Raw genomic sequence first — 94,867 nt, 5'->3', positions numbered from 1 at the left:
GGGGCCGTCAGGTGGGGTGGGTCGCCCGCCTAATTGTTCGCTCCCCGGGCGGGTGGGCGGTGCCCGCCGCGCGCCGCCGCCCCGCCCCGGGCGCGGGGCGGGCGGGGCCCCCGCGGCCCGAGCTGCCCGGGGTCGAGATGTCGGGCGTCGCGCCCGCCTCGCTGGCCGGGTTCGACAACCTGTTGAAGAAGTTCGTGCTGGACCGGCGGATCACCGCCGCGCAGCTCGCCATCATGAAGAGCGGCAAGATCGTGCTGGCCAGGGGCTACCGCTACAACGACTTCTCCAGGGCGCTGCCCGCGGTCTCGCCGACGTCGTTGTTCCGGATCGCCAGCCTGAGCAAGAACATCACCTCCGCCGCGATCATGCGGCTGGTGCAGGACGGCAAGCTCAGCCTGTCGGCCAAGGTCACCCAGCTCCTCGGGCTCACCCCCCTCGACGAGCGCATGGGCCAGGTCACCGTGCTGCGCCTCATGCAGCACCTCGGCGGCTGGGACCGCGACGTCTCCAAGGACCAGCTCTGGCTGGACCACACCATCTCCGCCGCGCTCGACGTGCCGCTGCCGATCAGCCACGCCGACATCGTCAAGTACGCCACCGCCCGGCGGCTCGACTTCGACCCCGGCACCAAGATGGTCTACAGCAACTACGGCTACCTGCTGCTGGGCCGCGTGATCGAGAAGGTCTCCGGCATGTCGTACGAGTCGTACGTCACGACCAAGCTGCTCCAGCCGCTCGGCATCACCCGCATGCGGCTCGGCGCCAGCCTGCGGAGCGAGGCCGCGCCCGGCGAGGTCGCCTACGAGTCGCAGTACACGCACACGTCGGTGGTGGACGCCTCCGGCACCGTCGTCCCCTACCCGTACGGCGGCTTCAACATGCCGAACCAGGACGCCAACGGCGGCTGGCTCGCCTCCGCCGTCGACCTGGTCCGCTGGACCCTCGCCTTCGACAAGCCCGGCACGGTGCTGAGCTCGGCCTCGATCGCCAAGCTGGTCGCCAAGCCGGAGATCGGCGTCAACCAGAACGGATCCTGGTACGGCGGCGGCTGGTGGGTGCGCCAGGTCACCGGCCACCTCAACACCTGGCACAGCGGCTCGATGCCCGGCACGTACTCCTACCTGGCCCGGCTGCAGAACGGCTTCAGCTACGCGGTCGTGTTCAACCGCAGGGAGGAGACCGGGTCGCTCGACTTCGACGCGCTCGACGACGACATGAACAAGGTCACCGTCTCCTCCTGGCCCACGACGGACCTGACGTCCCGCTACTTCTGAACACGCCGCGAGGGCCGGGACATCACCACGGCTGAGCACATCGCGGGCTTCAGGTGCTCATTTCAGTGACTGGAGCTCCTTCAGGTAGTCCTTCAGCGGCTTGAGACCCACCTCCGCGCGCCGTTCGTCGACCCGCGCCTCGTCCTCGATCGGGGTGCGGGGCCGCCATCCGCCCTCGGGGATGGTCTCCCACTGCGTCCCGTACACCCGGGGGCATCTCCAGGCCTCGGCGCTGGAAGGCCAGGTCGCGGTCGGCGTGCTGGACGAGGGCCCAGGCCGCCTGCGCGCCGTCCTTGCCGACCAGTTCGTACCCCGGCCAGCCGTAGGCGTCGAGGATCTGCCGCATGCGCTCCGTGCTGGCCTTCTCGGTCCGGTCCCAGTCCTCCTGGCCGGCCTCTAGGGTGCGCTGCTCCTGGTCCGTCTTGAGCATCTTCAACAGTTCGGCCCGCAGCGCGGGGTTCCTGGGGGTGTCGTCACCGCACGCCGTGACCATGAGGAACGCCGCGAACAGTCACAGGGACAAGACCCGCATGCCCTCGATCGTCCCTTCGTCCGTCCCGGGACGCGAGGGATGACCGCTACATCCGGGTAGGCGCGCTCACATCCGGGTACGCGCGTACGCCTGCAGCGCGTCGCGGACGAATCTCGCCCCGGCGGCGTCGTCGTACATGGCGGCGAAGCGGGGGTCGTCCACGTACATGTCGCCGAGGCAGCTCACCATCTCGATCGAGCGCTCCCGGTCGCCCTCGGCCGTGGGCGTGCCCGGGATCTGGCTCAGCCACCGCACGTGCCGGGCGGCCAGCGACTGGGCGCGGTCGGACGTCGGCGAGACCCCGGCCTGCGCCGCGACGACCCACGCGGCGACCAGGTCCTCGGCCGCCCGCTTCCAGGCCCGCTGCTGGTCGAGCGTCTTGCCGTGCCACCAGTCGTTGCTCGCCTGGAACGCGCGCTCGCCCCAGCGTGCGATCACGTCGTCCTTGTAGTGGTCGTTGAAGCCGGCCAGCATGACGTCCATCCGCGGTTCGGCCCCCGCCAGCAGGGCGTCCAGCGTGTGACGGACCGAGCTGATCTGCCGGTCGATGCGGTCGCGCTCGTCCTCCAGCGCGGCGATGTGGGCCCGCAGCCCGTCACACGCGTCCACCTCGTCGGCCAGGACCTCGGCGATGGCCGGCAGGCCCATGCCGAGCCGGCGCAGCAGCAGGATCCGCTGCAGCCGCACGACCGCGGCGGAGTCGTAATGGCGGTGGCCGTTCGCGCCCACCCGGGACGGGATCAGGAGCCCGACGCTGTCGTAGTGCCGCAGGGTGCGGCTGCTGACGCCGGCCCTGGCCGCCAGCTCCTGGATCGTCCACTCCATCGTTCCAGTGTCACCCGCGGCGGAGCGTGGTCGCGATGATCTCCGCGCTGTCGGCGTGCAGGGCCTGCGCCGCCGTCCGGCCGGTCGCCGCCAGGTAGGCGTCGACCAGACGGTTGCCCGCGGCGTACCCGGCGCCCATCGGCAGGCCCACCGGGGTGACGCCGAGGTGCTCGGCGCCGGCGTCGCCGTGCACCCAGGCGGTGAAGTTCTCCATGCCCGTGACGTCGAGGCCGGTGAGCACCTTGTCGAAGACCGCGTCGTCGTGCAGGTGCGGCACGCCGATGCGGGCGTAGCCGAGCTCGTCGCCGTAGAGCTGGCGGGCGAAGGCGTCGGCCAGGCCCTCGCCGACGATGTGCTCGCCGACCGTGACGGTCATCGGGTCCCACACCACTCCGCCCGGGCTCCATCGCAGGTTGTGGTGGAGCTCGTGCACGGCGGTGGCCTCCAGCCGCTCCACGTTCTCGGGGAAGGGCCAGAGCGTGATGGCGATGTTGCCCGAGATGCCGCCGAACCCGGTCAACCCCTTGCAGGGCCCCATGAAATGCTCGTCAGCCGGGTCGCCGAGCACGAACAGCACGGTGATGTCCGGAACCGCCAGCCCCGGCGTCGCCTCCGTCAGCACGGCGAGAGCGTCGTCGAGCGCGCGCCGCATGCGCTCCCAGGCTCCGGCCGCCTCCAGGGTGTCCAGCGCGTCAAGACAACGCTCCTCGTCACGGTCGATGGGGAACCCGGACGTCTGGAGATGCACGGACACCAGATCGACCTCGCCCGGGTGGTAGCGGTACATCCCGGCGTTGGGCTCCAGCATCGAACGCAGCAGGCCGGCGCGGTCCGCCATGGGGGCCAGCAGGATCCGCCGCATGGCGGAGCAGGTGTCAAGAACGGTGATCGACATGGCCCCGATGCTAGAAGTTGACGCAACGTCAACGTCAAACCAGCGCCATCCGGCTTTCGTGACTGCTCAGAAGGGGATTAGGGCGTTACTGCTGATCCTTGGGAGCCAAACGGGGAGCCTGCTCTCCCGGCTGGCGCCAATTGGTGCCGATCCCCGCTGCGTCTGCGATGATTTTGAACTCCCGCCAGATGTGACTGCGGTTCATCGGTGTTCCATCTTCTCGACGGAACACGTGTGCGGTGTCTTCTCGTCGTTCTTCTGATTCGAGACGTTCCGCTGCCCTTGCGTTGTGCAGTTAGCCCAGAAACTGGACACCCCATATAGGGACTTTGAGGATACCGCGGGATTTTGGGCCCTTGGTGTCTCCGTTCACTCGTTCAGCGCGGAAAACCGCTATTGTTCCTGCTTTTATGCCTACCTCCGTCCATCTGAGAGCGCGAGCTTCTTCCGTGTGTATCCCGCAGAGCAGGCACAGGATTACGCATGCCTTGATCGGGCTTGTGAGTGCTGCCTGAGACATCGACGAGGCTGGCGACGTTCCGCTGAGCCTTGTCTCTTTTCTGGGCGTGACGGATCGCCCATCTAACGATCTGATGGATCAGACGTAGCGTTCGGGGCGAGAGCTCTTCTGCACTTCCGTGAGCCGCGACAAGAACCACCTGCACGGTCAGTACCTGGCGGCTTTCTACTCCCGCTACCGCGTCGGGAATGAGAACCAGTTCTGGGTCAGAATCGCCAACTGACACCGGTCGGGGGCGCGGAGGCGACTTCGTCGCGCCCCCGGCCTCCACCTCGAAGGAGGAACGCATGGATCACGACACCGATCTGTGGAATCGGCTCGCCGCGCACGGCATCGACTTCGAGACCCCCTTCCGCGGCGTCTGGTGCGAGGGGCTCACCGTCGAGCAGGCGGCGCACCGGCTGGGCGCCGACCCGGACACCGCCCGGCCCGGCGTCATCCGGGAGATCGTGACGGGCGAGTATCGCGGGCAAGAGGGCGGAGTCGTCTGGATCGGCGATTACGCCCCCGGCTGGATCCTGGCGATCCAGCTCGACGGGAACCGGCTCTGGGAGTGGGACGCCTGGGCGCGTCTCTCCGGCGAGAAGGGCAGACTGCTCAGCCTCGGCTGGCCACTGCACGACCTCGATGGTGTGGAAGACCTCCAGTACCTTGTCGGCGGGGAACTAGTCACCTCCCTGGTCGTCGGCGACCCCGAGGAGCGGGACGGTAGCGATCCCGACGCGCTCGACGACTACCTCGACGGCCTGTCCTTCTTCGGCGACACCGCGTACGCGGAGGTCACCTCGGCCCTGCGCCTCATCGGCCGGATCACCGGCAGGGAGATCGACGACGCGTGGCTCGACGGCACGCACACCCGCTATGCCATCAGGGAGAGCTCCGGCTAAGCGCGCCCCTCGGCGGGGGCGAGCGCCCCCGCTGGGAGGCGTACCTGATGCGCGCCTTCCCCTGGATCCAGGCCCACCAGGAACAGGACGAGGCCGCGCACGCGCGGGGATGGCTCCGAGGCGCGGGGGGCAGGCAAGGGAAAGTTCTGAGGCGCTCGCATCATAGCTGCCCTATGCATGCTCCAGCCAACGAATCGGCCGCAGAGCGGTGGCGGACGAATCGCCAGCTCGTTCAGGTCCTCGGACACGCTGGGGACGGGCAACGGCCAGCGGTTCGGGAGCCAGGGGAGGGAGTCAAAGCCCGCCGACGAAGACCGACATCACGAGACCGGCAGTGACGATGAGGCAGGTGGAAGGCTCCCCGTTCGACTCCTTCAGACCATGTCAGACCCTCTTCGCCTGCCGCAACGTCAACATCAACGTCGACGTCAAACCGAGTTTTGTCCCAGGGCGGAACCCGGCCAGACTGGGCCGGACAGTTCGAAGGAGAACCTGATGGCCAAATACCTGCTGCTCAAGCACTACCGGGGCGCGCCGGCGGCGGTCAACGACGTGCCGATGGGACAGTGGACGCCGGAGGAGGTCGCGGCCCACGTCCAGTACATGCGGGACTTCGCCGCCCGGCTGCAGGAGAGCGGTGAGTTCGTCGACAGTCAGGGGCTCTCGCCCGAGGGCACGTTCGTCCGCTACGACGGCGAGGGGCGGCCGCCGGTCACCGACGGCCCGTTCGCCGAGACCAAGGACCTGATCGCCGGCTGGATGGTGATCGACGTCGCGAGCTACGAACGGGCGCTGCAGCTGGCCGGTGAGCTGTCCGCGGCCCCCGGCGCGGGTGGCGAGCCGATCCACGAGTGGCTGGAGGTGCGGCCCTTCCTGACCGGGACCCACCTGGTGGCCGAGTGAACGAGTCGTTTCCTGACCGGGACGCACCTGGTGGGCGGGTGAACGAGTCGTTTCCTGACCAGGGCGCACCTGGTGGCCGGGTGAACGAGTCGCTGCTGCGGGAGCTGGTGCCTGCCGTGATCGGCGTCGTCGTCCGGCGCGGCGCGGACTTCGCGGCGGCCGAGGACGCCGTCCAGGACGCCCTGACCGAGGCCGTGCGCGTATGGCCGGACGACCCGCCCCGCGACCCCAAAGGCTGGCTGGTCACCGTGGCCTGGCGCAAGTTCCTCGACGCCGCCCGCGCCGACGCCTCCCGGCGGCACCGCGAGACCCGCGTCGACAGCGAGCCCCCGCCGGGCAACGCGGAGGCGGTGGACGACACGCTCCAGCTGTACTTCCTGTGCGCGCACCCGTCCCTGACGCCGGCCTCGGCCGTCGCGCTCACGCTGCGCGCGGTCGGCGGGCTGACCACGCGCCAGATCGCGCAGGCGTACCTGGTGCCGGAGGCGACCATGGCCCAGCGGATCAGCCGGGCCAAGCGCACCGTCTCCGGCGTGCGGTTCAACCAGCCCGGCGACGTCGCCACCGTGCTGCGCGTGCTCTACCTGGTCTTCAACGAGGGCTACTCCGGCGACGTCGACCTCGCCGCCGAGGCGATCCGGCTCACCCGGCTGCTCGCGGCGAAGATCAGGCACGAGGAGGTCGCGGGCCTGCTCGCGCTCATGCTGCTGCACCACGCCCGGCGGCCGGCACGCACCGCTCCCGACGGGAGCCTCGTGCCCCTCGCCGAGCAGGACCGCGGCCTGTGGGACACCCGCCTGATCGCCGAGGGCGTCGACGTGCTCCAGGCGGCCCTCGCCCGCGACCGGCTGGGCGAGTTCCAGGCTCAGGCCGCCATCGCCGCGCTGCACGCCGACGCCCCGACGGCCGGGGAGACCGACTGGCCGCAGATCGTCGAGTGGTACGACGAGCTCGTGCGCCTCACCGGCAGCCCGGTGGCCCGACTCAACCGGGCCGTCGCCGTCGGCGAGGCCGACGGCCCGCGGGCCGGTCTGGCCGCCCTGGCCGAGCTCGACCCGGACCTGCCCCGCCACGCCGCCGTCGCGGCCTACCTGCACGAACGCGCCGGCGACCCGGCCACCGCGGCCCGGCTCTACACCGAGGCCGCCCGATCAGCCCCCACCCTCCCCGAACGCGACCACCTCACCCGCCAGGCGGCCCGGCTGGGCGGGGCGTGAGGGTCCGGGGCTGACGTCGTCCAGGCGGCCGGACCCTCAGCCTCCGGTGACGACGAGCACCAGCCCCGACGCGACCAGCCCCACCTCGACCACCACCACGAACGCGCCGGCGGGCAGCCGGTCGACGATCTTCTTGCCCGCCCAGGCCCCGGCCGCGCTCGCCGGCGCCAGCGCCAGCCCGGTGGCGACGCCGGACGTGGTGAGCACGGCGGCCGCGCCGAAGACGACCAGCTTGGTCAGGTGCATCACCACCGCCGCCGCGGCCTCGGTGCCGATGTAGGCACCCCGCAGCAGGCCACGGGCCAGGAAGAACGGCGCGACCATCGGCCCCATGGAGCCGACCAGCGCCGAGCCGAACCCGGACACGGCTCCGACGGCCGCGAACGCCGTGTCGTCCAGCCGGACGCCATGCGGCCGCCTGCGTCGCCAGACCACCATGACCAGCAGGAACACCCCGATGACCCGGGTCAGCGCGGCCAGCGGGGCGGCGGCGAACACCAGCGCGCCGGCCGCGGCGGCGGGAACCGCCCCGGCCGCGAAGACGCCCACCAGACGCCGGTCGACCTCGTCCCGGTTGAACCACACCCGGCTGCCGTTGCCGGCGAGCTGCGCGACGGTCAGCACCGCGACGGCGTCCCGGGTGCCCAGGACCGCGACGAACACCGGCAGCAGCAGCACCCCGCCGCCGAACCCGGCCACCGCCGACAGCGTCGCGGTGGCGAACGTCGCCGCCACCATGACGACCACGACCAGGACGGTGTTCACGCTTCTCACCTCCCCCGGGGGGCGCGGCCTGTCATTCTCCGGACGCGGAGCAGCAGGAGCAGCCGGGGGCACGTCCGTCCGCCTGCTCCTCAAGGCCGGCCGGGACGGCGCAGCAGGCGTCACCGCGCCAGGCTTCGCGGCCTTCCTTGACCGCGACCGCCGCGATCACCAGCGCGGCGACCGGGTCGGCCCAGGACCAGCCGAACAGGCTGTTGAGCGCCAGTCCCACCAGCAGCACGCCGGACAGGTAGGTGCACAGCAGGGTCTGCTTGGAGTCGGCCACCGCGGAGGCGGAGCCGAGCTCGCGTCCGGCGCGGCGTTGCGCGTGGGACAGGAACGGCATGATCACCAGCGACAACGCGGCCAGGATCAGGCCGGGCGTCGAATGCTCGGCCTCACCCACCCCCAGCAGCGTACGGACGGCGTCGAAGGTGACGTAGGCGGCCAGCGCGAAGAAGGAGATCGCGATGACGCGCAGTGCCGTCCTCTCCCGCCTTTCATGGTCGGCGGCGGAGAACTGCCAGGCCACCGCGGCGGCCGAGGCGACCTCCACCACCGAGTCCAGCCCGAACCCGACCAGCGCGGCGGAGGAGGCCAGAGTGCCGGCGGTGATGGCCGCCACCGCCTCGATCACGTTGTAGGTGATGGTGGCCGCGACCAGCAGGCGGATGCGGCGCCGCAGGGCCGTCCGGCGCGCCGGGGTGGTGAGGTGCGCGGCGGTCACGACACCGGCTCCTGCGCGACCTCGACGGGGCCGGGACGCAGCGTCACGGCGTGTCCGGCGGCGGCCAGCAGTTGTTCGGCGGAGGCGAGCAGGTCCATCAGCTCGGGCCGGGTCAGGGAGTAGAACGACTGGCGGCCCTCGGCGCGGTAGTCGATCAGGCCGCAGTCGCGCAGGCAGGCCAGATGCTTGGACACCGTGGACTGGGCCAGGCCGAGCTGGGTGGTCAGGTCGACCACGCGGGCCTCGCCGCGGGCCAGGCGCTGGACGATGCGCAGCCGGGTCTCGTCGGCCAGGGAGTGGAACAGCGCGGCCGCGGGGGAGATGCCGGCGGCGATGTCCGCACTGACACAACGGCCACCTTCAGAATCAATCGCCATGTGGCGATGTTAGCCCGGATTTGGCATCTATGCGAGGGTGGTGGTGTCCGCCTGGAGGTCGGTCTCTCGCCTTCCGGTGTCTGTCCGGAAGTGTTCGTCGGACCTCTGCCGGGTCTTTCGGGACGGGTGGGACCTGGGAGGCTCGCCTCCGTAAGTGCGCCAGGGTCGCGGGGCCGCCCCGCCGCCGATGAGCGCGAGACCGTCGTGACACTTCGAGTGCTCGGGACGACCGGCGTCGAGGCGGCGATCCTGGCGCGTTCCGCTCGCTGACCCGGCGCCCCTACCGACCGGCCTGTGTCCCGGCCGGTCGGCCGGGACGTTCGGCCGGGACGTTCGGCCGGGACGTTCGGCGGGCTCGCGCGGGTCAGCGTTCGCAGACGACGCCGTCGCCGTCGCGGTCCTGGTACCAGGCGTACTCGGGGTCGATGCCGCGGCGGTACGGGCCGTAGCCGGCGGCGTTCGCCTCGGCGCAGGTGCGGAAGCGCGGGTCCGTGCCGGCGGGCGGGGGCGATGTGGGGGACGGGGTCGGAGTCGGGGACGGCGTCGGTGTGGAGGTGGACGTGTCGCACCTGCCGGACCAGATCCGCAACTTCTCCGCCTTGGCCTTCGCCTGCTCCGCGCGGAAGAGGCTCTTGTAGCCGTCGTCCGGTTTGAACGGGACGGCCTTGCCGTAGCCGTAGCGGATCAGGTTGCGGTTGACGTGCACGCCCTTGGCGTTCCACACGTGCGAGGGCGGGACGCCCGGCGTCCTGGCGGTGAGCAGGTGGGCCGTCGTCCCGGGTGGCAGGAGCGCCGCCGTGCGGGCGGTGGCCGCCCTGGACCAGCACCGCCCGCGCTCGGGGGTGTCCACGCCGAGCAGCTGCACGCGGATCTTCGTGGTGCCGCGCACGACGTCGATGGTGTCGCCGTCCACGATCTTGACGACCCGGGCCGCGACCGTGCCCTTGGGGACGGCGGCCGCGTCGGCCGGCGCGCTCAGGGCGAGGGTGAGGGGCAGCAGGGCGGCCGTGGCGGTGACGATCCTGGCCGTGCTCGCGTTCGTAGGCATGGCGTGACTCCAGGGACGGATGGTCCGGACGTGAGGAGACGCGCCGACGGAGACAGGGGTGTACCGCCGGAAGGGCACGGTTATGTCACTCCTGGTCGAGGTGCGGCGACGCTGCGCTTAGGGTTTGACTGATCGCCGGCCCCCGTGGGGTGGCCGACGTCCAAGGTCAGAGGCTTGTGCGGCCCTCCTCGGCCTGCCTCGTGCGGACGGTTGCGCGTGCGGGGCCGGGTGGGTCGTCAGGGACGGTCGGGCGCCGGAGCCGCGATATGCTCGTACTGGTGTTCGATAAGCTGCCTGCCTCTGGGGGAGTGTCGTGGTTGTCACCAAGGAAGCCGGATGGGTGGGCTTGAGCTGGGATGACTGGTCCGATCTGAGCGAGATCCGCGCCCGCCTCGACTCCGGCGCCGATCCGCATGCCGACCTGTGGCACGAGGGGCCGCTCCTCCACCTCGCGGCCGAGTACGGCTCGCCCGAGGTGGTCGCCGAGCTGGCCCGCCGGGTCGGCGACGTCGATGCCGCGTACGAAGGGCACAGCGCCCTCTGGCGGGCCGTGTTCGCCCACCAGAGGGACAACGCGCTCGCCCTGGTCGCCGCCGGGGCCGATCCGTGGCGGCCGATGACGGGCGGCTGGTCGCCCGGGCGGCTCAGCCTGGCCGGTCCCAACCCGGGCCTGTTCTTCCCCTTCCCGCGCGACAAGCCCACGCTCTCGGAGGCGGAGAACGCCGCCGTCGTGGAGGCCGAGCGGCTGATCGAGGCCCTGGGCGACTTCGAGTACGACGGGCTGGGGCTGGTGTGCGTCGCGGGCGTCACCGCGGCGGAGGCCGCGCGGCGACTCGGGGCGACGATGGCCGAGGGAGCCGGGATCGACGGGGTGCTCGACGAGCCGTACCCGTTCGAGCGGAACGGCCTGGTGGGAGCCACCGACGTGCCGGGCGGATGCGTGATCAGCCGGCGCCGGGGTTCCGAGGTGACCAGCGCCGACGTCATCAACCGCCTCTCGGCCGGGACGGTCTGCTACGCGATGTACGCCGATCCGAAGGGCGGCAACCAGGGCTACAGCTCGCGGGACGGTGTCGTCGAGGAGTGGGACGCGTATCCGGGCGGCGGCTGGGTGTCGCCGGACAGCTCGGCGGACGAGGTGCTGAACGCCTTCCTCTACCAGGGGGAGGGGGTGGCGTACTGCTGCGCGTACACGGGGCTGCGGCTCACCGACGCCCGGCCCGTCCTGGGGCCGCCCGACATCTGGCTGCACCTCCCGCCTCGCGGCTGACGCCGGTCGGCCGGTAGGTGCTGCTCCGGAGTCAGGGCATGGCGGCCGAGGCCGCGCCCAGCACGGCTCCGTGTGCGCCCAGGGGCGAGAGCCGGACGGGGACGGAGTCCAGGGCGCGGGGCGCGTACCGGCGGATCGTCTCGAACAGGGGGACGGTCAGGAGCTCGCCGAGGCCGGTGACGCCGCCGCCCAGGACGATCACGTCCGGGTCCAGGAGGGTGGCGGCGGAGGCGATCGAACGGCCGAGGATGACGGCGGCCTCGTGGATCACCTCGCGGGCCAAGGGGTCGGCGGTTTCCGGCCCAGCCTGCTGTCCGGTGGCCCCTAGGGGGTTCCGCGGCTCGGGGGTTTCGGCCGGGTGTCGTGGGGCGGGGGGCTCGGTGTTGTGCGGGGCTGGGGGGAGGAATTCGAGGTCGGGGGACCGGGTGTTGTGCCGGGATGTGGGGAGAGATTTGAGGTCGGGGGCGGTGCCGCCGCGGGCGTGGTAGGCCGACAGGATCGCCGGGCCTGACGCGTACGCCTCCAGGTGGCCCGTCGCGCCGCAGGGGCACGGGCGGTCGGCGTCGGCGTCCGGGGGCAGGACGGCCGGGGTGTGGCCGAGGGAGCCCGCCATGCCGTTGCGGCCACGCAGGAGCTCGCCGTCCCGTACGAGGGCGCCGCCGACGCCGGTGCCGATCGTGAGGACCAGGGCCAGGCGGCTGCCCCGGGCCGCGCCGTGCCGGGCCTCGCCGAGCGCCCAGGCGTGGACGTCGTTGAGCACGGTGACGGGCAGGCCGAGCCGTTGGGTGAAGGCGGTGGCCAGGTCGGTGCCCCGCCAGCCGGGCAGGGCGTCGGTGGCGTGCGTGACCACGCCGTTGTCGTCGATCGTCCCGGCGCTGCCGACTCCGCAGGCGATGACGTTCATTCCGGCGGCGTGTGCCTGGTTGAGGCGGTCTTCGGCCAGCTCCAGCGCGGCGGCCAGCACCGCTGCGGCGCCACCTTCGGCGGGTGTGGGGACGCGGGCGGGGAGGTGGATCTCCGTCTCGCCCCCGGTGGCCGAGGCCGGGATCAGGGCGGCGGCGGTCTTGGTGCCGCCGATGTCGATGCCGAGCACGGCGGGCATGGAGTTCGTGCGGCGTCGCACGGTGGGGGTGCTGTTCAACTGGGTGTGTACCGCCGGGGTGCTGTTCGGCGAGCTGGTGCGGGTGGCGGCTGGGCGGCGTTGTGAGGGGGGCATGGCGTCGTCGGTGTGGTGAGGATGGACGCGGGGTGGGGTGGGGGTCACCGGCTTCCCCTGGGGGTGGCCGCGGTGAGGTGGCGGGTGAGGGCGAGGGGGTCGGTGATGGCGGCGCCGATCACGACCGACCAGGCGCCGCGGGCGAACGCCTCCGCCACGTGGGCGTCGGTGCGGAGCCGGCCCTCGGCGACCGTACGGACCCCGAGGGCGGCGAGTTCTCCGACCAGATCGAGGTCGGGCTCATGGGGGAGCCCCGGCCGTGGAGCGGCCCCGGTCTCGGGGCGGGAGGTGGAGTCAGCGGCGGCGGCCCCCAGGGGCACGGCGGGATCAGTGGTGGTGGAACCCCGGGTGACGGCGGGGTCGCCCGCGAGGGCCTGGGCCCCGTGGAGGGTGGGGTCGGCGAGCAGGGCGGGGGTGGGGGCGGTGTAGGGGGTGTAGCCGGCGAGGGTGGTGGAGATCAGGGCTGCGCCTCGGTTCCAGGCCAGCAGTCCTTCCTCCGCTGTCGAGACGTCGGCCATGACGGGCACGCCCAGCTCCTTCCATACCCGTTCGACCAGGAACGGCAGGTCGCCCGCTTCCGGTTCGGCCTCCGCCGTCACCTCCAGGGCGACCATGTCGGCGCCGGCTCGCACCAGGGATTCGCACAGGGCGAAGGTGGGGGTGATCAGGGGGCGGGCGTGGGGGCGGGGGACCTTGGCCAGGCCGATCAGGGGCAGGCCGGTGACGGCCTTGACCGCGCGGACGTCCTCGGGGCCGTTCACGCGCAGTCCGGCCGCGCCGCCGAGTTCGGCGCAGCGGGCGAGGAGCGCGATGGTGCGCGGGTCGCGGAGGGGGTGGCCCTCGGGGGCCTGGCAGCTCACGACCAGGCCGCCTTCGATCGCGGTCACCACATCCATTTGGTACAGCCCAATCTTCCGGCATAGAGGCAGAAGGGCCTACCTCACTTGCCCGATTGGTATAGCCCAATTATGATCGGAGCGTCAAGAGCACCCCCTGACCGAGGACGACCACCCGTGACGAAGATCGGCCGGCTCACAGACCATCTGCTCACGCTCATCGACACCGAGCTGAAGCCGGGCGAACGGCTGCCCGCCGAGCGCGATCTCGCCGAGGAGTTCGGGGTCAGCAGGCTGACCGTGCGGCGGGCGGTCGACCGACTGGAGACGGACCAGAGGGTCTACCGCGTCCAGGGGGCGGGGACGTTCGTCGCGCACCGGAGCATCGCCAAGACGATCGAACTGACGTCGTTCAGCGAGGACATGCGGGGGCGGGGGCTGGAGCCGGGGTCGCGACTGCTGGAGGCGGCCGAGGTGCCCGCCGGGGCGCGGGTGGGGCAGGCGCTCGGCATCAGCCCGGCGGACGCGGTCGTGCGGCTGTGCCGGGTCCGTACGGCCAACGGTTCTCCGATGTGCCTGGAGCGTGCCCACGTGCCGGCCGCGTTCGTGCCCGGACTGCTCGACCGGCCGCTCGGCGGGTCGCTGTACGAGGTGCTGGCGGGGGCGTACCGGATCAGGCTGGAGCGGGCCGAGCAGTCGATCAGGGCCACGGTGCTGGAACCGGAGGAGGCGGAGCTGCTGGAGGCGGCGCCCCTGGCGCCGGCGTTGCTGGTCGAACGGGTGGCCTACGACCAGCGGGGAAGGGCGGTCGAGGCGGCCAAGTCGATCTACCGGGGCGACCGCTACTCCTACGAGATCGCGATTCGGCGGTGAGGGCCTGCCGGGGCGAAGGGGGCTTGCCGGGAGGCGACGGGTGGGGTAGACGACGGAAGGACGGGATTGTCCTCAAAGAGGTCGATCGGAGTGCTCGACCATGCGTCAGAGAGGTCGATCGGGGTGTTCGGCCGTGCGATGGAGTGACATGTCGGGGCGGCGGCGGGCGGTGCTGCTCGGGCTCGGTTCGGCTGAGTTGGTGCTCACGGGGGCCGCCGCCGTGGATCTGTGGCGCCGGCCGCAGCGGGAGATCCACGGCTGGAAGGGCGTCTGGTGGCTGGGCATCTTCGTGCAGCCGTTCGGGCCCATCGCCTACCTGGCGTACGGCAGGCGAAGGGGCCGCGGGCGCTGACGCGAGCCACCCCTGACGCGGGCGTCGAAGCTCCCGTGCCGCCGGGCGGTGAAGCCGCGCGTAGGCGGTGAAGCCGCGCGTAAGCGGGTGAAGCCGCGCGTAAGCGGGGGAAGCCGCGCGTCAGTGGGCGGTGAAGCCGCCGTAGCCGTTGGGGTTCATGGTCGCGTGCGGACAGAAGCCGCCGTAGCCGTTGGTGTTCATCCGCGGGTGTCCACCCAGACGCTCACCGTGGTGTGCGGTGTGATCCCGGTGTAGGAGGTCTGCCCGGCCGGCACCCACGGGCCCTCGATCGGGATCAGGCCGACCTCGGGCAGGAAGTGGCGCTGGATCACGTGGATGCGGTGCTCGCCGGTGCCGCTCGGGCAGTAGCTGGTGGCCCAGCGTTCGGCCTGGTTGAGCTGGTACGTGCAACCGGTGGGCGCGGCGGAGGCGGCCGGGGCGCCCAGCAGGACCAGGCCCGTGACGAGGGCGGCGCAGCCGGCGGTCCGTCTTCTCGCGTTCATGCGGGGCTCCTCGAAGGTGTGCGCGCGGCGAGAATTGCTTAGGAAAGTTTCCTAAACATTAGAGCCCGGGAAGCCGTACCGTCAACGGTTCACCACCGGTCGTGAACCTGCGGCCGGATCAGCTCGTCGTAGACGGCCCGCACGGCCTCCAGCGTCTCCTCCGGGAGCGGCTCCAGATCGGCCGCGGCCGCGTTGGACCGTGCCTGGCCGGGGTTGCGCGCGCCGGGGATGACGACTGAGACGCCGGGCTGGTCGAGGATCCAGCGCAGCGCGAACTGGGCCATGGACGCCCCTTCGGGCACCAGCCCGGCCAGCCGCCGCACCGCCTCCAGGCCGGTGGCGAACTCCACGCCGGAGAAGGTCTCGCCGACGTCGAACGACTCGCCGTGCCGGTTGTAGGCGCGATGGTCGTCGGGGGCGAACACGGTGTGCTCGTCGTAGCGGCCCGACAGCAGGCCGCTGGCCAGCGGGACGCGGGCGATGACGCCCACCCCGGCCGCGCGGGCGGCGGGCAGCACCCGCTCCAGCGGCTTGAGCCGGAACGCGTTGAGGATGATCTGCACGGTCGCCACGCCGGGCCGGGCGATGGCGGTCAGCGCCTCCTCGCAGGTCTCGACGCTGACGCCGTACGCCGCGATCTTCTGCTCGGCGACCAGCGTGTCCAGGGCGTCGAAGACCGCGTCGGAGGAGTACACCGGGGTGGGCGGGCAGTGGAGCTGGACCAGGTCGAGGGTGTCCACGCCGAGGTTGCGCCGGGAGCGCTCGTTCCAGGCGCGGAAGTTGTCCATCACGTAGTTGGCCGGCACCTGCGCCGTCCGGCGGCCCATCTTGGTGGCCACGGTGAGCCCGGGATGCGCCTTGGCGAAGCGGCCGACGATCTGCTCGCTGCGGCCGTCGCCGTAGACGTCGGCGGTGTCGACGAACGTGACGCCCGCCGCCACGGCCGCCTCCAGGGTGGCGAACGCCTCGTCCTCGCTCACCTCGCCCCAGTCGGCGCCGAGCTGCCAGGCGCCGAGGCCCACGACGCCGACCTGGCGTCCCGTACGTCCGAGTGTGCGGTGTTCCATGCTGTTTGTCCGTTCGTCTGGTTCCTGCGACCAGTGTCCCGGACGAAAGGTACGGGCGCGCCGCGGGGGCACGCCCGTACGGCCGTCATCGGGGCCGGTAGCTGCACCGCACGCCCGTACGGCCGTCATCGGGGCCGGTAGCTGCACCGCACGCCCGTGTGCACGGTGGCCCGCAGCTCGTCCCCCAGTGCCTGGTCGGCCGACGAGACGCGGGAGATCGCCCGCCGGATCGCCTTGCCCACCGCGATCCGCGCGCGTTCCTCCGTGCCGGTGAACGGCCGCGCCCGCCCGCCGATCCCGGTCGCCGCCGACAGCTCGGCCACCAGCCATTCGCGTTCCAGGCGCAGCGCGGCGGCCCGTTCGAGGTCGTTCATCGCCTCCAGCTCGTCGATGTCGGCCTGCAACTGGGTCAGCCGCTTCCGGTAGGTCTCCCTGGCCAGGTCGTCCAGCACCGGCTGCGCCGAGGCCGGCTCGCTGTCCTGCGCCGGCGCGCCCGCGGCCAGGTCGGCCGCCAGGATCTCGCGGCCCGGGTTGGCGATCAGGGTCGCCAGGTGCTGCATGCCGACGCTGTGCTCGACGACCACCAGCCGCCCGCCGTGCTCGACCTGCCAGTGCCGTCCGTGCCTGCGCAGCCGGAACGCCCCGTGCGCCGCGCCCGCCCTGCCGACCACGGCGGGCAGCACCATGCCGAGCTCCCTGGCCTCCTGCGCGGCGGCGTTCTGGGCGGCCCGCGCCGCCTTGTCGTGCGGCCCGTCGCGCAGCGCGAGCGTCTGGCCGAGCCGCCAGCGCGACAGCGTCGCGGCGGGCCAGTGGCCGAGCGCGAGACTGGCCCGGACGGCCTCCGCCAGGTGCCCGGCGGCGCGGTCCACGTCGCCGGTCGTGAGCGCGGCCATGCCCAGGCTGTGCTGCACCGAGCCCAGGCAGAGCACGCCCAGGCTGGCCACCACCGGCAGAGCCGCGAACGGCAGCAGCAGCGCGTACGCCTCGGCGGCGGCGCCGGCGTCCTGGAGCAGGTGGGCGGTCTCGACGACGCAGTACATCGAGAACAGCCACGTGCTCGACCTCGGCAGGTTGGCCAGGTCCCGGCCGCGCAGCCGGGCCAGGTGACCGGCCGCCGCCCTGCGGTCGCCCGAGGTGGCCGCGGCCAGCGCCAGGCCCGCCAGGTAGGAGTTGTCGACCGGGCTGAGCGTGGGCGAGCTGACCAGGTCGGCCAGCACCGGCAGCAGCTCGGCCGTGCGGCCCTGGTACCAGCGGATGGCGGCGATCTGGCCGCCGTACCAGCCGGTGGCGTCCATGTCGCCGGCCTGGAGGCCGCGCTCGAAGCAGTCGCCGGCCATCTTCTCCGCCTGCTCGAACCGGCCCGCCCGGATGGCCAGCATCACCCTGATCACGTCGGTCACGAACCCGACGGCCAGGTGGTCGTGCTCGGCCAGCAGGCCCCGCAGCTCCTCCAGGCAGCGTCCGGCGTGCGGGTCGGCCGCCAGGTAGAGGTCGACCGTCCGCCACAGCAGGCCCATCAGCAGGTCGCCCCTGCGCCGGGTGACCGCCGCCTGGCCGATCAGCTCCCTGGCCAGCTCCAAGCGGGCCGGCCCGTGCTCCGGCCCGAGCAGGCAGTGGTGGGCCAGGCTCAGCGCCTCGGCCAGCGCCGCCGGATCGCCCGCGCTCCTGGCCCGCGCGACGAGCCGGAGGATCTCCTCGTGCCCGCCCGCACTGTAGTCCTCCTCCCCGGTCATCCTGATCCGCAGTCGCAGCGCCAGCGACGAGTGCGGATCGATCAGCGACAACGCGTGCCGCTGACGCGCGCGCACCATCTCCGACTCCGCGCACGTACGGTGCTCCTGCACCCACACCCCGCCCAGGCCGAGCGCCGCCCTGGCCAGGGCGGGCACGTCGCCGCACGCCTCGGCCTGCCGGTAGGCCGAGTCGAACCAGCGTCTGGCGGTCTGCAGATCCCCGTTCACGTACAAAGCGCGCTCACCGAGCACGAGCGCGAGCCTGATGTCCGGATACGGGGGCAGGCGAACCCCCAGCTCCTCTAAAACGCCCACGGTTTCCGTCCCCATTCGGTCATCCGGGCTGAGCTTCCAGACGGTCCCCCGAATACCGTTCTGCCGTAACGACGTACGGGGGCGGTGGACGGTTCAACCAAATGCGCTGGCTACCCTGTGCGCATGATTCGCCCCGCCACCCCAGCAGACGTCCCCGCCATCGTGCGCATGATCCTTGAGCTGGCCACGTACGAGAACGCCGCGCACGAGGTGCGCGTGACCGAGGAGATGCTGCGGACCTCGCTCTTCGGCGAGCGGCCCGCCGTGTTCGCGCACATCGCCGAGCAGGACGGCGAGCCCGTCGGCTTCACGATCTGGTTCCTGACCTACTCCACCTGGCGCGGCGTGCACGGCATCTACATGGAGGACCTGTACGTGCGCCCCGAGCACCGGGGCGGCGGCCACGGCCGCGCGCTGATGGCGGAACTGGCGAAGATCTGCGCCGAACGCGGCTACCAGCGCCTGGAGTGGTCGGTGCTCGACTGGAACGAGCCGTCCATCGCCTTCTACGACAAGCTCGGCGCCGAGCGGCAGGACGAGTGGCTGAAGTATCGGCTGACCGACGAGCCGCTGGAGCGGCTGTCCCGCTGAGGCCGTCGGTGAAGCTGAGGCCGCCGGCGAACAGGTGTGCCGCGCAGGCCGGCCCCCCGGCGTGACCTGCGCGGCCTCCTGGTCAAACGCCGGCTCAAACGCCGACGTGCGAGCGGGACCGCTGGCCCTGCGTGCTGTCGAACATCTCGGTGCCGCGCTCTTCGAGGTCCTTGTGCGTCTCCTCGATCCGCAGCGCGACGCCCATCGCGAAGAACGTGGGCGCCCACTCGCCGATGAAGATCCCCCACCGGTCGGCCCGGTCGAGGCCCGCGCCCTCCTGGTTCTTGGAGATCATCCAAGAAGCGAAGGACAGGCCGATGGACGCCAGCCCCGCGGCGTACATGTGGCCTGACTTGATGCCCATCTGGTGCAGCTTTTTGATCATTATTCCCCCCTTGCCATGAGTGCTGTTACCCCGGGGAAGACCACGTAACCAGCCAGAACTCCGTTCATTACCGGCGTGTTTCGCCGGTGACGGTTGTGCGCGCCTTGTTACCGCGGTGAATCACCCGTAACCGCCGTACCCCCGCCGGCTGCCGGAACGCGTAACGCGGCCCTCCTACCGTGGTGCTCCCGACGCCGAGCGGAGGAGAGATCGATGGCGCGCTGGATCACCGAGTGGCACCCCGACGACCCGGCCTTCTGGCAGCGGACCGGCAGGCACGTCGCCCGGCGCAACCTGGTCTTCTCCATCGTGGCCGAGCATCTCGGGTTCACCGTCTGGACCCTGTGGAGCGTCGTGGCCACCAGGATGGGGGCCTACGACTTCTCCACCGACCAGCTCTTCTGGCTGGTCGCGCTGCCGAACCTGGTCGGGGCCGTGCTGCGGGTGCCCTACACGTTCGGGCCGGGCCGGTTCGGCGGGCGCGACTTCACCGTGGCCAGCGCGGCGCTGCTGCTGGTCCCGGCCGTGCTGCTCGGGGTGGCGGTGAACGATCCCGGCACGCCGTACTGGCTGTTCCTGGTGATCGCGGCGCTGGCCGGGGTGGGCGGCGGGAACTTCGCCTCCAGCATGGCCAACATCACCTACTTCTACCCGCGCGGCAGGCAGGGGCTGGCGCTCGGGCTGAACGCGGCGGGCGGCAACGTCGGGGTCAGCTCGGTGCAGCTCGTCGTGCCGCTGGTGATCGGCTCGCTCGGGACGGCCGCCGCCGGCTGGTTCTGGATCCCGTTCATCGTGGTGGCCGCGGCCTGCGCGTGGCTCTTCATGGACAACCTGGCCGGCGCCAGGGCCGAGCCGCGCGAGCAGCTCGCGGTGGCCGGACGGGCGCAGACGTGGATCATGTCGGTCCTGTACGTCGGCACGTTCGGGTCGTTCATCGGCTATTCGACGGCGTTCCCCGCTGCTGAGCAAGAGCCTGTTCCCCGAGGCGCCGTACGCGGCGGTCGCCTTCGCCGGGCCGCTGCTCGGCTCGCTGATCAGGCCGGTGGGCGGCTGGCTGGCCGACCGGCTGGGCGGCGCGCGGGTGACGCAGTGGAACTTCGCGGCCATGGGCGCCGGGGTGCTGCTGGCCTGGGCGGCCGGCGTCGCGGGCGGCTTCTGGCTGTTCTTCCTGGCCTTCCAGCTGCTGTTCCTCACCGCGGGCATCGGCAACGGCTCGACGTACCGGATGATCCCGGCGATCTTCCACGCCAAGGCGGTCGCCGAGCGCGGCGCGGGCGCGGAGGCCCTGCTGCACGGCCGGCGTCAGGCCGCGGCGGCGATCGGCGTCATCTCGGCGGTCGGCGCGCTCGGCGGGTTCCTCGTCAACCGGGCCTTCGGCATGGCGTTCGCCGCGGCCGGCACCCCTGCGCCGGCGTTCCTGGCCTTCGCCGTCTTCTACGCCGGCTGCCTGGCGCTGACCTGGTGGTGCTACACGCGCACCGTCGGCGTCACGGTCGTCGCCAGCCTCGCCCACGCCCGGGTCTGACATGACGAAGACACACTGCCCCTACTGCGCCCTCCAGTGCGGCATGGAGATCGGCCCGGCACTGGAGATCACCCCCAGGACCGACGTCCCGGCCAACGCCCCCGGCGCGCTGTGCCAGAAGGGCTGGACGGCGGCCGAGCTGCTCACCAACGGCGAGCGCCTGACCACGCCGCTCCTGCACGGCGAGCCGGTGGAGTGGGAGACCGCCCTCGACCACGTCGCCGCCCGGCTGCGCGCGATCCGCGCCGAGCACGGCCCCGACGCCGTGGCCGTGTTCGGCGGCGGCGGGCTGACCAACGAGAAGGCCTACCAGCTCGGCAAGTTCGCCAGGGTCGCGCTCGGCACCAGCCAGATCGACTACAACGGCCGCTTCTGCATGTCCTCGGCCGCCGCCGCCTCCCTCCGGGCCTTCGGCATGGACCGGGGCCTGCCGTTCCCGGTCACCGACCTGGCCGACGCCGACGTCGTGCTGCTGGCCGGCGCGAACGTGGCCGAGACCATGCCGCCGTTCGTCCGGCACCTGTCGGGGCCGCGGCTGATCGTCGTCGATCCGCGCCGCACCCCGACGGCCCGGCTCGCCTGGCTGCACCTGCAGCCCACGCCCGGCACCGACCTGGCGCTCGCCCTCGGGCTGCTGCACCTGGCGATCGCCGACGACCTCGTGGACGCGGATTACGTGGCCGCCAGGACCACCGGCTTCGACGACGTGCGCACCTCGCTGGCCGCCTGGTGGCCCGAACGCGTCGAGCGCGTCACCGGGGTGCCGGTGCACCGGATGCGGCAGGCCGTCCGCGCGCTGGCCGCCGCCGGGAACGCGTACGTGCTGACCGGGCGCGGCGCCGAGCAGCACGCCAAGGGCACCGACACCGTCACCGCGTTCATCAACCTGGCGCTGGCGCTCGGCCTGCCCGGCCGGTACGGCTCCGGCTACGGCTGCCTGACCGGCCAGGGCAACGGCCAGGGCGGCAGGGAGCACGGCCAGAAGGCCGACCAGCTGCCCGGCTACCGCAGGATCGACGACCCGGCGGCCCGCGCGCACGTGGCAGAGGTGTGGGGCGTGCGGGCCGAGGACCTGCCGGGGCCGGGGCGGACGGCGTACGAGCTGCTGGACGCGCTCGGCACCTCGCGGGGGCCGCGGGCGCTGCTGCTGTTCGGGTCCAACCCGGTGGTGTCGGCGCCCGCGTCCGGGCACGTCGGCGGCCGGATCGCCGGGCTGGACCTGCTGGTCGTGGCCGACGTGGTGCGCTCGGAGACCGCGGCCATGGCCGACGTGGTGCTCCCGGTCACCCAGTGGGCCGAGGAGAGCGGCACGATGACCAACCTGGAGGGCCGCGTCCTGCTCCGCCGCCGGGCCGTCGCGCCGCCGGAGGGCGTCCGGAGCGACCTGGACGTCATCGCCGGGCTGGCCGCCCGGCTCGGCCACCGCTTCGACACCGAGCCGGCCGCCGTCTTCGACGAGCTGCGCCGGGCCGCGGCGGGCGGCGTCGCGGACTACTCCGGCATCAGCTACGAGCGCATCGCCGCCGAGACCGGCGTCTTCTGGCCCTGCCCGTCGCAGGACCACCCCGGCACGCCCCGCCCGTTCCTGGACCGCTTCGCCCACCCGGACGGCCGCGCCCGGTTCGTCCCGGTCGAGCACCGGCCCGCGGCCGAGGAGCCCGACGCGGACTACCCGGTGTACCTGAGCACCGGCCGCGTCCTGTCCCACTACCAGAGCGGCGCCCAGACCCGCCGGATCGCGTCGCTGGTGCGGGCCGCCCCCGAGCCGTTCGTGGAGCTGCATCCCGACCTGGCCGCGCAGCTCGGCGTCGCCGCGGGCGACCTGGTGCGGGTCAGCAGCCGCAGGGGCCGGAGCAGGGCGGTGGCCAGGATCAGCGACGCCATCAGGCGCGACACCGTGTTCATGCCCTTCCACTGGGAGGGCGCCAACCGGCTCACCAACCCGGCGCTCGACCCGGTGTCCGGCATGCCGGAGTTCAAGGTCTGCGCGGTCAGGGTGGAGAGGGACTCATGAGGCTCGTCGTCGTGGGGAACGGGATGGCCGGGTCACGCCTGGTCAGCGAGGTGCGGGCGCGCGACCCGCGGATGCGGGTGACCGTGTTCGGGGCCGAGGCGGGGCCGCCGTACAACCGGGTGCTGCTGTCGGACGTGCTGGCCGGGAGTGCGCGTCCCGACCAGGTGCGCCTGGTGGACCCCTCCTGGTACGCCGCGCACGGCGTCGAGGCCGTGCCCGGCGCCGAGGTCGCCCGCATCGACCGGGACGCCAGGCACGTGGTGACCGCGGACGGGCGGCGCGAGCCGTACGACCTGCTGGTCCTGGCCACCGGCAGCCAGGCGGTCGTGCCGCCGCTGCCCGGCGTCGGGCGGGCCGTGCCGTTCCGCACGCTGGCGGACTGCGAGCGGATCGTGCGGGCCGCCGGACGGGCGCGCCGCGCGGCCGTCGTCGGCGGCGGGCTGCTCGGCATCGAGGCCGCCCGCGGCCTGGCCGGGCGCGGCCTGCCGGTCACGCTGCTGCACCTGGCCGGGCACCTGATGGAACGCCAGCTCGACGCCGAGGCGGGCCAGGTGCTCGGCGAGACCCTGGCCGGGCTCGGCGTGGCGGCCCGCACCGGCGTCAGCGCGGCCGCGGTCGAGCCGGACGGCGTCCGCCTGGCCGGCGGCGAGCTGGTCGAGGCTGACCTGGTCGTCCTGGCCTGCGGGGTGCGCCCGGTCACCGGGCTCGCCGCCGCGGCGGGGCTGGAGGTGCGGCGCGGCGTCGTCGTGGACGACGAGCTGCGCACCGGCGACCCGTCGATCTTCGCCGTCGGCGAGTGCGCCGAGCACGACGGCACGGTGTACGGCCTGGTCGCCCCCGCCTGGGAGCAGGCCGCCGTGGCGGCCGAGGTGATCACCGGCGGCAAGGCCCGCTACCGCGGCTCCCGGCTGGTCACCAGGCTCAAGGCCAGGAGCGTCGAGCTGGCCGCCATGGGCGAGACGCAGCTCGGCGAGGAGCACGCCGAGGTGGTGCGCTTCAGCCACCGCGCCCGCGGCACCTACCGCAAGCTCGTCATCCGCGACGGGCGGCTGGTGGGCGCGATCCTGCTGGGCGAGAGCGACGCCGTCGGCACCCTCACCCAGCTCTTCGACCGCGGCGGCCCGGTGCCGGGCGACCGCGCCGGCCTGCTGTTCCCGGGCCTGTCGCCGGCGCCGGTCGCGGGCAGCCCGGTGCTGATGCCGGACGCGGCCGAGGTCTGCCGGTGCAACAACGTGACCAAGGGACAGATCCGGGCGTGCTGGGAGGCCGGCGCCCGCGACGTGGCCGGTGTGGCCGCCGCCACCAGGGCCACCACCGGCTGCGGCACCTGCCGCGACGCCGTGGAGGGCATCGTCGGCTGGTTGTGCGATCAGGAAGGAGTGCCGGTATGAGGAGGATCGTCGTCGTCGGGTACGGCCCGGCCGCGCACCGCTTCGTGGAGACCCTGGCGAGCCGGGGCTTCGACGGGCGGATCACCGTCGTCGGGGAGGAGCCGCGCCCGGCCTACGACCGGGTGGCGCTGACCTCGTACCTGTCGGGGGCCACCCTGGCCGACCTCACCTACCCGGTGCCCGCCGGGACCGTGACGCGGCTGGGCAGCCGGGCCGTCGCCGTCGACCGGGCGGCGCGGACGGTGACCGTCGAGGGCGGGGCCGCCGAGCCGTACGACGTGCTCGTGCTGGCCACCGGGTCGGCGCCGTTCGTGCCGCCGGTGCCAGGACGCGAGCACGCCCACGTCTACCGCACGATCGACGACCTGGACGCCATCCGGGCGGCCGCCCGGGACGCGGCCGAAGGCGTCGTGGTCGGCGGCGGCCTGCTCGGCCTGGAGGCGGCCGACGCGCTGCGGGCGCTCGGCCTGAGGGCGCACATCGTCGAGATGAGCCCCTGGCTGATGCCCCGCCAGGTGGACGAGGGCGGCGGCGCGGTGCTCAAGGGCCACATCGAGGCCCTCGGGCTCGGCGTGCACGCCGGGTCGGGCGTCCAGGAGGTCGTCACCGGGCCGGACGGCCGGGTCGCGGGGGTGCGCACGCCGTCCGGCACGCTGATCGAGGGCCAGGTCGTGGTGTTCTCGGCGGGCGTCAGGCCGCGCGACGAGCTGGCCAGGGCGTGCGGGCTGGAGGTGGGGGAGCGGGGCGGCGTCGTGGTCGACGACGGCATGCGCACCTCCGACCCGTCGGTCTACGCGATCGGCGAGTGCGCGCTGGCCGGCGGCACGGTCCACGGCCTGGTCGGGCCGTGCAACACGATGGCCGAGGTGGCCGCCGACCGGATCATGGGCGGGACGTCCTCGTTCGCGGGCGGGGACACCTCCACGAAGCTGAAGCTGCTCGGCGTCGAGGTCGCCCAGTTCGGCGCGATGGACGGCGCCCTCGACGTCACCTACATGGACCCGGTCGCCGGGATCTACAAGAAGCTGTTCATCAGCGACGACGCCCGCACGCTGCTCGGCGGCATCTGCGTGGGGGACGCCGGGCCGTACGCGGCGCTGCGGCCGTTCGTCGGCAAGCCGTTGCCCGCGCCGCCCTCCGACCTGCTGTTCAGCGGCTCCGGGGCGCCGCTCGACCTGCCCGGCGACGCGCAGGTCTGCTCCTGCAACAACGTGTGCGCGGGGGACGTCCGGCACGCCGTCGCCGAGCTGGGCGTGACCGACGTGCCCGGCCTCAAGGCGTGCACGCGGGCCGGCACCACCTGCGGGAGCTGCGTGCCGATGCTCCGGCAGCTCCTGGAGGAGTCGGGGGTGGAGGTCGGCAGGTCGCTGTGCGAGCACTTCGCGTACTCGCGGGCCGAGCTGTTCGACATCGTCCGGGTGCGGAAGATCACGACGTTCTCGCGGCTCATCGCCGAGCACGGGCAGGGGCGCGGCTGCGACGTCTGCAAGCCCGCGGTGGCCTCGATCCTGGCCTCGCTGCACAACGGGCACGTGCTCGACGGCGAGCGGGCCGCGTTGCAGGACACCAACGACGCCTTCCTCGCCAACATCCAGAAGAACGGCACGTACTCGGTCGTCCCGCGCATCCCGGGCGGCGAGATCACGCCGGACAAGCTCATCGTGATCGGCGAGGTCGCCCGCGACTTCGGGCTCTACACCAAGATCACCGGCGGCCAGCGCATCGACCTGTTCGGCGCCCGGGTCGAGCAGCTCCCGGAGATCTGGCGACGCCTGGTGGACGCCGGCTTCGAGTCCGGCCACGCCTACGGCAAGGCGCTGCGCACGGTGAAGTCGTGCGTGGGCTCCACCTGGTGCCGCTACGGCGTCCAGGACTCCGTCGGCCTGGCCATCGCCCTGGAGCTGCGCTACCGCGGCCTGCGCTCGCCGCACAAGCTCAAGTCGGCCGTGTCCGGCTGCGCCCGCGAGTGCGCCGAGGCCAGGTCGAAGGACTTCGGCGTCATCGCCACCGAGCAGGGCTGGAACCTGTACGTCGGCGGCAACGGCGGCTTCCGGCCCCGCCACGCCGACCTGCTGGCCACCGACCTGAGCACCGGCGACCTGATCAGGACCGTCGACCGGTTCCTGATGTTCTACGTCCGCACCGCCGACCGGCTGCAGCGCACCGCCGCCTGGCTGGAGTCGCTGGACGGCGGCCTCGACCATCTCCGGAAGGTGATCATGGAAGACTCGCTCGGCATCTGCGCCGACCTGGACGCCCAGATGGAACAGCACGTCGCCACCTACGCCGACGAGTGGGCGGCGACCCTGGACGACCCGGAGAAGCTGGGCAGGTTCGTCAGCTTCGTCAACGCCCCCGGCGTGCCCGACCCGTCGATCGTGTTCGCCTCCGAGCGCGGCCAGATCAGGCCGGTGATGGCCCGATGAGCTGGACCCCGGTCTGCGAGTACGCGGCCCTGCCGCCGGAGCGCGGCGTCTGCGCGCTGGTCGGCGACCGGCAGGTGGCGCTGTTCCGCACCTACGAGGGGCACGTGCACGCCCTGGACAACCTCGACCCGTTCAGCGGCGCGTACGTGCTCTCCCGCGGCATCGTCGGCACCAGGCGGGGCGAGCCCACCGTGGCCTCGCCGCTGCACAAGCAGGTCTTCTCGCTGGTGTCGGGGGCGTGCCTGGACGAGGAGGCCGTCCAGGTGCCCGTCTACGCCGTGCGGGTGGCGGCCGGACGGGTGGAGGTGAGCGTTTAGCCGATCAGAGCAGGGGCATTGACCTGCTGAAACACGGGGGACAGGAGGTGCGCCGTGGCCTACGACGCCTCCGCTTACGGGCGCGGGATCGCCGACATCTACGACGCCACGGTGACGGAGCTGCCGACCGGCGCGGCCGTCGAGCGGCTGGCGACGCTGGCCGAGGGCGGCCCCGTGCTGGAGTTCGGCATCGGCACCGGGCGGCTGGCGCTCCCGCTCGCCGCCCGCGGCCTGTCCGTCGCCGGGATCGACGCCTCGCCGGAGATGACCCGCGAGCTGCGCGCCAAACCCGGCGGCGCGGCCGTCCCCGTGACGGTGGGCGACTTCTCCACCATGCGGGTCGAGGGCTCGTACGCGCTGGTGGTGCTCGCGATCAACACGATCTTCGCCCTGCCCACCCAGGAGGCGCAGGTCAACTGCTTCGCCAACGCGGCCCGGCACCTGCGCGGCGGCGGGCGGTTCGTGGTCGAGGCGTGGGTGCCCGACCCGGCCGCCTTCCGCGACGGCTCGGCGCTGCGGCTGCTCTCGCTGGCCGAGGACGTCGTCGTCATCGAGGCGGCCAGGCTCGCCCCGGCCACCCAGCACATGCGCACCACCCGCGTACGGCTGACCGGCGAGGGCGTGCGGCTGCTGCCCGCCGACCACCGCTACGCCTGGCCCGGCGAGCTCGACCTGATGGCCAGGCTGGCCGGGATGGCCCTGGAACACCGCTGGGCCGACTGGATCGGCACCCCGTTCACCGACGAGAGCCGCGCGCACGTCTCCGTCTACCGCAAGGCCGCCTGATGCGCCTGCCGCCCGCGCGTGGCCCGCTCACCGACCTGCTCTTCGACCGGCTCGCCCGGCCGCCCGCGACGCTGCCCGACGCCCCCGGCCCCGACGGCGAGGAGGATCTCCAGCTCGCCCTGTTCGCCTGCTACGAGCTGCACTACCAGGGCTTCGACGAGGTGGACGACCGCTGGGAGTGGGAGCCGTCGCTGCTGCGCCTGCGCGGCCTGCTGGAGGACCGGTTCGAGCGGGAGCTGGCCGGGGCCGTGCCGCGTCCCGGGCCGGTGCCGCCCGGCGAGGTGCGGCGCGCGCTCACCGCGCTGACCGCCGAGGACGACGACGGCCCGTCGGTCTCGCTGCACCTCCAGCGCGAGGCCGGCATCGACACCTTCCGCGAGTTCGTGATCCACCGCTCGATCTACCACCTGAAGGAGGCCGACCCGCACACCTGGGCGATCCCGCGCCTGCGCGGCCGGCCCAAGGCGGCCCTGGTGGAGATCCAGGCCGACGAGTACGGCGGCGGCCGGCCCGAGCGCATGCACTGCGAGCTGTTCGGCCACACCATGCGCGGCCTCGGCCTCGACGACTCCTACGGCGCGTACCTGCCGCGGGTCCCCGCGGTCACCCTGGCCGTCAGCAACGCCATGTCGCTGTTCGGGCTGCACCGGCGGCTGCGCGGCGCGCTGGTCGGCCACCTGGCCGCGATCGAGATGACCTCGTCGCTGCCCAACCGCCGCTACGCCGCGGGCCTGCGCCGGCTCGGCGGCGACGCGGCGGCGGCCCGGTTCTACGAGGAGCACGTGCAGGCCGACGCCGTGCACGAGCAGATCGCCGCGGCCGACCTGTGCGGCGGGTTCGCCGCCGCCTTCCCCGCCCTGACCGGCGACGTCCTGTACGGCGCCGCCTGCGCCCTGGCCCTCGAACGCCGCTGGGCCGAGCACGTCATGGGCCGCTGGGAACGCGGCGCGTCCTCGCTGCTCGGCCAGGAGGTGCCCGCGTGATCGACCTGGACTACGTGATCCCGCTGCGCTGGCAGGACGACTCCGGCCTCGACGAGCTGACCGAGTACCTGCGCGCCCTCGCGCCGCACGTACGCGTGACCGTGGTCGACGGCAGCCGGCCCGAGCTGTACGCCCGCCACGCCCGCCGCTGGCGCTGCCTGGTCCGGCACGTCAGCCCGGCGGCCGGCCTGTCCTTCGCCAACGGCAAGGTCAACGGCGTGACCACCGGGCTGCGGCTGGCCGAGGGCGACCGGGTCGTGATCGCCGACGACGACGTGCGCTACGACCTGCCCGCGCTGGCCGAGATGCACGCCCTGCTCGCCCGCGCCGAGCTGGTCAGGCCGCAGAACTACTTCGACCCCGCCCCCTGGCACGCCCGCTGGGACACCGCCCGCACCCTGCTCAACCGCGCGTTCGGCGCCGACTACCCGGGCACGTTCGGCGTCCGGCGGTCGTTCTTCCTGGCCATGGGCGGCTACGACGGCGACGTGCTGTTCGAGAACCTGGAGCTCGTCCGCACCGTGCGCGCCCACGGCGGGCGCGAGCTGCGCCCGCCCGGCCTGTACGTCCGGAGGCTGCCGTGCGACGCGCGGCGGTTCTGGTCGCAGCGGGTCCGGCAGGCCTACGACGACCTCGCCCAGCCGGTGCGGCTGGCGTCCTTCCTGGCGGTGCTGCCCGCGCTCGCGCTGGTGCGCCGTCCGCTGCCGCTGCTGGCCGCCGCCGGGGCGGCCGTCGCGCTGGCCGAGGCCGGGCGGCGGCGGGCCGGCGGGCGGCGGGTCTTCCCCGCCGGCGCCTCGCTGTTCGCGCCGGTGTGGGTGCTGGAGCGGGCGGTGTGCTCCTGGCTGGCGGTGGGGGCGGCCTGCGCGGGCGGCGTGCCGTACGCCGGGGGACGGCTCGCGCTGGCCGCCCACTCGGCGCGGTGGCTGCGCGCGCGGGCTCAGGAGTCGGCCGGCGGGTCGGGCTCGCTCGACGCCCGGAAGCCGACGGACTTGTGCGAGCCGTCGCAGAACGGCTTGGTCGACGATCGGCCGCACCGGCACAGGGCCACCGTGGCCCTTCCCGGGTCGATCGGCTCGCCGTCCTGAGTCAGCAGCTCGAAGGGGCCTCTGATCAGCAGCGGGCCGTCCTCGCAGGGCGTGACGGTGGTCGTCGGCTCGTCCATCGTCGTCACCTGCCCCGCCAGCCGGCCCTCTCACCTGCGAGGACGTCGCTAGAGGGCCTCCACGGGCGGGTAGACGTGCGGGGTGGGGTGGGCCGCGGGAAGGACGCACCGCCGCCCGGACCGGACGCTGGCACAGCGCTCGGCGTCCTCACGCTGGGGCAGTGGTTCCGGATTCGCCTGTGTTGGCCGCACTGGAGGGACGCTATAGGCGGCCCCTACCCGCCCGGTCTCGGGGCGGCAACGATCACAGCTCTGACCGGTCTCACCAATGACAGTGAAGCGTTACTGTGAGTAATACCGACATGAGGTAAAGGGGTCGTGCGGAGTGCCTAAACCGGGCATTCGGGAACGACCGGCGAGGGCATCAACCCGGCCATGAGCAAGATTTCTGAGCGCAGGGCACTCCTGCTGGCCGCGATCGTTCCCGTCCTCCTGGTCGCGGGCTGCTCCGCGGGGAGCAACACGCAGGCGATGAAGGGGGAGGCCAGCCCGGCCACGCCGACCGAGACCATGATGACGCCCACCGAGACCGGCATGGAGTCGCCGACCATGACCGAGACCATGACCGAGACCGCCACGCCGACCGGCACCATGACGGCGGCCACCCAGCCGCGCGCCGCCGTCCAGAACTACTTCGACGCCCTGAAGTCCGGCAACGTGGACGCGGTCGCGAAGACGTTCACCAGCGACGCCGTGGTGGCCTTTGACGGGCAGGCCACGGCCACGGGCTCGCAGGCCGTCCGCAGCCTCTACGAGAAGCTGCTCAAGGACGGCGCCGACCTGAAGTCGGCCACGCACACCATCGACGAGACGCGGAACGCGGGCACCCAGGACGCCTTCGCGCGCTCGACCAGCAAGCAGGGCGACACCACCTACCGCGAGCTCTTCATGCTCTCGCACCAGGGCGGCCAGTGGCTGATCTCGCGCTTCATGAACAACCAGGGCGGCTCCTGACGCAGGTCTCGGCGACGACGAGCGCGTTGCAGTCGTTCGCGTTGTCGCTGCTGGAGGAGCACATGGCGCACTGTGTGGTCGAGGCGGCGCACAAGGGCGGGGCCGAGGCGGAGGCCAAGGCGAAGGAGGCGGCCGACGCCGTCGCCCGGCTCGTCCGGTCGTGACGGATCCACGCGGGGCGTGCGCGGGCGGGTTAGCGTGGAGGACGTGCAGGACCTGACGCGGTTCCAGAACCCCCGCTTCGCCCAGGCGTACGAGCGGATGAGCGCCGAGTCGGAGCGGCGGGGCGCGGCCGAACACCGGCGGCGCCTGCTGGCCGGGCTGGCCGGGCGGGTGCTGGAGGTCGGCGCGGGCAACGGGCTGAACTTCGCGCACTACCCGGCGGGGGTGCGCGAGGTGGTCGCCGTCGAGCCGGAGGACCGGCTGCGGAGGCTGGCCGGCCGGGCCGCGGCCGGCGCGCCGGTGCCCGTGAGCGTGGTCGCCGGGCACGCCGCGGACCTGCGGTTCGCCGACGCCTCCTTCGAGGCCGTGGTGCTCTCGCTGGTGTTGTGCTCGGTGCCCGACCAGCGCGCGGTGCTCGGCGAGGTGTCTCGGGTGCTCAGGCCAGGCGGCGAGGTGCGGTTCTACGAGCACGTGCGCTCCTCGCGCGCCGCCGGCGCGCTGGTGCAGGACCTCGTGACGCCGTTGTGGCGGCGGATGGCCGGCGGGTGCCGCCTCAACCGCGACACCGAGCGCGCCCTGATCGACAGCGGGCTGGTGGTCGAGGAGCGCGAACGGTTCGCCTTCCGGCCGCTGCCGTTGTCGCCGAGGTTGCCGCACATTCTCGGACGCGCCAGGAAACCGGTTTGACCGGCTGCCCGGACGGTTCTTCCCGGCCGCTGTGGCGACAAATCTGGAAAAATGGGTTTTTGTTCTGACACGTGTTATTGCGCTGTGGTGTCACCGGGAATACGCGGAGTGATACGGCGCTGATCCACCAACGCCAGATAAACCGCGAACGCCCCCTGCGCCCACATCCCCGCCTGCTGCGCGGTCAGCCGGATCTCCTCGCCCTCGTGCGTGACGATCAGATGACCACCCGGCGCGCGGCGCCAGGCGACCAAAACGTTCTCGTAAACCAGAACGTCGAGCATCGCGGTCAGATATTCGCCTCCGGTGGCGGACACGGCGTAAGCCTCCTCGCTCCTCGCCGAATTCTCGCCCTGATTTCGTGCTGACTCCATTGTGCGCGCCGCACCGGGAATTGTCGCACCCGTCCGGCGGAAAACGGCCGGCTGCTCCGCCGGGTCGCGGGCGGAACCCGGCGGGGCCGGGCGGTGTAGGGAGGTCGGAGGTGCGTGATGGAGAGAAACGTGGCCGTACCGGCTGCTCTGACGGCCGCTCTGGCGGCTGCCGTGCTGGTCGTCCTGGTGGTGTCCGGATGGTGGGTGGGGGTGGCGTCCGCCTCCTCGCGCGGGGGGTGGGCGGTGACCTACCTCGATCCGCCGCCGGGGGCGTTCGCGGGCGGGAAGACGTACACGGTGGGGTTCTGGGTGCTGCAGCACGGCACGCATCCCTACGCGGGCGAGCTGGACCCCGTCGGCCTGCGCCTCACCCGGGCCGACGGCAGGACCGTCACCTTCGCCGGCACCCCGCTGCCGGAGGCCGGACACTACGCCACGTCGGTGGCCGTGCCGGACGGGGTGTGGCGGGTGGAGGGCCTCCAGGGCTGGTTCGAGCCGTACGCCGTGGGGACGCTCACGGTTCCCGGACGGCTGCTGGCCGACCCGGTGCCGCCGGACAAGGTGGCGACGTTCGGCGGCGACGGGAAGGACCCTTGGGGCGCGGTCCGGCCGCCGGGCTTCCTCCCGGGCAAGAGCACACCGGTGCCGACCGGTGAGCTGAGCGGTGAGCCGACCGGTGGGCCGACCGGTGAGTCGACCGGGACGCAGGCCGGGGCACCGACCGGGGTGCAGGCCGGGACGCAGGCCGGGACGCAGGCCGGACGCGGGGTCGGGGCTGCTGGGAGTGCGGCTGCGCGGGTTCCGGCCGGAGAGGCGCCGGGCGGCGGGGTTCCGGCGTACCTGCTGGTGCCCGCGGCGGTGGCCGGCGCGCTGGTGGCGCTCGTGGCGTCCCGCCTGCCGCGCCTTCGCGGGACGCCGGGACGACCGGGGCGACCGGGGCGACCGGCCGGCGCGCGCCGGAACGCCGCCGCCGCCGACGACCCTCCCGACGAGGACGGCTCCACGGAGACCCTCGTCATCGGCGGTTAGCGCCGCCAGGACAGGTCAGACGGAGGGCTCGCGGAACTGTTCGATCATCGCCGCGTAACCGTCGCCGGCACGCCCGCCGGCCGCCGCGCGCCGGGCCAGGTCCAGGAAGAGGTCCGGCAGCTCGGTGTTGACGCCGAGCGCCCGGCTCTCCTGCGCCAGGTGCTCCATCCCGCCCAGGTGGACGGCGAGGGTGGCGTCGGCGGCCGGGTACCGGCCCTCGTCGATCTGCCGGGCGTAGGCGGAGACGTAGCCGGTCGTCACGCCGATGGCGGTGGTGGCCAGGGACGCGAAGGTCGTCGCCTTGACGTTCGCGGCGCCCAGCAGGGCGGCGCCCTGGAGGAAGCCGTTCAGCACGCCCCACATGACGCTCAGGACGGACATGTCGTACAGGGCGGACAGGGCGTGGTCCTCGCCGAGATGGACGGTCCCGTCTCCGGAGAGCGCCCGCAAGGTGGGCAGGTGCTCGGCGAAGGCGGCCTCCGGGCCGGAGTACAGCACCGTGGCGTCGGCGGTGCCGATCGCCTGGGGGAGGGCGAGGATCGCCCCGTCGAGACAGGCGCTCCCGATCGTGGCCGCCCACCTCGCGGTGTCGCGGGCCTGGACGGAGGTCGACGTGGTCAGGTTGACGAGGGTGCGGCCGGCCAGCGAGGAGGCGACCGGGTCCAGCAACCCGTGCACGGCGTCGTGGTCCGAGACGCAGACGACGACGAGCGGGCTCGCCTCGACCGCGCTTGCGACGGAGCCGGCCAGGGTGGCTCCCTTGGCGACGAGGTCGCCGGCCTTGGCCGCCGAGCGGTTCCAGACGGTGGTCGGGTGACCGTTCGCCAGGAAGGCCGTGGCCAGCGCCTGGCCCATCAGCCCGAGGCCGACGACGGTGACGGGCGCCTGGGAGGCGGACGAGAGGGACATGTGGGCTCCTGTGTGGTTCGCGCGGCTTGCGCCGCGAGGGATGGCGGGGCTGCGGTCCGGCGGGGGCGGTTCAGGCGAAGAACCCGACGATGCTGCGGATGCGGCCCCCGTCGAACTCCACGACGTCGTAGCCGGTGGCGGCCGGGCCGAGCCGCCAGCGGAACAACGCGCGGTCATGGTGGACGCCGACCACGGCGTCGAGGCTGAACCGGAGGTCGCCGAGCCCGCTCCGGACGCGGCCGATCACCTCGGACAGCTCGGCGTGCCCGCGCAGGCCCGCGTTCTCGGGATCGACGTAGAGCGAGTCCTCGGTGAGGACGGACTTCATCAGGGCCGACCGGGCGGCGGCGTCCGGCTCGTTCCAGACGTCGAGGTAGGCGTGGATCACATCGATGGTGCTCACCTGCTGACTCCTAACACAGCGTTCGATTACTACACGGCGTTCAGTAAACAGCATGCCGTGTAAGCTGTCGACCGTGAGCGACCCCAGGACGAGCCGCCGGGACCGGCTACGTGCCCAGACCAGCGCCGAGATCAAGACGATCGCCCTGCAGCTCATGGCCGACGGCGGCCCCGACGCCATCTCGCTGCGCGCGATCGCCCGCGAGATGGGCATGACGGCCGGTGCGATCTACAGCTACTTCCCCACCCGCGACGACCTGGTCACGACGCTCATCGGCGACGTCTACACCTCGGCCGTCGACGCGGCCGAGGCCGCCCGCGACGCGGTGCCGGAGAACGATCCGGGCGGGCGGATCCTGGCCTGGGCCCGGGCCATGCGCGAGTGGGCGCTGGCCAACCCCGAGGGCTTCCGGCTGGTCTACGGTGACCCCGTGCCGGGCTACCGTCCGCCTGAAGAAGGTCCGGGCAAGGAGGCCGAAGCGCGCGCCTGCGCCGGCATCGTCGGGCTGGTCGCCGCGGCATGGCCGGCGGCCCGGGAGTGCGCGTCCGGGGGCGGCGCCTACACCTGGGACGACTTCGACCCCGCCCTGGTCGCCCACGTCCGGGAGGACTTCCCGGACCTGCCGCCGGCGGCCATCGCGGTGACGCTGCGGGTGTGGGGCCGCATGCACGGGCTCGTCGCCCTGGAGATCTACGGCCACCTGCGCGCCCTCGTCCGCGACCCGGCCGCCGTCTACGACGACGAGATGCGCGACCTGGTCACCTCTCTCGGTCTCGCGCACTGACCCTCCGGTCGCCTGGCCGGCCGCGTTCGTGCTGGTAAGGGGGGATGTCGGTCGCGGGGAAGTCGGATTCCGGTTGCTACCGTGAGGGGCAGGTGATCTGATCTTCGGGCTCTGCGGCAGGTGAGAGCGGTGGGCGCTGTGCTGGGGCTCGTGGCGCTGCTCGCCGCCGGGGTCGCCGCGGTGTACCTGGCCTCCCTTGCCCTGTCGCCCGGCGGAGTCGTGCGGGTGGGGCCGTTCCTGTCCGGGGCGCGGCCCCGGGAGCACGCGGTGTCCCGCTTCCACGTCCGGTGGTACGCCGTGACGCTGGTCTTCCTCGCCTTCGACATGGAGATGGTCTTCATGTACCCGTGGGCCCTCGTGGTGGCCGAGGTGGGGCTGCCGGCGGTGGTGGAGATGTTCGCCTTCCTGGGGCTGCTGCTGGTCGGCGTCCTGTACGCGTGGCGGGAAGGGGCGTTCCGTTGGGCCTGAGGGGGTGGCTGCTGCGGCAGGCGGCGCTGCGGCCCCGGGTGCTCCTCGTCGCCTGCCCGTACGGGACGGGCGCGCGGCTGCGGGTCGAGGCGGAGGCGGACCGCCGTGGCTGGCCGGTGGCGGCGTCGGCGGCGGAGGCGAGCGTGATGGTGGTGTGCGGGCGTCCCGGGGCGGAGCTGGCGGCGGCCGTACGGGAGGTCTGGAGGGCGGTTCCGGTGCCGAGGGCGCTGGTGGAACTGCCGCCGGACGTCCCGGCCGACCGGGTCGTGGCCGCGCTGGACGACGCCGTCCGCACGCTGGGGGACGAACCCGGTCAGTGGCGGCAGGCCGGCGTCCTGGCCACGGGGACGTCCGCGGACGACACTCCCATGGCCGACCGAGGGGCCGACCGGGACGGGCTGAAGCTGGACCGGCTGCACGTGCCGCTGGGACCCGTGCTCGCGGACTGGCCCGCGGGGCTGGTGGTGGAGACCGTCCTGCAAGGGGACGTCGTCCAGGAGGCACGGGTGCGGACCCTCCCGGCCGACGGCACGGGGGACGCGTTCTGGACGCCGGGGCCGGACACGAGCCCGGCGGAGGCGCGGCGGCGGACGGCGGCGGCCCGGCTGGACGGCCTCGGCAGGCTGCTCGGCGTGGCCGGATGGCCCGCCGCCGCCGCGGACGCCCGGCGCCTGCGCGACCGCCTGCTCGCGGACGCCGTGGACGAGCGGGGAAGACGCCGATGCGTCCGGTTCACGCGGCGGGTGCGCAGGTCATGGGTCCTGCGGTGGATGTTGCGCGGCGCGGGTGAGCTCGGCCCCGACGCCCCACAGCGGCTGCGTGGGGACACCTGGGATCGTGCGCGCCGGTGGCTCGACGACGTGGAGGCCCTGTCCGAAGAGGACGTGGAGGCCCTGTCCGAAGAGGACATGGAGGCCCTGACCGAAGAGCGCCCCGGACCCGGGGACGGCGATGACGTCCCGGTGGACCGGGTGCTGGCGTTGTTGCCGGGCCTGCTGGCCGGGGCCGAGCTCGCCGTGGCGCGGCTGATCGTGGCCGGTCTCGATCCGGACCTCGACCGGCTGCCGTCGCCGGCCAGGGACGGGTGAGCCGGTGGCTGCGGGGACGGCCGCGGGGACGGTCCTGGGGATGGCGGTGCTGACGTGGGGGGCGGCGGCCTTCGACGCGGCGCTCGGCGCGGGCCGGAGCTCGTGGCGGGCGGCGGCGGTGGCGCCGTTCAGGGAGGGGGCGCGGCTGGTGGTGCAGCAGCGGCGGCGGACGGACCGGGCCGACGTCCTGCTCACCCGGGCCGGGGTCGTGGCGTTGCCGGCGGCCGCGCTGCTGGCCGCCGTCGTCCTGCCGGTCGGGGGCGCGCCGGTGCTGGACCTGGGGGCGGGGGTGGTGTGGTTCAACGCCATGGAGGTGTGCGTCTGGGGGGCTCTGTGGCTGGTCGGGTGGGGGGTCAACGCCGCGTGGCCGCTGGTCGGCGGCTACCGGTTCCTGGCCCAGGGCCTGGCGTACGAGCTGCCGCACATGTTCGTGCTGATCACCGCGAGCGTGGGGGCGGGGTCGTTGCGGTTCGCGGATCTCGTGGCGGCGCAGCGCGGGTTGTGGTTCGTGGTGTGGATGCCGGTCGCGTTCGCGGTCTATCTCGTCTCGGCGGTGGCGATGGCGTTCTGGGGGCCGATGGGGCAGCCGGTCGGGCGGGACGTGTGCGGCGGCGTGCCGGGCGAGCTGGGCGGCCCCGACCGGCTGGTCTTCCTGGCCGGACGCCACGCGCTGCTGGTCGTGGCGGCGGCCGGGGCGGTGCCGCTGTTCCTCGGGGGCGCGGCGGGGCCCGTGCTGCCCGGCTGGGCGTGGGGGCCGGTCAAGACGGCGGCGGTGCTGGCCGTGCTGGTGCTGGCCGGGCATCGCATGCCGGTCGTGCGGATGGACCGGTTCGTGCAGTTCGCGTGGGTGGTGCTGATCCCGGTCACGCTCGTGCAACTGCTGGTCGTCGCGGTGGCGGTGCTGCCGTGAAGGTGGCGTTCTGGGCGCTGGCGGTCGTCGCGGTGGCGGGCGGGGTGGCGGTGTTCGTGGTGGACTCGATGGCGCGGGCGACGTTCGCGCTGCTGGTCTCGCTGCTGGCCGTGGGCGGGACGCTGCTGCTGATCGACCTGGAGTACCTGGGGGTGCTGGTCGTCCTCATGATGGTCATGGAGATGCTGGTCATGGCCGTCTTCATGATCATGTACATGATGAACCCGGGCGGGCTCGTGCCGATGAAGATGGCGCACAACCAGCGGGGCGCGGCGGCCGTCGCCGGAACGGTGTTCGTCCTGCTGGCCGCCGGGACGCTGCTCGTCCGCCCGCCGAGCCGGCGCGGACGGCCGCCGGCGGACCCCACGCACGCGCTCGGCCTGTCCCTGATGGGACCGAAGATGCTGGTCATGATGGTCGTCGGAGTGGCGATCCTGGCGACGATGATCTCGGCCGTGCTGCTGGCCACCCACCGGGGACGGTACGACCGGTGACGCTCCAGGCCTTCCTGCTGCTGGCCGCCGCCCTGTTCGCCGTCGGCCTGTACGGCGTGCTGTCCCAGCAGTCGATCGTCATGCTCATGATGGGCCTCGAACTCATGATCAACGGCGTGCTCGCGGCCGCCGGCGCCTTCTGGTACCACGTCGCCCCGGCCGCCGCGGACGGCCAGGTCCTCGTCCTGGTCGCGGTCACCGTGATGGCGCTGGAGATGGCGATGGGCTTCGCCGTCACCACGGCCGTCTTCCGCGCCCGCGACGTGGACACGACCGACGCCGCCGGAGACCTCAAGGGATGAGCCCGTCCCTGTGGCTGCTGCCCGCGCTGCCCGCCGCCGCGGGCGCGCTGCTGATCCCCGTGCGCCGCGCCGCCCCCGCCCTGTCCGTCGCCACGGCCGCGCTCACCCTCGGGCTGGCCGGGCACGCGGCGGCGACCAGGCCCTCGGCGACCGCCCGGCTGATCCTCGGCGAAGGGCTGGCCGTGGACGGGCTCTCGGCGGTCATGGTGGTCACCGTGGCGGCGGTCGGGCTGGCCGTGCTGGTGTTCGCGGCGGCGGAGCAGCGGTCGGGGCGCTTCCACGGGCTGATGCTGATCTTCCTCGGCGCGATGCTGGCCACGGTGACCGCGACGGACCTCGTCCTGCTGCTGATGGGCTGGGAGGTCATGGGCGCGATGTCGTACGCGCTGATCGGCTACCGGTGGCGCGACCGGGAGCGCGTACGGTCCGGAGCCGTCGCCTTCGTCACCACCCGGGCCGGCGACCTCGGCCTGTACGTCGCCTGCGGCGCGGCCCTGGCCGCGGGCGGCGGCCTGGCGCTCGCCGGGCTGCCGGGGCTGCCGCCGCCGTGGCGGGACGTGGTGGCGGGCGGGATCGTGCTGGCCGCGCTGGGCAAGTCGGCGCAGGGGCCGTTCGCGTTCTGGCTGTCGCGGGCGATGGCGGGCCCGAGCCCGGTGTCGGCGTTCCTGCACGCGGCGACCATGGTGGTCGCGGGGGCGTACCTGCTGCTGCGGCTGCACGTCCTGCTCGCGGCCACCGGCTGGGCGGCGGCGGTGGCGGCCTGGATGGGCGCGCTGACCGCGCTGCTGCTCGGCCTGGTCGCGCTGGCGCAGCGGGACCTCAAACAGCTTCTGGCCGCCTCTACCTGCGCGCAGGTCGGGTTCATGGTGCTGGCGGCGGGGGCGTCGGCGGTCTCCGGCGGGACGGCCCACCTGGTCGCGCACGCCGCCGTCAAGAGCCTGCTGTTCCTCGCGGCGGGGGCCTGGCTGGCGGCGCTCGGCACCAAGGACCTGGCCGGGCTGCACGGCGCGGCCCGGCGGTTCCCGCTGGTGGGGGTGGCGTTCGGGGTGGGGGCCGCGGCGCTGGCCGGGTTGCCGCCGCTGTCGTTGTGGGTGACGAAGGATGCCGTCCTGGGCGGGGTCGCGCAGCCTGGACCGCGCGTGGTGGCCTTCGCCGCCGGGTTGGTGGCCGCCCTGTACGCGGGGAAGGCGCTGGCCGCGGTCTGGCGGCCCGCCGACGCGGCGACCGGCGCCGGGAGCGAGCGGCGGGCCACGGGCCGGGTGGCCTGGCCCGAGCTGCTGCCGCTGCCGGTGCTCGCCCTGGTGGCGGCCGGGTTCGGGATCGTCGGGCTGCCCGCGCTGCACGGCTGGTGGTCCCGGCTGGTGGGCGACCCGGGCGCGCCCGGCCTCACGGCGGGCGAGCTGGCCCTGTCCGGGCTCCCGGCGCTCGCCCTGGCGACCGTCGTGATCGGGGCGCGGCCCGGGACGGTCGCGCCTTCGGGCGTGGGCGGGGTGTTCGGGCGGTGGCTGGGGCTGGAGCGGGCGGCGCGGGCCGTGGTGTGGCGGCCGCTGCTGCGGGCGGCGCGGTGGGCGGCCTGGTTCGACGAGCGGGTCGTGCACGGCGCGGTCGAGGCGGTCGCGCGGGCGGGACTGCGGGCCGCGCGGCTGGCCGGAAGCCCGCTGGAGTCGGGGCTCGACGGGCTCGTACGACGGACCGGCGGCGCGGTACGACGCCTCGGCGGGCTAGCCAGACGCCCCCAGACCGGACAGATCCACACCTACTTCGCCCAGGCCGCCGTCGCCCTCGTCGTGCTGGCCGTCGTGTTCGCGATCGTGAGGTGAGGCGTGCTCGACGTCGTCGTGTTCCTGCCGCTGGCCGCCGCCGCCCTGTTCGTCCTGCCCGGCGTCACGGCGCGCGCGGCCGGCCTGGTCCGGGTGGCCGCGTCCGCCGCCGATCTCGCCCTGGTCATCGTCCTGTGGACCGGGTACGGAGGCGGCCTGGCGTACGAGACCAGGCTGCGCTGGATCCCGACGGCGGGGGCCGGCTACCACGTCGGCGTGGACGGCCTGTCGCTGCCGCTGATCGCCATGACCGCGGTGCTGTTCCTGCTCTGCGCCGTCCACTCGCTGGGCGAGCCCGCCAGGCCCAAGGCGCACGCGGCGCTGTTCCTGTTCCTGCAGACCGTCTCCACCGGGCTGTTCGCGGCGCTCGACCTGCTGCTGTTCTTCGTCTTCTTCGACCTGTCCATCGTCGGCATGTACTTCGTGATCGTCGGCTGGGGGCACGGCGACCGGGCCAGGTCCGCGCTGACGTTCTTCCTCTACACCTTCCTGGGCTCGCTGGCGCTGCTGCTCGGCTTCGTCGGCCTCTACCTGGCCGCCGACCCGCACACCTTCGACCTGGCCGACCTCACCCGCCGCCCGCCGGACGCGGGCCCGGCCGTGCTGCTCGCCATCGGGATCGGCCTGGGGGTCAAGACGCCGGTCGTGCCCGTGCACACCTGGCTGCCGCCCGCGCACACCGACGCCCCGGCCGCCGGGTCGGCCATCCTCGCCGGGGTGCTGCTCAAGATGGGCGCGTACGGGCTGGCCCGCATCGCCGTGCCGCTGCTACCCGGCCCGTGGCGCGCGTACGCCTGGCTGATCATCGTGATCGGCCTGGTCAGCGTCCTGTACGGCGCCCTGGTGGCGCTCGCCCAGGAGAACCTCAAGCGGCTCGTCGCCTACACCTCGGTCAACCACATGGGCTACGTCGTGCTCGCCCTGGGCGCCGCCGGGCTGGCCGGGGGCCCGGCGCGGGCCAAGGAGCTGGCGGTCAGCGGCGCGGTCACCCAGATGGTCAGCCACGGTCTGGTCACCGGCGCGCTGTTCCTGATCACCGGCGTGCTGTGGGACCGCGCGGGCGGCTACGCCCTCGGCCGCTACGGCGGCATCGCGGGACGGGCGCCCGTGCTGGCCTGGCTCATGGCGGTGGCGGCGTTCGCCTCGCTCGGGCTGCCCGGACTGTCCGGGTTCATCGCCGAGTTCCAGATCTTCACCGGGGTGATCGGCTCGGGGGCCGTGCTCGCGGGCGCGCTCTCCGTGACCGGCATCCTGATCACCGCGGCGCTGTTCCTGCGGGCGCTGCAACGCGCGTTCCTCGGCGAGCCGGGCGAGCTGACGCCGCGGGTCACCGACGTGCGGCCGCGCGAACTCGGCGCGATCGCCCCGCTGCTCGTCCTGTCCCTGCTCATCGGCCTGGCGCCGGGTCCGCTGCTGGACCTGATCGAGCCCGCCGCCCGCGCCGTCGTCGCACTGGCGGGCCGGTGAGCGCACCCCACGGCGGCGCGGCGGTGACCGCGATGCTGCCCGAGGTCCTGATGATGCTGGGCGCGGTGACGGCGCTGCTCGCGGGGCTGTTCGTGGCACGCGGGCGGCAGCGCGTCGCCGCCTGGGTGTGCATGGCGGCGCTCGCCGCGGCCGCCGCGGCGAGCGCCGCCGCCCTGCCGCGCCCCGCCGTCCTGGCCTTCGACGCCTACGCCGTCGATCCGCCGACCGGAGTCGCCCGGCTGACCGTCTGCCTGGCCACCCTGCTGGCCGTGTGGCTGGCGACCGGACGGGTCAGGGGGGACGGCAGGGAGGCCGAGCTGTACACGCTGATGGTGCTGGCGGCGCTGGGGTCCGTGCTCATGGCGGGGGCGGACGACCTGCTCGTGCTGGTGGCGGCGTACCTGCTGGCGAGCGTCCCGGCGTACGCGCTGGCGGGGTTCGCCAAGGACGCGTCCGGCACCGAGGCGGCGCTCAAGTACTACCTGATGGGCGCCTTCCTCGGCGTGCTCATGCTGGCCGGGGCCACCGTCGTGTACGGCTGGTCCGGCGCCACCGCCTACCCCGCCGCGCGCGCCCCGGCGGTGGGCGCGGTGCTGCTGCTGGCCGGGCCGCTGTTCAAGGCCGGGGGAGCGCCCGCGCACTTCTGGGTGCCCGACGTCACCGAGGGCACGTCGGCGCCGGTGGCCGCGTTCGTGACCACGGTGCCCAAGATCGGCGCGCTGGTGGCGCTGTACCGGCTGGCGACTACGGTGCTGGACGAGCCCGCGCTGCTCGCGGTGCTGGCCGCCGTGACGATGACGCTGGGCAACCTGGCCGCCTTCCAGCAGGAGAACGTACGGCGGTTGCTGGCGTACTCGACGGTCAGCCAGGCCGGTTACCTGCTGGTCCCGGTCGCGGTGGCCGGACGCACCGCCCTGGCCGCGCCCGCCCTGCTGGTCTACCTGGCCGCCTACGCGGTCACGAACCTGGGCGCGTTCGCCGTCGTGGTCGCCACCGGGGCCGAGCGGCTGGCGGACTACGCGGGGCTCGGCCGCCGCTCGCCCTGGTCGGCGTTCGCGCTGGTGGTGTGCCTGCTCGGCCTGGTCGGGACGCCGCCGACCGCGGTCTTCGCCGGGAAGCTGCTGATGTTCGCGGCCGCCTGGGACGGCGGCTACGCCTGGCTCGCGGTGGTCGCCGCCGCCAACACCGTCGCGAGCCTGTTCTACTACCTGCGCTGGATCCGCCCGGTCTTCGCCCAGGAAGGCCCGGCGCCGCCCGCCGCGTCGAGCCCGGTCGCGCAGGTGTGCGCCGCCGCCTCGATCCTGCTCGGCCCGGCCGCCGGGCTCGCCGTGCTGATCGCCCGCTGACCCGGCGCGCGGGTCACAGGTCGCGTTCCTGGGCGTCGAGGATGGCGACCGAGACCTCGACCGCCCTGGCCGCGTCGCCCGCCTCGATCGCGGCCAGCAGGTCGTCGTGCGACGGGTCGGGCGCCAGCGCGGCCTGCTCCTTGTCCCGGACGCTGTCGCGCAGCGCGTCGCGCATGCTGCGGTAGAGGTCGGCCAGCAGCGGGTTGTGCGCGGCGTCGGCCACCAGCAGGTGGAAGTCGGCGTCGGCGTCGGCGAACCCGTCGAGGTCGCCCGCGCGCGCGGCCGACCCGCGGCGGGCCAGCGCCTCGCGCATCGCGGCCACGTCGTCGCCGGTGCGCTTGACCGCCGCCAGCCGGGCGGCCACCAGGTCGAGCCCGCGGCGCACGTCGATGATGTCCATCGCGGCCGCCCGGTCGAGCCGCCGGCGCAGCGCCACCTGCGACTCGTCGGTGGCGGTGACGTACGTGCCGTCGCCCTGCCTGGTCTGCAGCAGCCCGGCGTGGGCCAGCACCCGCACCGCCTCGCGCACCGACAACCGGCTCATGCCGAGGCTCTCGGCGAGCCGGCTCTCGGACGGGATCTTCGTCCCGACCGGCCACGCCCCACTGGTGATCTCCCCGCGGAGCTCCTCGATGGCGGCATCGACGAGCGAGGTCCGCGCGACGTTTCGCATGCGATCTCTTCCGTCCCGGTGAGCCTCCAGCCTAGAGGAGCGCGGCGGCCAGGCGCTCGATCGTCTCGCGGCCCTCCAGCGGTGTCACCCAGGCGGCCGGCAGCGCGTCCGCGCCGCGCAGCGCGCCCACCAGGTTGCCGCAGACCGAGCCGGTCGAGTCGCTGTCGCCGGAGTGGTTGACCGACAGCAGCAGCGCCCGCTCGGGCGAGGGCTCGGCCAGGGCGCAGTAGACGCCGATGGCCAGCGCCTCCTCGGCCACCCACGCGCCGCCCAGCGTCTCCACCCGCTCGGGGGAGTGCGGGCCGGACGCGGCCAGGTCGAGCGCCGCCCGCAGGGCGCCGGACGTCTCCTCGTGCCCCGGACGACCGGCGAGCAGGCCGAGGGCGTGGCCGACGGCGGCCTCCAGCGGCTCGCCGGCCATCAGGCCGGCGACGATCGCGGCGAACGCGCCCGCGGCCAGGTAGCCGGTCGGATGGCCGTGGGTGATCTGCGCACAGACCGCCGCCAGCTCGAACGCGGCGCCCGCGTCGTACGGCGCGACGAGCCCGAACGGTGCCGAGCGCATGACGGTGCCGCAGCCCTTGGAGTCCGGGTTCACCGGGCCGGGCACGCCGGACGGCGACGGGCCGGGGAAGGGTTGCCGCAGCCCGGACAGGCAGGCGTTGCCCGGGGCCCGCCGGGAGTACAGCCAGCCCTCCTCGCGCAGCGAGCCGGTCCGGTGCGGCCGGTCGGCGGGCGGCGGGGCCTGGTGCTCCTGGGTGTCGAGCCAGCGCAGGTACGCCTGCCGCACCTCGCCGGGCGTGCGGTCGCGGGTCAGCGCCTCGACGGTGAACAGGGTCATCTGGGTGTCGTCGGTGACGAGCGCGCGCCTGCCCCGCCAGGTCGTGACATAGCCGGTGACGCCGTCCTGGCCGTGTTGCCGGCGGATCTCCCGCAACGACTCGAACTCGATGGGCGCCCCGAGGGCGTCGCCGATCGCGCCGCCGAGCAGGCAGCCCCGGATCCGGTCCTGTGCCTCCATAGGTGGGATCTTGTCAGCTTTCTGGCCGGGTGAGAGATTGCGGGGGAAATTACGACACTTGTCACGGAGGTCACGCGTGCCACAATTACGCCCGGCCCTCTTCGCGGTCGCCCTCACCTTGGCGATCGCGACCCCGGCGCAAGCCGCTGCCGGACCCACGATCACCGTCAAGGACGGCCGGACGCAGCCGGTCTTCTCCTACGCCGACGCCGTCCGCGAGCACGTGTACGTCGAGTCCACCGTGGACAGCGACCTCGACGGCGCGCTCGACCGGGTCAGGGTGGACATCATCCGTCCCAAGGAGTCCGGTCCGGGCCTGAAGGTGCCCGTGATCATCGACGAGAGTCCGTACTACGACAACTCCGGGCGTGGGAACGAGGGGGAGCGCAAGGCGTACGACGCCTCCGGCAATGTCACGAAATTCCCCCTGTTCTACGACAACTACTTCGTCCCGCGCGGCTACGCCGTGCTCAACGTGGACATGCTCGGCACCACCAGGTCCGACGGCTGCCCCGACATGGGCGGCAAGGCCGACGTGCTGGGCGGCAAGGCGGTCATCGACTGGCTGAACGGCCGCGCCAAGGCGGTCAGGGCCGACGGCACCCCCGCCGTGGCCGACTGGACCACCGGCAACGCCGCCATGATCGGCAAGTCCTACGACGGCACGCTGGCCAACGCCGTGGCCGCCACCGGCGTCGAGGGCCTGAAGACGATCGTCCCCATCTCGGCCATCAGCTCCTGGTACAAGTACCAGCGCTCGAACGGCGTGGTCTACAACTACGACTACGCCTCCTGGCTGACCAACTACGTCGACACCGACCCCGAGGCCAAGTGCCAGGCCGTCCGCGACCGCATGGACGCCGAGGACGGCGACGACACCGGGAACTACAACGCCTTCTGGAACGAACGCGACTACCTCAAGGGCCTGCTCGGCGACGCCTCGAAGGTCAAGGCCAGCGTCTTCGTCGTGCACACGGTCAACGACCTCAACGTCCGGCCGGACAACTTCTCCGCCTGGTGGCAGGCCCTGGCCCAGCGGAACGTGCCGCGCAAGATCTGGGTCGGCCAGTACCAGCACGTGGACCCGTTCGACTTCGAGGGCCGCAGGGACCTGTGGGTGGACACCCTGCACCGCTGGTTCGACCACTGGCTGCACGGCGTCCGCAACGGGATCACCAACGAGCCCCGCGCCGACGTGCAGCTCGGCCCGGCGCAGTGGACCACCCAGCGCGACTGGCCGGCCCCGTACGCGCTCAAGGCCGTGCTGCGGCCCGCCGCCGACGGCTCGCTCGGCCTGCTCAAGGCGCGCGGCGACAGCACCGCCACCTTCACCGACCTCGCGCTGAGCGAGACCGAGATGGTGGCCGACGTCGGCACGGCCAAGCCGGGCCGCGCCGCCTTCACCACCGGCGCGCTCCCGCTGGACCTGCGCCTGTCCGGCACGCCCACCGCCGACCTGCGGGTCAAGCTCGACAAGCCCACCGCCAACCTGACCGCCCTGCTCGTCGACTTCGGCGAGGACACCCGCGTCGACTGGCGGCGCGGCCAGGGCGTCACCACGCTCACCGAGGAGGACTGCCACGGCGAGAGCACCGCGGCCGACGACGCCTGCTACAAGAAGGTCACCACGAACGTGGCCACCCGGCCGCTGGAGATCGTCGCCCGCGGCTGGATCGACGTCCAGAACCGCGACTCGCTCAGCCAGGCCCAGCCGCTGCCCGTCGGCACGTACGGGACGGTCAGGTGGCAGACGCTGCCGCAGGACTACACCTTCAGGAAGGGCCACCGGATCGGCCTGGTGCTCGCCGGGACCGACACCACCTACACCAGTGAGGAGGGCACCGGCGCGACCGTCACCGTCGACCTGACTCGCAGCAGCGTGACCGTGCCGCTCGTGCTCGGGACGCCGCTGGCCGACGTGCCCAAGGACAGCGCGACGTTCAGGGGGCCGCGACAGCTCGACCTGCCCGAGCCCGAGCCCGGGTTCCGGTTCTTCTAGCCGCGCCTGGGGCCCCGGCCGGTCCGGGGCCTCATCGGCAGTTGCTCCAGCGGACGCCGCCGGCGTCGAGCCGCCGCACGCCCTTGTCCCTGGCGACGGTCCAGCCCACCTTCAGGGTGAGCGTGCCGCCGGCGGTCGCCGTGCCGCCGGTGCGCAGGCCGTCGCCGGTGGCGCGGCCCGTCCAGACGATGGTGATCCGGCCGCGCCGCACGTCGGGCCCGCCCGGGCAGCCGGGCCGCGAACGCGGGTCCAGGACGCGGAACGTCGTGCCGTCGACGACGATGCCGCGCGTGCCGGTGGCCGAGACGACCCGGCACGTCCCGGTGCACGCCAGCGAGAACGCCCCCGCCCGCCCGGACCCCAGCCACGCCGACCGGGGCGACACCCGGGCCGTGGGCGCCGCCGGTCTCGGCAGGTCGGCCCGCCGGTCCAGGGACGACAGGGCGGACCCGGCGGCCGGGCCGATCGCGGCCGTCCAGCGTGTGGGCGTCTCGGCCGGGACGGCCGCCTGCGCCGCCGCCCTGGTGACCACCGCGGGATGCGCGCGCGCGTTGAGCACGGCCCACACCAGGCCCACCACCAGCAGCCCGACGCCCAGCAGCAGGCCCAGCCTGGCCACCGTGCGGATCGGGGCCTCGGTCTCCTCCTCGGGCTCCGCCGGCTGCTCCCGCCAGAACTCCTGCCAGGGGGCCTCGCCGTCGAACCGGTCGAGACCGCCGGGCTCGCCGTTCCAGCCGAGGCCGCCGTACCGGATGATCATCGCGCCGGGCGGGGCAGCGGCGCCGTCACCGCCACCGGCCTCACCGCCGCCGACCGGCGCGCTCAACGGACCGGGGCTGCCGCCCGGTCCGTTGACCGAGCCGTTGACCACGGTGCCGCTGAGGCCGCCTTCGGCCCGGTTGTCGTAGACGAGCTTGTCGCCCGGGGAGCCGCCGCGGAAGGGCCGGGCGCGGCTCGTCGGCGTGAACGGGTGCCGCCCGCGCGCCGCCCGCCCCGGGGGCTCCTGGTCGGCGGCGGCCGCGCCCGCCGCCGACCAGGGGTTTCCCGGTGTCGCCGTCGTGGGGTCGGCGACCGGGGGCATCGGCGTCGCCCCCACGCCCGGCGGGGCCGCGAGCGGCTCCACCAGGGTGCGTGCCAGCACGGGGAAGCCGTCCGCCCGCCAGAGGGGTCCCTCTCCGGGCAGCGGCTGCGCCGAGGCGAGCCGGTTGGTCAGTGTGCCGGGCAGCTCCGCGATCGGCAGCCGGCGCAGCAGCGTGGCGGCCGACATGGTGCGAGGCGCGGCCCGGCAGGCGGCGCAGCCCTGGATGTGCCGGCTGATCCGGGCGCGGGCCCGGCGGCCCGGCGAGGTGACCCAGGCCGCCACCCGCGTGGTCAGATCAGGACATCCCGTACGGCCGCGCGCGGCGATGATCGCGGCGAACCAGCCCTCCAGCGCGTCGGCCGCCCGCGCCACCACGGCGCTGACCTCGTCCTGGCTCAGGGTGAAGACGGCGGCCAGCTCGGCGTCGGACAGGCCGTGGCGCAGGGACAGGTCGAGCAGCTCGCGCAGCGGGCGGTCGAGGGAGAGCAGCGCCTCGGGCAGCAGCTCCGACATCCGCCCCGGCCGGGACCAGGAGCCGATGCTGGCCGGCTTGGCCACGAACGCGCGGTGGGCGCGGGCCAGGGCGTAGAGCCAGGGCCGGTGCAGGGCGGGGTCGCGCAGCCGGTCCGCGTAGAGGTGGGCGGACACCAGCGCGCCGGCGGTCGCCTGCTCGGCGTCGCCCGCGGCCAGCTCGGTGCGGCAGTAGTCGTAGAGGCGGGAGCCGTGCGTGTCGCACAGCTCGCGGATGGCCTGGCGCGCTTCGTCCGAGAGCGTTCGCCACATGCGGTGTCGCACCTCCTCAGCGGTGTCAGACGGGCCGGGCCCCACCGGCGGAGCCGGGAACGGTGTCGAGCAGCGAGGCCTGCGCGAGATAGGCCCGCGTGGCCTCCGGGTCGCCGGCGATGGCCCGCAGCCCGGCCATCGCCGCGGCCAGCCGGGCGCTGTCGCGCTCGCGCACGCCGGCCGGCCGCGTCTCGCCGCGCGGCATCACCCGCTGCAGCAGCACGGCCCGCCGCCGCCACGCCCACGCCTCCAGCGCGGTGGGCGGCGCGAACCCGCCGAGCACGGCCGCGATCACCTGGCCGACCTCGACGGCGTCGTGGATGCCGGCGTTCATGTTCAGGCCGCCGACCGTGGAGGTCAGGTGCGCGGCGTCGCCCACGAACAGCACCCGCCCGCAGCGGTAGGAGGTCAGCACGCCCCTGGACAGCCCGAACCGGTCGGCCCCGGTCACGTGGATGGGCCCGCTCGCCCCCGGCAGGGCGCGGCGGACCAGCATCGAGACGTTGGGCGAGGACAGCGGCTCGGTGGCGTCGCAGGGGATCCTGAAGATGATCCGCCAGTGGTCGGGCAGCGCGAGCAGCGTGCACGACTGCTGCACGTCGCGGACGTAGGTGAGCGGCGCCAGGCTCGGCAGCAGCCGGTCGAGCGGCGAGTCGGTGAACACCCGCAGCGCCTGCGTCGGGTAGGCCGACCTGGGGAAGGGCAGCCCCAGCGAGCCGCGCACCGTGCTGTGGCCGCCGTCGGCGGCGATCATGTACCGGGCCCGCGTCCAGGTCTGGCCGACGCGGACGCGAATGCCGGTGCCGCCCTCGGAGACCCCGTCGACGCGGGTGCCGAAGCGCACGTCGACGTCGGGGTAGGCGTTCAGGGCCGCGAGCAGCAGCGGGGTGAGCGCGGCCTGGTCGGCGTGGATCCTGAACGGGTGCTTGGTCAGGCCGTTGAGCCGGTTCATGCCCATCTCGGCCAGCACGATCCCCGACCGGTCGCGCCACTGCACCCGCTCGACCACGCGGCCCTTGGCGACGAGTTGCGAGGCCACGCCCAGCTCGTCGAGCAGGTCGAGCGTGGCCGGATGGAAGGTGCAGGCCCGCGCCTGCCCGGCGAGCTCGTTCTCCCGCTCCAGCACGGTGACCGGGATCCCGGCCCTGGCCAGCGAGAGCGCCGCGGTCAGCCCCGCCGGGCCGGCCCCGACGACGATCACGCCGTTCATGCGGGGCGCCTCCCCTGCTCCGCCATGTGGCGGCGGTAGGGCACGCGGCTGAGCGTGACGTGCTCGCCGATGGCCCGCGACAGGGCCCACCAGGCGGTGCAGAGGTTGGACGTGAGCAGCGTGCGGTCGTTGCCGGCGCTGAGCGGCCCGAGCACGGGTAGCGTGGCCATGCCGGTGCCGGTGAACAGCAGCACCGCGTCGCCGGGCACCTCGGCCCGCTCGACCTGGGTGATCAGCTCGGCCGGGGTGACCGCGTAGGAGGAGTAGCCGCCCTTGGCCGCCCGCACCTGCACGACCTGCGTGACGTTGAGGCCCGCCGTCTTCCAGAAGCGCTCGGCCAGCTCGGTCAGCCACGGCTGGTACGGCGAGACCAGCACGATGTCGCTCACGCCGACGTGTTCCACCGCCTCCCTGGTGGCCTGCGTGGAGGAGGCGAACGGCACGCCGGTCGAGGCCGACAGCCGCGCGCACTGGTCGGCGTCGTCGTCGGGGCCCAGCAGGTAGCGGGACTCGCTGCAGGCCATGACCAGGGCGTCCAGCGGCAGGCCGTCGAACGCGCAGACCATGCCGGGCAGGGCCTCGTTGTAGCTCTCCAGCCGTTCGGCGAGCGACACTCCCCGGTGCACGGGGAATCGGGTGACGTGCATGTCGGCGCGCGAGCCGAGCAGGCGGGTCAGCTCGGGCTCCGCCGAGGGATTGGCGGGGGCGACGATCACGCCCACCCTGCCGCGGCTCATCTCGCACCTTCCGGGTCGGGGACCGTCCGCATGACGGTCAGGCCAGCGCCTGGTCGATCTCGCCGATCGCCTGCACGGACACTTGCCGGATCCGGCGCAGCCGGTGGACGGTGCGCGCCGGGGCCTCGGCCCGCGACGGCTCGTCGCGGCCCTCGCCCCTCGGCTCGGCGGGCTGGGGCCGTGCGCCCCGGGCGTGCACCTCGTGCGGCTGCCGCCTGGACATCTCGTCGGTGAGCATGATCACTCCTGTCGGTCGCGGATCCGGGTGACGCGGGCCGGGCGCGGCCCGCTGACGTCATGGCCACCGGCACGGGGGCCCACGCGGGCGCCGGCCCCCTGAGGGGGCGGTCGATCAGAGCCGTGGCGCCCGTCACGCCGATCGTCCCGCCCGGCGTCGCCGCCGTGCCGGTGGCGCCGGCCGGGGAGCCGGGCGGGCCCGCCTCCCCGGTCGGGGAGGCCGCCGCCCGATCACGGGCGGACGGCCGCGAGGAAAGCCGGCCCCAGGCACTACCCCTTGGTTTGGCCGGCACGCCAGCCGCTACCGCGCCGGCCGACAGCACCGTGCCGACTTTGTCGGGCACGTGACGCACGGTGCCGGAGGGATGGGGTAGCGCCGGAGCCGGCCGCATGAGGGCCGCCGGCACGGCCGCGCGCGGCGCGGGCGGTGCGGGCGGGCCGGTGGGCGGCGAGGCCCGGCGGGGGAGGGGGAGCGGCGTCATCGCGCCGTCTCCGGGTCGAGCGCGGCGGCGGCCCTGTTGGGCACGCTGACGCAGACCATGCGCTCGGTCAGCCCCGCGCGCGGGCCCGAGGCGCGCGAGCGGGCGGGCGGCGCGGTGCCGGCCACCGTGCGCGCGACCCTGGCGGCCAGCGCGAGGTGCTCGGCGCAGCGCCGGCTCACCGCCGACTCCAGCCCGGCCACCTGGGCCAGCCTGAGCCTGATGGGTTCCAGCGACGACCGGCGTTCGAGCCCGTCGAGGTCGGCCAGCCGGACGGGCCAGCGCAGCGCGTCGCGGCAGCGCTCGACCACCGCGGCGGGCAGCTCGGCGGCGGGCAGCCCTTCGTGCCGCAGCCGGGTGGCGATCATGACGGCCGCGAACGACGTGCGGTCGAAGTGGGCCAGCCGCCCGGACAGGGCCGCGCCCAGCATCCTGGCGCGGTGGCCCAGGCAGACCGCGCTCCAGCCGAGCAGCAGCAGCCGGTCGGGTCCTGGCTCGGTGTGCCAGCCGGCCAGCCGCAGCTCGCGGGCCATGCGGTGGTGCAGGCGCCAGCGGTGACGGGGGCTGTCCAGCCAGATCTCGACCCCGCCCAGCGGCAGCTCGGCGACCTGGACGTCGCGGCTCGTCAGCGGGCCGGCGACCCGCGCGCAGATGCGCCGGACGACCTGCTGCTGCCCCCGGGAGACCGGATCCTCCAGGAAGCGTGAGCCGTCGAGGGAGTCCATGGTCACGTCCGGCCACCTCCTTGCCGGAGACTCTCGCGAATCGTCCGGGCTGTTAAGCCACAGTTACCACGCGCTCCGATACTGTGCTGGAAAGAGGGGCTATGTCAACTCACACTTTGCGAATAAGTTGATACCTACCCGCCGGGCAGAGCTGGCCCGCGTGGCAGGGGACAGTGGGGGTCTCGTACCTTAGGCTGGGAAAAGTTCACGGGCGGTAGGAGGTGCGCCGTGGCGAACTTCGCCGAACGGCTCGATCTCGCGCTGACCAAGCGCGGCTTCACGGGCGCCCAGGTCGCCTCCGCCCTCACCGAGGCGGGCATACCCATCACGCGCGCCTACGTCAGCCAGCTGCGCACCGGCAAGCAGACCAACCCCACCCTCCAGGTGCTGCGGGCGCTGGCCGCCTGCCTCCAGGTGAGCGTGGGCTGGCTGGTGGGCGACGAGCACTACGAGTCCGGCGCGGTCGAGGACCTGCAGCTGCGGGCGGCCGCGATCGGCCTGTCGGCCTCCGGGTTGTCGGAGGGGTCGCTGGCCGTCCTGCGCGGTGTGGTCGAGCTGGCGCGCCGGGCCGAGGGGCTGCCGGGCGAGCCGGAGCCGGCGGCCGAGATCCCCGAGGCCGCCACGCCGCTCAACGACTCACAGCGCCGCGCGCTCGGCAAGCGGCTGCACGGCCTGCGCATGGGCGTGCGGCTCTCGGTCGAGCAGGTCGAGGGCTCGCTCGGCAAGGGCGCCGCCGCGATCCCCGCGATCGAGGAGGGCCGTCTCGCGCCCACGCCGATCACGGTCGAGCGCCTGCTCGGCCTCTACGGCGTCACCGCCCCGCCCGTCCGCGAGTACGTGCTCTCGCTGGCCAGGGGCGAGCGCGAGGCCGCCTGGTACGACGCCCAGTCGGTGCCCGTCTGGCTGGCCACGGCCTACGCGCTGGAGCAGCGGGCCACGGTGATCCGCACGTACCATCCCCAGTTCGTCCCGCCGATGTTGCAGACCGAGGACTACGCGCGGGCCGCGATCACCGTGGCCGGGCCGGCCACGCTCGGGCAGTCGTCGGTGGAGGAGGCCCTGGCGCTGGTCATGGCCCGCCAGGAGGCGCTGGCCGGGGCCGGTGACACGGTGTTGTGGGCGGTGATCGACGAGGCCGTGCTGCTGCGCTCGATAGTCGGCCCGCACGCCCAGCTCCGCCAGCTCGACCTGCTGCTCGACCACGCCAAGCGGCCCAACGTCTCGCTGCACGTCGTGCCGATCGACGACCCGGCGTACGTGCCCCGCACCGGCCCGTTCACGCTGTGGCGCTTCGCCGAGGCGTTCGAGCCCGACGTCGCCTGCGCCCACGGCGTCGAGGCCGACGAGCTGATCACCGACGTCGCCGCGGTCGAGACCTACCACCAGGCGTTCACGAAGTTGTCGGTGACGACCACCACCCGCGAGGAGACGTACGAGGTGCTGGAGTCCCACCGCGAACGCCTGTCGCGCTCGACAGGGAAATGATCTCCGGCCGGCGCCATTCAGGTAAGGCATATTTCCGCAGAATTCATGCTTTTCCTGTTGTCTTCCGGCGCGCAACGAGGATCATATGGTCTGGGTCATCGAGTGGGGTCCGAAAGGACCGGCTTTTCCCGAGATAGTGGGCGAGGGGAAAGGGGCAACACTCAATGCGTCAGCGTGCCATCCGAAACTTGGCGAAGCTGGAGATGACCCGAGCCATGACTACCCGGGTGCTCGACGCGGCCGCGGGCGGGAAGAACAATTTCTCGGCCGACCGCGATCTGGTACGCCGATATGACCAGGCCGCGTCCGTGACGACCACCGCCGCGCGGGCCGTGCTGCAGTTCCTGGTGCGCGTGGTCCGGCATCTGGCGGCCGAAGGAGTGGACCAGTTCGTCGTCGTGGGCAGCGGCGTGCCCAGCGGCCTGCCTCCGGGCGGCCGGTTGCACGACGTGGCCGCGGGCTGCCACGGCGGCTCCGGAGGTGTGCCCGCCCGGGTGGTCTACGTGGAGAACGACCCGATGGTGCTGGCCGGCGCGCGGGCCACCATCGAGCCGGGCACCGATCTGGTCCGCGTGGTCGAGGGCGACGTGCGCGAGATCGACGCGATCCTCGGCGACCGGGTGGTGCGCGCCTTCCTCGACTGGGACCGTCCCGTGGCCGTGCTGCTGCTGTCCACCCACAGCCTGGCCGACGACGAGCACGTCCACTACGTGATCAGCCGGGTCCGCCGGGCGGCGTCCGACGGCAGCTACCTGTCGCTGCTGCAGACCACCTTCGACGGCGTGCCGGGCGAGCTGCTGCCGGCGGTCCGGGACCTGCTGGCGATGACGTTGCCCGGCCACGCGATCCGCGGCAGGCAGGAGGTGGCGGCGCTGCTCGGCGGGCTGGCGCTGGTCGAGCCGGGGCTGGTGTGGGTCCCGGAGTGGCGGCCTGACGACCACGGCGCCGCCTGCTCCGGCCGGCCGAGCTCGTCGGGCACGTACGGCGTCGTGGCGCGCGTCCCGTGAACTCCCTGGCGCCCTGGGCGTCAGGCCCCGGTGAACGCCAGGGCGCCCTCAGGCCCCTGTCGAGGTGGCGGCGGGCGTGGCCGGGTCGCCGGCCGCGCCCTTCGCCGGCTCGACCCCGAACGCCAGCACCGCCACCACCGCCAGGATGAGCGGGACCGCCCCGAGCAGCGCGGTCGTGCCGATCGACGGCGCCGCCGCCCCGGCCACGAGCACGGCGGTCACGGCCACGCCGCCGGCCTTGCCCATCCCCGCCGACAGCCCGGAGCCGCGCGAGCGCACCCGGGTCGGGTAGATCTCCGAGCTGTAGGCGGCCAGCACCGCGGCGATCGTCGCCGTTCCCACGATCGGCCCGGCCAGCAGCAGGTACAGCCAGGTACGGTCGTGCGCCAGCGTCTCGCCGGAGAAGGCCAGCACCGCCAGCGCCACGCCGACCAGCGCCGACAGCGTGACGATCGTCTTCTTCGCGCTCCACAGGCCGTACATGGCGGCCGAGACGAAGATCAGCGGCAGGCCCAGCAGCGTCGAGTCGCGCAGCGCCCGGTCGGCCGTCTGCTGGTCCAGGCCCAGCTTCTGCAGGTTGGACGGGATCCACAGCTGGAAGCCGTAGGTGACCAGGCCGATGCTCAGCCCGAGCACCACGACGGCCACCGTCAGCCCGGTGAACGGACGGCGGAACAGCCGCGAGTAGCCGCCCGCGTGCTCGTCCTCCACCCGCTCGACGCCGGCGGTGGCCTCCTCGGTGGTGGCGGCCGCGCCGTACCTGGCCAGGACGGCGCGGGCCTCGGCGTCGCGGCCGTGCGCGAGCAGGAAACGCGGCGACTCGGGGATGAAGCGGTTGAGCAGGATGAGGAACACGCCGGTCGGCAGCCCGACCAGCCACAGCACCCGCCAGGAGAACGTCGGCGCCAGCGACGCCGACAACCAGCTGGCCGCCAGGTAGGCGACCGCCAGGTTGCCGCCGATGAGCACCATCACCCAGCCCTTGTGCCGCGGCGGGATCGTCTCGGCCAGCAGCGAGAACGTGATCGGCAACATGCCGCCCGCGCCCAGCCCCATGGCCACGCACATGGCCAGGTTCCACTCGAAGTCCGGCATGACGCCGCAGATCGCGGTGCCGATGAACAGCACCCCGGCGAACAGGATCGACGGCTTGCGCCCGATCTTGTCGCCCATCCAGCCCCACAGCAGCGAGCCGAGCACCGTCCCGGTGAGCCCCTCCAGCGGCAGCAGCGCCACGGGCAGCTCGCCGGCCGGGTTGAGCGCGGACTTCAGGCCGTACTCCTTGGCCATGCCGGGCGCGACGAACCCGAGCGTGATCGGCTTCATGGCGTCGATGATCACCGCGACCGACATGACCACGATCAGCCCGATGTGCGCCGGCCGCATGCGCGCGTCGTCCAGCGCGCGGACGCGTACCTCGGCGGCCGGTCTGGCCGTCAGCGCGCCGGGCGGGATCAGCCCGTACGCGGTGACCGCCAGCCCCGCCACGATCAGCGCCATGCCGATGGTCATCGGCAGGTCCATCGGCATGCCCGCCAGGCGGTAGTGCATGTCGGCGCCGTGCAGGTACATCGGCAGGTGCAGCACGACCCCGGCCACCGTGGCCAGGAAACCGAGCCAGAAGTACAGCGGTCGAGCCAGCTCGACGCCCCCCATTGCCCCTCCGTAAGCAGAACCGTGAGCAGATCCGAGATCAGAGCAGGCGGCCGCCGCGCAGCCGCCATTCGACGAACAACACCCGCATCGGCCCGTTCACGAACAACCACTGGCCGAGCCAGACGAAGGCGAACATCACCGCGAACGCCCACGCCCTGACCGGGCCGGCGACGCCGGGGACGAGCCCGCCGTCCACCAGCACCCACATCAGCAGCCCCTCGGGCACGGCCGTGACCAGCCCGAACAGCGTCGGCCAGTCCTTGTCCCAGCGGAACTGCATGAGCAGGTGGTACAGCAGCTCCCACCCGGCGCCCACGACGGCGACGGCCAGCAGCACGAGGAAGGCGTCCCGGAAGGACATCGGCAGCACCAGGGTGATCAGCGCGGTCAGCGCCGCCCCCACCGTGGCCAGCGTGAACAGCCGGGTCTGCAGCCGCCCGGCCAGCGTCGGGATCAAGCGAGCCTCCTGTTTCCCGCCCACCGCAGCCACTGGGCCGTGGACCGCACCGGCCCGAGCCCCTTGCAGAACCCGCGCCTGGTCAGGTCGGCGGCGATGTCGAGCGCGGCGGTCTGCATGCCGAGGAAGCTGTCCACGGCCAGGAAGTGGTTGCCGGCCGTGGCGGCGCCGGAGGCGTACAGGACGCCGCCCTCGCTCTCGGCGCCGAGCACCTCGAAGTTCTGGCCCACGCTCAGCCGGCCGGCCTTGTTGGGCCGGGCGCCGCCGTGCCGCAGCAGGTCGTCGAGGACGCGATGCTCCGGCATGTCGGCCTCCAGGCCGGTGCAGTCGATGATGAAGTCGGACACGTACTGCATGGCGGCGGCGTCGACGCTGCGGGTGTGGGTGACCAGGCGGCCGTCGGGGGCCCGTTCGATGCGGTCGACGACGGCCTGCGTGGGGTGGTACCAGTTGCCCTGCCGGCCCCTGCGCATCTGCTCCTGCCAGCGGGCCAGCTTCGGGGTGGTGGTGCCGGCCAGCGCCTTGGAGATCAGGGCGCGCTGCTCGGGCGTGGCCTTCCTGAACCGGGCCTTGAGCTGGCCGCCGAAGGCCGACTTGGGCATCGTGAACGCCTGGTAGGCCCAGCCGTCGCCGCCCTTGCGCCGCATGAACACGCTCGGGCCGTGCGGACCGGCCACGTACGTGCGGAACAGGTGGACGATCTGGGTGTGCAGGCCGTACCGCTCGCGGTCGTCCATCAGGCGCTGGAGCACCCGGGAGGCCACGATCCCGGCGCCGCGCACGACCACCACCCCGGGCCGCTTGCGCAGCTGGTCGTAGACGTGCTCGTGCGGCTCGTAGGCGTTGACCACCCGGTAACGCTCGCCCTGCGCCTGCCGGAACTCCTGGAGGTCGTCGAGGAACTTCAGCCCCGGGTAGCCGACGGCCAGGTGCACGTACTGGGAGCGCAGCACCACCCGCTTGGTCGGCGAGGTGCCCGGCGGCGGCGTCAGCACGGTGAAGTACCCGCCGCCCAGCCGCTTCCTGACCATGCGCACCTGGCCCTTGGCCAGCATGTGCCAGTAGCCGATGCGGTCGGCCTCGCGTTGCACGGTCTGCGTGACCAGCCCGGCGCGCGGACTGTAGAAGTCGGTGAACAGCGGCTCGGCGAGCACCTGGAGGATCGGCTTGAGGGAGCCGTCCTGCCAGGCCTCCTGCACCGCGTAGGAGGGGAAGCCCCAGATGTTGTCGGGACGCGCCCCCGCGTCGGACCGGATGCGCTCGTGCGCGGGCAGCTGCGAGACACGGGTCAGGTACTCCCACGTCTGCCAGGGGGTGTCGCTGGTCGAGAGCACCCGCATGGCCGGGATCGGCACCCCTCTGATGCGCAGCACGTCGACCAGCGTGAACGAGCCGAGCCCGCCGCCCACCGACACCAGCGGCACGTCGTGGACGGGGATGCCGGCCGACTGCACCAGCCAGTCCGTCCAGGACGAGGAATGCAGTAGCTCCGGAGTGAGATCTCCCCGTGACATGCTGTGACCGAGCCCTCCCTGTCGCGGTTAAAAGTAGCGTAAAAGCCGGGGATTCAGTCCCACCAGAACGACCAGGCGTGTTGCCCGATGATCTGGTCGGCGTACCCCTGGAGGTCGCCCGGTCCCTGCACGACGTTGTCGGGGCAGAACGCCCAGTGCTCGGCGGCGACGTGCAGGGCGTGCTCGGGGTCGGCCGGCGGCGCGGCCACGCTCAGGTCGAGGGTGTTGAACCCGACGCTCACCACGCGGGCCCCGAAGCGGTCCTCCCAGCTGCGCACCACGGCCGCCATCGGCACCATCCACTCGTTGTGGTGCAGCGCGCCCTGCCAGCCCATGACCGCCAGCGCGTCGGCCCCCCGGCCGGCCGCGACCAGCCCGAGCGGCATGCCCCTGGGGGCGAGCTCGCGGGCCAGCCAGTCGGCCACGTCGCCGGGGTCGGCGCGGGGCACCCCCGGCGGCGCCAGCCCCGGGCAGAGCGCCCCGTACGGCTCTAACTCCGCCAGCGCGTCGCGCGGCATCTGCGACACCCACTCCTGCCAGACCTCGGTCATGAACCCCTCGGCGGTGAAGTGGCCGATCAGCATCGGGTCGTCGGGCACGATCTGCCCGATCGCCCACGGCTGGGCCGACTCGTCGAGCAGCACCGGCCACAGGCCGCTGTGCGCGTGCCAGACCCGCATGAACGACCAGTCCTCGCCGGCGGCGTGCTCGTCGCTCATCCAGAACGCCGGCCGGGCCGCCACGACCTGCCGGGTGTAGGCGGGGTCGGGCCAGACCACGTCGCCCGCGGGCAGGCCCGGGGGCAGTCTGCGCCCCCTGCCGCCGTCGGCGAACAGCTGGCACAGCTCAGGTGGCAGCTGGTGATCGTCCATGCCCTACCGTTCCGATACCGAATCCTGTCTCGGAGATGGTAGTGCCGCCGGTCGCCCCGGGGCTTTGGCGGCACGCGAAACCTTCTCGGACCAGCGGATGCGGTACTTCACGGCACAATGATGGCTGTGATCCCCTTTGATGCGGTTCTCACCGATCTCGATGGCGTGCTCCGCCTCTTCGACCACACCGTCCAGGCCGAGATCGAGGCCCGGTACGCCCTGCCGCTCATGGCCACGGCCTTCGCCCCCGAGCTGATCGAGCCGGCCATCCTGGGCCGGATCAGCGAGCGCGAATGGCTGGAGGCGGTGGCGGTCGCCCTCGGCGGCGACGAGCGGGCCCGCCGGGCGGTGGCCGAGTTCGGGGCGGTGCCGTTCCGGGTGGACGAGGAGGTCAGGGAGCTGCTGGCCAAGGCGCAGCAGCACGTGCCGGTGGTCATCGTGACCAACGCCATGGACACCGTGGAGGAGCACCTCGACCGGCTGGGGCTCACCTACTTCGCCGATGACCTGGTCAGCAGCGCCAGGGTCGGCGTGATCAAACCCGACCCGCGCATCTACGAGATCGCCGCCGAACGCGCCGGGGCCGACCCCGCGCGCTGCCTGTTCGTCGACGACCGGCTGCCGAACGTGGAGGCCGCCAGGGCGCTCGGCATGACGGGCGTCCACTACCGCAGCGTCGCCGATCTGGCGGCCGTCCTCGGCGGGCTCTGAGGCCGGACGTGCGCCGGCCCCGCCCGCGGGAGAGCGGGCGGGGCCGGCGGGCGGGCTAGTCGGCGCAGATCGCGAACACGCTGATGCCGACGTCGTTGTAGCCGATCTGGCGGCCGAGGGCGATCCAGCCGCGGGCGTCATCGGTGGGGAACGACCCCACCAGGATCGCGCCGTTGCCGCGGGCCTCGCCGCCGCCGCCGAGCACGTGCTTGGAGCTCGGGCAGTAGACCGTGCGGCGCTGGAAGTTGGGGACGTTGGCGTTGGGCAGGGTGACGAGCTGGTAGCCGGGCGGCAGCGCGGCGCGCGTGGCCGCCGACACGGGACTGGACGCCTGGAGGGCCACGACGGTGGCCGTCACGCAGGCCGCGGTGGCGAGGGCGATGACGGAAAGGAACAGAGACTTCTTGACGGGCATGGTCTCTCCTTGTCCTGTTCCCTGACAGGCACGGTTTCCGGGCAGCACACGGCACGCCGGCTCATGCGGTGCTTAAGGGGGCGACGTGAGAGCAGGGATGAGGGTGTTGACACGTTGAGTATCTGCTCCGTCGCATTCCGTGTCCATATGTGGTTCGCAGGTTTTCCGGGAATCCGGGTTTCCGGCGCGGCCCGCGCCGGCCGCGCCGGAAACGTCGAGTGGCCCCGATCATGGGCCAGGGCGCGGCCGCGGTCAGTAGCCGCTGCCGCCGCCGTAGGGCGACTTCGTCTTGGGGGCGGCGGAGCGGGTGGGCGCCGGCGTGCTCGCGGGGGCGGCGGCCGTGGAGGTCGGCTTCGTGCCGGCGGGGGCGATCACGCCGATCAGGCCGTGCTTGGCGCCCTCGATGCCGGCCGAGAACCACAGCGTGTTCACGCCGCCGGTGGCCGCGGTGCCGGGTTCGAGGTCCCACAGGCCGGGGAGCTTGACGGGCCGGCCGCCGGACGTGGTGATCGCGCCCAGGTGGCGGTCGCCCTTGTAGGCGTGCACGGTGCCGTCGCCGAAGTTGCCGACCAGCAGGGCGCCCGCGTACTGGCCCCAGCCGCGCGGCGCGGCGGTCATGGCCCAGGGCGCGTCGAGCCCGACCCTGGAGATGCGGCCGGTCAGGCGGCCGTCGGCGTTGAAGCGGCTCACGAAGCCCTTGCCGGCGCCGAAGACGGGCTTGCCGGTGGCACGGTCGCGCAGCGCGTACGCCACCCAGACGCTGCCGTTGACCACGGCCACGTTGTAGGCGTTGTAGCCGCGCGGCACCCGCGAGTCCTGGAACTGCCAGCCGGCCAGGCGGATGCGCCGGAAGTTCTCGTCGAAGGCGTGCACCCGGCCGTGGGCGAAGTCGGCGGCCAGCAGGAACTCGCCCTCGTCGGTCCGTACGAGCTCCAGGCCCTTGTAGTCGGCGCCGCGGGTGAACGCGGCGATCACGGCGTTGGCCGGGTCGGCCTCGGCGTTCCAGCCGGTGATCGCGCCGCTCGGGCTGCAGAAGATGAACGTGGCCGGTCGCCCCTTCACGGTGAAGCCGTCACCCGGGTTGAACACCTGGCCGGTCGGGGAGCCGCCCGGGATCCACACCTCCGTCTTCTCCTTACGGCCCGTGCCGGAGTAGACGGTGGCGGTGCCGGTGCCGGCGTTGGAGACCCACAAGGTCTTGCCCATGGCCAGGCCCCACGGGTTGACGACCTTGGGGTCGGTGACCGGGGCCTTGCCCTTGACGTCCGACACAAGGTTGATGACGTCGAAACGGGTCCTGGTGGTCGCCTGCGCGGGGGCGGTGAGGGTCGTCCCCGCCACGACGGCGACAGCGCAGAGCGTGATGATGCGGAGCCGCATCCGTGCCTCCTAGTGAGCGCTTGTGACGCGAGATACGCGGCGGACGCGGAGCGGGTTCAGCGGGGCCGGAAATACCGGCGGGCGAGTTTTCCCGTCCAGGGCGGGGGAGAAGGAGAGTCATGAACGTGTTGGGCATCGACATCGGCGGTTCGGGAATCAAGGGCGCCCCGGTCGACACCGAGGCCGGAGAGCTCGTCCAGGAGCGGTTGCGCATCGCCACGCCCCAGCCGGCCAAGCCCGAGGGGGTGGCCGAGGTGGTGGCCGAGATCGTCAAGCATTTCGACTGGGACGGCCCGGTCGGCGTCACCTTCCCCGGCGTCGTCGTCGACGGGGTCGTGCAGACGGCGGCCAACGTCCACCACTCGTGGATCGGCGTCGACGCCGCCGCGCTCTTCGGCGGGGCGACGGTGCTCAACGACGCCGACGCCGCCGGCATCGCCGAGATGACCTTCGGCAGGGGCCGCGACCAGAAGGGCACGGTGCTGATCCTGACCTTCGGCACCGGCATCGGCAGCGCCCTGTTCGCCGACGGCACACTCGTCTGCAACACCGAGCTCGGCCACCTGGAACTGCGCGGCAAGGACGCCGAGGAGCGCGCGTCGGCGCGGGCCCGCGAGGAGCACGACCTGAGCTGGGAGAAGTGGGCCGAGCGGGTCGAGGAGTACCTCAGGCACGTGGAGATGCTGTTCTCGCCGGGGCTGATCGTGATCGGCGGGGGCGTGAGCAAGAAGGCCGACAAGTTCCTGCCGCACGTCACCATCGACACCCCCGTGGTGCCCGCCGCCCTGCAGAACGAGGCCGGCATCATCGGCGCCGCCCGCCACGCCGCCACCACCCGGCCGGCGCGGTAGGGGGGCCGCGGCCGCCGTCCCGGCGCGGCCGGGGAGCGCGGCCGCGGTGCCGGCGCGGCCGGGGAGCGCGGCCGCGGTGCCGGCGCGATATTGGGATGCGGGGGGCGGGTCGCGTCGGGCACCATGGGCCGTTGGCTCCGGGGCCACGGGGCTCAAATATCCTGAAAGCAGTATGGGAACGCCTTCGTTGTCCTCTCCGCTCGCCGACCTCCAGTCCCGCCTGCCCGAGCTCATGCCGCGCGACCAGCGGCGGCTGCGGCGCAGGCTCGACGGCATGCGCCGGGTCCGCTCCCGCGACGCCCGGGACAAGATCGTCACCGAGATCCTCGCCGACGTCGAGCGCGCCGAGCAGCGGCTGGCGCGCCGCCGCGAGGCCGTGCCGCAGGTCCGCTACCCGGAGAACCTGCCGGTCTCCCAGCGCAAGGACGACATCCTGGCCGCCATCCGCGACCACCAGGTCGTGATCATCGCGGGCGAGACGGGCTCCGGCAAGACCACCCAGATCCCCAAGATCTGCCTTGAGCTCGGGCGCGGCGTGCGCGGGCTGATCGGCCACACCCAGCCGCGCCGCATCGCCGCCCGCACCGTCGCCGAGCGCGTCGCCGAGGAGCTCGGCACCGAGCTCGGCGAGGTCGTCGGCTACAAGGTGCGCTTCACCGACCAGGCGAGCGACCGCACGCTGGTCAAGCTGATGACCGACGGCATCCTGCTGGCCGAGCTGCAGAACGACCGCATGCTCGACCAGTACGACACCCTGATCATCGACGAGGCCCACGAGCGCAGCCTCAACATCGACTTCATCCTCGGCTACCTCAAACAGCTCCTCCCGCAGCGCCCCGACCTCAAGGTCGTCATCACCAGCGCCACCATCGACCCCGAGCGCTTCTCCCGCCACTTCGGCGACGCGCCGATCATCGAGGTCTCCGGCCGCACCTACCCGGTCGAGGTCCGCTACCGCCCGCTGGCGGAGGACGACGACCAGACCGGCGGCATCGTCGACGCCTGCCGCGAGCTGGTCACCGAGGGGCCCGGCGACATCCTGGTCTTCCTGTCCGGCGAGCGGGAGATCCGCGACGCCGCCGACGCCCTGTCCAAGGCCGACTTCCGGAACACCGAGATCCTGCCGCTCTACGCCCGGCTGAGCGCCGCCGAGCAGCACCGCGTCTTCCAGCGCCACACCGGCCGCCGGATCGTGCTGGCCACCAACGTGGCCGAGACCTCGCTGACCGTGCCCGGCATCAAATACGTGGTCGATCCGGGTTTCGCCCGCATCTCCCGCTACAGCCACCGCACCAAGGTCCAGCGACTGCCCATCGAGCCCATCTCGCAGGCCAGCGCCAACCAGCGCAAGGGCCGCTCGGGCCGCACCTCCGACGGCATCTGCATCCGGCTCTACGAGGAGGAGGACTTCCTCTCCCGGCCGGAGTTCACCGACCCGGAGATCCTGCGCACCAACCTGGCCTCGGTCATCCTGCAGATGACCTCGATCGGGCTGGGCGACATCGAGGCGTTCCCGTTCGTCGAGCCGCCCGACCGCCGGCAGGTCAAGGACGGCGTCAACCTGCTCCACGAGCTGGGCGCGTTCGACGCCCAGGGCAAGCTCACCGGCGTCGGCCGCAAGCTGGCGAGCCTGCCGGTCGACCCGCGCCTCGGCCGCATGGTGCTGGAGGCCGAGAAGAACGGCTGCCTGCGCGAGGTCATGGTGATCGCCTCCGCCCTGTCCATCCAGGACCCGCGCGAGCGGCCGTCCGACAAGCAGCAGCAGGCCGACGAGAAGCACCGGCGCTTCGCCGACCCCGAGTCCGACTTCCTGACCTACCTCAACCTGTGGAACTACCTGCGCGACAAGCAGAAGGAGCTGTCCTCCGGCGCGTTCCGGCGGCTGTGCAAGGCCGAGTTCCTCAACTACCTGCGGGTCCGCGAGTGGCAGGACATCTACAGCCAGGTCCGCCAGGCGCTCGGCGCCCAGCCCGGCAGCGTGCCCGCCGACCCCTACCAGGTGCACGTGTCGCTGCTGGTCGGGCTGCTGTCGCACATCGGCGTCAAGGACGTCATGGACAAGCAGCGCGCCGCCGACGGGCGGCGGCCGATGCAGGAGTACATCGGCGCGCGCAACGCCCGCTTCGCGATCTTCCCCGGCTCGGCCCTGGCCAAGAAGCAGCCGCAGTGGGTGATGTCGGCCGAGCTGGTCGAGACCTCGCGGCTGTGGGCCCGGGTCAACGCCAAGATCGAGCCCGACTGGGTCGAGCCGCTCGCCCAGCACCTGGTCAAGCGCACCTACTCCGAGCCCCACTGGGAGAAGAACCAGGGCGCGGTGATCGCCCTGGAGAAGGTCACCCTGTACGGCGTGCCGCTCGTGGTCGGCCGCAAGGTCAACTACGGCCGCATCGACCCCGACCTGTCGCGCGAGCTGTTCATCCGGCACGCCCTGGTCGAGGGCGACTGGGACACCCACCACCGCTTCCTCAAGAACAACCGCCGGCTGCTCGAAGAGGTCGAGGAGCTGGAGAACCGGGCCCGCCGCCGCGACATCATGGTCGACGAGGAGGTCCTGTACGACTTCTACGACCAGCGCGTCCCGGCCGACGTCGTCTCGGCCAGGCACTTCGACTCCTGGTGGAAGAAGGCCGGGCGCGAGCAGCCCGAGCTGCTCACGTTCTCGCCGGAGATGCTGGTCAACGAGGGCGCCGACATCAGCGCCCGCGACTATCCCGACACCTGGAAGCAGCTCGGTCAGCGGATGAAGCTGACCTACCAGTTCGAGCCGGGCGCCAACGCCGACGGCGTCACCGTCCACGTGCCGTTGCAGGTGCTCAACCAGGTCAACTCCGACGGCTTCGACTGGCAGATCCCGGGCCTGCGCGAAGACCTGATCACCGCGCTGATCCGGTCGCTGCCCAAACACCTGCGCCGCAACTTCGTGCCCGCCCCCAACTACGCCAGGCAGGTGCTGACCGGGGTCAGGCAGGGCGGCGAGCCGCTGCTGGAGGCCGTGGAGCGCGAGCTGCTGCGGCTCACCGGCGTCCGGGTGCCGCGCGAGGCCTGGCAGCTCGACCAGGTGCCCGACCACCTGCGCATCACCTACCGGGTGATCGACGAGCGCAAGCGCACGGTGGCCGAGGACAAGGACCTCGACGCGCTCAAGCGCCGGCTCGCGCCGCGCCTGCGCAAGACCCTGTCGGAGGCCGGCGACGACCTGGAGCGCACCGGCCTGCGCACCTGGAGCTTCGGCACCCTGCCCAAGGTGTTCGAACAGGGCCGGATGAAGGGTTACCCGGCGCTCGTCGACGCGGGCGAGTCGGTCTCCGTCAAGATCTTCGAGACGGCCGCCGAGCAGCGCCGCGCCCACTGGCCCGGCACTCGCCGGCTGCTCCTGCTCAACGTCACCAACCCGGCCAGGTCGCTGCTCGGCGGCCTGTCCAACCAGGCCAAGCTGGCGCTGTCGCGCAGCCCCCACGGCGGCGCCGTGGCGCTGTTCGACGACGTCGTCAACGCGGCCGTCGACAAGCTGATGCTCGACCTCGGCGGCCCGGCCTGGGACCCGGCCGGCTTCGACCGCCTCCACCAGCACGTCCGGGCCGAGCTGCACGACACGGCGGCCGACGTGCTGGCCAAGGTCGAGCAGATCCTGAGCGTCTGGCACGCCGTGGGCACCCGCCTCGACGGCCTGCGCGCGAGCGCCTCGACCGACGACGTGCGCGAGCAGCTCGGCAAGCTCGTCTTCAAGGGCTTCGTCACCGCCACCGGCACCCGCCGCCTGCCCGACGTCCTGCGTTACCTGCGGGCCATCGAGCGGCGTCTCACCAAGCTCCCGGAGGAGCCCTGGCGGGACGAGGAGTGGATGGACCGCGTGCACAAGATCGAGGACGACTACCACGACCTGCTGGCGAGCCTCCACCCGGCCCGCCGGGGCGACCCCGACGTGACGGAGATCCGCTGGATGATCGAGGAGCTGCGGGTCAGCTTCTTCGCCCAGACCCTCGGCACCCCCACGCCGGTGTCGGAGAAACGCATCGCCAAGGCGATGGAGAAGCTGCGGCCCTGAGCTCGGGGCGGCACACGGACGTACAGGGGGAGTGATGGTCAAGGCCGTCGTGCTCGACGTCGGCGAGACGCTGATCGACGAGACGCGCATCTGGTCGCGCTGGGCCGACCGGCTGGGGGTCAGCAGGTTCGTGCTCATGGGCGCGCTCGGCGGCATGGCGGCGCTCGACCGTTCCCACCGTGAGGCGTTCGAGCTCGTCCGGCCCGGTCTCGACGTGGAGGCGGAGATCGCCGCCTGGGAGCGCGACGAGCCGGCCGGGCTGCGCAACCACTTCGACGCCGACGACCTCTACCCCGACGTCCGGGAGGCACTGGCGGCGCTGCGCGCGGCCGGGTTCCAGGTGATCATCGCCGGCAACCAGCCCCGCCGGGCCTTCGACGCCCTGGTGGCGATGGACCTGCCGGTCGATTCGGTGCACACCTCCGAGGGCTGGGGGTTGTCCAAGCCCGCCCCCGAGTTCTTCGTCAAGGTGGCCTCGGTGGCCGGTCGTGCGCCCGGCGAGATCCTCTACGTCGGCGACCGGCTCGACAACGACGTGCTGCCCGCCGCCCGTGCGGGCATGCGCACGGCGTTGCTGCGCCGCGGCCCGTGGGGCTTCCTGCACGCCGAGCGCCCGCAGGCGAAGGCCGCCGACATGATCGTCGACGACCTGCACGCCCTGCTGCCCGCCCTGCGCCGGCTCACCTGAGGCCCGCGAGGGGCTTCCGGGGCACAGGTGAGTCGCGCGAGGCTTGTGCGGGTCGGGTGAGTCGCGCGAGGCTTGTGCGGGTCGGGTGAGTCGCGCGAGGGTTGTGCGGGTCGGGTGAGTCGCGCGAGGGTTGTGCGGGTCAGGTGAGGTCCTCGTCGGGGTCGATGCGCAGGGCGCGCTCCTCGGCCGACAGGTCCTCCCGGTCCGCGTCCCAGTCCACGCCGATGGCCTCGTCCTCGGTGTCGGGGTGGGCGCCCTCGTCGGGCTCGGTCAGGCGGTGCTCCTCGCGCGGGGCGCGGCGCGGGCGGTCGGGCAACTCCTGGCGCAGCCGTTCGTCGAGCGTGGCCTCGTGCTGGGGGTCGTCCTCTTTGACCTCGTGGTGCAGGCCGAGGTCGTCGGTCCACTCCTTGACCTCGATGTCCTGCTCGTCGGCCATGCCGAATCGGTCCGGAGGTAGTTCGCTCATACTGCGCCCTCTACCCACCGTACGGACCGGAATCCTACGACTTGGCCCGGCTTAGGGCCTCCGGTAGCTCATCCTTGTCCATCTAGCGGCCGATCGCGGCGCCGACCAGGGAGCGGGGGTCGGCGGCGCCGGCCAGCATGCCGTCAGGGCGCACGTCGATGAGGTGGGCGTGGCCGAAGGAGCCGCCGTACGGCAGCGTGCGCACCGGGTGGCCGAGCGCGGTCAGGCCGTCGGCCCAGGTCGTGCCCTCCTCCAGGTCGAGCACGGCGTCGTCGGGGGCGTCCCAGGTGTCGAAACCGTTGCCGCTGCCCAGCCGCCAGCGCGGCGCGGCGAGCGCCTGGCCGGGCTCCTCGCCGTGACGCAGCAGGCGGGTGATGACCTGGGCCAGGATCTGCGGCTGGGCGTCGCCGCCCATCGTGCCCACGACCGTGCGCAGCCCGCCGCCGGGACGGGTGATCAGCGCGGGGGCCAGGGTGTGCGGCGGACGCCGGCCGGGGCCGTACTCGGCCGGGTGGCCGGGACGTAGCGAGAAACCGATGCCACGGTTGTGGAGGTTGATCCCGGTACGCGGCTCGAAGAGCATGCCGCCGAACCCGGACGCGTTCGACTGGATCAGCGACACCCCCATGCCGTCGCCGTCGACCGCGCACAGGTACGTCGTGTCACCGTCGGCGGACGGGGCCCGCAGGCGGCTGCGCCTGACCGGGTCGACCAGGGCCCGGCGGCGGGCGATCTCGCCGGGGTCGAGCAGGTCTTTGGCGTCTTCGTGCAGCCGGTCGAGCCGGTCGTGCCCGGCGGCCCTGGCGGCCTCGGCCAGCAGGTGGGCCCAGGCCGGATGGCGGGGCGAGCCGGGCAGGTCGAGCCCGTCGAGGACGGCCAGGGACATCAGCAGCAGGTAACCCTGGGAGTTGGGCGGCATCGACCAGACGTCGTGGCCGAAGGCGCGCACCCGCAGCGGCTCGACCCAGTCGGCGCCGGGGGCGGCCAGGTCGGCGGCGGTGTACTCGCCCGCGCCGAGCTCGATCAGGCCCTGCCCGAACTCGCCGAGGTAGAAGCCGTCGCGGCCGCCGTCGGCCACCGCCTGGAGCGCGCGGGCCACGCCGGGGCGGGTGACGCGGTCGCCGGCCTGGCGTACGGGGGCGAAGTCGCCGCCGCCTGGCCGCGCGGCCGCCGTACGGGCGCCGGGGACCAGCAGCGGGGAGGCGGGGAAGCCGTCGCGGGCCAGCGCGATCGCGGGCCGCAGCAGCTCGGCCATGGGCAGCCGGCCGTGCCTGGCGTGCAGGGCGAGCCACCCGTCGACGCAGCCGGGCACCGGCACGGACCGGATGTCGTGCAGGTGCGGCATGCGGGTGTGCCCCTCGGCGCGCAGCCGGGCGGGGTCGGCGCCGGACCCGGCGCGACCGGAGGCGTTGAGCGCGGTGACCGTGCCAGTGACCGTGCCGGTGGCCGCGCCGGTGACCGTGCCGTCGTGGACGAGCGCGAACAGGTCTCCGCCGAGCCCGCACATGTGCGGCGCGACCACGGCGAGCACGGCGTTGGCCGCGATCGCCGCGTCGGCCGCCGAACCGCCGCGGTCCAGCGCGCCCACCCCGGCGGCCGAGGCCAGGTGGTCGACGCTGCAGACCATGCCGTTCGGGGCGTATCTGGTGTTGTGCACGTGAAGAGACTAAGCCCGTTCCGGGGCCAGGCGGTTCTCCAGGCGGTTCTCCAGGAGCGGACGGAAGGCCGCCTGCCGGACGGTCCGGCCGGACAGGCGGGCCAGCGCGAGCGCCGCGAGCAGCGTCGCGGCCACGCACGACACGCCGCCGATGCCCAGCGACAGGCGTGGCCCGAACGCGTCGCTCAGCCAGCCGAGCAGCGGCCCGCCGATCGCGCCCGCGCCCGCGCTCACCATGCCCAGCGCGGCGATGACCCGTCCGCGCATCTCGTCGGGGCTGTCGAGCTGCGCCCGCGCCGAGACCGTGGTGTCGATGATCACCGCGCCCGCCGCGATCGGCAGCATCATCGCGGCGAACGTCCCCAGCGCGGGCATCAGGCCGCTCAGCGTCTGCGCGACCCCGGTCAGGAACGCGGTGATCAGCAGCAGCCGGATCGTCAGGTGCGGCCGGGCGGCGGCCAGGAAGCCGCCCACGACCGTGCCCGCGGCGAACACGCTGGACAGCAGGCCGTACCCGGCGGCGCCGGCCGCCAGCGGGCCCGCGCTCATGGCGGCCATGGTGACCTGGTAGTTGCGGCCGAGGCTGCCCAGCACGAGCGAGAGCGCCAGCACCACGAGCAGCCAGGGGGTGCGCAGCACGTACCGCAGGCCGGCCGCGACCGCGCCGGGCTGCCGCTCGGAGCCGGCGAGCCGGTGGAACTCCGCGCGCCGCATGAGCGCGACGGCCGCGATCACGACGAAGAAGGTGGCCGCGTTGAGCAGGAAGAGCCCGCCGTTGCCGGTCAACGGCAGCAGCACGCCGGCCAGGCTCATGCCGAGGATGCGTCCTGAGGAGTTCAGGATCGAGCCGAGCGCCATGGCGTTGGGCAGGTCGGCCGGTGGCACCACCTCGGCCCCGAACCGTCCGAGCGCGGGCCCGCCGAGCGCGGAGACCACGCCGCCCGCCAGCGCCACCGCGTAGATCGGCACGACGGAGTCGGCGCCGGAGAAGGCGATCAGCGCCAGGACGGCGGCCAGCGCGGCCTGCGCGAGCTGCGCGGCGACGACGACGGGCCGGGTCGGCAGCCGGTCGGCCAGCGCGCCGCCCCACATGCCCAGCAGCAGCGTCGGCAGCGCCTGCATCACCAGGCTCAGCCCCACGCTGGTGGCCGACCCCGTCATGGTGAGGATGAGCCAGTTCACCCCCAGGACCTGCATCCAGGTGCCGGTGACGGAGACGATGTCGGCTCCCGCCCAGAGCCGGTAGTTGTGGTGGCGCAGGGCGCGGAAGGTGGAGGAGCGCGGTGGCAAGACTGGTCCTAGCCTCGGTACGGGGAAACGCGGGAGTCAACGCGCGCCACGATCGCGACGATTCCGATTTGCCCGAAATGTGAGGTAAGACACGGTTAAAGTAGGTTTAGCGTAAAAAATTAGACCAGTTCGAGGGGGCGGTCCCGGTCCACCAGGGCCGCGTAGTGGCCGTCGAGCGCCATCAGCTCGTCGTGGGTGCCGCGCTCGACGACCTTGCCGTGGTCGAGCACGACGATCTGGTCCGCGTCGCGGACGGTCGACAGGCGGTGGGCGATCGTGATCGTCGTACGCCCCCGCGCCAGCGTGTCCAGGGCTTCCTGGACGGCTCGCTCGGTCTGGGTGTCGAGGGCGCTGGTGGCCTCGTCGAGGATCAGCACCGGCGGGTTGCGCAGCAGCGTGCGGGCGATGGCCAGGCGCTGCTTCTCGCCGCCGGAGAACCGGTAGCCGCGCTCGCCCACCATCGTGTCGTAGCCGTCGGGCAGCGAGGCGATGTGGTCGTGGATGCGCGCGGCCCGTGCCGCCGCCTCCAGCTCCTCGTCGGTGGCCGCCGGACGGGCGAAGCGCAGGTTGTCCGCGATCGAGGCGTGGAACAGGTACGTCTCCTGCGAGACCACCCCGACGACCTCGCTCAGCGTCTCGAACGTCAGGTCGCGCACGTCCACGCCGTCGATGGTGACCCGGCCGCCGGTCACGTCGTACAGGCGGGGGAGCAGGTAGCTGAGGGTGGTCTTGCCCGAGCCGGTCTCGCCCACGACGGCCAGCGTCGTGCCCGCGGGGACGGTCACGTCTACGGCGTGCAGGGTGCGCTCGTCCTCGTAGGCGAAGTCGACCCGCTCGAAGCGCACCTCGCCGCGTACCCGGTCGAGGGTGCTGGTGCCGGGGTGGATGTCCACCGACAGGTCGAGGTACTCGAAGATGCGGCCGAACAGCGCCAGCGAGCTCTGCACCTCGACGCCCAGCCGCAGCAGCGACACCGTCGGCCGGAACAGGCTCGACTGCAGCGTGGTGAAGGCGACCAGGGTGCCGACGGAGATGATGCCGGTGTAGCCCACGGCCCAGTAGATCAGGGCGGGCATCGCGGCCATGATGATCTGGATCGACGACTGCCGCCAGCGTCCGGCCATGCTCGTCCGTACGCCGAGCTCGGCCAGCTCGTCGGAGGCGCGGCCGAACCGGTCGGTCAGCTCGGCGGAGCGGCCCATCGTCCGGCCCAGCAGGACGCCGCTGATCGACAGCGACTCCTGGACCATCGAGGAGATCACGGCGAGCTTGCGCTGCCGTTCGTTGGTGATGCGCTTGCGCTCGGCGCCGACCTTCCTGCTGATCCACACGAACACCGGCAGCAGCAGCAGCGAGACCACCGTCAGCCGCCAGTCGAGGGCGAGCATGGCCACGATCGTGGCGATCACGGTGGTGAGGTTGGAGACGATCGAGGTGGCGGTCGAGGTGACCACCGACTGCATGCCGCCGATGTCATTGGCGATGCGCGACTGCACCTCGCCTGTCTTGGTGCGGGTGAAGAACGCCAGCGACATGCGCTGGAGGTGGGAGTAGACCGAGATGCGCAGGTCGTGCATCACCCGCTGGCCCACGGTGGTGGAGATGAGCGTCTGCAGCACGTCGAACACGCTCGTGGTGACCGCGACCGCGATCATGCCGAGCGCCAGCAGCGTGAGCAGCAGCGCGTCGCGGGACGGGATCGCCACGTCCAGCACCTCACGCAGCAGGAACGGCGAGGCCAGCCCGACCAGGGACGACAGCAGGATGAACGCGCCCACCAGGATCAGCCGGCCGCGATAAGGGGTGAAGAGTCCGATGATGCGCCGCAGCGGCGCGCGTGGTTCGTCGGCCAATATGGGGCCTCCTTTCGGATGTCCACTCAAACAGAGGTTAACTCATAATTGTTCCGGCTAAAATCGTCGGTATGGGAGAGAAGGAGCTCGCGGAGCTCTTGCACCTGGTCAGCAGGCGTCTGCGGCACGGATACGTGCATCGGCTGGTGCCGCTCGGGCTCAATCCGGGGCAGGCTCGGGCGCTGCGCGCGCTCGGCGAGGCCGGCCGGCCGCTGCGGATGGTGCAACTGGCCGACGAGCTGCGGATCGTGCCGCGCTCGCTGACGCCCGTCGTGGACGCGCTGGAGGAGGCCGGGCTGGTGCGCAGGGAGGTCGATCCGGCCAACCGCCGCTCGACGCTCGTCGTGATCACCGACGCGGGCCGGGCCATGGCCGAACGGGCCAGGGACGCGCGCAGGGAGGCCGGCGAGGGCCTGTTCGCGGTGCTGTCCCAGGAGCAGCGCGACCAGCTCAGGGATCTGCTCGGCGCGGTGGACGGCCAGTTCCGGTGACCGCGCCGCCGACGACCGTGGCCAGGCAGGGTGGGCGGGCCATCAGGGCCGAGTACGGGTAGCGTCCGCGGGCGTCGAAGACGGCGAAGTCGGCCCGGCTGCCCGGCCCGAGGGAGCCGATCCGGCCCGGCCCGGCGTCCAGTCCCAGTGCCCGCGCCCCGCCCAGCGTCGCGGCCTCGACCAGGCGGCGGTCCAGCCCCCGCACCCGCAGTCCGAGCTCCCGGGCCCGCCGCCGGACAGCGGCCGCGAGCCCGAGCAGGTCGCCCGGCCCGAGCAGGTCGCCGAGCCCGGTGCCGGCCGGGTCGAGGCCGCCCGGGTCGAGGTGGCCCGGGTCGAGGTGGCCCGGAGCCTGGTGGCCCGGAGCCTGGTGGCCCGGAGCGTGCTGGCCAAGGGCATGCTGGTTAAGGGCATGGTGGCCAAGGGCGTGGCTGCCCAGGGCGAGGTGGTTACCCTCCTCCAGCAGGGCCAGCACGTCGGCGGCCTGCTCCTGCCCCGGCGGACAGATCGCGACCACGCTGCGGCGCAGGCGCAGCAGCTTGCGCTCGCCGGGGTCGAGCGGGCGGGCGCAGGCCACGTGGCAGTGGGGGCCGAGCGCGCCGGCCTCGTCCAGGGCCATGGGCGAGTGCCGGTCCAGCCCGGCCAGCAGCCTCAGGCCGAACGTCCTGGCCAGCACGGCGACGTCCTCCAGCACGTGGGGGTCGCGGGTCCGGGCCGCGATGCCGACCGGGCACGGCCGGTCCACCTCGCGCAGCGCCGTGATCAGCGCGTCCCGGTCGTGCTCCTCCCACTCCTGCTCGCCGGCGCTGGACGCCTCGACGTACGAGATGCCGGGAACGCCGGCGAGATCGGCGGGGTCGGACACCACGGCGGCCCGCGTGGTGACGCCGTGGCCCGGGGGCGTCGGCGCGCAGCAGGCGTCCACCAGCCCGGCCACGATCATGCCCGGCCAGCGGACCTCCTCCGCGACGCGGAAGCGGGACAGCAGCTCAGCCCGCGAGCCCACCTGGAGCACCCGCCCGCCCCTGATCACCACCGTCCCGTCGCGCACGGGCTCGGCGCAGACCGGTAGCACCAGCGGAGCGGAATGGGCCACGATGCGCGAGGGCACACGCCTCCCCGGAAACGGCCCTGGAACCCGCGCAGCACGCTTCGCACCCGGCATCGGCGCTCCCGTCGGATTTGCCCTTTTGGCATTAAACGCGAGCGGCGGCGGTGAAGGCAATCAGTCGCCGCGGGCGTCCCGGGGCTGGTAGCGGCCGGACAGCCGGGCCAGCTTCAGGCCGAGGTGCAGGGCCAGCCGCTCGCCGCCGTCCTTGAGGTCCGTACGCGCCAGCTCCTCCACCCGCTGCAGCCGGTAGTACAGCGAGGTGCGGTGCAGCCGCAGCGCCCGGGACGTCGCCACCGCGCTGCCCGCCAGGTCCAGGTACGTCTCCAGCGTCTCCAGCAGCGGCAGGTACTGCTCGTCGGCCAGCAGCCCGTCGAGCCCGGGATGCACCTCCTGGTCCGCGAGCTGGGTGAGCATCCGGTAGACGCCGAGCCGGGCCCACTCGGCCGACCGTCCGAGCCCCGGCACCCGCGCGGTCACCTCCGCCGCGTGCCGGGCCTCCGCGTACGACCCGGCCGCCTGCGCCAGTTCGAGCCGGGTGCGCCCGACCCCCACCACCACGGGCACCGGCATGGCCGCGTGCAGCTCGTCGGGCGGGACCGGCGGCCCGGCGGTGAGCAGCACGGCGTGGTCGTAGCGCACCAGGTGCAGCGGGTGGTGGCCGCTCAGCCGCCGGCGCAGCGCCAGCAGCCCCTGTTCGAGCGCCAGGCGCAGGCCCTCGTCGGGCTCGGCCGAGCGGGGCCGGGCCACCAGCACGGTCACCGGCTGGCCCTGTGGGAACGCGCCCGCCTCGATGAGCTGCCTGGCCGCGTCCCGCTCGCCGCGCAGCAGCCCGGTGACCGCCTCCAGCTCCCGGTGGGAGGCCAGCCCGGTCGCCAGGCTCTCGTGGAACAGCGCCAGCGCCAGCCCGGGGACGGCCGCCACGGCCTCGGCCACCTTCTCCTCGGACATGGCCGGCTCGGCGTCGATGAACCACAGGAAGCCGAGCAGGCCGTCGGAGTGCCGCAACGGGACGCACACGCGCGGCAGCAGGCCCAGGTGCGGCGCGCCGGCCGTGCGCAGCGGGGCCTGCGCCTCGTGCACGCCGGCCGCCCGCAGCCACTCGCGCACCTCGGGGGTGGTGTGCCGGCGCAGGATGGAGTCGCGGCGGATGTCGTCCATGGCGCCGTTCTGCTCGCTGTAGGCGATCACGCGCTGCACGCGGTCCTCCAGCAGGAGGGGACGCCCGAGGCGCACGGCGAGGTCGTCCACGATCCGCTGGAGATCCGCCACAGCTCCACCTAGGTCACGCTGGACATTTCGACAAATGTCGGAAGGGTTGCTACACGTCTTCCCTACAGCTGATCGGTGATCTCCGTCAATAACGTCTATACCGTCAATCCGTGAATGCCCCGAAGAAGCTGCTGAAGGGTTTGCTGGCGGCCATCGTGCTGTTCCCGGTGAGCCTGATGGCGACCCCTGCTTCCGCAGCACCCCCCACCGTCGATCCCGAGTACCCCTGGCGGCAGAACCACTGGCCGCAGACCCAGCCCTGGCAGCAGGACGAATCGGCCGACGCCCAGACGTTGCGCGCCCGTCCTCCCGGCGGCCTCACGCCTCTCGACCCGCAGAACTGGGAGAACCCCGACCACATGACGTGGGCGGACTACAAGAAGCCTCCGGGCACGAACTGGAACGACCCGGCCGTCAAGGGCTCCAAGCGCACCTTCAAGGGCGCGCTGGTGCTGCTCGACTACCCCAACCAGGCGTTCGTCGTCACCCAGCCCAAGGGCTCGACGATCTACGCCAACCCGAGCGCCGAGGCGCATGACGTCCCGCGCGACCAGGTGGCCAAGTTCTACCAGGACTTCCTCAACACCCCGAACGACCTCAACAAGGGCCACACCATCCACGAGTACTGGATGGAGGACTCCGGCGGCCGGTACGGCGTCGAGCTGACCGGGTTCGGCCCGTACACGATGCCGGGCAAGGACCACGAGTACGCGCTGGAGCCCGGCTTCAACGGCACCTCGGGCTGCCCGGCGGGCGACACCTGCAACAAGAACCTGCGCACCGACGGCCACAACGCCTGGATCAACGCCGTCGGCGAGGACGTCGCCAAGCAGTACGACTTCATCTTCTACCTCAGCGCAGGCCAGGACGAGTCGTCCACCTGGCAGGAGTTCGGGATGATGAAGTTCCCGACCAAGGAGGACGTGCCCGACGAGTGGGGCCCGCCCGACCCGGCCCTGCCCAACTGGCTGAAGACGCGTTACGTCGACTGGTCCTCCTGGCAGGCGGCCTCCAACTTCTGGCCCAACGCCAACATCGGCGTCGACTCCGTCCAGGCCGAGAGCTCCGGCATGGCCGTCTACGCCCACGAGTTCAGCCACATCCTCGGCGTGCTGGACAACTACAACAACCCGTACGGGGTGCCGCCGGTCCGGGCGTACACCGGCGTCTGGGAGATGCTCAGCCGCGGCAGCTTCAACGGCCCAGGTGGACCGCACTCCCGCTGGCTGATCCCGCCCACGGCGGGCGCGTCCATGGGCGCCCAGCACATGCTGCGCAACAAGCTCAAGCTCGGCATGGTGGACGAGCAGAACGTCCTGCGCCTGTCGCGTGAGGCGCTCGACGAGTCCGGCCTGGTCACGGCCAAGATCCTGGCCCGCGCCGTGCGCCCGGGGCAGAACGACCTGTCGGGCGTCAACATCTCCTTCGACGCCCCCGGCGACAAGAGCACCTGCCCGGCGACCGACCCGCTGTGCGACCGCGGCGGTTACCAGAACTACACGGTCGAGGTCGTGGACCGGATGGGCTCCGACTCCTTCACCCCCGACTCCGGCGTGCTCCTGGCCAAGACCAAGAACGAGGACCGGGCGCCGTTCGAGTGGGTGATCGACGCCAACCCGCAGGACATCGGCATGACCGACTACGTGATGCCCGACGGGACCAAGGTGCCGATCACCGTCGGCGACTACCGCCAGCTCTCCGACGCCCTCTTCCACGCCGGGACCGACTCCGGCAGCGAGTACGAGTACGTGGACCAGGCCAACCGCCTGCACTTCTACGTCACCGACCTCAAGCGCAACCGGAACGGCGAACTGTCCTACACCGTCGCCATCCGGTCGCTGGACGGCGCGGGCCCGCAGAAGCGCGGCGTGCGGGTGCTGCCCGCGGCCGGCGTCCCCACCGGCAAGAACGTCTCCACCTGCACGTTCCCGGTGTTCAACACCGGCAAGGCGGCCCCCGCCCAGGGGCAGCACCCCGAGGACGTCAGCGCCTACCTCGACTCCGACGTCTACCGGGTCAAGGCCGAGGTGCAGGGCAAGGGCTGGACCGCCCAGGTGCCCAACGCCCTGGCCTCCGTCGCCTTCGGCAAGCAGGCGCCGGTGACGGTCAACGCGGTGCGCGCGCCCGGCGGCGACCGTCTGGCCCGCGTCAAGCTCACCGCCGTCTCCGAGAGCGACCCGACCAAGACCGCCACGGCCACCTGCCACGTGATCGGCCTGTAGCGGAACGATGGGGTACGGCTGGCGCTCGCCGTGCCCCATCGGCTTGAATCACCCCCGGAAGGGGGTGTTCGGTGCCGGGAAACTTACCGGACAAACCGCGCCGTAAGCGGGTCACATGGGCAGCGCCCGTCTCGGCGGGGCTCGCGGCCGGCGCCGCCAGTGTGCTGGCCGCCTCGCTGGAGTGGGACATCCCGCCGATGGCCAAGATCGGCGTGACGCTCGCGGCGGCGCTGCTCGTCGGCGTGACCACGTGGGCCACCACCGAGGCCACGCCCCGGCGGCGCGCCGCGCCCGCGCCCGAGCCCGGCGTACGGCCGCCCGACCAGTGGCCGCCCGTGCCCGAGCACTTCACCGGGCGCACCGACTCCCTCGCCACCCTGCGCGAGGTCTTCGCCGCCCGCCGCAAGTCCTCCGACCTGTCCCCGCCCCTGGTCGTCTCCGTGTACGGCCGCGGCGGCGTCGGCAAGTCGGCGCTGATGACCAGGTTCGGGCAGGAGGTCGCCGACTGGTTCCCCGACGGCCGGCTGCACGCCGACCTGCGCGGCGGCGTCGACGCCCCGGTACGCCCCGAGGAGGTGCTGATCGGCTTCCTGCGCGGCCTGGGCGTGCGCCTGGCCACCGACCCCGGCGGCCTCGACGAGCTGCGCACCCTCTGGCTGACCTGGACCAAGGGCCGCAAGATCCTCATCGGCCTGGACAACGCCCACGACGCCGCCCAGGTCAAACCGCTGATCCCGGCCGAGCCGGGCTGCGCGGTGCTGGTCACCTCGCGCTCCCCGCTGTTCCTGGACGGCACCCACGACACCCGGCTCGGCGTGCTCACCGAGGCGCAAGGCGTGGAGCTGCTGGCCCGGCTGGCCGGCGGCGCGCGGGTCGTGGACGACCTGGAGTCGGCCAAGGAGATCGTCCGGCTCTGCGACCACCTGCCGCTGGCGATCAACATCTGCGGCGGCCGGCTGGCCACCCGCGAGCAGTGGACCATGCGCGAGATGGCCGGGCGGCTGACCGACGAGCGCCGCCGTCTCGACCAGCTGGAGGTGGCCCAGGGCGTGGACAAGAGCGTGCGGGCCTCCGTGCAGCTCAGCTACGACGACTGCACCGGCATCCAGCGCCGCCTGCTGCGCCTGCTCAGCGCGCTGCCCGCGCCCGACGTGCCCGGCTGGGTGGCCGGCGAGCTGCTCGACATCTCCGGCCTCGACGGCGCCGACCAGCTCGAAGCGCTGATCGACGCCCAGCTCGCCGAGTGCTCCGGCACCGACCAGACCGGCGCGATGCGCTACCGCCTGCACGACCTGGTCCGGGTGTTCGCCGCCGAGCTGGCGGGCCAGGACGAGGAGGAACGCCGCAGGGCCGCCGTCGAGCGCGTCCTGCACGGTTACCGCCGCCGGGCCGAGGAGGCCGCCCAGAACCGCTGGCCGCAGGACTGGAGCAAGGGCGGCCGGCGCGCCGACGCGGAGGGCCAGCTCGGGGCGGGCGACTGGCTCAACGCCGAGCGGCTGTCCCTGCTCGCCATGATCAACCTGGCCGCGCAGCTCCGGCTCTGGGAGCTGACCTGGGGGCTGAGCAGGGCGTTCTGCTCGTTGTGCCACTCGCTGCGGGCCTACTGGGCCGACTGGGCGGACGTCGCCGACATCGGCTGCGAGGCGGGCCGGCGTACCGGTGACCGGCGCGCGCTGGCCATCGCGCTGCTGAACAGCGCGATCGTGCGCGGCGGCATGGGCCTGCGCGAGCGCGCTCTGCGCGAGGCCGAGCAGGCGCTGGAGATCTTCGGCGACCTCGGCGAGACCTGGTGGGCGGCCAGGGCCAGGCGCACGGTCGGCATGACCCTGATCAGCGGCGGGCACCTCGACCGCGCCCAGGACTACCTGATCGGGGCGATCACCGCGTTCAAGCATGAGGACGACCTGTGGTGGATGGCCCGCACCCAGCGCAACCTGGCCGAGATGCGCATGGCGGAACGCCGTCCCGAGGAGGCCCGCGACCTGCTCGAAGACGCCCTGGAGATCTTCCAGCGGGCGGGCAACCGCTACTCCGAGGCCCAGACCCTGCGCGTCTACGGCGAGGTGCTGGCCGCCCAGGCGCGCGGCGAGCGCCGGGCCGGCGACCACCGGGCCTCCGACGCCCTGTTCGTCCGGGCCGGGTTCAGTCTCGACCGGGCGGCCGAGATGTTCCGGCAGCGAGGCGAGCTGTGGGAGGAGGCCCGCTGCCTGCGCGCCGCGGGCGAGGTGGGCGATCCGGCGGGCGGGCTGCGCGAGCTGGAGTACGTCCGGCGGGCCGAGGAGATCCTGGTGGCGCTCGGCGACTCGTGGGGGGTGGCGCGCACCGCGGTGTCGGCCGGGCGCGCCCTGGCCCGGCTGGGCCGGATCGAGGAGGCCGAGCACGAGCTGCGCCGCGCCGTACGCGGGTTCCAGGAGCTGGAGGACCGCTGGTGGATGGCCAGGAGCCTGCGCTACCTCGGCGAGGCGCACCTCGACGGGGGCGGGCCGGACGCGGCGGTCGGGCCGCTGGAGCAGGCCAGGGAGATCTACCGCAGCCTGGGGAACGAGGCAGGCATGCGCCGCACCCTGGAGCTCCTGCGGCAGGCCCGGCCCTGACCGCCCGCGGGGGTCAGGAGTCGCGCGAGGGGTGCCGCTGCGGGCCGGTCGCGCCGCGATCGTGCCGGTCACGCGGGCCGGTCGTGCGGTGCGCGGCGCGGTCGTGCCCGCCGGTGCGGGGGCCGAGCGCGCCGGTGCCGTAGGCGTCGCTGAAGGGGCTTCTCAGCAGCTCGCCCGCCGCCTGCCTGGCCTGCAGCACGCTCTCCTCGAACAGCTTGCGCACGTGGGCCGCCTGGTCGGACAGCTCCCTGATGCGCTCGTGAGCGAGCTCGTCCCGTACGGTGTCGGCGAGGAGCTGCTGGTACTCGGGGGTCTTGGCGGCCAGCGCCTCCAGGCGTCTGTGCGCGTGGTACACCTTGTCGGCCTTGAGCACCTGCTTGGCGTACTTCTCCAGGTGGCGTACGCGGTGCGAGAGCGAGGTCCAGGCGGCGTCGAGGGCGCTGGTGTACGGCTTGAAGGCGTCCTCCATGCCCGGCGGCAGCTCGCGGGGGATGAGCCTGCCCTGCTCGGCGTGCATCGACGACAGCCGCCGCAGCCGGTGGGCGATCTGCCAGACCTCCTCGGGCAGCGACACCTGGTTCTCCGCCGAGTCGATCAGCCCGGCCTTGTGCACCTTGGAGTTCAGCACGGCCGTGGCCGCGTCCTGGGCGCGGCGCAGCAGCACCTGGCAGGGACGGTCGAGGTCCTCGGGCAGGACGTAGTGGTCGGCGTGGGTGGTGGCGAGTCGTAGTCGTCGTTTGACGACCCGGTGGGAGCTGTCCAACGCCATCCACCGGATCAGGGCGATCAGCCCCATGCCGAGCCCGGCCACGAAGACGACCTCAAGGCTGCTGGTCACGATCAGGACCATCACCAGCAGGGCCGGAAGCGCGAAGAGCAGGGCGGGGCTGAAACTGGGATCCATCCGCCTGCCGGAACGGGCCATATGAAGGATGTGCGGGCTCGACCGCAACTCGACCGAGACGTCCGGGGGCAGCGATGGATCGATCACCAGCCGGGGAGGCAGCGCGCGTGGATCCATACGTTCATGCTGCGTTATGAACAAGGAATCCGCTCATGATTGGCCGACATATAAGGTCGAAGTAATGGATGAGATGACAAGATGGATCGATCTGGAAGGCGCCGTCAACGTACGTGACCTGGGCGAACTTCCCACCCGTGACGGCGGGCTCACCCGCCGCGGCCGGATCTTCCGAGCCGACAACCTGCAGGGCCTCACCCCCGCGGACGTGTCGCTCCTGGTGGGCGAGCTGAACCTGCGCCACGTCGTGGACCTGCGCTCGACCGCCGAGGTCAACCTGGAGGGCCCCGGCCCGCTCACCCGGGTGCCGGAGGTGACCCACCACCATCTGACGCTGTTCGCCGAGGGCGGCAGGCACACCGACGTCGAGGCCGACTCCATCGACGGCGACCGCGTGCTGCCCTGGCAGGAACGGGACGTCGACGAGGAGCTGCGCGTGACCGGCTTCTACTTCGGCTACCTGCGCGACCGTCCGGACGCCGTCGTGGCGGCCCTGCGCGCCATGGCCCTCGACGACGGCGCCGCGCTGGTGCACTGCGCGGCGGGCAAGGACCGCACCGGCGTGCTGTCGGCGCTGGCGCTGGAGGTCGCCGGGGCCACCCGCGAGGCCATCGTGCGGGACTACGTGGCCACGGGCGAGCGCCTGGAGCTGATACTCAAGCGCCTGCGCGCCAGCGACACCTACCGGGACGACCTCGACTCCCGCCCGGCGGACGACCACAGGCCCCGGGCCCGCTACATCGAGCAGTTCCTCAAGGTGCTGGACGACCGCTTCGACGGCCCGATGGGCTGGCTGCGCGGCCACGGCTGGACCGACGCCGACGACGCGGCCCTGCGCGCCCGCCTGCGCGACTGATGGGCACGATCGGCTCAGGTTTCAGCCCAGGTGGACGACCATGCGCCGGGCGGCCGACAGGTGGGCGGCCTCGATGACGGCCAGCGTGTCGATCGAGCCGCGCGGGTCGACCGGCGGCGGCGCGCCCTCGCGCAGGGCGCGCTCCACCCCGCGGTAGAAGTCCAGGTACGCGCCCGGCTCGGTGGGAACGGGCCGGGCGTCGTCGTCGGTGCCGAGCAGGCCCCAGCGGCTCTCCTCGTCGGCGCCGAACCCGGGGGAGTCGGGGGTCAGGCCCGCCCGCAGGCGCTCCTCCTGCACGTCCATGCCGTGCTTGACGTACGCGCCCGCCGAGCCCAGCACCCGCAGCCGCGGCCCGAGCCGGGCCGCCACCGAGCTGGCCCACAGGTGGGAACGCACCCCGCCCGCGTGCCGCAGCGCGATGAACGTGTCGTCGTCGGAGGCCACGCCGGGCCGCCGCACGTCGCTCTCGCAGTAGACCTCGTGCGCCGGGCCGAACAGCTGCAACGCCTGGTCGACCAGGTGGCTGCCCAGGTCGTAGAGCAGGCCGCCGATCTCCTCCGCGCCGCCGGTCTCCCGCCAGCCGCCCTTGGGCACCGGCCGCCAGCGCTCGAACCTCGACTCGAAGCGCAGCACGTCGCCGAGCCGCCCCTCGGCGATCAGCCGCCGCACGGTGCGGAAGTCGCCGTCCCAGCGCCGGTTCTGGAACACCGTCAGCATGACGCCGGCCTGCTCGGCCAGCCGGACCAGCTCGCGGGCCTCCTCGGCGGTGCGGGCGACCGGTTTGTCCACGACGACGGGCAGGCCCTCGGCGAGCGCGGCGGCGGCCATGCTCACGTGCGTGCGGTTGGGGGAGGCGACCACCACGAGGTCGCTGTGCTCCCACAGCTCACGCACGTCCGGCACGCCGGCCGCGCCGTACCGGTGGGCCACCTCGGCCTGCCGCTCCGGATTGCGCGTGACGACCGCCGACAGCCGCAGGCCCGGAGTGGCATGGACGAGCGGGGCGTGGAAGTACGCGCCCGCGGTGCCGTATCCGATCAGGCCGACCCGGATCTCGCTCATCCGCCCAGGCTAGCCGGTACGGCCCGGGCCGCCCGTCACTCGTCGTCGCGTTCGGCCAGGAAACGTTCGAACTGGGCGGCCAGCTCGTCGCCCGTGGGCATCGGGGTCGTCTCGGCCATCAGGTTCTGCCGCTCCGTGCCGCCCGCGAACGCGTCGTACTGCTGCTCCAGCCCGCTGATGGCGGTCGACAGCTCCGAGGACGCCTGGATCTGCTCCTCGATCTCCGCCGTCGTACGGTGGGCCGCGTCGCGCAGCGCCTCCATCGGGAACACCAGGCCGGTGCCCCGCGTCACCGCCTCCAGCCCGGTCACCGCCGCCGTCGGGTACTCCGCCTGCGACAGGTAGTGCGGCACGTGCACCGCGTACCCGACCGCGTCGTGCCCCTGCGCGCCCAGCCGCAGTTCCAGCAGCGCGGCCGCGCTCCCCGGAACCTGGACCCGGCCGAAGGCGCTGGTCTGGGAGTTGATCAGCTCGGGCCGGCTGGCGTGCATGGTGATGCCCAGCGGACGCGTGTGCGGCACCGCCATCGGGATGCCGTGCAGCGTGACGATCTTGCTCACCTTCAGCCGTTCCAGCAGCTCTCCCACCGCGCGGGTGAACAGCTCCCATTCCCGGTCCGGCTCCGGGCCGCTCATCAACAGGAACGGCGTGCCCGTGGCGTCATGGGCGACATGGACGGCGAGCTCGGGGCTCTCACACTCGACCCAGCGGTCGGTGTCGAAGGTCATGATGGGCCGCCGGGACCGGTAGTCGAGCAACCGGTCCACGTCGAACGTCGCCACGACCCGGTGCTCCAGCTCGGCCAGCAGGTGGCCCAGCGCGAGGCGTCCGGCGCCGCCCGCGTCGACGAAACCGTCGAAGTGGTACAGCAACACCGGATCAGTCAGCTCGGGCGCGTCGTCTGCGAGCCTGTAGAGATCCTTCGGGTCGAACACGGTTGGACAGCCTTTCCCTAGGTACTCTTCCCCAGAACCTATGGCGAGTCGGATCGATTCCGCGCAAGGCACCCTATCGAGGCACAATCCGGCATCCGGTCGGAGGCGGGGGTCCGCCCTGGCCGACGCGGCGGCTCCAGGATGTCGTCCGCCGACTCCGGGGGCTGGCGTTCCGGTCAATCTCGCCATCATCAAAGGTGACATTTTGCTGATGGTGGCGACCGATCATGGTCGCGCGGAACCCGGTGAATGATCGTCGCGTCTGGATCCGGCTTCCGCCGCGCGTGCGGCCGCGCGCGCGGGCCGCTTCCCGGGGGCGGGTTCACGCAGGAGTCGGCCGTGGTCAGAGCGGTGCCGTGGACGGGAGCCGATCAGCGGGACGGCGTCCTGTCGGCATTGGACCCGGCCTCAATGTTGGCAAATGCCCAGTTTATCCACCGGTTCCCTTGGAGGTATCCATAGTGTGAAAAAGGCATTAAAGGGCTCCAAGTTGTCGAGTGTGGCCTTTTGAACAGCCGATCGTCATGCTGAAGGGCGTGGCAACTTCTGCGCATTCCTTCAGTAGGCGACCGCTCCACATCCCTCCGCTCCCATGCCCGTTCCCCAACGAGATCAACGTGCATGCCGCGGAGGTCGACACGGAGAGCCATACGTGGCTGGCCGCCTCCAGCATGCTCAAGGACGCCGACACCATCGAGCACTTCCGGCGTTCCAAGATCGGCCTGCTCGCCGCCCGCACCAACCCCGAGGTGCCGCGCGACAGCCTCCGGCTGATCAACGACTGGTACAACTGGCTCTTCGCGTTCGACGACGCCTTCTGCGAGGGAGAGCTGATGGGGCACCGGGCCTCCGCGCTCGCCCGCGCCCTGCCGCCGCTCCTGGAGATCCTGGACGACCGCAGGAAGCCCGACGACGACGACCCCTTCGGGCTCGCCCTCAACGAACTCCTCCACCGCATCGTCTCCACCTCCACCCCGGCGCAGGTGGACCGGTGGCGCATCACGGTCAAGGAGTACCTGTTCGCCCAGATCTGGGAGGCGGCCAACCGGGAGGCCGACCTGATCCCCACCCCGCAGGACTACATCCTGATGCGCCGCATCACCGGAGCCACCTACACCTGCTTCGCCCTCATCGACGCCGGCGGCGGCTACCGCCTCGAAGCCGAGGAGTGGCACCATCCCGACGTGCGGATGTTGTCGGACCTGGCCTGCGACCTCATCGGCTGGGACAACGACCTGCTCTCCTACGCCAAGGAGTGCGACAACGACAAGGCCCGGCACAACCTCGTCACCGTGCTGGCCACCCACCGGAACCTCACCCTCCAGGACGCCCTCCTGGAGGTCTCCGACATGCACAACCAGGCGCTCGCCGCCTTCCTCGACCGGCGCGCGGCGCTGGAGAAGTGGGCCCCGCCGCCCGTCCGCGCGTACGTCCGCGGCCTTGAGCACTGGGTACGCGGGCACATCGAGTTCTCGCTCGGCAGTGCGCGCTACGTGCACGCGTGGCCGGAGGGCACTCGCTGGCCGCAGGCCGTGTGAGGCCCCGGGATCAGTCCTCGGCCGGGGCGTCCAGGTCGCCGAGCGCGAGCGTGGACGCCTCGTCGAGGTCGAGGCGGGCGCCGTTCTCGAAGGCGTTCTTGTAGGCCAGCTCGCCCATCATCGACTTGCAGTCCTCGACGCACGCGTCGTGGTCGTCGGTCAGGAACGGGGCGCCCATCTGCGGCAGGCCGGCCGTCCGCCAGTTCTGCTGCAACGCGCCCAGCAGCTTGGCCGCCGTCGGCGCCTGCTTGAGCGCGATGAGGATGCGCGCGGTCGTCTCCAGCACCAGCAGCGTGCCCAGCGTGTCGTGGAAGTGCCGCTTGATCCGCAGGCCCTCGCGGGCGTTGTGCAGCGCCTCGCCCGGCCTGCCGGTCGCGAGCCTCGTGCGCGACATCGCCCACTGGGCGTACGAGCTGACCCACAGCTCGCCGCGCTCCCGGCACACCTGAAGGCAGTCCTGGAGCAGCGACTCGGCCTCGAACAGCTCGCCCTGCGCCGACAACACCAGCGACAGCTCGACGATCGCGGGCAGCAGGCCCGGGTTGAGCTCCTTGTTGTCGGTGTTGAACTCGATCGCCACGCCCAGCAGCGCGCTGGCCTTCTGCAGGTCGCCCTGGAGCAGCGCGGCCGTGCCCTGCATCTTCGAGGCCAGGATCACCGCCCTGGAGTCGCCCACCCGGACGGCCTCCGTGCTGCACTGCTCGGCCGCCGCCAGCGCGCCCTCGCTGTCACCCTGCGCGCTGCGCACGTAGGACAGCACCCACAGGGCCTTGCAGCGCTCCTTGCTCGGCGAGGGGTTGGCCTCCAGCGCGCGTTCGAGGTAGAGCCGCCCCTCCCGGACGAAACCGCAGCACACCCACATGAACCACAACGACGCCAGCAGCGTGAGCGCCGAGCCGCTGCGCATGGACGAGGACAACGCGTGCTCCAGCGCGACCCGCACGTTGTCGTGCTCCTGACGCATGCGCACGAACCAGTAGATCTGCCGCGGACCCGACCACGCGTCTTCGCTGCGCTGGGCCAGGCTCAGGTAGTACTCCAGGTGGCGCTGCCGCATCTGCTGGGCCTGGCCGAGCTTGTCCAGCCACTCCTCGCCGTACTCGGCCAGCGTGTCGATCAGCTTGTAGCGGACGCCGGAGTGGTGGCTCCTGATCATCAGGATCGACTTCTCCACCAGCCCGGTGACCAGATCGGTGATGTCCTCCGAGGGCAGGCGCCCGTCGGAGCAGACGAACCTGGCCGCGTCGAGCTCGAAGTCGCCGGCGAACACCGACAGCCGCGCCCACAGCAGCCGCTCGGCGGGCTCGCACAGCTCGTGACTCCAGCCGATCGCCGCCCGCAGCGTCGCATGGCGCGGCAGCGCCGTACGGCTCGCGCCGGCCAGCAGGCTGAACCGGTCGGCCAGCAGCCCGAGGATCTGCTCCACCGACAGGGCGCGCAGCCGCACCGCCGCCAGCTCGATCGCCAGCGGGATGCCGTCGAGCCTGCGGCACAGTTCGGCCACCGCGCCGATGTTGTCCTCGTCGAGCTGGAAGTCGGGCACGACCGCCCCGGCCCGCAGCGCGAACAACTGCACCGACTCGTTGGTGAACAGGTTCTCCGTCGGGTCGTCGCCGGGCACCACCAGCGGCGGCACCGGCACCACCTGCTCGTACGGCAGGTGCAGCGACTGCCTGCTCGTGGCCAGCACCTTCAGGTTGGGCGCGGCCTCCAGCAGCTCGTGGACCAGCTCGGCGCAGCCCTGCACGAGGTGTTCGCAGGTGTCGATGATGAGCAGCATGTCGCGTTCGCCGACCCACTCCGACAACGACTCCGACTCCGCCCGCGAGGACTGGTCGGCGATGCCGAGCGCCGAGGCGATCGTGTGCTTGACCATGCCCGCGTCCTGCAGCCGGGCCAGGTCGGCGAACCACACGCCGTCGGGGTACTGCGTGCGAACCTGGTGCGCCAGCCGCAGCACCGTGCGCGACTTGCCCACCCCGCCGATGCCGGTGACGGTCACCAGCCGGGACTCGGCGAGATGCCGCTTGAGGTTGGCGAGTAACCGGGTCCGCCCCACGAAGCTGGTGAGCTCCGCCGGTAGATTGCCTTCTCTCCGCCAGCCTGCAGGGGTGGCCATGCGCAGCCTCACGGGGGATCGGCGACACCTGCCCTGGCATCGTACCGCCGGGCGCGAGGGCTGTCCGTGGAGCCGGGCAGACGACCGGTGTTGGTTTGTACGTCTCGGTAGCATGTTTTCCGTGGACGAATTTCTCCCGGAGCAGACTTCGGACGACACCGATCTCGGCTGGGGCGACTGGCGTGAAGCCGACGCCGACGCCTTCTACCTCGACAACAAGCCTCCGCACTGGGGCTGACCTGGCCGCCCGCGCCGCCCTGTGGCCGGGCGCCCGCCTTGCTGGCTCCCGGCCGTTCCCGAAACGGCCCGCCTGATTCCCCTTTCCGGCCCATCACACTCAGGCCCGCCCTATCCCGGTACGTAACTTTGTATCCCGCCGAATCCCACTCGCCCCATTAGGGCATGTCTCAAAGGATCGTCACCCGGTCGCCGGCCCGAGCCGCACAGGCCCGACCGCGACCTTGGGCTTCTGCCCGGTGCGGGCGCGGACGGCGTCGGCGGCGTGCACGAACACCGGCACGCCGTGCTCGCTGCGCAGGCGTTCGGCGAAACCGAGGTGGTCGGAGTCGCCGTGGGTCAGGACGAGTCCCCGGATGTCGTCCACGGACTTGCCGAGGGAACGGAGTTCGCGCTCCAGATCCCGCCCGTGGCCGGGCAGCCCGGCGTCGATGAGCGTGATGCCCTCGCCGGTGTCGACGAGATGGCAGGCCACGACGTCGTTGCCGAGGCGGGCAGATGGGGAGCGAGTTTCATGGGACCTCCGGCGCCGGGGCGCCGATCGTGGAACGGGTGGATGTCTGGCGCACGCGCCTCGCCTCAGAGCATTCCGTGCGGAACGTGCGCCGCTTCCGGCACCGGCTGCACCACGTCCCAGTGCTCGACGATCTGCCCGCCGGCCAGCCGCCAGATGTCGACGACGGCGACGCCGCGCGGGTCGTCGTCCGTGGTCATGAGGTGGTGGATCACCACGTGATCGTCGTCGGCGATGACCCGCTTGAGGTCGAGCCGGGCACGCGCCACGGGAGCCTCGGCGATGTAGGCGATGAACGCGTCCCGCCCGGACGGGTTGCCCGGGCTGTGCTCGACGAAGTCCTCGCGCAGGAGCGTGCGGAGCACGTCGATGTCCCCGGCCGCGAAGCGGGTGAAGCCGTCGAGGACCAGGTGCTTGTTGCGGGTGGCCGTGCTGCTGTCGTTGATGGGGGACACCGTCGCAGCGCCCGCCCGGAGGTGTCGATTACATGGCATGTAATCGCGCAGGTCAGCAGGGGGCGACGACAATCGCCGGGTGAATCTGGACCGGCCGATCGGTGAGTCGCTGCGCGAGTGGCGGCGCCGCAGGGGGCTCAGCCAGCTCGATCTGGCGCTGCAGGCGGGCGTGTCCGCCAGGCACGTCAGCTTCGTGGAGACGGGACGGACCATCCCCAGCAGCGCGATGGTGCTGCGCCTGGCCGAGCATCTGGGGTCCCGCTGCGGGAACGCAACCGCCTGCTGGTCGCGGCCGGTCACGCGCCCGTCGTCCGCGAACGGCCGCTGGAGGACCCGCACCTGGCCTCGGCGCGGAACGTCACCGCTCGCTTCTTCAGGACGGCGGCCACAGAACCTTCCGCCTGACGCCGTCCGTGCCGGCGCCAAGAGCTTCCGCGACGTCTCAGACTTTTTTCAAAATTCTTCGGAACGCGTGTCGATCCGCCCCCGTCCCGTTCGACGCGTCGATGAAAGGAAGGGGACGGGCACGGACCCGGCCCCCGCGACACGTCTCGAAAGGACGACCGGCGACATGCAGAAGATCACGACCTACCTGTGGTTCGACAACCAGGCCGAAGAGGCGGCCGAGTTCTACACCTCGATCTTCGCCGACTCCCGCATCCTGGAGGTCCAGCGCTACCCCGAGGGCGCCCCCGGGCCTGCCGGGCAGGCCATGGTGGTCTCCTTCGAGCTGGCCGGGCAGCGCTTCCTCGCCCTGAACGGCGGCCCGCAGTTCACCTTCACCGAGGCGATCTCCCTCTACGTCGACTGCGCCTCCCAGGAGGAGGTCGACGACCTGTGGGCCAGGCTCACCGACGGCGGCGAGGAGTCGCAGTGCGGCTGGCTGAAGGACCGGTACGGCCTGTCGTGGCAGATCGTCCCGAGGGCGCTGCAGGAGCTGATGAGCGTGCCGGACCCGGCCGCCGCCCAGCGGGTCATGCAGGCCATGCTGGGCATGCGGAAGATCGAGATCAAGGGCCTGGAGGACGCCGCCAAGGGCGTCAGCTGACCACGTCCTTGCGCCGGAACCTGCGGAAGGCCACGGCGATCAGGATCGCGGCATAGGTGATCGACACCGAGGCGCCCTTGGCCATCCCGCTCCAGTCGAGCTCGGGGGCCAGGGCGTCCAGCCACGCGTTGTTCCAGAACGTCGGCAGGAACTCGCGCAGCGTGCCCAGCGCCTCGACCGCCTGCAGGATGGTGCTCACGATCCACAGGCCCACCGCCCCGCCCACCGCGCCGAGCGGCGAGTCGGTCACCGTGGAGACCAGGAACGCCAGGGCCGCCACCACGAGCTGGCTGACCAGGGCGTAACCGATCACGATGCCGAACCGGGGCAGCACGTCGAGCGCCGGGATCGTCTCGCCGGTGCCGGGTACCTGGATGTCGTGCCAGCCGAACGCGACCGTGCCGGCCAGCAGCGCCATCAGCGGCAGGCAGATCACCGCCGCCGCCGAGAAGCCGAGCGCCACGATCAGCTTCTGGCGCAGCAGGCGGTCGCGGGGGACCGGCGCGGCCAGCAGGTAACGCAACGACGACCAGTTGGCCTCGGCGGCCACCGTGTCGCCGCAGAACAGGGCGACCGCCACCACCAGCAGGAAACTCGCCGACACCGACAGGGCGAACGCGGCGAAGTTCAGGCCGCTCGCGGTGGCCAGGTCGCTGATCCGCACCGACGACTGCCCCTGGTTGCCGGACTGCGGCCCGAACTGGAACGCGATCACCAGCACCCACGGCAACGCCAGCAGCAGCCCGAACATGACCAGCGTCCGCCGCCGCTTGAACTGCCTGACGATCTCCACGCGCAGCGGCAGCGTGCGGCGCGGCGCGTAGCCGGGCGCGGCGGTCATGATCTGTCTCCGATGAGGTCGAGGAACACGTCTTCCAGGCGCGGACCGCCGTGCCCGTTGCCGTTGCCCGCCGCCGAGCTCAGCAGCCGCGACACGGGCCCGGTGGAGACCAGCCGGCCGCGGTGCATGACGACCACGTGGCTGCAGGTCTGCTCCACCTCCGCCAGCATGTGGCTGGAGACGATGACGGTACGGCCGTCGCGCGCGTAGCGCTTGAGCACCTCGCGCATCTCCCGGATCTGGGGCGGGTCGAGACCGTTGGTGGGCTCGTCGAGCACCAGCAGGTCGGGCAGGCCGAGCATGGCCTGGGCGATGGCCAGCCGCTGGCGCATGCCCTGGGAGTAGGTGCGCACCGCGCGGTCGAGCGCCTTGCCCAGGCCCGCGATCTCCAGCGCCTCCTCGAAGTGGGCGTCGGCGGCGGGGCGGCCGGTGGCGGCCCAGTAGAGCTCGATGTTGTCGCGGCCGGACAGGTGGGGCAGGAAGCCGGGGCCCTCCACGAACGAGCCCAGCCTGGACAACACGGGCGCACCGGGGGTGACGGGGTCGCCGAAGATCCGGATCTCGCCGGAGTCGGGGCGGATCAGGCCCATCATCATCCGCATCGTGGTCGTCTTGCCGGCGCCGTTGGGGCCGAGGAGGCCGAGAACCTGGCCCTGCTCGACCCGGAACGACAGCCCGTCGACGGCCCGCTCGCCGTTGCGGTACGCCTTGGTCAGCCCGACGATCTCCAACGGCACCTCACGCCCGCCGTCACCGCCCGGCGCCTCACGCCCATCGTCACCGCCCGGCGACTCTCGCCCACCGTCACCGCCCGGCGACTCCGACGCCCGGTCGCCGTTCGGGCTCACGCCGGCCTTCGCAGCCGAGCCGCGGCCCGAGGGACGGCCGGTGGCCAGGAGGACGGCGGCGGCGAGTACGGCGGCCAGCGGCATCGCCCACACCCACCAGGCCACCCCGGTCGGCGGCGCGGCGAGCGTGCGGACCGTGGGGACGGCCAGCGCGGGCGAGGCCAGGGAGACGCCGAACGCGGCGGGCTCGGCCGGGGTCGCGAACCCCATGTCCGTCGTGGTCACGACCAGCCGCAGCCGGTGGCCCACGGCGAACCGGTGGTCGACGGCCGGCAGGGTGACCGTGGCCTCGGCCGAGCCGGCCCCCTCGGGGATCGTGACCCGGAACGGCGCCACCAGCCCCGCCGGCAGCGCGGGCGGCTGGACGGCGTCGGCGACGTCGTAGAGCTTGGCGAACAGGGTCGCCTGGCCCTTGCCCGACACCTTGACCTTGACCGTGGGGCTGCCGGTGAGCTGGAGCGGGGCGGTGAGCGGCGGCGACTCGAACGCCGCGCTCTGGCCGGGCATGTCGATGGACACGCCCGCGCCGCCGCCCTGGCCGCTCAGCAGCCCCCCGACGCCGGGAACGGTCGAGATCGAGGCGGGGGCGCCGCCGGGCGGGTTGACGACGTTCTGCTCGGGGCCGGCGAGCTGCACCGTGGCGGTGTCGGTGCCGGCCAGGCCGGGGTAGGCGGCGGCCTCGGGGTGGAGCCTGATGCGCTGGCGGGTGCCGGGGTCGCGGCCGCCGTCGCGGGTGACGGTGAACGCGCTCACCGCGGGCGCGGCCTCGCGCTTGAGGTGGCGGGCGAACCAGGCCGAGGACTGGTCGTGGAGCCAGTCGGCCTCGCCGTTGCCGCCGTCGTGCCCGCCGTCGAACCAGGCCATGCTCACCGGCGTGCCGGCGGCGGCGATGGCCCGGGCGTTGGCGTCGGCGTGGGCGAGCGGGAACAGGGAGTCGCGCTGGCCCTGGAGCAGCAGGGTGGGCGCCTTGATCCGGCCGGCCACGGTGACCGGGCTGGATCTGCGCAGCAGCGCGACGGCCTCGGGCGTCGCCCGGCCGTCTTCGGCGACCTGCTGGTAGATGGCGCAGATCGCCGGCAGGAAGCGGCCGCACCTGGCCTGCTCGACGGTCAGCGGGGCGGCGGCCTCGCGGCGGGACTGGGCGGCGAAGGTGTCGAGGGAGACGCCCTGGCCGAAGAAGATGCCCGCCCACATGCGCTTGAAGACGCCGTCGGCCACGCCCTGCCCGATCGCGGCCTGCGGGCCCGTGGCGGACCCGGCGGCGTTGGGGAAGAGGGCGTCGGCCAGGTCGGCCCAGGTGATCTGCGGGACGATGGCGTCGACGCGCTGGTCGTAGGCGGCGGCCATCAGGGCGATGGCCCCGCCGTACGAGCCGCCCGTGATGCCCACGCGCGGGTCGCCGGCGGCGTCGAGCTCCACCTCGGGCCGCCTGGCCAGCCAGTCGACGAGCTGCTTGACGTCTTTGACCTCGTAGTCGGGCGAGTTGAGCGCGATCTCGCCCGTGGAGCGGCCGAAGCCGCGCGCGGACCAGGTCAGCACGGCGTAGCCGTCCTGGGCCAGGCGGGCGGCCTGCTGGCGGACGCTCTGCTTGCTGCCGCCGAACCCGTGGGCGACCAGCACGGCGGGCGCCTTCCCGCCGCCGGCGGGCGGGAAGAACGTGGCGTCGAGCTCCACCCGCTGGTCGTCGGCGGGCCCGTCGAGGACCGTGATCCGCTGGTCCTGACCGCGCGCCTCCGCGGTGGACGGCCACACCAGCCACGTCGTCACCCCGATGACGGCGAGCACCGCGACCAGCGCGGCCACACGTTTCATGGCGGTGAGCCTACTTTCCGCACCTGAGAGATCCCTGAGACGGCCCTCAGCCGAGGATCGCGTAGACGGTCGAGGCGTGCGCGGCCGGGTCGCCGTCGCCGTCGGGCGTCAGCGTGACCTCCGAGAAGGCCAGCGAGCGCCCCAGCTTGGTGACGCGCACGTCGAGCAGCACGTCGCGGCCCACCACCGGCCGCTGGAACGTGGTCGACTGCTGCACGGTGGTCATCGGCACGAACCCGCCCCTGGCGGAGGAGATCGCGACGACGGTGGCGGTGTCGGCGGCGGCCATCATCGCCTGGCCGCACAACCCGCCGCCTTCCCTGGCCAGAGAGTCGGACCAGGGGAGCCGGACGACGGCGTGGCGCTCGCCCACCTCCTCCACCCGCAGCCCGAGCTCCTGGATCCAGGGAGCGAAGTATTGCCGGAGAATCGCCTGTGCGTCTTCTGGAGTCACGCGCTCATCATGCACGCTGTAGGGCATGGCGGAGGAGCGGAGCGAGCGTCCTGTGGATAACGCGAGGCAGGGGGAGGAGCGTGACCTGGCCGAGGTGTTCCTGCCGTCCACCTACGCGGCGGACGTCCCCTACGACCTGTACGCCCGGCTCCGCCGGGAGAGCCCGGTCTGCTGGATCCCCGAGCCGGCCGTGGGCCCCTGGCGCGAGGGGCCCGGCTACTGGGGCGTGTTCCGGCACGCCGACGTCAAACGGGTGCTGCGCAGCCCCGACGACTTCTCCTCCCACCTCGGCGCCACCCAGATCCGCGACCCCGACACCCCTGCCGACCTGGAGTTCGTCCGGTCGATGATGCTCAACATGGACCCGCCCGAGCACTCCAGGCTGCGCCGGATCGTGGCGGCCGCCTTCACGCCGCGCGCGGTCCGCGCCCTGGAACGCACGATCAAGGACCGGGTGGCCGCGCTGCTCGCGCCCGGTGAATGCGACTTCGTCGAGGTGGCCGCCGACCTGCCGGTCTGGACGCTGGCCCACGTGATGGGCGTGCCCGAGCAGGACAGGCGGCTGCTGTACGACTGGGCCTCCCGCGTCATCGGCTACCAGGACGACGACTACGCCGGCCTGTCCACGGCCGAGGTCGAGTCCCTGACCCCCGTGGGCCGACTGGCGGTCGCCGCCCGTCCCGAGCTCGAACCGGGCATGAACCCCAGGTCCAGGGCCGCGCTGACGGACATGTTCGCCTATGCCCACGCCCTGGCCGACACCCCGCACGAGTCCGTCATGTCTGCCATGAGGAAGGGCGGCCTGACCGGGGCCGAGTTCGAGAACATGTTCTTCCTGTTCGCCGTCGCCGGGAACGAGACCCTGCGCAACGGCATCCCCGGCGGCCTGCTCAGCCTGCTGCGCCACCCCGCCGAGCTGGCCCGCCTGCGGGCCGACCCGGCGTTGCTGGAGTCCGCGGTCGAGGAGATGCTGCGCCACTGGCCCCCGGTGATGGACTTCCGGCGCACGGCCACCCGCGACCTGACGCTCGGCGGCCGGCGCATCCAGGCGGGGGAGAAGGTGGTCGTCTACCACGCCTCGGCCAACCGCGACCCGGCCGTCTTCGCCGACCCCGACCGCTTCGACGTCGCCCGCACTCCCAACGACCACATGAGCTTCGGGTTCGGCCCGCACTTCTGCCTCGGCGCCCACCTTGCCCGCGTCCAGCTCCGGGCGGTCTTCGCCGAGCTGCTCGCCTGGGA

Annotated in this window: 87 protein-coding genes and 5 pseudogenes (1 of these 92 running past the window's edge); 46 read left to right on the top strand and 46 right to left on the bottom strand. The window is 72.9% G+C overall.

Annotation, left to right across the window (positions count from 1 at the left end; genetic code table 11):
- The first annotated feature begins 11 nt into the window (after positions 1-11).
- Entirely contained in the window at positions 12-1,274 is a 1,263-nt protein-coding gene (locus ACIBQ6_RS33800) for a serine hydrolase domain-containing protein (protein ID WP_397216815.1), read from the top strand.
- Positions 1,275-1,331: 57 nt separating this feature from the next.
- Here the strand turns inward: ACIBQ6_RS33800 and ACIBQ6_RS33795 are convergent, their stop codons facing one another.
- The 4 genes and pseudogenes from ACIBQ6_RS33795 to ACIBQ6_RS33780 all read right to left on the bottom strand — a co-directional run bounded on the left by ACIBQ6_RS33795 (position 1,332) and on the right by ACIBQ6_RS33780 (position 3,526).
- On the bottom strand, positions 1,332-1,481 hold the full coding sequence (locus ACIBQ6_RS33795) for a hypothetical protein (protein WP_397216818.1): 150 nt from the start codon (positions 1,479-1,481) through the stop codon (positions 1,332-1,334).
- 31 nt (positions 1,482-1,512) lie between these two features.
- A pseudogene (locus ACIBQ6_RS33790) lies at positions 1,513-1,767 on the bottom strand (DUF6624 domain-containing protein); the annotation flags it as partial.
- A gap of 105 nt (positions 1,768-1,872) precedes the next feature.
- The gene (locus ACIBQ6_RS33785; protein WP_397216801.1) at positions 1,873-2,631 is read right to left on the bottom strand and encodes a TipAS antibiotic-recognition domain-containing protein; all 759 of its coding nucleotides are present in this window, start codon (positions 2,629-2,631) and stop codon (positions 1,873-1,875) included.
- Positions 2,632-2,641: 10 nt separating this feature from the next.
- Positions 2,642-3,526, bottom strand: a complete 885-nt coding sequence (locus tag ACIBQ6_RS33780) for a DUF2268 domain-containing putative Zn-dependent protease (protein WP_358284377.1) — start codon at positions 3,524-3,526, stop codon at positions 2,642-2,644.
- Positions 3,527-4,333: 807 nt separating this feature from the next.
- Here ACIBQ6_RS33780 and ACIBQ6_RS33775 point away from each other — a divergent pair.
- The 3 genes from ACIBQ6_RS33775 (at position 4,334) to ACIBQ6_RS33765 (ending at position 7,053) form a co-directional block, all read left to right on the top strand.
- Positions 4,334-4,933, top strand: coding sequence for a hypothetical protein (locus tag ACIBQ6_RS33775; RefSeq protein ID WP_352323174.1), 600 nt, complete (start codon positions 4,334-4,336; stop codon positions 4,931-4,933).
- A 495-nt stretch (positions 4,934-5,428) separates the two neighbouring features.
- Positions 5,429-5,836, top strand: coding sequence for a YciI family protein (locus ACIBQ6_RS33770; RefSeq protein ID WP_387663729.1), 408 nt, complete (start codon positions 5,429-5,431; stop codon positions 5,834-5,836).
- An 80-nt stretch (positions 5,837-5,916) separates the two neighbouring features.
- Complete coding sequence (locus ACIBQ6_RS33765) at positions 5,917-7,053, top strand: RNA polymerase sigma factor (RefSeq protein WP_397216798.1); 1,137 nt, start codon at positions 5,917-5,919, stop codon at positions 7,051-7,053.
- A 36-nt stretch (positions 7,054-7,089) separates the two neighbouring features.
- Here the strand turns inward: ACIBQ6_RS33765 and ACIBQ6_RS33760 are convergent, their stop codons facing one another.
- The 4 genes from ACIBQ6_RS33760 to ACIBQ6_RS33745 all read right to left on the bottom strand — a co-directional run bounded on the left by ACIBQ6_RS33760 (position 7,090) and on the right by ACIBQ6_RS33745 (position 9,967).
- Positions 7,090-7,818, bottom strand: coding sequence for a TSUP family transporter (locus ACIBQ6_RS33760; RefSeq protein WP_397216796.1), 729 nt, complete (start codon positions 7,816-7,818; stop codon positions 7,090-7,092).
- Between the two features lie 31 nt (positions 7,819-7,849).
- Positions 7,850-8,542, bottom strand: coding sequence for a cation transporter (locus ACIBQ6_RS33755; RefSeq protein ID WP_397216794.1), 693 nt, complete (start codon positions 8,540-8,542; stop codon positions 7,850-7,852).
- On the bottom strand, positions 8,539-8,919 hold the full coding sequence (locus ACIBQ6_RS33750; protein WP_397216792.1) for an ArsR/SmtB family transcription factor: 381 nt from the start codon (positions 8,917-8,919) through the stop codon (positions 8,539-8,541). Before ACIBQ6_RS33750 ends, ACIBQ6_RS33755 begins: the two co-directional genes overlap by 4 nt.
- Before the next feature lie 364 nt (positions 8,920-9,283).
- Positions 9,284-9,967: a thermonuclease family protein gene (locus tag ACIBQ6_RS33745; RefSeq protein WP_397216790.1), complete on the bottom strand. Its 684-nt coding sequence runs from the start codon at positions 9,965-9,967 to the stop codon at positions 9,284-9,286.
- 340 nt (positions 9,968-10,307) lie between these two features.
- Between ACIBQ6_RS33745 and ACIBQ6_RS33740 the strand changes: the two genes are divergently transcribed.
- Positions 10,308-11,237 carry an ankyrin repeat domain-containing protein gene (locus tag ACIBQ6_RS33740; RefSeq protein ID WP_397216814.1) on the top strand — a complete coding sequence of 310 codons (930 nt, stop codon included), beginning with the start codon at positions 10,308-10,310 and terminating at the stop codon, positions 11,235-11,237.
- Between the two features lie 31 nt (positions 11,238-11,268).
- Here ACIBQ6_RS33740 and ACIBQ6_RS33735 read toward each other — a convergent pair whose 3' ends face one another.
- Positions 11,269-12,360: an ROK family protein gene (locus ACIBQ6_RS33735; RefSeq protein ID WP_397216788.1), complete on the bottom strand. Its 1,092-nt coding sequence runs from the start codon at positions 12,358-12,360 to the stop codon at positions 11,269-11,271.
- Here ACIBQ6_RS33735 and ACIBQ6_RS33730 point away from each other — a divergent pair.
- Complete coding sequence (locus ACIBQ6_RS33730; RefSeq protein WP_397216786.1) at positions 12,347-12,472, top strand: hypothetical protein; 126 nt, start codon at positions 12,347-12,349, stop codon at positions 12,470-12,472. The genes ACIBQ6_RS33735 and ACIBQ6_RS33730 overlap by 14 nt on opposite strands.
- 25 nt (positions 12,473-12,497) lie before the next feature.
- Here ACIBQ6_RS33730 and ACIBQ6_RS33725 read toward each other — a convergent pair whose 3' ends face one another.
- Complete coding sequence (locus ACIBQ6_RS33725) at positions 12,498-13,349, bottom strand: N-acetylmannosamine-6-phosphate 2-epimerase (RefSeq protein WP_397216784.1); 852 nt, start codon at positions 13,347-13,349, stop codon at positions 12,498-12,500.
- Positions 13,350-13,466: 117 nt separating this feature from the next.
- Here ACIBQ6_RS33725 and ACIBQ6_RS33720 point away from each other — a divergent pair, with 117 nt between their 5' ends.
- Entirely contained in the window at positions 13,467-14,162 is a 696-nt protein-coding gene (locus tag ACIBQ6_RS33720) for a GntR family transcriptional regulator (protein WP_397216782.1), read from the top strand.
- Positions 14,163-14,295: 133 nt separating this feature from the next.
- Positions 14,296-14,514, top strand: a complete 219-nt coding sequence (locus ACIBQ6_RS33715) for a PLDc N-terminal domain-containing protein (protein ID WP_357965447.1) — start codon at positions 14,296-14,298, stop codon at positions 14,512-14,514.
- Between the two features lie 197 nt (positions 14,515-14,711).
- Here ACIBQ6_RS33715 and ACIBQ6_RS33710 read toward each other — a convergent pair whose 3' ends face one another.
- The 3 genes from ACIBQ6_RS33710 to ACIBQ6_RS33700 form a co-directional block, all read right to left on the bottom strand.
- Positions 14,712-15,017: a hypothetical protein gene (locus ACIBQ6_RS33710; RefSeq protein ID WP_358284404.1), complete on the bottom strand. Its 306-nt coding sequence runs from the start codon at positions 15,015-15,017 to the stop codon at positions 14,712-14,714.
- Between the two features lie 89 nt (positions 15,018-15,106).
- Positions 15,107-16,084: an aldo/keto reductase gene (locus ACIBQ6_RS33705; RefSeq protein WP_397216779.1), complete on the bottom strand. Its 978-nt coding sequence runs from the start codon at positions 16,082-16,084 to the stop codon at positions 15,107-15,109.
- Positions 16,085-16,209: 125 nt separating this feature from the next.
- The gene (locus tag ACIBQ6_RS33700; protein ID WP_397216777.1) at positions 16,210-18,132 is read right to left on the bottom strand and encodes a hypothetical protein; all 1,923 of its coding nucleotides are present in this window, start codon (positions 18,130-18,132) and stop codon (positions 16,210-16,212) included.
- A 123-nt stretch (positions 18,133-18,255) separates the two neighbouring features.
- Between ACIBQ6_RS33700 and ACIBQ6_RS33695 the strand changes: the two genes are divergently transcribed.
- Positions 18,256-18,723, top strand: a complete 468-nt coding sequence (locus ACIBQ6_RS33695; protein ID WP_358284410.1) for a GNAT family N-acetyltransferase — start codon at positions 18,256-18,258, stop codon at positions 18,721-18,723.
- 94 nt (positions 18,724-18,817) lie between these two features.
- Here ACIBQ6_RS33695 and ACIBQ6_RS33690 read toward each other — a convergent pair whose 3' ends face one another.
- Positions 18,818-19,108 (bottom strand): hypothetical protein, encoded by a 291-nt coding sequence (locus ACIBQ6_RS33690; RefSeq protein ID WP_352322735.1) that lies wholly within the window; start codon positions 19,106-19,108, stop codon positions 18,818-18,820.
- Between the two features lie 213 nt (positions 19,109-19,321).
- Between ACIBQ6_RS33690 and ACIBQ6_RS33685 the strand changes: the two are divergent.
- The 9 genes and pseudogenes from ACIBQ6_RS33685 to ACIBQ6_RS33645 form a co-directional block, all read left to right on the top strand.
- Positions 19,322-20,008, top strand: a pseudogene (locus ACIBQ6_RS33685) (MFS transporter); the annotation flags it as partial.
- A gap of 142 nt (positions 20,009-20,150) precedes the next feature.
- The gene (locus ACIBQ6_RS33680) at positions 20,151-20,633 is read left to right on the top strand and encodes a hypothetical protein (RefSeq protein WP_397216816.1); all 483 of its coding nucleotides are present in this window, start codon (positions 20,151-20,153) and stop codon (positions 20,631-20,633) included.
- Position 20,634: 1 nt separating this feature from the next.
- Positions 20,635-22,647 carry a molybdopterin oxidoreductase family protein gene (locus ACIBQ6_RS33675; protein WP_397216775.1) on the top strand — a complete coding sequence of 671 codons (2,013 nt, stop codon included), beginning with the start codon at positions 20,635-20,637 and terminating at the stop codon, positions 22,645-22,647.
- On the top strand, positions 22,644-24,038 hold the full coding sequence (locus ACIBQ6_RS33670; RefSeq protein ID WP_358284416.1) for an FAD-dependent oxidoreductase: 1,395 nt from the start codon (positions 22,644-22,646) through the stop codon (positions 24,036-24,038). Before ACIBQ6_RS33675 ends, ACIBQ6_RS33670 begins: the two co-directional genes overlap by 4 nt.
- The gene (gene nirB / locus ACIBQ6_RS33665; protein WP_358284419.1) at positions 24,035-26,464 is read left to right on the top strand and encodes a nitrite reductase large subunit NirB; all 2,430 of its coding nucleotides are present in this window, start codon (positions 24,035-24,037) and stop codon (positions 26,462-26,464) included. The genes ACIBQ6_RS33670 and nirB overlap by 4 nt, the downstream gene beginning before the upstream one ends.
- Complete coding sequence (gene nirD / locus ACIBQ6_RS33660; RefSeq protein ID WP_358284421.1) at positions 26,461-26,781, top strand: nitrite reductase small subunit NirD; 321 nt, start codon at positions 26,461-26,463, stop codon at positions 26,779-26,781. The genes nirB and nirD overlap by 4 nt, the downstream gene beginning before the upstream one ends.
- A gap of 54 nt (positions 26,782-26,835) precedes the next feature.
- A complete protein-coding gene (locus tag ACIBQ6_RS33655; protein ID WP_397216772.1) occupies positions 26,836-27,567 on the top strand; it encodes a class I SAM-dependent DNA methyltransferase in 732 nt (243 codons plus the stop codon).
- Positions 27,567-28,550 carry an iron-containing redox enzyme family protein gene (locus ACIBQ6_RS33650; protein ID WP_397216770.1) on the top strand — a complete coding sequence of 328 codons (984 nt, stop codon included), beginning with the start codon at positions 27,567-27,569 and terminating at the stop codon, positions 28,548-28,550. The genes ACIBQ6_RS33655 and ACIBQ6_RS33650 overlap by 1 nt, the downstream gene beginning before the upstream one ends.
- Complete coding sequence (locus ACIBQ6_RS33645) at positions 28,547-29,635, top strand: glycosyltransferase (protein ID WP_397216768.1); 1,089 nt, start codon at positions 28,547-28,549, stop codon at positions 29,633-29,635. The genes ACIBQ6_RS33650 and ACIBQ6_RS33645 overlap by 4 nt, the downstream gene beginning before the upstream one ends.
- On the opposite strand, the pseudogene ACIBQ6_RS33640 reads toward ACIBQ6_RS33645, so the two are convergent.
- A pseudogene (locus ACIBQ6_RS33640) lies at positions 29,599-29,712 on the bottom strand (hypothetical protein); the annotation flags it as partial. The gene ACIBQ6_RS33645 and the pseudogene ACIBQ6_RS33640 overlap by 37 nt on opposite strands.
- Before the next feature lie 375 nt (positions 29,713-30,087).
- Here ACIBQ6_RS33640 and ACIBQ6_RS33635 point away from each other — a divergent pair.
- The 3 genes and pseudogenes from ACIBQ6_RS33635 (at position 30,088) to ACIBQ6_RS33625 (ending at position 31,515) form a co-directional block, all read left to right on the top strand.
- Positions 30,088-30,666 carry a YybH family protein gene (locus ACIBQ6_RS33635; RefSeq protein ID WP_397216766.1) on the top strand — a complete coding sequence of 193 codons (579 nt, stop codon included), beginning with the start codon at positions 30,088-30,090 and terminating at the stop codon, positions 30,664-30,666.
- Positions 30,660-30,830 (top strand): annotated as a pseudogene (locus ACIBQ6_RS33630) (metal-sensing transcriptional repressor); the annotation flags it as partial. The gene ACIBQ6_RS33635 and the pseudogene ACIBQ6_RS33630, both read left to right, overlap by 7 nt.
- A 43-nt stretch (positions 30,831-30,873) precedes the next feature.
- Positions 30,874-31,515, top strand: a complete 642-nt coding sequence (locus ACIBQ6_RS33625) for a class I SAM-dependent methyltransferase (protein ID WP_397216764.1) — start codon at positions 30,874-30,876, stop codon at positions 31,513-31,515.
- 74 nt (positions 31,516-31,589) lie between these two features.
- On the opposite strand, the gene ACIBQ6_RS33620 is transcribed toward ACIBQ6_RS33625, so the two are convergent.
- Positions 31,590-31,832 (bottom strand): hypothetical protein, encoded by a 243-nt coding sequence (locus ACIBQ6_RS33620; protein ID WP_397216762.1) that lies wholly within the window; start codon positions 31,830-31,832, stop codon positions 31,590-31,592.
- A 174-nt stretch (positions 31,833-32,006) separates the two neighbouring features.
- Here ACIBQ6_RS33620 and ACIBQ6_RS33615 point away from each other — a divergent pair, with 174 nt between their 5' ends.
- Complete coding sequence (locus ACIBQ6_RS33615; protein WP_397216760.1) at positions 32,007-32,918, top strand: hypothetical protein; 912 nt, start codon at positions 32,007-32,009, stop codon at positions 32,916-32,918.
- A gap of 15 nt (positions 32,919-32,933) precedes the next feature.
- Here the strand turns inward: ACIBQ6_RS33615 and ACIBQ6_RS33610 are convergent, their stop codons facing one another.
- Together ACIBQ6_RS33610 and ACIBQ6_RS33605 are read right to left on the bottom strand one after the other, a co-directional pair.
- Positions 32,934-33,827 (bottom strand): NAD(P)-dependent oxidoreductase, encoded by an 894-nt coding sequence (locus tag ACIBQ6_RS33610; protein ID WP_397216758.1) that lies wholly within the window; start codon positions 33,825-33,827, stop codon positions 32,934-32,936.
- A gap of 70 nt (positions 33,828-33,897) precedes the next feature.
- Complete coding sequence (locus ACIBQ6_RS33605; protein ID WP_397216756.1) at positions 33,898-34,230, bottom strand: nuclear transport factor 2 family protein; 333 nt, start codon at positions 34,228-34,230, stop codon at positions 33,898-33,900.
- Between the two features lie 73 nt (positions 34,231-34,303).
- Between ACIBQ6_RS33605 and ACIBQ6_RS33600 the strand changes: the two genes are divergently transcribed.
- From ACIBQ6_RS33600 to ACIBQ6_RS33560, 9 genes are all read left to right on the top strand, one after another.
- Entirely contained in the window at positions 34,304-35,014 is a 711-nt protein-coding gene (locus ACIBQ6_RS33600; protein ID WP_397216754.1) for a TetR/AcrR family transcriptional regulator, read from the top strand.
- Positions 35,015-35,143: 129 nt separating this feature from the next.
- Positions 35,144-35,482, top strand: a complete 339-nt coding sequence (locus tag ACIBQ6_RS33595) for an NADH-quinone oxidoreductase subunit A (protein ID WP_352358972.1) — start codon at positions 35,144-35,146, stop codon at positions 35,480-35,482.
- Positions 35,473-36,570, top strand: a complete 1,098-nt coding sequence (locus ACIBQ6_RS33590) for a hypothetical protein (protein WP_397216752.1) — start codon at positions 35,473-35,475, stop codon at positions 36,568-36,570. The genes ACIBQ6_RS33595 and ACIBQ6_RS33590 overlap by 10 nt, the downstream gene beginning before the upstream one ends.
- A gap of 40 nt (positions 36,571-36,610) precedes the next feature.
- Positions 36,611-37,480, top strand: coding sequence for an NADH-quinone oxidoreductase subunit H (locus ACIBQ6_RS33585; protein ID WP_397216750.1), 870 nt, complete (start codon positions 36,611-36,613; stop codon positions 37,478-37,480).
- The gene (locus tag ACIBQ6_RS33580) at positions 37,477-37,974 is read left to right on the top strand and encodes an NADH-quinone oxidoreductase subunit J (RefSeq protein ID WP_397216748.1); all 498 of its coding nucleotides are present in this window, start codon (positions 37,477-37,479) and stop codon (positions 37,972-37,974) included. Before ACIBQ6_RS33585 ends, ACIBQ6_RS33580 begins: the two co-directional genes overlap by 4 nt.
- Positions 37,971-38,276 carry an NADH-quinone oxidoreductase subunit NuoK gene (nuoK, locus tag ACIBQ6_RS33575; protein ID WP_352358980.1) on the top strand — a complete coding sequence of 102 codons (306 nt, stop codon included), beginning with the start codon at positions 37,971-37,973 and terminating at the stop codon, positions 38,274-38,276. The genes ACIBQ6_RS33580 and nuoK overlap by 4 nt, the downstream gene beginning before the upstream one ends.
- Positions 38,273-40,096, top strand: a complete 1,824-nt coding sequence (locus ACIBQ6_RS33570; RefSeq protein ID WP_397216746.1) for a proton-conducting transporter membrane subunit — start codon at positions 38,273-38,275, stop codon at positions 40,094-40,096. Before nuoK ends, ACIBQ6_RS33570 begins: the two co-directional genes overlap by 4 nt.
- Before the next feature lie 3 nt (positions 40,097-40,099).
- A complete protein-coding gene (locus ACIBQ6_RS33565) occupies positions 40,100-41,563 on the top strand; it encodes a NuoM family protein (protein WP_397216744.1) in 1,464 nt (487 codons plus the stop codon).
- Positions 41,560-42,909, top strand: coding sequence for an NADH-quinone oxidoreductase subunit N (locus tag ACIBQ6_RS33560; protein ID WP_397216742.1), 1,350 nt, complete (start codon positions 41,560-41,562; stop codon positions 42,907-42,909). The genes ACIBQ6_RS33565 and ACIBQ6_RS33560 overlap by 4 nt, the downstream gene beginning before the upstream one ends.
- 13 nt (positions 42,910-42,922) lie before the next feature.
- Here the strand turns inward: ACIBQ6_RS33560 and ACIBQ6_RS33555 are convergent, their stop codons facing one another.
- Both ACIBQ6_RS33555 and ACIBQ6_RS33550 read right to left on the bottom strand, forming a co-directional pair.
- Positions 42,923-43,582 carry a FadR/GntR family transcriptional regulator gene (locus ACIBQ6_RS33555; protein WP_397216740.1) on the bottom strand — a complete coding sequence of 220 codons (660 nt, stop codon included), beginning with the start codon at positions 43,580-43,582 and terminating at the stop codon, positions 42,923-42,925.
- A gap of 31 nt (positions 43,583-43,613) precedes the next feature.
- Positions 43,614-44,603, bottom strand: a complete 990-nt coding sequence (locus ACIBQ6_RS33550; protein WP_397216738.1) for an ADP-ribosylglycohydrolase family protein — start codon at positions 44,601-44,603, stop codon at positions 43,614-43,616.
- 76 nt (positions 44,604-44,679) lie between these two features.
- Between ACIBQ6_RS33550 and ACIBQ6_RS33545 the strand changes: the two genes are divergently transcribed.
- Positions 44,680-46,602 carry a Xaa-Pro dipeptidyl-peptidase gene (locus tag ACIBQ6_RS33545; protein ID WP_397216736.1) on the top strand — a complete coding sequence of 641 codons (1,923 nt, stop codon included), beginning with the start codon at positions 44,680-44,682 and terminating at the stop codon, positions 46,600-46,602.
- 31 nt (positions 46,603-46,633) lie between these two features.
- Here ACIBQ6_RS33545 and ACIBQ6_RS33540 read toward each other — a convergent pair whose 3' ends face one another.
- From ACIBQ6_RS33540 to ACIBQ6_RS33520, 5 genes are all read right to left on the bottom strand, one after another.
- Positions 46,634-48,466 carry an RNA polymerase sigma factor gene (locus tag ACIBQ6_RS33540; protein WP_397216734.1) on the bottom strand — a complete coding sequence of 611 codons (1,833 nt, stop codon included), beginning with the start codon at positions 48,464-48,466 and terminating at the stop codon, positions 46,634-46,636.
- Between the two features lie 25 nt (positions 48,467-48,491).
- A complete protein-coding gene (locus tag ACIBQ6_RS33535) occupies positions 48,492-49,676 on the bottom strand; it encodes an FAD-dependent oxidoreductase (RefSeq protein WP_387663801.1) in 1,185 nt (394 codons plus the stop codon).
- The gene (locus ACIBQ6_RS33530; RefSeq protein WP_352358998.1) at positions 49,673-50,413 is read right to left on the bottom strand and encodes a hypothetical protein; all 741 of its coding nucleotides are present in this window, start codon (positions 50,411-50,413) and stop codon (positions 49,673-49,675) included. Before ACIBQ6_RS33530 ends, ACIBQ6_RS33535 begins: the two co-directional genes overlap by 4 nt.
- Before the next feature lie 37 nt (positions 50,414-50,450).
- A complete protein-coding gene (locus ACIBQ6_RS33525) occupies positions 50,451-50,651 on the bottom strand; it encodes a hypothetical protein (protein WP_358284467.1) in 201 nt (66 codons plus the stop codon).
- Positions 50,652-51,128: 477 nt separating this feature from the next.
- Entirely contained in the window at positions 51,129-51,860 is a 732-nt protein-coding gene (locus ACIBQ6_RS33520) for a hypothetical protein (protein ID WP_358284469.1), read from the bottom strand.
- Positions 51,861-52,082: 222 nt separating this feature from the next.
- Between ACIBQ6_RS33520 and ACIBQ6_RS33515 the strand changes: the two genes are divergently transcribed.
- Positions 52,083-53,339 (top strand): Scr1 family TA system antitoxin-like transcriptional regulator, encoded by a 1,257-nt coding sequence (locus ACIBQ6_RS33515; RefSeq protein ID WP_358284471.1) that lies wholly within the window; start codon positions 52,083-52,085, stop codon positions 53,337-53,339.
- 188 nt (positions 53,340-53,527) lie between these two features.
- Positions 53,528-54,346, top strand: a complete 819-nt coding sequence (locus tag ACIBQ6_RS33510; RefSeq protein ID WP_397216731.1) for an SAM-dependent methyltransferase — start codon at positions 53,528-53,530, stop codon at positions 54,344-54,346.
- A 48-nt stretch (positions 54,347-54,394) separates the two neighbouring features.
- On the opposite strand, the gene ACIBQ6_RS33505 is transcribed toward ACIBQ6_RS33510, so the two are convergent.
- The 4 genes from ACIBQ6_RS33505 to ACIBQ6_RS33490 are packed head-to-tail and all read right to left on the bottom strand — an operon-like array spanning position 54,395 to position 58,845.
- Complete coding sequence (locus ACIBQ6_RS33505; RefSeq protein WP_397216728.1) at positions 54,395-56,002, bottom strand: MFS transporter; 1,608 nt, start codon at positions 56,000-56,002, stop codon at positions 54,395-54,397.
- A 37-nt stretch (positions 56,003-56,039) separates the two neighbouring features.
- On the bottom strand, positions 56,040-56,459 hold the full coding sequence (locus ACIBQ6_RS33500) for a hypothetical protein (protein ID WP_358284475.1): 420 nt from the start codon (positions 56,457-56,459) through the stop codon (positions 56,040-56,042).
- Positions 56,456-57,973, bottom strand: coding sequence for a hypothetical protein (locus ACIBQ6_RS33495; protein WP_397216726.1), 1,518 nt, complete (start codon positions 57,971-57,973; stop codon positions 56,456-56,458). The genes ACIBQ6_RS33500 and ACIBQ6_RS33495 overlap by 4 nt, the downstream gene beginning before the upstream one ends.
- A gap of 53 nt (positions 57,974-58,026) precedes the next feature.
- Positions 58,027-58,845, bottom strand: a complete 819-nt coding sequence (locus ACIBQ6_RS33490) for a DUF4253 domain-containing protein (RefSeq protein WP_358284479.1) — start codon at positions 58,843-58,845, stop codon at positions 58,027-58,029.
- Positions 58,846-58,971: 126 nt separating this feature from the next.
- On the opposite strand from ACIBQ6_RS33490, the gene ACIBQ6_RS33485 reads away from it, so the two are divergent.
- On the top strand, positions 58,972-59,556 hold the full coding sequence (locus tag ACIBQ6_RS33485; RefSeq protein WP_358284481.1) for an HAD-IA family hydrolase: 585 nt from the start codon (positions 58,972-58,974) through the stop codon (positions 59,554-59,556).
- A 55-nt stretch (positions 59,557-59,611) separates the two neighbouring features.
- Here the strand turns inward: ACIBQ6_RS33485 and ACIBQ6_RS33480 are convergent, their stop codons facing one another.
- Both ACIBQ6_RS33480 and ACIBQ6_RS33475 read right to left on the bottom strand, forming a co-directional pair.
- Positions 59,612-59,971, bottom strand: coding sequence for a hypothetical protein (locus ACIBQ6_RS33480; RefSeq protein WP_397216724.1), 360 nt, complete (start codon positions 59,969-59,971; stop codon positions 59,612-59,614).
- 252 nt (positions 59,972-60,223) lie between these two features.
- Positions 60,224-61,351, bottom strand: a complete 1,128-nt coding sequence (locus tag ACIBQ6_RS33475; protein WP_358284486.1) for a TIGR03118 family protein — start codon at positions 61,349-61,351, stop codon at positions 60,224-60,226.
- A gap of 119 nt (positions 61,352-61,470) precedes the next feature.
- Here ACIBQ6_RS33475 and ppgK point away from each other — a divergent pair, with 119 nt between their 5' ends.
- From ppgK to ACIBQ6_RS33460, 3 genes are all read left to right on the top strand, one after another.
- A complete protein-coding gene (gene ppgK / locus ACIBQ6_RS33470) occupies positions 61,471-62,202 on the top strand; it encodes a polyphosphate--glucose phosphotransferase (RefSeq protein ID WP_364328860.1) in 732 nt (243 codons plus the stop codon).
- Positions 62,203-62,374: 172 nt separating this feature from the next.
- Complete coding sequence (gene hrpA / locus ACIBQ6_RS33465) at positions 62,375-66,247, top strand: ATP-dependent RNA helicase HrpA (RefSeq protein WP_397216721.1); 3,873 nt, start codon at positions 62,375-62,377, stop codon at positions 66,245-66,247.
- 34 nt (positions 66,248-66,281) lie between these two features.
- Entirely contained in the window at positions 66,282-66,935 is a 654-nt protein-coding gene (locus ACIBQ6_RS33460; protein ID WP_397216719.1) for an HAD family hydrolase, read from the top strand.
- 139 nt (positions 66,936-67,074) lie between these two features.
- Here ACIBQ6_RS33460 and ACIBQ6_RS33455 read toward each other — a convergent pair whose 3' ends face one another.
- The 4 genes from ACIBQ6_RS33455 to ACIBQ6_RS33440 all read right to left on the bottom strand — a co-directional run bounded on the left by ACIBQ6_RS33455 (position 67,075) and on the right by ACIBQ6_RS33440 (position 72,201).
- Positions 67,075-67,401, bottom strand: a complete 327-nt coding sequence (locus tag ACIBQ6_RS33455; protein ID WP_397216717.1) for a DUF5709 domain-containing protein — start codon at positions 67,399-67,401, stop codon at positions 67,075-67,077.
- Between the two features lie 82 nt (positions 67,402-67,483).
- Complete coding sequence (locus ACIBQ6_RS33450) at positions 67,484-69,058, bottom strand: gamma-glutamyltransferase family protein (RefSeq protein WP_397216715.1); 1,575 nt, start codon at positions 69,056-69,058, stop codon at positions 67,484-67,486.
- 9 nt (positions 69,059-69,067) lie between these two features.
- Complete coding sequence (locus ACIBQ6_RS33445) at positions 69,068-70,348, bottom strand: MFS transporter (protein ID WP_358284496.1); 1,281 nt, start codon at positions 70,346-70,348, stop codon at positions 69,068-69,070.
- Positions 70,349-70,467: 119 nt separating this feature from the next.
- Positions 70,468-72,201, bottom strand: coding sequence for an ABC transporter ATP-binding protein (locus ACIBQ6_RS33440; protein WP_397216713.1), 1,734 nt, complete (start codon positions 72,199-72,201; stop codon positions 70,468-70,470).
- 71 nt (positions 72,202-72,272) lie between these two features.
- On the opposite strand from ACIBQ6_RS33440, the gene ACIBQ6_RS33435 reads away from it, so the two are divergent.
- Positions 72,273-72,692 (top strand): MarR family transcriptional regulator, encoded by a 420-nt coding sequence (locus ACIBQ6_RS33435; protein ID WP_358284501.1) that lies wholly within the window; start codon positions 72,273-72,275, stop codon positions 72,690-72,692.
- Here the strand turns inward: ACIBQ6_RS33435 and ACIBQ6_RS33430 are convergent.
- The gene (locus ACIBQ6_RS33430) at positions 72,652-73,785 is read right to left on the bottom strand and encodes a hypothetical protein (RefSeq protein WP_397216710.1); all 1,134 of its coding nucleotides are present in this window, start codon (positions 73,783-73,785) and stop codon (positions 72,652-72,654) included. The two genes, ACIBQ6_RS33435 and ACIBQ6_RS33430, sit on opposite strands and share 41 nt — an antisense overlap.
- Positions 73,786-73,914: 129 nt before the next feature.
- Complete coding sequence (locus ACIBQ6_RS33425) at positions 73,915-75,069, bottom strand: helix-turn-helix domain-containing protein (RefSeq protein ID WP_358284505.1); 1,155 nt, start codon at positions 75,067-75,069, stop codon at positions 73,915-73,917.
- Between the two features lie 110 nt (positions 75,070-75,179).
- Between ACIBQ6_RS33425 and ACIBQ6_RS33420 the strand changes: the two genes are divergently transcribed.
- The gene (locus ACIBQ6_RS33420) at positions 75,180-77,291 is read left to right on the top strand and encodes a M6 family metalloprotease domain-containing protein (protein WP_358284507.1); all 2,112 of its coding nucleotides are present in this window, start codon (positions 75,180-75,182) and stop codon (positions 77,289-77,291) included.
- Between the two features lie 71 nt (positions 77,292-77,362).
- Complete coding sequence (locus ACIBQ6_RS33415; RefSeq protein WP_397216707.1) at positions 77,363-79,885, top strand: ATP-binding protein; 2,523 nt, start codon at positions 77,363-77,365, stop codon at positions 79,883-79,885.
- 13 nt (positions 79,886-79,898) lie between these two features.
- Here the strand turns inward: ACIBQ6_RS33415 and ACIBQ6_RS33410 are convergent, their stop codons facing one another.
- Positions 79,899-80,906 carry a hypothetical protein gene (locus tag ACIBQ6_RS33410; RefSeq protein WP_397216705.1) on the bottom strand — a complete coding sequence of 336 codons (1,008 nt, stop codon included), beginning with the start codon at positions 80,904-80,906 and terminating at the stop codon, positions 79,899-79,901.
- Between the two features lie 73 nt (positions 80,907-80,979).
- Here ACIBQ6_RS33410 and ACIBQ6_RS33405 point away from each other — a divergent pair, with 73 nt between their 5' ends.
- The gene (locus ACIBQ6_RS33405; RefSeq protein ID WP_387663842.1) at positions 80,980-81,762 is read left to right on the top strand and encodes a tyrosine-protein phosphatase; all 783 of its coding nucleotides are present in this window, start codon (positions 80,980-80,982) and stop codon (positions 81,760-81,762) included.
- A 21-nt stretch (positions 81,763-81,783) separates the two neighbouring features.
- On the opposite strand, the gene ACIBQ6_RS33400 is transcribed toward ACIBQ6_RS33405, so the two are convergent.
- On the bottom strand, positions 81,784-82,824 hold the full coding sequence (locus ACIBQ6_RS33400) for a Gfo/Idh/MocA family oxidoreductase (protein ID WP_397216703.1): 1,041 nt from the start codon (positions 82,822-82,824) through the stop codon (positions 81,784-81,786).
- Between the two features lie 35 nt (positions 82,825-82,859).
- Positions 82,860-83,759: a proteasome assembly chaperone family protein gene (locus ACIBQ6_RS33395; RefSeq protein ID WP_397216701.1), complete on the bottom strand. Its 900-nt coding sequence runs from the start codon at positions 83,757-83,759 to the stop codon at positions 82,860-82,862.
- Between the two features lie 617 nt (positions 83,760-84,376).
- On the opposite strand from ACIBQ6_RS33395, the gene ACIBQ6_RS33390 reads away from it, so the two are divergent.
- Positions 84,377-85,297: a hypothetical protein gene (locus ACIBQ6_RS33390; protein WP_397216700.1), complete on the top strand. Its 921-nt coding sequence runs from the start codon at positions 84,377-84,379 to the stop codon at positions 85,295-85,297.
- A 10-nt stretch (positions 85,298-85,307) separates the two neighbouring features.
- On the opposite strand, the gene ACIBQ6_RS33385 is transcribed toward ACIBQ6_RS33390, so the two are convergent.
- The 3 genes from ACIBQ6_RS33385 to ACIBQ6_RS33375 form a co-directional block, all read right to left on the bottom strand.
- Positions 85,308-87,416 (bottom strand): ATP-binding protein, encoded by a 2,109-nt coding sequence (locus ACIBQ6_RS33385; protein WP_397216699.1) that lies wholly within the window; start codon positions 87,414-87,416, stop codon positions 85,308-85,310.
- 418 nt (positions 87,417-87,834) lie between these two features.
- On the bottom strand, positions 87,835-88,128 hold the full coding sequence (locus ACIBQ6_RS33380; protein WP_397216698.1) for an MBL fold metallo-hydrolase: 294 nt from the start codon (positions 88,126-88,128) through the stop codon (positions 87,835-87,837).
- A 104-nt stretch (positions 88,129-88,232) separates the two neighbouring features.
- On the bottom strand, positions 88,233-88,622 hold the full coding sequence (locus ACIBQ6_RS33375; RefSeq protein ID WP_397216697.1) for a nuclear transport factor 2 family protein: 390 nt from the start codon (positions 88,620-88,622) through the stop codon (positions 88,233-88,235).
- 79 nt (positions 88,623-88,701) lie between these two features.
- On the opposite strand from ACIBQ6_RS33375, the pseudogene ACIBQ6_RS33370 reads away from it, so the two are divergent.
- A pseudogene (locus tag ACIBQ6_RS33370) lies at positions 88,702-88,818 on the top strand (helix-turn-helix domain-containing protein); the annotation flags it as partial.
- A gap of 375 nt (positions 88,819-89,193) precedes the next feature.
- Positions 89,194-89,670: a VOC family protein gene (locus tag ACIBQ6_RS33365; RefSeq protein WP_397216813.1), complete on the top strand. Its 477-nt coding sequence runs from the start codon at positions 89,194-89,196 to the stop codon at positions 89,668-89,670.
- Here ACIBQ6_RS33365 and ACIBQ6_RS33360 read toward each other — a convergent pair.
- The 3 genes from ACIBQ6_RS33360 to ACIBQ6_RS33350 are packed head-to-tail and all read right to left on the bottom strand — an operon-like array spanning position 89,663 to position 93,625.
- Positions 89,663-90,511 carry an ABC transporter permease subunit gene (locus tag ACIBQ6_RS33360; protein WP_358284530.1) on the bottom strand — a complete coding sequence of 283 codons (849 nt, stop codon included), beginning with the start codon at positions 90,509-90,511 and terminating at the stop codon, positions 89,663-89,665. The genes ACIBQ6_RS33365 and ACIBQ6_RS33360 overlap by 8 nt on opposite strands.
- A complete protein-coding gene (locus tag ACIBQ6_RS33355) occupies positions 90,508-93,171 on the bottom strand; it encodes a CocE/NonD family hydrolase (RefSeq protein WP_397216695.1) in 2,664 nt (887 codons plus the stop codon). Before ACIBQ6_RS33355 ends, ACIBQ6_RS33360 begins: the two co-directional genes overlap by 4 nt.
- A 46-nt stretch (positions 93,172-93,217) precedes the next feature.
- Positions 93,218-93,625, bottom strand: a complete 408-nt coding sequence (locus tag ACIBQ6_RS33350; protein ID WP_352321529.1) for a PaaI family thioesterase — start codon at positions 93,623-93,625, stop codon at positions 93,218-93,220.
- 52 nt (positions 93,626-93,677) lie between these two features.
- Between ACIBQ6_RS33350 and ACIBQ6_RS33345 the strand changes: the two genes are divergently transcribed.
- Positions 93,678-94,867: the 5' portion of a cytochrome P450 gene (locus ACIBQ6_RS33345; protein ID WP_397216693.1), read on the top strand. Its footprint extends 94 nt past the window's final position; 1,190 of the gene's 1,284 nt are visible here — the first part of the coding sequence; it begins with the start codon at positions 93,678-93,680; the stop codon falls past the right edge of the window.

The sequence above is a fragment of the Nonomuraea sp. NPDC049655 genome (genome assembly GCF_044465465.1).
Classification (GTDB): domain Bacteria; phylum Actinomycetota; class Actinomycetes; order Streptosporangiales; family Streptosporangiaceae; genus Nonomuraea.
The sequence above is the reverse complement of the archived record's forward strand: the minus strand, read 5'-3'. Positions and strand labels throughout refer to the sequence as shown.

Bases quoted from the DNA above. Each gene is read 5' to 3' on its own strand.
- ACIBQ6_RS33785 (WP_397216801.1), bottom strand. From the start codon at position 2,631: ATGGAGTGGACGATCCAGGAGCTGGCGGCCAGGGCCGGCGTCAGCAGC.
- ACIBQ6_RS33780 (WP_358284377.1), bottom strand. From the start codon at position 3,526: ATGTCGATCACCGTTCTTGACACCTGCTCCGCCATGCGGCGGATCCTG.
- ACIBQ6_RS33775 (WP_352323174.1), top strand. From the start codon at position 4,334: ATGGATCACGACACCGATCTGTGGAATCGGCTCGCCGCGCACGGCATC.
- ACIBQ6_RS33770 (WP_387663729.1), top strand. From the start codon at position 5,429: ATGGCCAAATACCTGCTGCTCAAGCACTACCGGGGCGCGCCGGCGGCG.
- ACIBQ6_RS33750 (WP_397216792.1), bottom strand. From the start codon at position 8,919: ATGGCGATTGATTCTGAAGGTGGCCGTTGTGTCAGTGCGGACATCGCC.
- ACIBQ6_RS33745 (WP_397216790.1), bottom strand. From the start codon at position 9,967: ATGCCTACGAACGCGAGCACGGCCAGGATCGTCACCGCCACGGCCGCC.
- ACIBQ6_RS33725 (WP_397216784.1), bottom strand. From the start codon at position 13,349: ATGGATGTGGTGACCGCGATCGAAGGCGGCCTGGTCGTGAGCTGCCAG.
- ACIBQ6_RS33710 (WP_358284404.1), bottom strand. From the start codon at position 15,017: ATGAACGCGAGAAGACGGACCGCCGGCTGCGCCGCCCTCGTCACGGGC.
- ACIBQ6_RS33705 (WP_397216779.1), bottom strand. From the start codon at position 16,084: ATGGAACACCGCACACTCGGACGTACGGGACGCCAGGTCGGCGTCGTG.
- ACIBQ6_RS33695 (WP_358284410.1), top strand. From the start codon at position 18,256: ATGATTCGCCCCGCCACCCCAGCAGACGTCCCCGCCATCGTGCGCATG.
- ACIBQ6_RS33690 (WP_352322735.1), bottom strand. From the start codon at position 19,108: ATGATCAAAAAGCTGCACCAGATGGGCATCAAGTCAGGCCACATGTAC.
- ACIBQ6_RS33675 (WP_397216775.1), top strand. From the start codon at position 20,635: ATGACGAAGACACACTGCCCCTACTGCGCCCTCCAGTGCGGCATGGAG.
- ACIBQ6_RS33670 (WP_358284416.1), top strand. From the start codon at position 22,644: ATGAGGCTCGTCGTCGTGGGGAACGGGATGGCCGGGTCACGCCTGGTC.
- nirB (WP_358284419.1), top strand. From the start codon at position 24,035: ATGAGGAGGATCGTCGTCGTCGGGTACGGCCCGGCCGCGCACCGCTTC.
- nirD (WP_358284421.1), top strand. From the start codon at position 26,461: ATGAGCTGGACCCCGGTCTGCGAGTACGCGGCCCTGCCGCCGGAGCGC.
- ACIBQ6_RS33650 (WP_397216770.1), top strand. From the start codon at position 27,567: ATGCGCCTGCCGCCCGCGCGTGGCCCGCTCACCGACCTGCTCTTCGAC.
- ACIBQ6_RS33635 (WP_397216766.1), top strand. From the start codon at position 30,088: ATGAGCAAGATTTCTGAGCGCAGGGCACTCCTGCTGGCCGCGATCGTT.
- ACIBQ6_RS33615 (WP_397216760.1), top strand. From the start codon at position 32,007: ATGGAGAGAAACGTGGCCGTACCGGCTGCTCTGACGGCCGCTCTGGCG.
- ACIBQ6_RS33610 (WP_397216758.1), bottom strand. From the start codon at position 33,827: ATGTCCCTCTCGTCCGCCTCCCAGGCGCCCGTCACCGTCGTCGGCCTC.
- ACIBQ6_RS33585 (WP_397216750.1), top strand. From the start codon at position 36,611: ATGGCGGTGCTGACGTGGGGGGCGGCGGCCTTCGACGCGGCGCTCGGC.
- ACIBQ6_RS33570 (WP_397216746.1), top strand. From the start codon at position 38,273: ATGAGCCCGTCCCTGTGGCTGCTGCCCGCGCTGCCCGCCGCCGCGGGC.
- ACIBQ6_RS33555 (WP_397216740.1), bottom strand. From the start codon at position 43,582: ATGCGAAACGTCGCGCGGACCTCGCTCGTCGATGCCGCCATCGAGGAG.
- ACIBQ6_RS33550 (WP_397216738.1), bottom strand. From the start codon at position 44,603: ATGGAGGCACAGGACCGGATCCGGGGCTGCCTGCTCGGCGGCGCGATC.
- ACIBQ6_RS33540 (WP_397216734.1), bottom strand. From the start codon at position 48,466: ATGTGGCGAACGCTCTCGGACGAAGCGCGCCAGGCCATCCGCGAGCTG.
- ACIBQ6_RS33535 (WP_387663801.1), bottom strand. From the start codon at position 49,676: ATGAACGGCGTGATCGTCGTCGGGGCCGGCCCGGCGGGGCTGACCGCG.
- ACIBQ6_RS33530 (WP_352358998.1), bottom strand. From the start codon at position 50,413: ATGAGCCGCGGCAGGGTGGGCGTGATCGTCGCCCCCGCCAATCCCTCG.
- ACIBQ6_RS33525 (WP_358284467.1), bottom strand. From the start codon at position 50,651: ATGCTCACCGACGAGATGTCCAGGCGGCAGCCGCACGAGGTGCACGCC.
- ACIBQ6_RS33505 (WP_397216728.1), bottom strand. From the start codon at position 56,002: ATGGGGGGCGTCGAGCTGGCTCGACCGCTGTACTTCTGGCTCGGTTTC.
- ACIBQ6_RS33495 (WP_397216726.1), bottom strand. From the start codon at position 57,973: ATGTCACGGGGAGATCTCACTCCGGAGCTACTGCATTCCTCGTCCTGG.
- ACIBQ6_RS33490 (WP_358284479.1), bottom strand. From the start codon at position 58,845: ATGGACGATCACCAGCTGCCACCTGAGCTGTGCCAGCTGTTCGCCGAC.
- ACIBQ6_RS33480 (WP_397216724.1), bottom strand. From the start codon at position 59,971: ATGCCCGTCAAGAAGTCTCTGTTCCTTTCCGTCATCGCCCTCGCCACC.
- ACIBQ6_RS33475 (WP_358284486.1), bottom strand. From the start codon at position 61,351: ATGCGGCTCCGCATCATCACGCTCTGCGCTGTCGCCGTCGTGGCGGGG.
- ppgK (WP_364328860.1), top strand. From the start codon at position 61,471: ATGAACGTGTTGGGCATCGACATCGGCGGTTCGGGAATCAAGGGCGCC.
- hrpA (WP_397216721.1), top strand. From the start codon at position 62,375: ATGGGAACGCCTTCGTTGTCCTCTCCGCTCGCCGACCTCCAGTCCCGC.
- ACIBQ6_RS33460 (WP_397216719.1), top strand. From the start codon at position 66,282: ATGGTCAAGGCCGTCGTGCTCGACGTCGGCGAGACGCTGATCGACGAG.
- ACIBQ6_RS33455 (WP_397216717.1), bottom strand. From the start codon at position 67,401: ATGAGCGAACTACCTCCGGACCGATTCGGCATGGCCGACGAGCAGGAC.
- ACIBQ6_RS33435 (WP_358284501.1), top strand. From the start codon at position 72,273: ATGGGAGAGAAGGAGCTCGCGGAGCTCTTGCACCTGGTCAGCAGGCGT.
- ACIBQ6_RS33410 (WP_397216705.1), bottom strand. From the start codon at position 80,906: ATGGATCCACGCGCGCTGCCTCCCCGGCTGGTGATCGATCCATCGCTG.
- ACIBQ6_RS33405 (WP_387663842.1), top strand. From the start codon at position 80,980: ATGACAAGATGGATCGATCTGGAAGGCGCCGTCAACGTACGTGACCTG.
- ACIBQ6_RS33400 (WP_397216703.1), bottom strand. From the start codon at position 82,824: ATGAGCGAGATCCGGGTCGGCCTGATCGGATACGGCACCGCGGGCGCG.
- ACIBQ6_RS33385 (WP_397216699.1), bottom strand. From the start codon at position 87,416: ATGGCCACCCCTGCAGGCTGGCGGAGAGAAGGCAATCTACCGGCGGAG.
- ACIBQ6_RS33365 (WP_397216813.1), top strand. From the start codon at position 89,194: ATGCAGAAGATCACGACCTACCTGTGGTTCGACAACCAGGCCGAAGAG.
- ACIBQ6_RS33360 (WP_358284530.1), bottom strand. From the start codon at position 90,511: ATGACCGCCGCGCCCGGCTACGCGCCGCGCCGCACGCTGCCGCTGCGC.
- ACIBQ6_RS33355 (WP_397216695.1), bottom strand. From the start codon at position 93,171: ATGAAACGTGTGGCCGCGCTGGTCGCGGTGCTCGCCGTCATCGGGGTG.